A 115,343-nucleotide genomic window follows, 5' to 3' on the forward strand; every position below is an offset into this window, starting at 1 on the left:
AGCCCCAGAAGAAGAACACCGAAATCAGCACCCCAAATTGGGACCAGCGCGTTTGTTGTGACATATGGAAGTTATTTGTTTTAGTTCGTTAGAATAATGAATGATTGGTTTATTAGAATTGAAATTACCCGGACTTGGATAGCTTTTATACTATATAACTTTTTAGTGTCATGCCGGGGGATAGATAGTTAATTAAAAAATTGTTTATTGATTATATGTATTAATTGTCCGTTTTACTTTTTAAAAGGTTGATCCAGTTGCTTTTTATTAACGTTTTAGCAGATTTTAAGCGTATTAAAATGTGTAATTGACAAATATTTTATTGTATTAAAATATTTTTACAATGGTATCTCAATAAAAATCTGCTTATTAAAAGAATGTTATTATTGAATCAAGAAATTCTTAAAAGTTTTTTCAAAGTAAAACATAAAAATTGAAAAAGTTCATTACTTTAGCAATAAATTTAAAAAGTCTTATTAAGATTTTAAAATGTTAGCAGTTCTTTGACAGGAAGTTTTCTTTATGCAATCATTAATTGGCTAGTAGAAGTGTGGGAAGTATGATTTATGGAGCTAGTATTAGTTGTGATTTTTATTATAAAGAAGATAGTGATATTGGCCTTTGTTCGTATATGTATTTATTTTCTTTTTCTGAGGGTAGGATTAGAAGTAGGAGTCTGGCATTCAATCAAAATAGAGTTATTTTAAAATTCAATCTTTTTGATGTGTGATCATTAATAAAGTATGTAATAGATGAGATTGTATTTTTAAGATTGATTAAAAAGTACCTTTGGATTTTAAATAGTTTTAAAAAGACTAAGTAATTTTTTAACTATTTATCTTTTTATATAAAATTTTACTAATCATTTATATTTTAAGTAAACAGGGTGGAAAAAAAGAAATTATATAAAGGTCAAATTGTAAAGGAACTATATTTTGCGAATACGCTCTCCTGTGCCGAATTAAGCTTAAAAATTAATAAGAGCCTGCCCTTAACAACGAAGATATTGGATGGATTAATTGAAGAGAATTGGGTGGTAGAAACAGGATATGCTCCTTCAACCGGTGGCCGTAGACCAATAATGTATTCATTGAAGCAGGATGTGATGTACATTGTTGCTGTTTCAATGGATCAGTTTGTTACCAGGATTGCTATAATGGATATGCAAAACAATTATATCTCTGAAGTAGAGAAGTTTGAATTGCCATTAGCAAAAAATTCAAAGGCTCTTTCCATACTGACAGACAAGATTAGTGAGGTTATTAAAGCATCTGGTATTCCAAAGTCCAGAATTGCTGGTATTGGAGTTGGTATGCCTGGATTTGTAGATGTGAAAAAAGGTATTAATTATTCATATTTTGAAACAAACGGAAAGAACATTACTGAGAACATATCAGAAAAAGTTGGATTACCTGTATTCATAGATAATGATTCCAGCCTTATTGCTCTTGCTGAGTTCCGATTTGGTGCAGCACGAGGTGCAAAAGATGCAATGATTGTGAATATTGGTTGGGGTAGTGGTTTAGGGATGATTCTAAACGGCGAACTGTACAGGGGGCATAACGGTCTTGCAGGTGAATTCAGTCATATACCGCTCTTTTTGAATGGTAAGTTGTGTAGTTGCGGAAAAAGAGGGTGTTTGGAGACTGAATCCTCATTGCTGGTGGTACTTGAAAAAGCAAGAAATGGTTTAAGAGCTGGTCGTGAATCAATGTTGAGGAATTTGTTTACAGATAATTTGGAACAGGCTACTGAGTCGATCATTACCGCAGCACAAGAGGGAGATCAATTCGCAATAGAATTACTATCTGAAGCAGGATATAATATCGGAAGAGGGGTTGCCATCCTGATTCATCTTTTAAATCCACGGGAAATTATACTGAGTGGAAGAGGGGCCCTGGCTGGAAAAATATGGCAGGCGCCAATTCAACAGGCAATTAATGAACATTGCATACCAAAACTTGCTACACATACTGTTATCGAAATATCAACATTAGGATATCAGGCAGAATTAATAGGGGCTGCTTCGCTCGTAATGGATAATTACGAAAAGAGCCTGCTATAAAAAGTATTGCCACACAATTTCAAACAGCTTATAGTTTAATCAATATATATAGTATACAATAAGAATTAATATCTTATTGTAATAATATCCTTTTCCTTAAAGAATCTTTAAGGGACCTGAAAGCTTTTTCCTCAAAAAATTTTATCATCAAAATAATGCCATATGTGATCTATTAAAGTCATGATGCAGGACGATTGCGTCGAATAATCAATAGCTGTATTCAGTTAACGTTTGCCTTTTCAATTTTTAATCAACTAAAATTTAACCAGATGAGGAAGTGTCTTCTGCTTTCTTTAGTACTGCTGCATGCGGTACTCTTTGTCGCGGCTCAAACCCGGCATGTTAGTGGTATTGTCATTGATGCTCAAAACAATCAACCATTAACAGGTGTAACCATTCAGATTCAAAATCAAAAAACATCTTCGCTTACCGGATCGGATGGCCGGTTTACAATTGCAACACCACAGGGACGGGTAACCTTAATTTTTTCGTATGTGGGTTTTGGTACAAAAAACCTTACTGTTGAACCTGGACAGACAAATTTGTCTGTACCTATGGAGGCCTCAGTCGGTCAAATGAATGAAGTTGTAGTAACTGCATTAGGTATTTCCAAAAAGCAAAAGGCTATAGGATATGCTACTTCAACCATTAAAGCCGAAGATTTAGTTCAGACTGGCTCACCCAACTTTGCATCTGCTTTGTATGGTAAAGCGCCTGGCGTGCGTATTGCTGCGGCTCCAGGTGGTGCCACCAGTGCTGTGAACATTCAAATTCGTGGTGTCAATTCGATTACTGGTAAAAACCAGCCATTGATTGTATTAGATGGTATGCCTATTCGTAATGAAGAAGTAAACAATGGTAATTATTGGGGTGATCAACGCTTACGTGGTAATGGTTTGTTAGACATTAATCCTGAAGATATTGATAATGTTTCGATCTTAAAAGGTGCCTCTGCTGCAGCCCTTTATGGATCAGAAGCTGTAAACGGTGTCGTATTGATTACCACTAAAAATGGCGCCAAAAGTAAAAAAGGATTTTCAGTAGATGTGAATACGAACTATAGTGTTGATAAAGTTGCCTTTTTACCAAAATATCAGCATGTAAGAGGTGCTGGTGCTCCTTTAAATGTAAATAACGCTGGTCAGGATGATGCTGGTTTTATTTATTATGACGTGGATGGTGATGGTGTTAAGGAAACAAGAGGAATTCTCAACTTCAGCATCAATTTTGGTCCCAAGTTCGACGGAAAGCCAACAATGGCTTGGGATGGCGTGATAAGACCATACTCAGATCAGGGTGATAATTATGCTGGTTTATTTCAAACGGCGCATAATCATAATATAAATGTGGCTTTATCCCAAAGCTCTGAAAATTCAAGCACTCGTTTTTCTTTAACACGTCAGCAAAACCAGGGTGTGAGTTTAGGCGCTGAAAATTCTAAGAATATTGCCAACTTGAACAGCTCTTTCAAATTGGGTAAGAAATTCACTACTGATCTTCTGGTAAATTTCATCAATCAGGAAGTGAAGAACCGTCCATATTCTATCGATAGGATGATGAATAACTTTACTGGTATGATGGGAAGGTTTGATAATGCAGACTGGTATCTGTCAAAATATAAAACCAGTAAAGGTTACCGTTTTGTAACCGGTTCTAATCAAAGCTTGACACCAGATGAAAATATTAAATACAACGGGTTTAAGTCTGATATAGCCGACTATGTTTGGAGAGTGAAAGAACACAATGAAAGCGAGAAGAGTAACCGTGTAATTGCTAACTTGACAAATACCTGGCAAATTATCGATGCATTAAAACTCCGTGCAAGAGTTGCTACAGACTTTACTTCTCAAAAAACAGAAAGCAAAAAATCAACTGAAGTACCGTTGTCAATAGGAAATTCTGGATCTTTTGGTTTGGCACAATATCAGAATAGCATCATTTATGGTGATGTGTTATTAACCTATACCAAAGAAATCACGCCTGATATCGATGTGAATGTTATGGGTGGCTACACAGCAACAAAAGAAACTGGAACTTCTACTTTATTAGAAACTAAAGATGGTTTGAGTGTTGAAAACTGGTTTGATTTGGCTGCATCTGTTGATAAAGTCACTTACGATCCTACAAACAGGAGTTTTAATTACCGCAATGAATTAGTAAAAGATGCCTTTATTGGTACAATTAACGGTAGTTACAAAAGCTATTTGTTCCTGGAAGGTACTCTTCGTAGAGATAGAACTTCTACGATGAATCCAAACAATAATAGTTTTGTATATCCTTCAGTGAACTCCAGTTTTGTATTTACCGAAGCATTTAACCTGCCTTCCTTTATCAATTTCGGTAAATTACGTGCTTCTTGGGGTATAGTTGGTAACTATCCGGATATTTACAGAGCGAATATAGCTTATGATCAAAATACATTAGGCGTACAGGCAGTTGGTGGAAAACCTGTTCTTTATACCACGCTTCCTGCAAACTTTGGCAATGATGCAATCAGGCCTGAGGAGAAGCATGAAATTGAGTTTGGTTTGGAAACAAAATTCCTGAACAATCGTTTAGGTTTGGATGTTTCTTACTATAACGGTCAGATCAGGGATCAGATATTACCATTAACAATTCCTGCAAGTTCTGGAGCTACTACAGTTTTAACTAATATTGGTACATTAAGAAATAAAGGAATCGAGGTTGGTATTACTGGAGCGCCTGTAAGCAATTCAAATTTCAGATGGGATGCAGGAGTTAATTTCTCCATGAACAGAAACGTCGTTGAAAAACTGGCATCTGGTTCTGATGAATTGTTGCATCAAGATTATGATGGAAATGCAGCTACCCTAGTGTCCAAAGTGGGTCAACCAATGGGTGACTTCTATGCACATCCAATAGCAACAAATTCAAAAGGAGAAAAAATTGTAGATCCAAATGGTTTGTACAAAGTAGATCCGGACAAAATGGTGAAAGTAGGAAATGCGATGCCTAAGATGGTAGGTGGTGTTTTCAATACATTTACTTATAAAGGAATCTCTTTGGATGCCTTAGTTGATTTCCGATTCGGTGGTCATATTATGCCAACTGGTATCAACTGGATGATCAGTCGTGGATTATTGGAAGAAAGCTTAAACTATATGGATGCAGAACATGGAGGTTTAAGTTATTATGTCGATGCGAATGGAAAAGGTGTTCAGACAACCGCAGCTCAAGGTCCTAACGGAGAAAAAGTATACCATGATGGGATGCTCCTGGAAGGTGCAACTGCAGATGGCCAAAAAAACACAAACGTTACATCTCAAGCCAACTATTACTGGACAGTATATAACTGGGGCGGTCCTCAATATAGCCCCAATACCCGTTATGAACTTTATATCCAAAAGAACAGCTATGTTAAGTTTAGGGAAATTTCATTAGGCTATAAAATACCTGCTAGACTTGTTAGTAAAATAGGAGCTAAAAATGTTCAATTGTCTGTATTCGGCCGTAACCTGTTCTATATCTACAGAACATTGAAAAATCTCGATGCTGAACAAACTACTGCTGGTTCAAGATGGTTCCAAACACTGAACAATGCGGGTACAAATCCATCAACCAGGAGCTTTGGTGTAATGCTTAGAGCTGGTTTCTAAAATAATTTAATGAAAAGCAATAAAAATATTGTATGAAGAAAATATTGTTTATTCTGGTGGCAACAGGCGCCATTTCTTTGACCGCTTGCAAAAAATCAGACTTTGCAGATAGCTATGCGAATCCTTCAAGCGTTGCAAATTCAAATGTTGAAAAACAATTTGCAGGCTTTTTGGCCTCTAATCGTTGGTATGTATTGCCTGATTATTGGAATTATTTTGTTGTCCTGAGAACTACTTTGAACCATTACAATCAGGCTGTTGGTTGGGCAAACTCTGCTAACCAGTATGTTCCAGGTGCAGCAAGCATCACTGATCGTTGGAATAATTATTATAATTTCTTAGCACAGTTTAGGGAATTAGAAAACATATATGCTAAACTTCCTGAGGATGATCAAAAGGACAGGCGCATATTTATGATCGCAGCAACCATCTATCTATATGATCATACACAAAAGGTGGTAGATCTGCATGGTGATATTCCATGGAGTGAAGCAGGGAAAATGAGTGCCAACGGTGGTGATTACGCTAATTCCCTTCCGAAATATGATAAAGCAGATGCTATCTATACTAAGATGCTTGATGATTTGAAGGGTTTCGCTGATGAATTGAATACCATAAGTATCAAGAACCCTATTCAGGAAGGATTTAAAAACCAGGACTTTGTTAATAATGGCGATCTGGCAATTTGGAAAAAATACTGCAACTCATTACGGTTAAGGATGTTAGCAAGAGTTTCTGGAGTAACTGCATTCCAGTCTAGGGTTGCAACGGAAACTGCTGCAATTTTAGGAGATCCTAATAAGTATCCGTTGATCACAGACAATGCTGACAATGTCTTAATTAATGTCTATAATCTCAATTCAGAAATTCATTCAAAGAATTTCAGAACAGGATTGGAAGATTGGGATGGTAACATTGCTGGTAAAGCCATGATTGACCACATGAAAACCAATAGCGATCCCAGGTTAAGAGCTATTTTTGAACCCGGAGCAAATGCAGGCGGAGTTTACAATGGTTTGGATCCAATGTTGAACTCTTCTACTCAAACTTCTTTGATTGCAGGTGGTACAATGTCTATTTATAATCGCTCTACTTTAAGCCGTAATCAATATTTCCCTGGTGTATTGATCACTGCTGCTGAAGTAAGTTACTTGGTTGCTGAAGCATATTTAAGAGCAGGTAATGATGCAGCAGCTAAAACAGCTTACAACAAAGGCATTGCTCAATCAACTGAGTTTTATTATTGGTTAAGAACCCTGAGCAATGACAATGTATCTGGAACACTGGCTCCAACGAATGCTACAGAAATTGCGGCTTATGTTGCTAGTCCAGGTGTAAAATGGGAGAACGCCACAACTACTGCTGAAAAGCTGAAGTTACTGGCAACCCAGAAGTGGATACATTTCAATGTTGTGCAGCCGGTTGAAAGTTGGGCAGAGATTAGGCGTTTTGATGCACCTGTATTCAACTTTGAAGTGGATAATGCGAATGCACAGAAGCAACCTCCTTATCGCTGGTTATATGCAACTGCAGAACAGACTTATAATACTGCAAATTATTCGACAGTAAAAGCTCAGGATAATCTAACGACTAAGATTTTCTGGGATACCAAATAAGTTAAATTTTAAAATGCCTAATTAATAAAAAGACCACGCTTAGGTATTAAGCGTGGTCTTTTTATTAAGTTTACAATGCTAACATTAAGAATTGTTCTTTAATCCGGAATTGCTGCATCTCAATGTTGTGATAAACATGGTTCATTATTAGTCAACTAACAACTATGAAGAAGATTTTTTGCTCATTGTTACTTGTCTCTTTTTGTATTGGGAAATCAACTTTAGCGCAGGAAGTTTATCAATTCACAAAGGCATTGACCATAACTTCTGTTCACCACTATGGCAGGGAGGCTATTTATACAGATCAATTGGCTTACCAGTATTTTGCAAATACTTTAAAAGCACCTGTTGCGGGTCAAACATTCGGGACCAACGATAGTGGGCAGACTGTAATTTGGAAGGCTCTTGAAGCTGACAGCCTGAACAGGTTTAGGACCAGGGAATTTGGAGGGGGTGGAACTTATTTGTATTTAACATATTCATCAGATAGGGATCGATCTGCCTTGCTTCATGTAAAAGGCAACAGTGCTCTTTTTTTCAATGGCGAACAACATACAGGTGATCCATATAGTTCCGGTTGGCTATATATTCCGGTTCAGGTAAAGAAAGGCTTGAACGAGATTTATTTACGCTCATTTGGTATGGTGCAAGCTCGGTTGCTGTTCCCGGAAAAACCAGTGATATTGAATGTTGAGGATCCAACTATGCCCAGTATTGTATTGAATGAAAACAATAAAACTTTACAAGGTGCAGTTGTTGTGATCAATACTACTGCTCAAGCATTGAAAAATCTAAATATTAAAAGTAGGATAAATGGAAGTGAGCTAAACACGGCTTTACCTGTTGTTCCCGCACTTTCCATACGTAAAGTGAGTTTTGCATTGAATGCTGATGGCGTTGATCAAAAAGGACAATTTGAATGTTCATTGGTTCTTTTACAAAATGCAAAGCCTATTGATGAGAAGAAAGTGACACTGGAGGCAGTCGGGCCTACCGAAAAGTATAGCCAAACATTTATTAGTTATATTGATGGAAGTCTTCAGTATTATGCAGTAGCACCCCAAAATTCATCTTCTGATAACTCATCTCATGCACTATTTCTTTCTGTCCATGGAGCTGGGGTGGAAGCTATTGGCCAGGCAAAGGCTTACCAGTCAAAAGACTGGGGCACTTTAGTAGCAGCTACCAACCGGCGTCCTCGTGGCTTTAACTGGGAAGACTGGGGCCGTTTGGATGCACTGGAAGTATTACAATTAGCTAAAGATAGATTTAACCCTGACCCCAAACGGATCTATCTCACAGGCCATTCTATGGGCGGCCATGGCACCTGGTTCTTAGGAGCTACCTACCCGGATAAATGGGCCGCAATAGCCCCCTGTGCTGGCTATCCAACATTAAAAGAATATGGTTCAGCTGATGGCAAGATCCCGGACAGTAGCAGGTCGCAAATGGAACAGATGTTACTAAGAGCAAGCAACCAAAGTGATGTTGTCAAACTTGTCAGCAATTACAAGCCCCTTGGCATTTACATTTTGCATGGAGATTCTGATAAAGTGGTTTCTGTGAATTATGCCAGGCAAATGAAAAAACAACTGGCTGATTTTCATGCTGATCTTAGTTACTATGAATATCCGGGAGGAGAACATTGGTATGGCAATGAAAGTGTAGACTGGAAGCCATTATTTGATTTTTTCAAATGGCACCAAAAACTTCCTGATAGTTCATTGAATACGATTGATTTTATAACCTCTAATCCGGGCATTTCGCCTAGTAACCGCTGGGCATCAGTTCAACAGCAAATTCATCCATTACAATACAGCAGGATCAAACTAAACAGGAATAAGAATAAAAGAACAATCACAGGAACAACTGAAAATGTACAATTGCTTAAATTGGATCTTTCAAACTTTGGAATTCATACTACTGTAACAATTGATCTGGATAGCTTAAATAAAATAAGTTATACAACAAGTAGCGATCAGGATAGTTTGTACCTGCTGAAACAAAATAATCAATGGGGTATTACAAATCAGCCTGGATTCGAACAAAAAGGCCCACATCGTTACGGAACCTTTAAAGAGGCCTTCAATTATAAAATGGTTTTCGTTTACGGTACAATAGGTTCAAAAGATGAAAATGAATGGAGCTTCAACAAAGCCCGTTATGATGCAGAAACATGGTATTATCGTGGCAACGGTGCAGTTGATGTAATATCAGATAAAGACTATTCACAGTCACTTTATAAAGGCCGGAATGTAATTATTTATGGAAATGCCAATTCAAATAGTGCTTATAAATTGTTATTACAGTCGTGCCCTATTCAATTAGAACGTAATACAGTAAAAGCTGGCAACCATATTTGGAAAGGTGATGATTTAGCTGCTTATTTTATTTGGCCAATGAAAGGAACGAACAATAATTCAATAGGAGTAATTGGGGGAACAGGGCTGAAGGGAATGAATGCTGCAACTGGCAACCAATACTTTGCTGGAGGCAGTGGATTCCCTGATTTTATGGTATTCAGTCTTGGTATGTTGCGCACAGGTGGAAATGAGGTGAAATTGGCCGGCTTTTTTGATAATGCTTGGAAACTTTCTGAAAGTGAAATGATTCAAAATAAATAAATATCAGGCCTCAAGTAGAATCATTAAAGAGGCACTTTTTCAATTCTAATGTAAAAACCAAAAATGCATAATTGACATATGAACAGAAATGAATTTATCCGCAATACAGGTTTATTAGGAACAGGATTATTGTTAAGGAATTTTTCTTTTGCAAAAACATATGGAGAATTTCCCGAGGTCCGTACACCTCTCGATCAAAGGAAGTTTCACAGCAAGGCAATTGAAGATGCCATAGTTGAATTTAAAAATAATGTAAAGAATAAGGAATTAGGCTGGTTGTTTGAAAACTGCTTTCCCAATACTTTGGATACTACAGTAGAATTTGAAATGAAAAGTGGGAAGCCTGACACTTATGTGATTACTGGAGATATTGATGCAATGTGGCTGCGCGACAGTACCGCCCAGGTTTGGCCTTACTTGAGTTTTATTAAGAAGGATAAAGATTTACAGCAACTCATTGCAGGTGTTATTAACCGGCAAACTAATTGTATCCTGAAGGATCCTTATGCGAATGCTTTTTACAAGGATGAAAATAAAATTAGTGAATGGAAGAGTGATCTAACTACCATGAAGCCTGGCATTCACGAACGCAAATGGGAAATTGATTCATTATGTTATCCTATCCGGTTGGCCTACCATTACTGGAAGATCAGTAGGGATACAACTCCTTTTGATGAAGAATGGCAACAGGCTATTAAAGCAACACTGAAAACCTTTAAAGAGCAACAGCGTAAACAAGGTAATGGACCTTACACATTTCAAAGAACTACAGCCTGGGCTACAGACGGCGTTCCTTTAGCAGGATACGGTTATCCGGTTAAACCTGTTGGATTAATTTGTTCTATGTTTAGGCCCAGTGATGATGCTACAATTTATCCTTTCCTCATTCCTTCCAATTTTTTTGCTGTCATAAGCTTAAAGCAAGCTGCTGAAATGATAAAGACGATGGCGAAAAATAACCAACTGGCAAGTGAACTGCTAAGCCTGGCTATTGAGGTTGAAACAGCATTACAGAAGTATGCGATCATCAATCATCCTCAGTATGGAAAGATCTATGCTTATGAAGTGAATGGCTTTGGTAGTTACAACTTGATGGATGACGCTAATCTTCCCAGTTTGTTGTCATTACCATATCTGGGAGCTATTCCTAATACAGATCCTATTTATATGAATACACGTAAGATGCTTTTATCTGAAAATAATCCTTTCTTCTTCAAAGGAAAGGCTGGCGAGGGCATTGGCGGACCGCATGCCGGTATGCATATGATCTGGCCATTAAGCATTATCACTCGTGGATTGACCAGCAATAATGTGCAGGAAATTAATAAATGTATCGAGACGCTGCGTAAGACACATGCAGATACGGGCTTTATGCATGAATCCTTTCATATGGACGATCCCTCGAAGTTTACCCGCAAATGGTTCGCTTGGGCAAATACCATATTCGGGGAGTTTTTATGGAAAGTATATCAGGAAAGGAAAATAGAAATTTAAGATTTAAAAACCGTCAAATGTTGCTTGCTTTAAAATACTGTAAAAGAGCTTTTATATCACTGATACTTTGTTTGTTATTACTGGATGCTGCTTCCCAGGTTTCGAACGCTGCCAGCTTGATTGATATGGTAAATCCTTTAATGGGCACTGCATCTAAGAATAGCTTATCAACAGGTAATACTTATCCGGCTATCGCATTGCCTTGGGGTATGAACTTCTGGGTGCCGCAAACCGGCAAAATGGGGGATGGGTGGGTATATACCTACGATGCTGAAAAGATCCGCGGTTTTAAACAAACTCACCAGCCTTCTCCCTGGATCAATGATTATGGCCAGTTTTCTTTAATGCCGGTTACGGGTAAATTGAAGTTCAGGGAAGATGAGCGGGCAAGTTGGTTTTCTCATAAAGCAGAAACTGCAAAGCCATATTTTTACAGTGTTTACCTTGCCGATCATGATGTTGTTACTGAGATTGCGCCTACAGAGCGTGCTGCATCATTTCGTTTCACCTTTCCGCAAACAGACAGTGCTTTTGTTGTTTTAGATGCATTTGACAAAGGGTCCTTTGTCAAAATCATTCCTTCGGAAAATAAAATTATAGGATACACCACGAAAAATAGCGGTGGAGTACCCACAAACTTTAGGAACTATTTTGTGCTCTATTTTGATAAGTCTTTTGATATTACCTATGTCTGGCACGACAGTATTCTAGTAAAGGATGCCTTGGAAATCATGACAGATCATGCAGGAGCAGCAGTCGGTTTCAAAACACGGAAAGGAGAAAGAGTAAATGTTAGAGCAGCGTCTTCTTTTGTCAGCTATGAGCAGGCAGAACTGAATTTACAGAGGGAATTAGGTAAAAATGAATTTGAAACAGTAAAGCAAAAGGCTAAAAATGTCTGGGAAAAGGAGTTTTCCAGGATTAAAGTGGAAGGTGGTACAGATGACCAGATACGAACATTCTATTCCTGTCTTTATCGAACCATGCTATTTCCCAGGAAGTTTTATGAGCTTGATGCCAATGGGAAAGTGATTCATTACAGTCCCTACAATGGTAAAGTTTTGCCTGGCTATATGTTCACTGATAATGGCTTTTGGGATACCTTCCGGGCAGTTTTTCCCCTTTTTAATCTCATATTCCCTTCCTTGAATGCACAGATTCAGGAGGGTTTGGTGAATGCCTACAAGGAAAGTGGCTGGCTGCCAGAATGGGCAAGTCCTGGTCACAGGGATTGTATGATTGGCTCTAACTCTGCATCAATAATTACTGATGCTTATCTGAAAGGTATTAGAGGCTATGACATCAATATTTTGTACGAAGCGCTTTTGAAGAATTCTGAGAATGAAGGACCGTTAGGTTCTGTTGGACGAAAGGGAGTGGGTTATTACAACCAACTTGGTTATGTACCTTATAATGTAGGGATCAATGAGAACGCAGCTCGTACACTCGAGTATGCCTATGCTGATTACTGCCTTTACCTATTGGCCAAGGAGCTAAAAAGACCTGCAGAAGAAATAGAAAGGTTTGCAAAACGTGCTCAGAACTACCGCAATCTTTTCGACCCGTCCCATAACTTGATGCGTGGGAAAAATAGTGATGGTGCTTTTATGTCTCCATTCAATCCGTTTAAGTGGGGTGATGCTTTTACCGAAGGGAATAGTTGGCACTATACATGGAGTGTGTTTCATGATGTGCAAGGACTAATTAGTTTAATGGGAGGTGAAAAGTCATTTGTAAAAATGCTCGACTCCGTATTTAAGGTGCCTCCCATTTTTGATGCAACATATTATGGCTCTGTGATCCATGAGATTCGGGAAATGCAGATCATGAACATGGGAAATTATGCCCATGGAAATCAGCCGATACAACACATGATCTATTTGTATAACTATGCTGGCGAGCCCTGGAAGACACAATATTGGGTTCGTGAGGTCATGAGCCGGCTATACTCGCCAACACCAGATGGCTATTGTGGCGATGAAGATAATGGGCAGACATCGGCCTGGTATGTGTTTTCTGCTTTAGGGTTTTATCCTGTTTGTCCTGGTACGGACCAATATATTTTAGGGACGCCGCTGTTCCCAAAAGTAACTTTAAAACTGGAAAGTGGAAAAACAATAGCCATTACTGCACCATCCAATAATAAAGAAAACAAATACATTCAATCTCTATCAGTAAATGGCCGGTTATATAGGAAGAATTGGATTAGCCACAAGACTTTAATGCAAGGAGCTACATTGAATTTTTCCATGACAGCTTTACCCAATAAGGAAAGGGGGGCGAATACTGATGCCTATCCCTACTCCTTTTCAGGAAAAAAGGAATTTTAAAATTCTGTCTAAGTGAAAATGCTTAGCAATAATTATTAAACTTTTGTCTTTTTTTTAAAAAGTTAATTAAATTTTTAAATAAGTTTCTATCTTAGTCGGGCATTTTATAAAGCTTTGCTGTTCTAAATATTGCAATTATGCAACATGGCTAATAAATGGCCGACAAGAGCTAAATTTCTGATGATTTATAACTGTTGAAATGGTTTTAGATCAAATTGTGCGTTCGACTTGTGGCAATCTGAAATAGGGTAGCTTAATTTATTTATAAACAATATATAAAGTTGGATTATACAATTGAAATAGCAACTACAGATTTCATTACTACTGAATCTGCTGTGAAAGGAGGGGCAGATCGAATAGAATTATGTAGTGCAATATCTGAAGGTGGGTTAACTCCTTCTATGGGTCACATCAGGAAATGCAGAGAAATGTTTGATCTACCTATTTTCCCAATTATTCGTCCAAGAAGTGGTGATTTTCTATACACTGATGAGGAATTTGATCTGATGATGAGTGATGTAAAACTATGTAAAGAATTAGGATGTAATGGTGTGGTTATAGGGTTTTTATTAAATGATGGCATGATTGACAAGGTTAGGATTGAAACAGTTGTTCGTGCTGCTTATCCAATGGAAGTAACATTTCACCGTGCTTTCGATCGTTGTAAAGATCCTTTTATAGCTTTAGAAGAGTTGATAGAAGCAGGTTGCCAACGAATTCTCACTTCGGGTCAGCAAATAAAGGCCACAGACGGTCTTGATCTGATCAAACAATTAATTGAGGCTGCAGGTGATAGAATAATTATTATGCCGGGAAGTGGATTGAATCCAGCTAATATTAAGTATGTAGCTGAAGCAACAGGAGCAAGAGAATTTCATGGCGCATTGCGCAGTTCAGCTGAAAGTAAAATGGAATTTATGCTTCCGTCTTTCGCGGCTATAGGAGATTATATAAACCCGGCTATTAAAGAAAATGATGTAAGGGAATTTAAAAAAGCATTGATGCTGTAGATCATATGCTTTTGTGATGTAGTCTTTAAAAACAAACAGTATAATTTTTTCAAAATGCGTCATATGAAGTTCTTATATGCTATTTTTCTTTGGAGCTTTATTATAGGATTTAATAATTGTATAGTAGCTCAGGAAAATGTTCATCCTCAATCTTCAAAATATGAATGGCCTGAAGAAGCTGCTGTAAGAGCGAAACTTGAAAAATGGCAGGACCAAAAGTTTGGTATCATCATTCACTGGGGGTTATATGCTGTACCTGGTATTATGGAGTCCTGGAATCTTTGTTCAGAAGAATGGATTGACCGGGATAGCAATGTAACTTATGAAGACTATAAGCAATGGTATTGGGGCCAAAAGGATAAATTTAATCCAGTAAACTTTAATCCTGATGATTGGGCTAAATACGCTAAAGAGGCGGGCATGCGTTATTTAGTGTTTACGACCAAGCATCATGATGGCTTCAATATGTTTGATACCAAGCAAACTGACTTTAAAATATCCAACGGTCCTTTTAAGAACAATGCCAAAGCAGATGTTGCTAAATATGTTTTTGAAGCATTCCGGAAAAAAGACTTCATGATTGGTGCATATTTTTCTAAGCCCGATTGGCATTCAGAATATTATTGGTGGCCGAAATATGCAACCTCAGACCGTAACAATAACTATGATATTCGTAAGTTCCCGTGGCGCTGGAATAAATTCAAGGAATTTACTTATAACCAGATAAGCGAACTAATGCATGATTATGGCTCTATCGATATTCTCTGGCTCGATGGAGGTTGGGTAAGGCCACGTGAAACTGTGAATGCAGAAGTGTTATCCTGGGGTGCGCGCATACCTGAATGGAGTCAGGATATTGATATGCCAAAGATCGCTTCAATGGCAAGAACGGCTCAACCTGGTTTGCTAATGGTTGACCGGACCGTACATGGACCTTATGAAAATTATCAAACACCGGAGCAAAGAATCCCCGAACAACAACTTGACCACCCTTGGGAAAGTTGTATGACACTTGCCAATAACTGGGGTTATGTACCAAATGATCGGTATAAAACTTCTGCTAAGGTTATTCAGGTTCTTATAGAAGTGGTAGCTAAAGGAGGAAGCCTATTATTAGGCGTTGGCCCTAAACCAGATGGTACTTTGCCCGACGAAGCCGTTCAGCGGATGAAGGAAATTGGCCAATGGATGAACAAAAATGGAAAGGCTATTTACAATACCCGTACTACTAAGAATTTTCATGAAGGCAATGTCTGGTTTACACAAAATGTGAAAGAAGGCGTCCGGTATGCCCTGGTTTGTTTACCTGATCAGCAGCAAGTTGCCAAGGAAATCTCTTGGCATAATAACCTGCCTAAAAAAGGCAGTAAAGTAAAGCTATTAGCTACCGGGGAAACAGTAAAGTGGAAAGCGGAAGAAAGCAAAGTAACTGTATACCTGCCTTCTTCCATCATTAATTCAAAAGAAACCTATCCGGCATTGGCCTTTTCGTTTACACCAGCTGATTGATTTTCTTGAACTGTTGAATTATTGTAATGAACAATTAAATAACTCTGATGTTTCTGAATATAAAAAAAATATCACGTTGTGTAACAATCTTTTGTATTTGCTTTGGAATAACTATTCTGGGTAGGGTATATGCACAGGGACAAAGTGCAGTGCCGGTTTTTCGAAATGCTAAAGAGCCATTGCAAAAAAGGGTGGCTGATTTGTTGAGCCGGTTAACGGTGGAAGAAAAAATATCCTTATTGGGTTATAGAAGCAAAGCTGTTCCAAGGCTGGGTATACCTGCTTATAACTGGTGGAATGAGGCCTTACACGGTGTTGCCAGAGCTGGCAAGGCAACAGTATTTCCGCAAGCTATTGCCATGGCTGCTACTTTCAATGATAGTCTTGTTGAGCAGGTGGCTAATGTGATTTCGACGGAAGCCCGTGCCAAATATAATTTGTCGACATCAATGGATAGACGTCAGCAATATATGGGACTTACATTCTGGTCGCCAAACATCAATATCTTTCGCGATCCACGCTGGGGCAGAGGCCAGGAAACTTATGGAGAAGATCCTTTCCTGACAGCTTCAATGGGGGTGGCCTTTGTAAAAGGCATGCAAGGTAATGATCCCAATTACCTGAAAACAGCAGCCTGTGCCAAGCATTTTGCTGTGCACAGTGGTCCAGAAGCTGGACGCCATTCCTTTAATGCTGTAGTTGATGAAAAAGATCTCCGAGAGACTTATTTATGTGCGTTTAAAAAGTTGGTAGATGCTGGTGTAGAATCAGTAATGTGCGCTTATAATCGGCTGAATGATCAGCCTTGCTGCACCAATAACGAGTTGCTTCGTCAAATACTTCGTAATGAATGGAAGTTTAAAGGTCATTTAGTTACTGATTGTTGGGCGTTGGAAGATATCTGGAGATCGCATAAGGTCATGAATAGTAGTGTAGAAGTCGCAGCTGCAGCAATAAAAGCTGGTGTCAATCTGGACTGCTCTAATATGCTGCAGGATGATCTTATCAAAGCCTTTCAGAGAAAACTTGTTACTGAAAAAGAAATCGATTCCTCTTTATCCGGAATTCTCCGCACCCAATTCAAACTGGGATTTTTTGATGAAAAAACCAGTATTCCTTTCAGTACTCTGGGCGCCGAAAGTGTACATACCTCTAAGAACATAGAATTTGCAAGAATTGCCGCTCAGCAGAGCATGGTGCTTTTGAAAAATGATAAAGGTTTATTACCGTTGAATAAAGACCAATTCAAATCTATTATGGTACTCGGCCCCAATGCTGGTGCTTTAGATCCCTTGGTGGCCAACTATCATGGCATGTCGGGTAATATGGTCACCTTTGCAGAAGGTATCACTGAGGCTGCTGGCCCTGAAACAGCAGTGCAATACGATCAGGGTAGTGATTATACGGACACAGTACATTTTGGAGGTTTATGGGCTGCCGGGGAAAGTGATCTTGCTATAGCTGTAATAGGCTTGACGCCGGTTTTGGAAGGTGAAGAAGGCGATGCTTTTTTAGCTGCAAACGGTGGGGATAAGCTGAGTCTTGATCTGCCTGCTGCGCATATAAAGTTCTTAAAGGAATTGCGCAAGAAGAACAAGCCAGTGGTTGTGGTTGTAACTGCTGGGAGTGCTGTAGATATTGCAGCTATAGAACCATATGCAGATGCAATTATTTTAGCCTGGTATCCGGGTGAACAAGGGGGCAATGCTCTTGCAGACATTTTGTTTGGAAAGATTTCACCCTCCGGTCGCCTGCCGGTAACATTTTATAAATCGCTTAATGATCTACCTCCTTATGAAAGCTATAATGTAGCAGGAAGGACTTATCGTTATTTCAATGGAAAAGTACAATATCCTTTTGGTTATGGATTGAGTTATACTTCATTTGATTATTCTTGGGCAAAACAACCGGATAAGGTTCGTTCGTTGCAAGATTCGATTGTTTTTTCAGTCGCAATAAAGAATTCCGGAGATATGGAGGGGGATGAAGTAGCCCAAACTTATATTCAATATCCAAATTTGGAGCGGATGCCGATTAAAGAATTGAAAGGTTTTAAAAGAGTGCATGTTCAAAGATGCGGAGAAAGCATTGTGAGATTTGCCATTCCTGTGAAAGAACTGCAGAAGTGGGATATCAAACAAAAGCAGTGGAAACTTTATCCTGGAATTTACCGCATTCTAGTGGGCTCCAGTTCTCAGGACATCCGGCTACAAACTTCTTTAAAAATTGAACAGGGTATTAAATGAGTTTGATCAAGACCAAAAAGTTGTTATTAAAGATCACGGTTGTTTTGACTTTCACTGTCTTGACTCAAAGCAGTGAAAGTCAAACAATGTATAATGGCCCTGAATCTTTCGTATGGCAACCCAGAGGTTATATTACCCATTTTGCTACTAATGCTCCTATTATAGATGGAAATATAAGCGATGCTGTATGGCAACAAGCTGACTGGTCAGATAATTTTATAGACATTGAAGGTGCATCAAAGCCGGAGCCACGTCTGAAAACGAAAGTTAAAATGCTTTGGAATGATTCCTGTCTTTTTATTGCAGCAGCTTTAGAAGAATCCCATTTATGGGCATCAATTCAAAAGCATGATGCCATCGTTTATCAAGATAATGACTTTGAAGTTTTTCTGGACCCTGATAACAATGCTCATGATTATTTTGAAATTGAGGTAAATGCTTTTAATACCATATTCGACCTGTTTCTGACGAAGCCATACAGGAATGGGGGCAAAGCATTGATACCTTTTGAAATCGTTTCTCTTCAATCTGTTGTAAAAGTACAGGGCACTCTGAATGATCCTACCGACAAAGACAGTGGATGGACTGTTGAGATGGCCATCCCATTTCGTTCTGTGACCTTTGGCAATTATGGGAAGGTGCCTGAAGAAGAAACTACTTGGCGAATTAATTTTTCTCGGGTACAATGGGATTTGGATATTGTGAATAATTCTTACATCAAAAGGAAGAATAGTTTAGGAAAAGATCTTCCAGAACATAATTGGGTATGGTCGCCACAAGGCATCATTAATATGCATTTTCCAGAACGATGGGGTTACCTCCAATTTACCCGTGATCCTCAAAAAAATAAAGTTTTTACACTTCCTTATACCGAAAAGCAGAAACAATATTTATGGTCTGTATACTATCGGCAGAAAGAATACTTTGCTAGAAATGGGAAGTATGCAATGAGCTTGAAAGATTTAGGCTGGGATACACCCGCTTTAGAAGTAGACGGGATCAAAAACAAAATAATGGTTGAAGCCTCTGGCCACCAATTTGCCGCATTTATCGGCGATGAGCATCATAACTGGTCTATCAATAATGAAGGATATGTTAATCAAATAAAACAAATCCAATGACGAACAGAAGAAACTTCTTTAAAAACTCTTTGTTGGTTTCATTATCTCCAGCTATTCAGTCATTTGCGTTGCCGCCCATTCATTCTGAACGAAAAACTCAATTGAAGCATTGGGCATGGATTCATCCAAAAGCTGAAGATTCGGACGAAACACTGAAAAATAGGTATAAAAGTTACTATGAAGCAGGTATTCGAGGCATTTTTTTCGAAGCTGATGTTGAAAAGCATTTCCGTATAGCAAAAGGGGAAGGCTTGGAGACCCATCGCTGGATATGGACGCTAAACAGAGGAGAGCAATCTTTACTTCAGACGCATCCTGAATGGTACAGCATTAATCGTAAAGGTGAATCCTGTGCAGACAAGCCGCCTTATGTAAATTATTATCGTTGGTTATGTCCTTCAAGGGAAGAGGTGATTCAGTACCTTGAAAATGAGGTGAGGCAGATCCTCGATAAGGAATACGTGGATGGCATCCATTTGGATTATGTACGTTTCTGCGATGTGATACTGCCTGTTAATCTGTGGAGTAAATATGGTATTGAGCAAACTAAAGAATTGCCTCAATATGATTATTGTTATTGTTCTGTTTGTCGCGAAAAATTCAAGGAGTGGAAAGGAATGGATATTGCCCAGACAGAATATCCTGAAGCGAATTTGTCATGGCGGCTATTCCGCTATCAGGCAGTAACCAAGGTCGTAAACAGGTTGTCTGCCATAGCGCATGCTCGCAGGAAACCCATTACAGCTGCTGTTTTTCCTACTCCGGAAGTTGCCCGCCGTAATGTGCGTCAGGACTGGGTATCCTGGAATCTCTCCGGCATTTGTCCTATGATCTATCATGGTTTCTATAAAGAAAATATTTCCTGGATTGGAGATGCAGTAGGGGAAGGTATTGCCGCTTTACATCATAAGTTCCCTTTGTATGCCGGGTTGTATCTGCCCGATTTCAAAGATCAAACTGAGATAAGGCAAGGCATCAAAAACGCATTGGAAAGAGGCGCTTCAGGAGTTTCATTGTTTGGTAACATCACTGATGAAGTCCTGTCTTCTTTAAAACAGGCTTCTGCAGTATCAAAAAAAATATAGTTTATGCTTTTGAGAAAAGTACATTCGAAATTGCTTGTTTGCAGTAAGTACATAGGGAGTTTTCTACTAGTAAATTTTCTGGGATTACTTGCTTTTGGTCAGCAAAAGAAAGCACAATCTGTTCTTGTTTCCGGATTGTCCAACTTAACGCAGTATGTTGACCCATATATTGGTACAGGTTTCCATGGCCATGTATTTATGGGGGCGAATGTCCCATTTGGTGCTGTTCAATTAGGACCCGTTAATATGTCCGAAGGCTGGGATTGGTGTTCAGGTTATCACATTTCTGATTCTACTATTATAGGTTTTTCGCATACTCACCTGAGTGGTACAGGCATTGGTGATCTGGGAGATATTTTGGTGATGCCAGCAACAGGCACAGTAATGCCCAGGAAAGGGAAATTAGGTAAGCCCGAAAGTGGCTATTATTCTCTTTTTTCACACAGAGATGAAAAAGCGCAACCAGGGTATTATTCTGTGAATTTAAAAAGGTACAATATAAAGGCAGAACTAACAGCAACGCAACGGGTAGGGTTTCACCAATATACCTTTCCTGCGTCGGATAGTGCACAGTTGATCTTCGATCTAAAGGAAGGAATTGGATGGGATGGTTCTGTTGAGACAATGATTCAAAAAATAAATGATACTACTATTGCGGGCTATCGTTATTCCAAGGGATGGGCCCCTGATCAGCGTATTTATTTTACTGCAATTTTTTCAAAACCTTTAAAAGGCTTTGCCATCTATGAAGATTCTATAGTTCAAAAAGGGAACTCATATACAGGAAAAAGGACAAAAGGGGTCGTTTCTTTCACTACCAAAAGGGATGAAAAGATACTTGTAAAGGTGGGTATCTCACCAGTTAGTATAGAAAACTCATTCAAGAATATAATGGCTGAACTTCCTCATTGGAAATTTGACACTGTTGTGGCGAAAGCAGATGCAGCATGGAATCTTGAACTAAATAAGGTTAGGATCGAAGCCAATGATCTTTCAAGGATGCGTACATTTTATACAGCCTTGTATCACACAATGATAGCTCCTTCAATTTATAATGACCATAATGGAGACTATCTGGGAACAGATAAAAAAGTGTATAAAAATGCGCCTTTCAATAACCTGACAACTTTTTCACTTTGGGATACTTACCGCGCCGCCCATCCACTATTTACTATTCTTCAATCTGAGAAGGTAAATGATATGGTCAATTCTATGCTAGCCATTTACAAACAGCAGGGTACGCTTCCTATATGGCACTTGATGGGTAATGAAACCTATTGTATGCCCGGATACAGTTCAGTACAAGTAGTGGCTGATGCATATTTAAAAGGATTTCGTGGTTTTGATACCGCACTGGCATTTGAGGCAGTAAAAGCCACAGCGATGCAGAATGATAGAGGGGTAGCATTTGTAAAGAAGTATGGCTTCATTCCAGCTGATAGTATGGTGGAATCCGTAGCCATGGGTATGGAGTATTCAATTGCTGATTGGGGTATAGCCCAAATGGCCAAAAGAATGGGTAAGGATGAAGATTACCAATATTTCTCTAAACGGGCTAAAAATTATAGTCATTACTTTGATCCGGAAACTCGTTTCATGAGGGGAAAGATTTCTGATACTGCCTGGCGTACACCCTTTAGTCCTTTTGAATCTCGCCATAGAAAAGATGATTTTGCAGAAGGTAATTCCTGGCAATACACCTGGATGGTTCCACATGATGTGGAAGGTTTAATCGCTCTATTAGGGGGAGAAAAGGCATTTGCCAAAAAGCTTGACTCTCTTTTTATGCTGAAGGCACATATGGGAGGAGAAGCATCCAGTGATATCACTGGATTGATAGGTCAATATGCTCATGGCAATGAGCCTAGTCACCACGTAACTTACTTATATGCTTTTGTTGGTGAACCCTGGAAAACAGCTGATAAAGTAAGATATATACTTGATAGCCTGTATTCAGACAAACCTGATGGTTTATGTGGAAACGAAGACGTAGGCCAGATGTCTGCGTGGTATTTATTTTCTGCTTTAGGATTCTATCCTGTTAATCCATGTAATGGACTTTATGTATTCGGAAGCCCTGTGATCAATAAGGCAACACTTGTTTTGGAAAAGGGAAAAGTTCTTCAAATAAATGTAAAGAATAATGGATCTGGCAATAAGTATATTCAGCGGATGAGTTTGAATGGGAAGCCATTTACCAGGTCTTATATCACTCACCAGGAGTTAATGAATGGGGGCAAATTAGAAATTGAAATGGGCAGCAAACCCTCTAAGACATGGGGTGTCAACAAAAAAGACTGGCCCTATTCCGAGAACAATAAAAGTATTTGAAATAATCATACAGTTGCTTTTAACTAAATATTCAAGAATTTAATTAGATCAGAATGTTAAACAGAAGAAGCTTTCTTCAGTTCACTTCATTAGGCACAGCCAGTGTATTTACATCAAAACTGTTTGCAACAGAAAAAAAAGGCTTTCGTCCAATTGTAATTTCTACCTGGAATGAAGGGATCAATGCCAATAAAGCTGCATGGAACATCTTACGCAGCAAGGGCAGAGCACTAGATGCTGTAGAAGCGGGTGTTATGGTTACTGAGGCATCACAAAACTGTTGTGTAGGTTTAGGTGCAAATCCGGACAGGGATGGAATTGTAACCTTAGATGCTTCCATTATGGACGAACATGGTAATTGCGGTTGTGTAGGTGCACTGGAAAGAATTAAACATCCTATATCAGTTGCTAGAAGAGTGATGGAAAAGACTCCACATGTGATGCTGGTGGGAGAGGGTGCACAAAAGTTTGCCATTGCAGAAGGATTCCCTTTAGAGCCTCAGCAATTGTCTGCCGATGCAGAGAGGTCATACAAAGAATGGTTGAAGAAGTCTGAATATAAACCAGTGATCAACATCGAAAACAAAGGCCATGGACCTTTCGCTCCATTACATCTTGAGAATGGCGACTGGAATCACGATACCATTGGAATGGTGGCACTAGATGCCATGAGCAATTTAAGTGGTAGTTGTACAACCAGTGGAATGGGCTTTAAGATGAGGGGAAGGCTTGGTGACTCGCCTATAATTGGAGCTGGCTTATATGTCGATAATGAAGTAGGGGCAGCAACAGCAACAGGTTTAGGTGAAGAAGTAATCAAAATATGCGGAACTCATTTAGTTGTTGAATTCATGCGCCAGGGAAATAATCCGGAAACAGCCTGCAGAAAAGCGGTAGAACGTATCGTAAAACGCGACAAAGAAAAAGCAAAAAATACCCAAGTGGGCTTTATAGCTATTAATAAGAAGGGTGAGTTTGGCGGTTATTGCCTGCAAAAAGGATTCAATTATGCTGTTTGCTATGGTGATGATACCAATTTTATGGTAGATGCAAAGCATTGGTTCTAGTACATTCTCCTTTCTTGCGGATCAATAAAAAGTACTGTTTTAAATACGAAAATGAATAAAAATGGCACGACTAAATCTTTTAGAAGAAACTCGTTATGAAAAATTACCAGTTACCGTATACCCCGATCAGTATCTTGCATCTAAGGAGGTTGCACAAAGAATTGCTGAATTGATTAAGAAAAAAAATGAGGAAGGCAAGAAAGCCATTCTGGGTTTAGCTACTGGTACCACACCAATTTACGTTTATAAAGAGTTGGTGAGGATGCATAAAGAAGACGGGCTCAGTTTTAAAAACGTGGTCACTTTTAACTTGGATGAATATTACCCGATGAATCCTGCTGCGGTACAGAGCTATGTAACCTTCATGAATGAAAATTTGTTTAGCAAGGTTGACATTGACAAGAATAATATTCATATCCCAGATGGCTCTTTACCGTTGGATGATATAGAAGAATATTGCCGTGGATACGAGCAAAAAATAAATGAATATGGTGGTATTGACTTACAGATTCTGGGCATTGGGAGAACTGGCCACATTGGGTTTAATGAACCTGGTTCGGCTCCAAATTCTGGAACCCGCCTTGTAACACTTAATGATTTGACCAGGAGGGATGCTGCGCGTGATTTCGGAGGCAAGTCTAATGTGCCAATGAAAGCCATTACTATGGGTATCGGGACAATCTTTAAAGCCCGTGAAATCATACTGATGGCCTGGAGTAAACATAAGGCCTCCATTATCAAAAAATCAGTGGAAGAAGAAGTGTCTGCTGATGTGCCTGCAACATTTTTACAATTATGCGATAATGTAGAATTCTTCCTAGATGAAGATGCAGCTTCTGAATTGACCCGGTTTGATACCCCTTGGCTTGTGAAGGACTGCACCTGGACAGACCAATTAGTAAAAAAGGCAGTTATCTGGCTAGCTCGTATTACCAATAAACCAATTCTGAAACTTACAGAAGAGGATTATAATAATCATGGCATGGCTCAACTGGCCACTCAACAAGGCCCGGTTTATAACATCAATATTAACATTTTTAATAAGGTGCAGCAAACCATTACAGGATGGCCTGGCGGTAAACCTGATGCTGATGATAGCCAACGACCTGAAAGGGCAACTCCTGCACAAAAGAGAGTTGTTATTTTTTCACCGCATCCGGATGATGATGTGATTTCAATGGGAGGTACTTTTATCCGTTTAGCAGACCAAGGGCATGACGTACATGTTGCTTACCAAACTTCTGGTAATACAGCAGTATGGGATGATGATGTTTTAAGGTTTGTGGAGTTTTCCATAGATTTTTTACAATCGCAAGGACAAGATACCAAAGATCTTGCATGTACATATGATAAAATGAGGTCTTTTTTTGAAGGTAAAAAACCTAATCAGGTGGATATCAAAGAAGCACAAACCATTAAAGGCTTAATCAGGAAGGGTGAGGCCATTGCCGGAGCTCGCTTTGCCGGACTAAGTGATGATCATATTCACTTTATGGCACTGCCTTTTTATGATCGTATGAAAACGCAGAAGAATGTTGACTTTGAAGATGATATTCAGCAAACAATGGCTTTGCTGCAGCAAATCAAGCCACACCAGGTTTTTGCTGCAGGTGATTTCGCTGATCCCCATGGAACACATATCAAATGCTTCGATATTATATTACAGGCCTTGTTGAGGTTAAAGAAAACCGAAGATTGGGTTAAGGATTGCTGGCTATGGATGTACCGTGGTGCGTGGCACGAGTTTGAAACTCATGAAATTGAAATGGCCGTACCACTTTCTCCAAAAGAGGTGGAGCGTAAGCGCTTGGCAATATTCAAACACCAGTCACAAAAAGACAGACCCGTTTTTCCTGGTGATGATGCTCGTGAATTTTGGGTGAGGGCAGAGGACAGGAACAGGGAGACAGCAAAAGCATATGATCAACTAGGACTTGCAGAATATGAAGCTATGGAAGCTTTTGTAAAATGGGATCTAAGCAAAAACTAGCTGATAAAATGAGAACTGCTTTTTATATTTTAATCTGCATTGCAATTCATTTTTCTGTAATTGCACAGGAATATTCAATGCCTCTTAACAAAGGCTGGAAGTTCAAAGAAACCACATCTCAAGAATGGTTGCCTGCAATCATTCCTGGAACTGTACATACCGACTTACTCAAGAATAGACGTATCCATGATCCATTTTACAGGGATAATGAAAGTAAAGTGCAATGGGTTTCACAAAAGGATTGGGAGTACCAGGTAAGCTTTGATGTAGAAAAATCATTACTATCAAAGAAGCATTTGGAACTTGTTTTCGAAGGATTGGATACCTATGCGGATGTCTACTTGAATGATCGGCTAATTCTACAGGCAAATAATATGTTCAGGACCTGGGTGGTAGATGTAAAGCAATTTGTTAGGAATGAGAAAAACAGGTTGCTGGTACATTTTTACAGTGCCGAGCACAAGGTTGATTCGTTGGCTAAAGCTGCTCTTCCTTTGGTCCGTCCATCTGATAATAACAGGCATTATGTTAGAAAAGCTCAGTATCATTTTGGCTGGGACTGGGGCCCAAGATTAATTACTTGTGGCATCTGGCGTAATGTTAAATTGAAAGGGTGGGATTTGCCTGAAACAGAAAATGTATCATGGAAGAAGCCGTTGAATAATAAAATTGAACTGATTCAAAAGCCCGATAGTGTTGGCCGCTCGTTTTACTTTACAGTTAATGGGCAGCCTGTTTTTATGAAAGGCGCAAATTGGATACCTGCTGATGTATTTCTTCCTCGAGTGACGAAAGCAAAATACCGGGAGTTACTTGTTGCTGCAAAAGAAGCCAATATCAATATGTTGCGTGTATGGGGCGGTGGTATTTATGAAGATGATGCCTTTTATGATCAATGCGACAGTCTTGGGATAATGGTATGGCAGGACTTTATGTTCGCGGGTGCAATGTATCCGGGAGACGATGCCTTTATGGAAAATGTGAAGCAGGAGGTAATCGACAATATCAAGCGTTTGCGTCATCATCATTGTATAGTAGTATGGTGTGGGAATAATGAGATGGATGAGGCCTGGCATAACTGGGGGTGGCAGAAGCAGTTCAATATTTCGAAAGAGGATTCTACACTGTTATGGAATGATTATAAAAAGCTTTTTCAGGAAATGCTGCCCCAACTGGTGCAGGAATATGATGGAACTCGTCCCTATATTTCTACTTCACCAATGCATGGATGGGGGCGTAAGCAAAGCATGACAGAAGGAGACAGTCATTACTGGGGAGTATGGTGGGGACTGGAACCTATTGAGAAGTATAAAGAGAAGGTGCCCCGGTTTATGAGTGAGTATGGTATGCAGGCAATGCCCAATTGGGAAACGATCACAAGGTTTTCTTTGCCACAGGATTGGGATACATCATCTGTTGTCATGAAGGTACATCAAAAGCACCCGACTGGCTACAGAAATCTGGCAGTATACCTGGTGCAAAACGGGTATAAGCCTGCAACATTCAAAGCGTTTGTGGATGCTACACAGGATATACAGAAAAAGGCATTGGCTACTGCAATTACGGCTCATATGGATGCTGCACCATATTGCATGGGCACATTATTCTGGCAGTTTAACGATTGCTGGCCAGTAGCCAGTTGGAGTGTGGTCGATTATTATGGAAATAAGAAAAAAGCATATTACACTGTGAAGCAATTATTCAAACAACCAATTAAAAAGGATAAGTTACCTAAATGATTATTTTTAACGACTATAGATACTGGCAGTTCCTTATTCTTTTTACTTTTTTAATTTGTACGAGTAGAACCAGCAGTGCTGCAGATACACTGCATGTACAAACACATTACCAACAAACGGTTGTCACCGATCCTTCAAAAGGATTTAAAGTTTATAAAGCATGGGGAAAATTTCCAACAGCTGAAACACCCATCCGGAAAATAATCTTACGTCTTTTCTTAGGCTGTCCAGATGGCATGCGCTGTGCCGATTGGGATTATAATGATCACATCAAGATCCGCCGTACAGGAGGTGTTGGTGGTACTTCGCAGGACTATGAAATCGCTCGTATGCTCACACCATATGGAGGTGCTTTTAGTAAAGAATGGAATTTTAACTGGGAAGTGGATGTGACTGATTTTAGCATGTTGTTGCGTGACAGTGTTGAGATAGAATATAACCACACAGGCTATGAGCCCAATGAAGACCGGGGATGGAGCGTTACACTTGACTTTGAGATTATAAAAGGGCAACCTGCATGGCAGCCCATTAGCATTCAAAAAGTGTATGACGATACCTATCGTTATGGAGACGGTAATAATAATATTGAAAAAGCTTTGAAGCCGGTTGCATTCAAAGCTGACCCTCAGGCAGATTTCGCACGGTTGCGTGTTGTGCAAACTGGTCATGGAATGGATAAGCCGGATGGTTGCGGAGAATTTTGCAACAAATACCGTGAACTTTGGTATGATGGAAGATTATTGGAAACGAAAAATATCTGGAAACAATGTGGCGATAATCCATTATATCCGCAAGCTGGCACATGGGTTTATGACCGTGCAAACTGGTGTCCGGGAAATTTGATGTTACCTGATATTTATGATCTTAAAGTGAAAGCAGGCAATACGCATACTGTTGATATCAATATGCAGCCTTATGTTTCCCCCAACTCGAGTGCAGATGAAGTGATTTCTGCCTATCTTATTCAATACAAGAAAGCAATATCAGTTAATGATATTGCAATAGAGGATGTGATCAAGCCCTCTTTAAAACCTGTTTACAGGAGATTGAATCCTTCTGGCATTCAGCCGCAGATCGTAGTAAAGAATATTGGCAGAACAGACGTGAAGAGCATGCGTATTCAATATGGAACAAATGGTTTTGCCAAAAGAAGTTTTTACTGGAAAGGAACATTACCCGCAGGTGGAACTACTTCTATTATATTGCCCGGCATTATTGAAAGTAAAGCTGGACAAAATAATTTCGAAGCAGTTATTTCCCTGCCCAATGGGAAGCGGGATGCATTTCCGGCTGATAACAGGATAATTAGTCCTTTTGCAACAATGACAAAGCACGACAGTATGTTAGTTGTTTATTTGAAAACCAATAATCAGCCGTCGCAAAGTAGTTACATTATAACCAATAGTGAAGGGAAAGTTATTAGAGAAAAAGCATTTGGCTCTTTAAAAGAAAATACTATTTACTGTGATACTTTGCTATTACCCAAAGACCGGTATCAGTTTGTTTTGCTTGACTCGGCTGGTAACGGTTTAGAATTCTGGGCTAATCCCCGCGGTGGAAGTGGTAAAGCTCGTCTGCTGAATAGCAAAGGACAAATGATCAAAGATTTTGAATCTGATTTTGGTTCTTCCATTCAGTACAACTTTGAAGTAGGAACTCCTGCAACACCTATTGCCGCGCAAACTTCGTTCAGTTTGTATCCTACACGCACTAACGATAAAACCACCTTAGACTATTATGCTAACTTTCCGGATGATGTTGTAGTACGTTTGATTGCCGACCCTGGCGGTGACGTAATGGAAGAACATCATTATAAGCAATTGAAAGAAGGCACATTCACATACGATTTGAGCCGTTTTCCCAAGGGGCGTTTTTATTTGAGCGTTTTGATTGGTGGTGAAGAAAAATTTAAAAAACGAATCCGGTTGAAAGAATGAGGCTTAATAAAATAATATTCAATACAATAAATCCAAATCAAAATAAACCATGTTGAAAGAAAAGCTTTTTAAAGCAGTTTTGTTTATCTCGTCTTTTTGTTGCCTAACAACAGTTCAGGCGCAAACAAAAGTGAATCCTGATTCTATTCGCAACAAGATGCAATGGTTTGCCGATGCCAAGTTGGGCATTTTCATCCATTGGGGTATTTACGCAGTAAACGGTATCGATGAAAGTTGGAGTTTTCACAATAAAAAGATTTCTCATGCTGATTATATGAAGCAGATGAAGGGATTTACAGCTTCCCGATATAATCCTGAAGAGTGGGCTGCTCTAATCAAAGAAAGTGGCGCACGCTATGCGGTAATTACCACAAAGCATCATGATGGCGTGGCGCTCTGGCCAACCAAGGAAAAGCACTATAATGTTGTAAAGAACACGCCGGCGAAACGTGATCTGCTTACACCTTTTTACGCAGCTCTCAATAAACAGGGAATCAAGCGTGGAGCTTATTATTCTCTCATAGACTGGAGCTATCCGGATTATCCAGGTTTTCTTAAAGATAGTAACAGGTATAAAGTAGCTGATGAACCTCAGCGTTGGCAAAGGTTTCAGAAGTTTAATGAGAATCAAATAAATGAGATAAACGTAGCATTCAAACCTGATTTGTGGTGGTTTGATGGCGATTGGGAACATAGTGCGGAAGAATGGGATGCAGCCAACATCCGAAAAAGCATCTTAAGTCTTAAACCTGATGCTATCATTAATGGCCGTTTGCAGGGTTATGGAGATTATGATACACCTGAGCAAAACTTTCCGGTCACTAGGCCAAAGTTCAACTGGTGGGAGCTTTGTATGACCTCCAACAGCAGCTGGGGCTACCAGCCGAAGGATACAGCCTGGAAAACGCCCTATGAAGTGATCACCATATTTGCCGATGCGATTAGCAATGGTGGCAATTTGTTGTTGGATATAGGGCCAAAGGAGGATGGAACTATTCCGCCGCAACAGATTCATATCTTAAAAGAGTTAGGCAAGTGGAATCATAAACATGAGGAGGCTATCTTCAATACTTTAGGGGGAATGCCACAGGGACATTTTTATGGACCATCTACATTGTCCAAAGATTCATCAATACTTTATCTGTTTCTTCCCGGTAGGGTAAATGGTCAAGTTGTGGTAAAGGGTTTGAAGAATAAAATCAAAAATATAAGGGTAGTGGGCACATCTCAAACCTTGCAACATAAGATTGTAGGAAAGATCTCATGGAGTCCTGTACCCGGTTTGGTGTATATTAATGTTCCGCCTAGTGTACAGGATGAATATATGTCAGTGCTCGCAGTAGAACTTGATGGACCAATCAGTCTATACAAAGGGCAGGGTGGATTGAATTAGTATTGTAAAAAGAAAAATTGGTGTCTTTGTGCTGAAATGATGAGTTCTGTATAGAGGTTGTGAATAGTTATGACAAGTTTTCTTTTTATTCTTAAGAGGATAGTCCATATATGTCATCAATTACTCTATTGAAATTTTATTGTACCAAAATTACATTTGCAATGTAAGTTGCTAGGTACCAGTTTGTTTACAACTTCATTGTATTCGCCATTACCATTCATAACTTCAATACCGAACTCATCATTTTAAATTGATCTAAACAACGTTAATGATACCATCGTTCTACAAAGGAGACCTGATACACCAGAAGAAAATAATGAATGATCCAGGCAGAGGATAGACTTAAGTTTATGCTTCAATTATTTGCATTCTTTTTTGCGCAAACGATTGAATTGCAAAAGCTGTGTTTTCCTTTTTATGTTTAATGCGCCAATCCCTTTCAGTTTAAAATATACAATAATATAATATGTTGTTCCGATTCACACTTAAAAAAGTTTGCTTGTTGGCGATGGTTTTGATCTCACATCAGACTTTTGCGCAACTCAGTATTATTCCTAAACCTGCGGAAGTTATAATGCCATCCACTACAGGCTCGTTTGTATTAACACCACAAACTATTTTGATTGTAAGTCAGGCTAATCTGCAACCTTCGGCTGACTTCCTGAATGAATACCTGAAGCAACTTTATGGTTTTGGTTTAAAGACAAGTAAAAAGCCAATTGCCTCCAATGCTGTTTATCTAGGTTTGAAAAAAGATAAGGGAGCAAATGGAGAATACAGCATGGATGTTAATAAAGAAAGCATTTCCATTGAGGGAGCTGATGAAAGTGGTGTGTTCTATGGTATGCAAACTTTATTGCAATTAATGCCGGCTCAAAAAGATGCTTCACTTTCTATTCCTTTTGTACGCATCAACGATGCTCCTCGATATCAGTACCGTGGCATCATGCTCGATGTGAGCCGCCATTTCTTCCCGGTTGATTTTGTGAAAAAGTATATTGATTATGCTGCTTTTCATAAATTAAATCGTCTGCACTGGCATTTAACAGAAGACCAGGGCTGGCGAATTGAGATTAAAAAGTATCCTCAGCTTACACAGAAAGGAGCCTGGCGCAATGGAACCATTATTGGCAATTATCCGGGAACGGGCAATGACAATAAACGCTATGGCGGCTTTTATACCCAAAAGGAGATCAAGGATATCATACAATATGCTGCAAAGCGCTATATTACTATTGTACCTGAAATTGAAATGCCCGGTCATGCCTCTGCAGCCATTGCAGCATTCCCGTCTTTAAGTTGTTTTCCAGATGAGCCAACAAAGATTTTTAAGAACGCCTCTCAGGTAAGCCAGCAAAGTGGAGGTAAGAAAGTTCAGGAAACCTGGGGTGTTCACGATGATGTGTTCTGTGCAGGCAATGACAGTGTTTTCACTGTTTTGCAGGGGGTGCTGGATGAAGTAATGACTTTATTTCCTTCACAGTATATACACATTGGAGGTGATGAGTGTCCAAAGTCAAACTGGAAAAAATGTGCACGCTGTCAAAAAGTTATAAAAGACAATAACCTTAAAGATGAACATGAACTTCAGAGTTATTTCATTCAGCGAATAGAGAAATATATCAACAGCAAAGGCAAAACATTGGTAGGCTGGGATGAGATTCTGGAAGGAGGGTTGGCGCCAAATGCCGTGGTGATGAGCTGGCGGGGAGAAAAAGGCGGAATCGAAGCTGCGAAGCAAAGGCATGATGTCATCATGACTCCGAACTCGCATCTTTATTTCGATCATTTCCAGGGCAAGCCTTCTGATGAGCCTATGGCTATTGGAGGATACCTGACGTTGGAAAGAGTTTATTCCTACAACCCAACACCTGCTGCTTTAACAGCTGAAGAAGCTAAACATGTGCAGGGAGTTCAGGCTAACCTTTGGACAGAGTATATTCCTACAACTGAAAAAGTAGAATATATGACCATGCCTCGGCTTGCAGCTTTGTCTGAAGTGGCATGGACACGGCCGGAACTGAAAAATTGGGAAGATTTCAAGCAGCGAATGGAACAGCAGTATCAGCGCTATGATGCCAAAGGAATCAATTATGCAAAAAGCGTTTACAATGTGCGGCAAACTATAGTTTTGGAATCATCTGCTTCCAAGGCCACTGTAACGTTTGCAACCGATTCCTTTGCACCACAGATCTATTATACATTGGATGGGGCTGAGCCTAATACCAGTGCAAAACTGTACACAAAGCCGTTTGAACTGCGCAAATCTTCTATTATTAAGGCCGCTACATTCAAAGATGGCAAGCAAGTGGGAAAGACATCGGTGCAGCAGGTTGTGATCAACTAAGTTTACGTATGTTCTGATTTAATCACCTTCCGATCAAAAGAGTAAGAATGAAACAAAACATTTTAGCTTCTATTTTAAAAACTACATATGTAGCTTCATTTGTTTTCGTTGGTATAACTGTTAATGCCCAGAATAAAGCAAATGTAAAATTGGATTATGCATTAAAGGATGGAACTAAAAGTGATTGGCTTGTAGACCCAGTAGCGAAAAAGGCTACTATTTATACCGAAGGAAAAAATATTATTCTTGATAATGGATTGGTGAAAAGGGTATTCAGGCTTCAACCCAATGTTGCTTGTATCGATTATTTAAACCTATCTAATGGACAACAATTGCTGCGTGCGGTAAAGCCTGAAGCAAAGATCACAATTAATGGTAAAGAGTATAATATTGGGGGATTGCATGGGCAAAAGGAATTAGCTTATTTATTGCCAGAATGGGTGGATAAAATGGAAGCAGGAAAAGAGGATTTTGTGATGGTGAACCATAGCATTAGCGATATAAAACCCTTTATCAACTGGAAACGCAACACCTGGGCAATGAATAAAAAGCAGGCCACGGGTAAACAATTGATATTTGAATATGCATCCTCTTTGCCATCGCTCAAGGGAATAGTGGTCAAAGTTAATTATGAGTTGTACGATGGCATGCCATTGATCGTAAAATGGGTGTCAGTTGAAAATAAGAACAGCACTGCTTTTAAGCTGGATATGGTAGTAAATGAAGTCTTGGGACTTGTAGAGGAGGAAAGTGCCGTTGTAGGCAGTCCGGAGCAAATGAAAAAGCAGCATGGGATTTATATTGAAACCAATTATGCATTTAATAATGCCATGCGTTATGATATCAGCGACCAAACCACTCACTGGAAAATTGATCGAGACTATAGGTCGCAGGTAAACTATAATTATGAAACTCCTTGCCTGTTGGAAATTTATCCTGAAAAAGCACCAGGCATTGAACTTCAGCCTGGCGAAATATTTACATCTGTAAGGACGCACGAATTGTTAATGGATAGCTACGACCGTCAGCGCAGGGGCATGATGATCAGAAAGATGTACAGCACCATTGCACCCTGGACCACGCAGAACCCCATTTTCATGCACTTGGTAAGCCGCAATGATGATGAAGTGCGCAGGGCCGTTGATCAATGTGCTGCTACGGGATATGAAGCTGTGATCCTTAGTTTTGGCAGCCACTTAAATATGGAAGACAGTTCCGGCAAAAATATAGCACGCTGGAAAGACCTGGCTGATTATGCTCATAGCAAAGGAATTCAAATAGGTGGCTATTCTTTATTCAGCAGCCGCCGCATCAGCGATGAACATGATGTGATAGACCCTAAAACAGGAAAACCTGGTGGTGCTTTCTTTGGCCATGCACCCTGCTTTGGCAGTAAATGGGGGCTGGCATATCGTGATAAGATCAAGTATTTTTTTGCACAAACCGGGTTTAATATATGGGAAAATGATGGACCTTATCCGGGTGATGTATGTGCGTCCACTACGCACCCTGGCCATAAAGGTTTGGATGATTCACAATGGCGTCAGATCAATATACAGAAGGAACTGTATCATTGGTTGAATGAAAGGGGCGTCTATATAAATGCTCCTGACTGGTATTTCCTGGATGGCACGCATAAAATAGCTATTGGATACCGGGAAGTAAACTTTTCCTTGTCCCGGGAACAACAACGAATTCTTAATCGCCAGAACATCCATGATGGCACTATTGAAAAGACCGCCTCTATGAGTTGGGGCTTTGTTCCGCTTACCAAATATCAGGGCGGTGGTCCGGAAGCCGTTTTAGAGCCATTAAATGAGCACTTGAAAGATTACGAGCAATTGATGGTGCAATATTATGGAGCAGGTGTACAGGCTTGTTATCGCGGCCCCCGCTTGTATGACACTGATGCTACAAGGCAATTAGTGGCCAATACGATTAGTTGGTATAAAAAGTACAGGGAAATCCTGAATTCGGACATGATCCAGTTAAGACGTGCCGATGGACGGGATTGGGATGGATTGATTCATGTAAACCCGCAATTGAAGCAAAAGGGTTTTGTGATGTTGTATAATCCATTGAAAGAAAAAATCACAAGAACAATTAAGCTTCCATTGTATTATACAGGACTTACTACAGTAGCAACGCTGAAAGATAAGAATGGATCATTAAGGAAATATAACCTCGACAGGAATCATGAAATTGAATTAACCTTCGCAATTGAGCCGGAAAATTATACGTGGTATATAGTGGAATGATCTATAAGGTTTAGAGATTTCTATTCTTGAGATAAGTAAATAATAACTCAATTTAATGAAAGCCTTATTCTTTATTGCATCATTGGTTTGTGTTTTTATCGCTGAAGGCAAAGGGCAACCGAATGCATGGAAAAATGTCAGTAAGTACAAAAATACATGGAACAAGCCTCCAAGCCGCATTCCAAACAGATTTTCAGTAGATGCCCCCCTAATGGGAAATGGCGATATGATGGTGTGCACAGGCTTTGATGGAAAAATATTACGCTACTATATTTCGAAAAATGATTTTTGGCGATTGAAATCACAGGGTGACGGATTGTCTGGTCCCCGACTTGCAGGTTGTGTGGATATTGCAGTGAAAGGTTTTGACAGCAGTAGCTTTTCTGCGCAACAACTTTTGAGTAATGGGACCACAACCTGTTTCCTAAAAATAGACGACCGCGGTGTTGAGGTTAGTTCATGGGTAGCTGCTACAGAGAATATTTTATTTATAGAGATCTATGCTAAAAAGAAGGCTGTTGAAATTTCATTGGATTTATCAGCTCCGCAAAATAACCAGGCTCAGATTTCTAAAAGAAGCGGTCCTGTTTCATGGCTTACCAGGTCTTTTGAAGGTGATGTTGATATGTCAACTGGTGTGGCTATTGCTTTTAAAATCCTAGGACGTAATACAAACTCCACACTTCTGCAAAAAGGCAAGAAAGTCGTTATAGCGGTTGCTATAGAAAGTAAATTCAAAAAAGATAATCCTTTAAAATATGTTCAAGGTCATTTACAGACCATAACTCCCCATTACATAGATCAATTAAAAAAGAATCATGATGATTGGTGGAAGGATTATTGGTCAAAGTCATCAGTTACGCTTTCTGATACTCTTTTAGAAAAAGCCTGGTATCAAGGGCTATATACCATGGGCGCTTGCAGTCGTGATCCGCGTTTCCCTCCTGGATTATTTGGCTGGACCACTAATGACCAGCCTGGATGGAATGGTGATTATCATTTGAACTATAATTTTCAGGCTCCATTTTATTGCCTTGCTTCGGCTAACCGCCTGAAACAGGCAGCACCTCACGATGCCCCTCTGCTCGACTTTATTTCGAGGGGAGAATGGTATGCCAGAAAAGTTACAAATACCAGGGGTATTTTATATCCAGTAGGGATTGGACCTTTAGGAATCGAAGTCACCCGGAATTTTCCAAATGATCATTATAAGAATCATGGCGATATTGAATCGGGAGGATTATTTTTTGGTCAGCGGTCAAACGCTATTTATGGCCTGGTGAATATGGCTCAGTATTGGCGATGTACTTACGACTCAATTTATGGTGAGAAAATTTATCCTTATGTCTTTAATGTGGTAGCTTTTTGGGAGGATTACCTTAGATTGGAAAACAACAGGCTTGTAATTTATGGTGATGCTATACATGAAGGATCAGGAGCAAATAAAAACCCAATACTTACACTTGGCCTTCTTCGAAATGCATTGCAGTTAATAATAGACCTTAGTAAAGCATTGCAAAAAGATGAGCTCAAAAGAGATAAGTGGGAAAATATGCTGGTGCAATTAAGTACCTTTCCCATACAACAACGCAATGGAAAAAAAGTGTTCCGATATACCGAAGAAGGGGTTGACTGGTGGGACGGAAATGGTTTAGGTATCCAACATATTTACCCCGGCAACGTCATAACTCTGGACAGTGATCCTCAATTATTGGAAATATCAAAAAATACAATAGACCAGATGCAGCGCTGGCACGATGCAAACACCAGCAATAGTTTTTTTATGGCAGCGATTCGGGTAGGCTATGATCCTGAAAAAATTATACATGAACTCCGGAATTACAGTCTGCACACTTATCCCAATGGTTTTCAGTATGGAAACCCTCATGGAATTGAGAATAGTTGCACCGTTACCAATGCTGTGAATGAAATGCTGTGTATGAGTGTTGGAAATGTTATCCGGATCATGCAGGGATATCCTGTAAAATATGATGCACAATTCAGCAACATCAGGACTTGGGGTGCTTTTTTGGTTTCAGCCAAGCGAGTGTCTGGACATATTGGTCGGGTTACCATTATAAGCGAAATGGGAAATCCTTGTACAATTATGAACCCATGGGACAAACGTAAAGTGAAAATCATCAGAAATGGAAAAAAAGCTGAATTGCAGGAAGGGGAGAGGCTAACATTTAATACTTATAAAAATGAGACCATTGAATTAGAACCTCTCGAGCCAAACAATGGATAACAATATAGAGCTATTGAACATAGACTGCCGATAAACAGCCTGGATACTGCTTAATCAAACAGATTTGATAATTGAAGTAAAAAGTTAAACTATAGTATTCTTTCATATACAGTAAAATTCCAAAAAGTGAAACATCATATTGCTTCCGTAATAAAAAAGGTAGGTCTGTCCTTTCTGGTAAATTTTGTGTTGTGCCTGATGTCTTCAGCGCAATTACATGTTCCTTATTTGGGTCAGATACAATGGGTGAATGGTTATTCAAAAGAGATTAAAGGTGAAAATATCAGCTATTTTTCAGCATATCCTGATTATGCTACTACTGCACTGTTAACCCGTTGTACGGATGGTAACAAAATTATAGAATGGGAAACTGCCCCTGTTCCGAAAAACATCAAAGGGAAGTATGTTTATTTCAGTTGGGTTGCGGCCCATTCATCAGGCACAAGCAAGGGGAAACGGAATTTTGATCTTTATGTTAATGATAATAAGCTCTTGACTTTTACTACCTTACCTGACCATCAAATGCCCGACTGGACTGTAGCTACTCCTGACAGTTCAAGACTGGTATTTCAACAGACCAAAAGAGACGCGGCAAATGACGCTCATGGTCTGGCATTTCTGAGATTGCCAGTAAGTAGTGTAAAGCCAGGCCTTCCTGTTAAGATAAAAGTTGTTGGACAGGCTCAAAACAGCAATGACTGGTACATGACATTTAAATTTTCTTTTGAAGAAAAAGTCGATGTCAACCCGATGCCTTTTATTCTGAAAAATGGAAAACAACCAGTGGTTTTTACTGCATTACATTTTGGAAAAGACCAGCAGGTTCGAGTTCAGGTAAATCGCAAAGAAACTTTTGCATTTGTATTGAAAAATGGTGTGAATAGTTTTGATATACCCGTAAATGCTGTACAGAAGGATGATAGTGTATTGATACATGTTGCTGCAAACAATGTAATATTAGTGGATAAATATATTCAGTTAAAACCGGTTACTTATCGTGTTCTGAATTTTATACATCACTCACATACCGATATTGGTTATTCTCATCTTCAGCCGGAGGTACTTCAAATTCATATTAAGAATATAGATGATGCCTTGAGGATGATTGAAAAAACAAAAAATTTACCTACTGAAGCAAAGTTTAAATGGAATATAGAATCTATATGGGCCGTAGAAAATTATTTAAAGCAGGCATCTGCTACGCAAAAGGAAAAATTTATTAAAGCTGTAAAGGAAGGTAGTATCTGTTTGTCTGGCTTGTATGCCAATATTTTAACTGGTATCAGCGAACCTGAGGAAGTATTTCATTACACGGATTATGCAAATCAATTGCGAAAGGAATTTGGATTTAAGATCGAGAGTGCAATGATTTCAGATATTCCTGGTTATGCCTGGTCAACTGTAACTGGGCTCGTAAATGGTGGGATCAAATATTTTTCAAGTGGTCCTAATTTCATGGGTGAAAATCATCCTTATCTTGGCGACAGAGTTGGATATTTTGTAAAAACATGGGGTGATAAACCTGTGTGGTGGACATCACCATCCGGAGAAGAAAAAATCCTGTTCTGGACAGCTGGTAAAGGCTATTCTTCCTGGCATGGAACACCAGTTGGTGGCATATTCGATCGCGGACCTAAAAAAATTGCGGCCTATCTCAATGAATTGGCTGCAAAGAACTATCCTTATGAAATGGTTCAATGGAGGTATAATGTTGTTTCAGACAACGGTCCAATTGATACTGCCATTTCTGACTTCGTCGATCAATGGAATAAAAAATATGCTTCACCCAAAATAGTATTGAATACTACAGACAAACTTTTTGAGGAGTTTGAACAAAAATATGGAAGCAGCATTCCCGTTGTAAAAGGAGATATAACACCTTACTGGGAAGATGGTGCAGTCTCGACTGCATATGAAGAAGGTAAAAACAGAAGTAACAGTTTGCGTTTACAGCAATTGACAACATTATATTCGATTCTGGATCCCAAAAAATATAATGCATCTGCTTTTTATGAAGCCTGGAAAAATATTCTCCTTTTTCATGAGCACACATGGGGTGCACACAACAGTATTACACAACCCGATATTCCTTTTGTAACAGAACAGTGGCGTATTAAAAAGCAATTCATGCTGGACGCGGATGAAGAAATAAATTCGTTAGAAAATAGTTTATTGCAGCAAGTAACAAATCCTAAGTCGAAAAGAATTGCGGTCATTAATACGGCATCATGGATGCGCAATGAGCCGGTATTTATACCTGCAACCGTTAACGGAAAATCTGTAAAAGATGCAACAGGTAAAAAGCAGCCTCTGCAAAAGTTAACCGATGGAAGTTATGTATTCATGGCAGAACGTGTGCCTGCACTGGGGACAGCTATTTATACCATTACCGATGAGGAAGTGAAAGCAAATCAGACGAACTTTATGCTTACAGACAGTTCGGTTTCCAATGGTAAAATCAGTTTGCAATGGGATAAAAAAAATGGAAGTATCATCAAATTGGCTGATAATGGCGCATTCAATTATGCCGGTTCATACCAAAACCAGGGTTTAAACAGTTATTGGTATGTTCCAGGCTTAAATCCTTCTGAGGCCGAAACGAACAGCCAGGTTCAGGTGAAGGTTTTGGAAAAAGGACCTGTTGTTCTCACCATTGCGTTGATCAGTGAAGCTCCGGGTGTCAATCGATTAGAGAGAAGGATTTCAATTTTTGGAGGAAGTAACAATGTGTTGGTTTACAACATCGTTGATAAAAAAGCAATCAGGCAAAAAGAGGCAGTTCATTTTGGATTTCCATTCAATACTTCATTAAGCAAAGTATCATTGGATGCAGGTTATGGATCCATGCAATACCTATCAGATCAGTTACCTGGTTCAAACATGGATTATTTGTATGGCCGCCGCTGGTTGGACATCTCAAATACTGATAGAGGATTGCAGTGGATGCTGCTGGAAGCACCTCTGGTTGAACCGAATAATATGATCGATGAACGCCAAACGATCAACCAATCGCATAAAGAATGGAAAGTTGAAGGCAAACCGGCTACTACTTGGTTCAGCTATATTATGAACAATTACTGGCATACCAACTATAAAGCCGATCAGGATGGGATCAGTAGTTATCGATATATACTGAAGCCACATGGAGATTTCAGTTATAGTGAAAATGAAAAAGCCGGAACAGGATTCACTCAGCCGTTGTTGGCCTTGCCTGTTAAGGAGAATGCTTTATTTTTTGACGGGTTATTTGAGTTGACGAATACACACATTGTTGTTACAAGTGTGACACCTCAGGATGATGGTGGGTTTATGATCAGACTTTACAATCCTGAAAATACAGCGGGACAAACAGGCTTCACCTGGAAGAAAATGAAGCCATCTTACTTAATGAACATGAAAACAGGTAATAAAGTTCAAAAGTCAGAAAACATTACTTTAGCAGGAATGGGTGTGATGGAGATTAAAATTGTTCAATAGCAGATGAATAATAGTATTCAGAGCATATAAAAACGAATATGAAAAGGATGAAATATCAAAGTTATTATTCAAGGTTTGCATTTTTAATGTTGTTATTAAGTGCTGTGGGTTTCTTTAAAGGATTTTCACAGCCAGGCCCCATTACCAGAATGGGATCAACGAATACGATTTCATTTGATGAAGGCTGGTTTTTTCAGCGTTATGGATTGCAACCAGATGGTACGCGAAAAGAAGAACCCTCTGGTTTAGAAAATACTACATTCAACGATGCTGCCTGGCAAAAACTAAAGCTTCCGCATGACTGGGCTATAACTGGTCCTTTTAGAATAGAGTTGGAAGGATCTACCGGTAAACTTCCATGGAAAGGCATTGGTTGGTACAGAAAGCATTTTACTGTACCAGTAACAGATGCAGGTAAACAAATTTTTGTTGATTTTGATGGTGTTATGGCGAATGCTAAAATCTGGCTCAATGGAAAATATGTTGGCACATGGCCTTACGGATACTCTTCTTTCCGCATGGATCTAACGCCTTACATTATGCCTGGTAAAGAAAACATACTGGCCGTTCGTCTTGATACTGAAAATTGGGATTCGAGATGGTATCCCGGTGCCGGGATTTACCGCCATGTTTGGTTGGTAAAGACTGCACCTGTTCATGTGGATCATTGGGGTACATACATTACTACTCCCCAAATCAACGATCAACAGGCGCTTGTAAATGTTGCTGTAACCGTGAGCAATCAATCCCAACAAGCGGCAAAGGCTATAGCTCAGACAATATTGTTTGAATTAGATCCATCGAACAAGCCAACTAAAAAAGTAGCTGTTACCAAAGAAACCATAATTGATTTGAATGCCGGAGAACGGAAAGTTGTTGAGTCGCAGGCAACTGTGTTCAATCCAAAACGCTGGGACATTGAATCGCCCAACAGGTATGTGGCACAAACAACCATCAGAATGAATGGTAAAGTTATTGATACGTACTATACTCCTTTTGGCATCCGGACACTGGAGTTTACTGCAAGGAACGGGTTCTTATTAAATGGCAAGCGTGTTCAGATAAATGGTACCTGTAATCACCATGATTTAGGCGCCCTTGGTGCAGCGTTTAATCAAAGTGCATTAATACGGCAACTAAAGATGTTGAAAGATATGGGTTGTAATTCATTACGTACCTCACACAATCCACCAGCACCCGAATTACTGGAATTAGCAGACAAAATGGGATTCTTAGTTTGGGATGAAGCGTTTGATGCCTGGAAAAAGGGGAAGCGTAAAAATGATTACAATAAAATCTTTGATGAATGGCATGAGAAAGATTTGAAAGCACTTGTACATCGTGACCGAAATCACCCATCTGTTTTCATTTGGTCGATTGGTAATGAAGTGATGGAGCAGCAAAATGTGGAACTTACCAAACATCTGGTGGAGATTGTACAACGGGAGGACCCTACACGACCAGTTTCAAATGGATACAATGATCCGGATGGCGGCCGTAATTCCGGAGCTGCTACAGCACTGGGGCTTATGGGTGTGAATTATTTCTTTGGACAGCAACCGAAATGGGACGCTGACCCCCGATATGCCAACAAGCCGACAATTGGTAGCGAAACTTCATCTTGCGTTAGTACAAGAGGAGAATATTTCTTTGGTTCGAAAGATTATCAGAACTGGCAAATCTCTTCGTACGATTATGCAAAGCCCGGTTGGGGATGCTCGCCTGATGAGCAATTCAGAACTAATGCAAAATATCCTCATTTGCTTGGAGAGTATGTATGGACAGGTTTTGATTATTTAGGTGAACCTACTCCTTATAATTCTGATGAAACAAACCTGCTCAACTTTAGAACCGATCCTGATAAAAAAGAAGAACTCGAAAAGCAACTCGAACTGATTCGTAAAAATAATCCGCCTTCGAGAAGCAGTTATTTTGGAATTATTGATCTGGCAGGATTTCCCAAAGATCGTTTTTATAGTTACCAGGCGCACTGGCGACCCGATTTTCCAATGGCACATATTTTCCCTCATTGGAACTGGCCGGAAAGAATAGATTCAATTACTCCTGTACATGTGTACACATCAGGGGATGAAGCTGAATTGTTTTTAAACGGGAAAAGTTTAGGACGAAAAATCAAAACACCGGGAAAGGACTTCCGTCTTGTTTGGGATAGTGTTCGATATGTACCCGGTGAACTAAAGGTGGTTAGTTATAAAAATGGGAAACAGTGGGCAACTGATGTTGTCAAGACAACCGGTGAAATGTCTAAACTTGTTCTTTCTGCCGACCGCAGTGTATTAAAAGCAGGCCAGGATGATTTGTGCTTTATTACAGTTAAAGTAACTGATAAAGATGAACTAATGGTACCACGTTCTCATCCTCTTATTCAATTTTCAATTGAAGGAGCAGGAGAAATTGTAGCAACAGACAATGGTGATCCTACCAGCTTTGTTCCTTTTCAAAGTCATGAACGTCCAGCATTCAATGGAATGGCATTAGTGATCGTGAAAGCAAAAGGGGGAGCAAAAGGTAAGTTTACAGTACATGCAAAAAGTGAAGGATTGACAGGAGCATCTATAAAAGTAGAAAGCAAATAAAATTAGTATCACTAAAAATATAAAGCCCGCTTATTTAGCGGGCTTTATATTTTTAGTGAAATCTGAAAGAAATGATGCACTAAGTATTATTTATTATTCTTCCAGAAAAGCTCTATTTCTTCCAGAGTTTTACCTTTTGTTTCAGGGATTTTTTTCCATGAAAGGTAGAATGCATATAAACTGAATAATGCAAAAACCAGGAAAGTAATTGATGCTCCCACATTGTGCAACATTAATGGGAAGAATTGTCCTACGACCCAATTAGCGATCCATAAGCTAATTGTTGAAATGGCTACAGCTTCGCCCCGCATTTTTGTAGGGAAGATTTCAGTAATCACAACCCAGGTTACTGGGCCAAAAGAAAAGGCGAAACATGCTATGAACAATACAATAGGTACCAATACCAATTGAGATGTAATATTTAGTGCAAAAAACAAGGCAGCCAGCAATAATGATAATACTGCACCGCCTATTCCCCATTGTAACAGGGGTTTCCTGCCTTTTTTATCAATCATGTAGATTGCAACAAAAGTAAACAGTGTATTTACAATACCTATGGTTACCTGACCACCCAACGCCTCGCCTAATTGAAAACCTGCTTTTTCTAAAATAGAAGGCCCGTAATAAATAATTGCATTGATGCCACTAAACTGGGATAAGGCAGCAAGAAGAATTCCAATAAAGATTGGTTTTTTCATGTTTCCATTAAAGACGCTCCATTTATTGGTCTCTGTTGTCTCACTTTGCAGAGAAGCTTGAATCCCATTGATTTCAGTGTTTGCTTGTTGTGCGTTGAGAATCTTAGTTAATACCTGTTTTGCTTCATCTGTTCTTTTCTTCATTGCCAGCCATCGCGGGCTTTCAGGAATAAAGGCAATCATTACAACGAAAATGAGTGCCGGGATGATACCTGCAGCAAACATGCCCCGCCAAAACTCCTGATGAAATAATAATTGCTGCCAGTCAATATGTGAATTGCTACTATTATGAGCATAAGACTGGATGGTTGCATTTGAAAAATATGCCAGAAGGATGCCAATGGTAATTGCCAACTGGTAATATGTTACCAGTTTACCCCTGATATGAGAAGGAGCAAGTTCGGCTATATACATCGGACAGATAACGGACGCTACTCCAATTCCCAGTCCCCCAATCAATCTGAAGACAATTAAAAAGAACGCGTCCGGTGCAAATGCGCAGCCAATGGCAGAAATGCCAAATAACAGGGCTGATAAAAGCATGACCTTTTTACGCCCCCAACGATCGCCCAGCCAACCACTTATGGCTACACCAGCAATAGAGCCCAGCAAAGCAGAGCTTACATACCACCCTTCCATAAGCGCACTCAAATTGTACTGTTGTTTAACAGAAGCAATTGTGCCTGAGATAACAGCTGTATCAAAACCGAATAAAAAGCCTCCCAGGGTTGCGGTTATGGTAATTAAAGCCAGAAAGCGTGTGTTTACACTTGAGGTATTTTGCATATTAGTTTTGATTAGATGTACAAGATTCATTTTTTACATACGCTACCAGCAAATATGCTTTTCCTCCCTTTTGATTGAGTACTTTGTATTCCTGAACTGATGCAGGGATAATAAATGTCTCAGCGTATTTGAAGACAGTTGTTTTGCCATTAACTATTACTTCAATTTCTTCGCCTTCTACCAACATGCAACAATGGCATTGTCCATTGGTCTTAATGGTTGTATCATTTGTAAACTCGTACCTGTCTACGGTATAGAAATGTTCCGGATGGGTAGGAAGTTTGACTACTCTGCCTTCATTCCATTCTTTAATTACTTTAGGGTGGGAGATCAGGTTTGAGCTGACATAGTCGCCTTTACGGTCAAAGTATAAATTGTTAAAGGCATGCTCGATATTTATAGGTCTTGGTTGGCCGTTCAGGTCTAAGCGAAGCCAGTCGTACATCTTAAAAGTAAAGATGTACGGCGTACTGCTTATTTCAAGCACTAAGTTATTTTTACCTGAAGCATGAACAGTACCGTTGGGTATTAAGAATAAGTCGTGTTTTTGAGCAGTGAAAGACTGCACATATTCTTCAACTTTGATTTCCTCGTTGTTTTTCTGGGCGTTTATCAGCGCTGATTTAAATTTAGAAGGTTCAATGTCATCCTGAAAACCCAAGTATACTTTTGCATCATCTGCGCAATCCAAAATGTAATAGGTCTCATCCTGTGTAAAGTTTTCGCCGAATTTTTCTTTAATATAATTGGTACGTGGGTGGCATTGTATGGAAAGATTACCGCCATCGAACGTATCCAGGAAGTCAAAACGGATCGGGAACTCTGTGCCAAATCTTTCAGCTGCTTTACCTAATAGACTTACTTTATTATAGTATAAGAGAAAGTCGAAAGATACTTCGAGCAAAGTATTATTATTTTCAAGAACGATGCCGTTTTCGGGGGTTATTAATTCAAATGACCAGGCATAGTTCACTTCATCTTGTCTAAGGCCTGTCAATTTCTTTTTCATCCACTGTCCGCCCCAGACACCGGCTTCAAACCAAGGCCTTGCTCTTATGGCTTGTTGCAACATTTGGTTTAATGCACTTCTGAAATCGTTGCCAGCCATCCAGGTAATATCATCTATTCGTTGTTCGTCAACTATGATATCCATTGAAGGGAGCAATTGCTGTTTGTGTATATTCAAAACTGGCCAATCAACAAAATAAAAACGTTTGTAAGACTGGGTGTTTTCTGTAGTTTTTGTAGTGCCTAGATTGGTTATGCTTTTGGCACGCATCCGGTATTGAATTTCATTTTTGGGCACGTCCAAATAAATCAATAATCCATCCCAGTTGGCCAATGATGCTCCTGTGCCATAAAGAATACACATATCCGCTGATGTATCTTGTTGCAGGAGGGAGAGTTTATTAATATCAAAGAAATCAATTAGGTTGCCCGTATAACGTTTGCCAAAAACCGGATCGTTTCCATTCATATTTTCCGCAATCATTTCATCAATAACATCTTCCGGTTTGAGGCATGATGTAATATCATACCATAAAGGTTTGATCCCTTCTGCAACCAAAGCAGCATGTAATTGTGCCCTGAAGTGATTCCAAAGTACCCCGGAGTAGCCATCTATGATTACAGTTTTTTGGAATCCCATACTTTTTGCAAGTGAGGTAAACCCTCTTTCAATCTTTTGATTGGATAACTCGAACGCAGGAAAAATGTCATATTCTGTCTGTCCGTTGCTTGTTTTCTGAACAGGCAGTAAAGGCTGAGAAGTTTTTCTTAGTGATTGGCTATTCATTTGTTTATTGTGTATTGTTTTTTCTTTAGCAAGTATTGCAGCTCCTGTTATAATGTGTGTTTCTGTTTCTCCAGCTATCAATACTTCTGTATTGTTATATAAATTAGAGAGGGTATTTTGGAAGCCTTCGCCAAATAAATTCCAGGCTTTGGCAATATTCCCGCCAATGATCAATATGTTACATTCAAATTTTGCAAGCCAGGGATGCAGGAAGTTTGCAAGGTTTTCTCCAAATTGAATAAAAATATTTCTAGCTTCTGCGTCGTGCGCCGCAAGAAGTGCCAATTCCTTAACTGATGATATGGTCTTGCCTGTTTCAGCCTGGTAGGTATTCAGGAACCATCGAGTTGAAAAATAGTCATCAGCTATTGAATCTTTAAAACGTTCGCAGTAAAATGCACCTGCGGAGGGGATATTATCATGTTGTTCTATCAATTTGCCATCTTGAATAAATGCAGATCCAAAGCCGGTGCCTAATGTAAGGCAGATAACATTTCCTGATTCAGCCTTGAAGTGATGGCAAGCTCCAACTGCAAAACAATGTGCATCATTTACAAAATGTACTTCACTATCCTTAGGCAGAAGGGAAAAGGTCTTTAATGCTTCTGCCATATTCAAACCAAACAAGTTGCTAAACTTTCCACCTACACCATGTATTTCACTAATGCCCTGGACATAATTGAAAGGGCCAGGCATTGCAATGCCAACAGATAAAGATTCCTGTGTTTCTATTGCCAGTTCTGTGATTACAGAACAGAGGGTTTGAACGATTGAAACTGCGTCAGCATTTGAATCAAGTGATTTGTGAATGATGGATTCATTGCTGTTGTTTGTTTCAGATGTTTTCACCAATGCACCGGAGATGTGGCTCCCGCCTACATCAATGCCGATTTGATACTGATTACTAATTGATGACATGTTTAATTATTTCAAGGATATATAATGCAGTTTTGAGTTCGGTTAAAGCTCTCTTTTAATTTCAATGCTATAGGTAAACCAATCGCTTCTGTAGTAACAAACATTATATTCAATTGGGCGTTTGCCAGCATCTAACACTAAGCGTTTCCGTTCTAAAACAGGTTCACCTTTTTTTATTTTTAAAATATCAGCAATTCTTTGTGTGGCTGCAATAGCCCGTATTTCTTCCCTGGATATCAAGGGCACAATATGAAACTCTTCATCCAGCATTTCATATAATGGCTTTTCGAAATCTTCATTTCCTGTCAGGCCAATCCGTGGGTGAAACCATGATTCGAAATATACCATTGGATTTTTGCCTGTGCTGCGTATACGTTGAAGATATACTAACTGAGTGTCTTCTTTGATGTCTAAAAAGCCTTCCACTAATTTTGTGGCTTTTTTCATTTCGGCCTTTAATAGAAGGTTATGAAACGGAATGCCTTTGTCTTCCATCTCATGTGTAAAGCTGACCCAATTACTGAGGTTTGTTGAAATTTTTTTATCTGTAACCCTTGTTCCGCTTCGCTTTTTTCTTTCCAGCAATCCCTCATTGACGAGCTTATCAATAGCCTGCCGCAATGTGTTACGTGAAATGCCCCAACGTTTGGCCAGATCAGTTTCCTTAGGAAACAACTGCCCTTTTCTGTATTCCGGACTTTTCACAAGCAATCTAAGTTTCTCTTCAGCCTGCCGGTGTAATGGCCGTTCATCATTATGATCTAAAAGTGGTATTTTGTTCATATGTTCGAACATAATGCGTAAAAGTATCGATTTCTCTTGTAGGTATAAAATTTAAAACTTTACTATTTCCTGAGGTCAATTAATTTTAATATTTTCTTTTAATGATCTGAGTAAAAACTGAATTAGTTAAAATTCCTGTATTGCTTTTAATGACTCCATGGACCACGTATTCTTCAATATGTTGTGTAATAAATTTTGTGCATACGATTGTGCAATTGTTAAACGGGGGTGATATTTATTTTTATGTATACTTAAATAAGCTGACCATAGTTCAAAAAGTGGTTCGTTTTCCCTGGCATGCAATAATAAAGTAGAAGGAAAACTTTTTATGTGATGATTATTTAGCTGAGCGGGAATTTAAAATAGAAGTGTGTTGAGCTTGTTTTACATTCATAATTATTCACTTGATATCGGATTTCTGATGAAAAAGTATTGCATTTTGTTTTTTCTTTTGTTCGGAACACTGTTCATATGGGGACAAACCAAGCCTAATGTTATCTTCATTTACGCGGATGACCTGGGGTATGGAGACCTGAGTTGCTATGGGGCTACGAAGATTGCCACGCCTCACCTGGATAAGCTGGCAAAGCAGGGTATTCGTTTCACCAATGGCCATACTACTTCTGCAACTTGTACACCCTCTCGCTATGCATTAATGACAGGCAGTTATCCCTGGCGCCAACAGGGCACAGGCATACTGCCCGGAGATGCCGCCCTGATCATTCCAACAGACAAAACTACATTGCCCTACCTCTTTCAAAAGGCAGGCTATAAAACCGGTATTGTAGGCAAGTGGCACCTAGGCTTAGGAGATGCGGTGGAAAAGAACTGGAATAACGACATCATGCCTGGACCTAATGAAGTAGGTTTTGATTATTCCTTTATTTTCCCGGCCACAGCCGACCGCGTGCCAAGTGTTTTCCTGGAAAATCATAGGGTATTGGCATTGGATAGTACTGATCCTATCCAGGTAAGCTATAGTAAGCAGGTAGGAAATGATCCAACCGGCAAAGACCATCCAGAACTCTTGAAGATGAAAGCATCGCCTGGTCATGGGCATGATCAGACCATCGTTAATGGGATAGGACGTATCGGTTATATGAGCGGGGGTACCAAAGCAAGATGGACTGATGAAGAAGTGCCGCTTACCTTTTTGAAAAAAGCGAAAGACTTCATAGAGGAGAATAAGAACAAACCTTTCTTTCTTTACTATGCACTAACAGAGCCGCATGTGCCCCGCATGCCGTCTACTATTTTCAAGGATAAAAGTGGATTGGGCTACAGAGGGGATGTGATCCTGCAACTCGATTGGGCAGTTGGAGAGATCATGAAGCAATTACAACTGTTAGGCATTTCAAAGAACACGATGATTATTTTCAGTAGTGACAACGGCCCTGTGCTGGATGATGGCTACCAGGATGAAGCTGTTACCAGGCAAAACGGTCATTTGCCCGCTGGTCCACTGCGGGGTGGTAAGTATAGTGCCTTTGAAGGAGGCACAAGGGTGCCCTGGATCGTTTGCTGGCCGGGTACTATTCAACCCTCCGTATCCGACGCGCTGGTTTGTCAGGTTGACCTGCTGGCTTCTTTTTCAAAGTTGTTAGGCCAATCCCTTGCAGCTTCTGACGCACCCGATAGTTATGACATCAGTAATGCTTTGCTGGGAAAAACAAAGCAGGGTAGGTGCGTGCTGGTTCAGCAAGGCGGTGCGCTATCTATTGTAAAGGACAATTGGAAATATATTGTGCCAAATGGTAATCATTCTTTCGATAAATTAACAGGGATTGAAACAGGTAGTGCGCCTGTTCCCCAATTATATGATCTCAGTAAGGACATAGGCGAGCAGGTAAACCTGGCAGAAAGTTACCCGGAAAAAGTTAAGGAGCTATCGCAATTGCTGCAGCAGATAAAGGAAGCTGGAAGGAGTAGGGTAGCTATTGGTAGATAAACTACCGTTTAGGAACGAAGGTGGCATACTGTTGTCATACTCTAGGTATACTGATGGTATGCTTCAAGTATACTTGATCTACGAAGGATCCCTACTTGAAAGCTGGAGGTGAAAAGGACAAAAGCGGTCATTTCCTGCCATTTCATGCCAAATCGGCCATAAGGTTTTTGGTTGTGGGTGGGGTGGAGTAGCTTTAGGGGGTAAATGGATGAGCAATGAAACAGGTCTATATCAATAGTAAAGAAAGGGTGGTGATCAAGGATGGTAAGCAGGTACCTAGACTCTTGTTGGGCATGATCCGGGGCTCGATTGGGAAGTGCTTTGTGGTGAAGCATTATAGGGGGAACAAGAAAAAGAAGTGGAAAAAAAGGATCGTGATCACCAAGTACCCGGATATGAGTGGGATTGTAGCTTCTGAACAGCAAAGGGTAAGGAGGGATCTGTTTAAGGAGGCAGTGGTGTATGCAAGGTGGATTATTGGGGATGAGGAGCGGAAGAAGGAATTTAGGAAGACATTGCCCCGAAAGAAGCGGAAGCATGTCTACCAGGCGGCCATCCGGTTGTACATGAGCAGGCAGGGGGATAAGCAGTGGCTGAGGAAGCAGCTGGCGGTGAGGGGGATGATGAGCACGGGCAGAAGGGAAATAGCCGATATGAAAGTGGTGAAGGGGGAATTGTTCATGGGGAATGCTGGTGGGTTGAAGGGTTATGAGCAGGTGGAAGCCTGGAAGGTGGTGTGGCAGAAAGAGAACGTTGGACTTGGAATTGAAGATAGTTGTATGATGAAGGACGATTGTTTAGCGGTATTGCGGATTTAGCAGATGGTGTTGAAGCAAATAGGTGGTTTTATTGTTTTCAGTCAAGTATTTAACTTGATCCGGGATTTAGAGGATTGGGTGGAAATGGTGTTTTTCGTAGAGGGAGATTTTAATGGAAAATGTATGATCAGGCCTTCCTGGTTTCGAGTAATTTAAAAAACTGTTCCTGGTAAGTGGTACCAATAGGTATCAACCGGTCTTTTATGTGTATTTGTTGCCGTTCTATGGAATTGATTTTATCTAAGGCTACGATAAATGATTTGTGTATTCTAACAAAACGGTTGGGGGGTAAAATCTCTTCCAGTTGTTTCATGACCTGGAGGGTGACAATACGTTGGGTTTTGGTAAAAATAGAAACATAATTTTTAAGGCCTTCTATATAGAGTATATCATCCAGTTCAACCCTAATCATCTTGGTTTCTACTTTCACAAAAATATAGCCGCCGGTCTCAGGGTAAAATTTCTGCGATTTGTCAAGGGTCGCGGTAGGATTTTTCAGGTTATAAACTTTTTCTACTGCCCTGTAAAAGCGTTCAAATGAAACAGGTTTCAGCAGATAGTCAACCACGTTATGTTCATATCCTTCAATGGCATATTCCTGATAGGCAGATGTGATGATCACCATTGCCCTGTTTTGCAACAGTTTCATGAATTGTATCCCTGTGATCTGAGGCATCTGAATGTCGAGGAAAATCAGGTCAACCGGCTTTGTTGTAATGCTGAGTAGTGCTTCAAGAGGATTGGTATATGTTTCGGTCAATTCCAAAAAAGATACCTTGCTGATATGAGTCCGCAGCAATTGAATAGCCAAATGCTCGTCGTCAATTATCATACATTTTAGCATATCAGCACTTGTTTGTTCGTTCATAAAGGTAAATGTAAATTGACAAAAAATTGATCTTCGGTTTCCTTGATATCCAATTTGTAACTGTTTTTATAGAGCAAGTCCAGCCGCTTACGCACATTGGGAATGCCAATGCCGCCATCCTTATCTTTTAGATAATTATTCTTAAAGTTCAGAATATAGAAATCCATATACTGATCATTAACCTTCATTTCGATCTGTACCGGTTTCTTTGGGTCGGTAAGTATGCCGTGTTTAAAAGCGTTTTCAATCAGTGGGAAAAGTAATAATGGTGCTATACGTTTATCGTAGGTAATTCCTTCGATTGAAAAATTGAGATAAATATCTTCTTCATGTCTCAATTTTTCCAAATCTATATAGTCATTGATATGTTTGATCTCGTTGTCTAATCTGACTTTGTTTTCATTATCCTCTTTTTCATACAGCACATAGCGCATCAGATTTGCCAGTTTCATTATGCTGTCTCCTGTCTTCGGGCTTTCTTCCGTAATGGCCAATGAGTAAATGTTATTTAATGCATTAAACAGGAAATGGGGATTGACCTGCATTTTCAAATAAGACAATTCGGCCCGTAATTTCTGATTTTCCAGTTCCTTTCTGATCTTCTCCTGCTGGTACCAACTTAATGCAAGCCGGTAAGCGAAAGCGAGCACAATTATAGATACATTATTTAAGATATTAACTTGAAAATAGGTTCTGAATCGATAACTAAAAAAGCCAATGGGCTCATGTGCTATTTTCCTATGGTATTTTGGCTGTGGGAATTTTTGCAAGGCATGTTCAGCCCAGTACATATCAAGACGAAATTTCAGGAATGTAAAAAGTATAGCCAGCAATAAGGAAGTTACAATCACCCAGAGCCATCTTTTATGCATCATGGCCATACCTGGCATTACTAAAAAGGATACTATATAAAATAACAAAAAGCTAATGGTAGAAACTACCAGGTGTGCATAAACAAAGTACTCACCAACAATCCTTGAGCTATTAACAAAAGTGGGGATGTAAGTAATAAAATGCAATAAAAGCCAGACTGCCCAATGCACTAAAAAATTAAGAAGAGTTCGTTTATTCAAAAAAGGCGTCCAAGTTAATTCGGTATTTAGATTAAATAGAGCCAAATTCTATTTTTTAGTGAAGTTATATTCTACTTCAAATTTATAAAAGATGCGATATCTTATTATGAAACTGGACAGATTGTATTAATTGAAGGATGAAAATTCATATTATCCTGACAAGTGCTTGTCCTTTGTTTTTGATAGTTGGTCAATAGAACTGCCAAGTTTATAAGAATTTAGAAAAGTTAGGGAAAAACGCTTCCTAATTTAGGGGGACAACATAAGCCCTTAGTGTGCTTTGAAAGGAGGAAGAAGATACGCAGTAACATTGTGAGGCAGGTTTTTATATGTGAAAGCAGGTAGCGTTTTGTCCTAGGAGCTTAATGTGTCCCTCATACATCTACGAAACGAGAACCCAGGCATTTAGCCAAACAAGCATTTAAAAAGTCTTGATTTTTTGTTTCAGCCTTGCCTTTATCTGAACAGCCCTGACTGGCAGCCTTTCATCCATATTATGAAAGGAAATGAATGCCGGCTGTTGAGGTTTTGGATTAGCTAAGCAATAAATAAATCAAAAAGCTGTAAGAAGTCTGTAAGAAATATTGAAAACTGTATTCACTATGAGAATTGTACTTAGTACACAATTATCCAGGACTCGCTCCGTGTCCTTGTTGACGTCATTCCTCTGCTTTTCTCTTTGCCTTTGCAATAAAAGTTTTGCAGGAAATGGTTTCTTTTTTCAGAAACCGGCAAAAGATAGTGTTCCACAGAAGACAATTGCAAAACTGAAAATTTCCGTCAGGGATAGAAACGATGGGGGGGCGCTGGATAGCGTATATGTATCTGTCGGTAATAAAAAGGGTTACACAGATCGTAATGGATATATCGAGTTTGACAGCGTGAAGGCAATTTACCCTGTTTCCTTCAGCAAATCGGGTTATTATTCCGATTGGAGGACTGCAAAGCCTTCGATTCTGTTGCATCTTTCGAAAAAAGAAGGTAAATCCCCCATTTCAACTATCAATAACGGTATGTATGAAAGACCGGGTGAGCACTTTTCCGGATCAGCTACTGTGGTTAGCGGGAGTGAGCTAAGGAAAATCAGCTCTTTGAGCTTTGCAGATGCGTTGCAGTTTTATGATCCTTCTGTAATTGTTACAAGGGATAATAATTACGGTGACAATCCGAACATTACTCCAGGTATAAAATTAAAAGGTGCAAATCATTTCCCGGCTTCTGCCACCATTGAAGCTAAGCCGGGCACAATTAATACCGGTGTGCAGGTGAATGCATCTTCCAATGATTTTATAGCCGATCAAATTGGAAACCCCAATCAGCCAGCCTTCTTTGTAAATGGTGTGCAGGTTGCCCTGCGTTCTGCACTGGATATTGATATCAACAGGATTCAAAAAATAACCATTTTAAAAGATGCTGCGGCCACTGCAGTATATGGTGTACGCGGTGGGCAAGGGGTAATACTTATTGAAACGTTGCGTCCCCAGGAGGGCAAGTTGAGGGTGAGCTATAGCGGTCAGGTCCAGGTTGCTGAAGCGGATCTTTCTTCCTATCAAATCATGAGCGCAAAGGAGAAGCTGGCCTTTGAAATGGATAATGGTTTTTATGCTAACGCCCCGGAATTATATCAATCCCGTTTGAACCAGGTTAATAAAAGTGGGCAAACTGATTGGCTGAAACTGCCTTTGCGCCAGGCTATTGGCAGTAAACACTTGTTAGCCCTCGACGGTGGCAGTGAGAATATGAGTTATGGATTAGATTTCAGTTATAACGATGTGCAAGGAGCCATGAAAGGAGCTTTTAGGAAGACCACCAGCTTTGGCGGCTATATGAGTAGCAGGATCAAAAATGTTGAATTTAATAATCACCTGACCTATTATAATATAAATGCGACACAATCGCCTTATGGAAGCTTTGATCAATATACATGGCAAAATGGATACTGGAATCCTTACGATACAGTTACCGGAAAGATGACAAAACTGCTAGAAGAGGTTAACTACCTGGGTACCAAAAAACCTTTTTATAACCCTGCCTATAATGGCACTTTATCTACGAAAGATGCCACAGATTATTCCAGGATTGCAAATACTACCAATATTGACTGGAATATGGGGCATGGATTCAAAATCAATGGATTACTGGCTTACAGCAGGCAAGCAGAGCAGATCAATCAATTCCTGCCTCCTGGTCATACAGAATATGCAGATTATTCACCTGCTAACTTTTTCAAGCGTGGAAATTATTTCCAGAATAACAGTGTGTTTACCAGCACAGAGGCTGCCTTAAGACTACATTATAACAAGAAAATTGGCCTGAACCAGATCTATGTTTCTGCAGGAGGATCGGCTATACAAACTGGAAGTGAGGCTGCCGGCATTTCAATATCTGGATTTACCAGTGATAAACTAACAGATATTGCTTTTGGAAGTGGTTATGATACTAAGCGTCCAACAACTAATAAAGTTGTTACCCGCTTAGCCTCTGGCTTTGGCAACCTGACTTATAGCTATGATAATCGTTACCAGGCTGAAGTTTCAGGGAATGCAGATGCTTCATCTCAATTTGGAAATAACCAGCAGGTAGCGCCACACTGGAGTGCTGGTGCAAGTTGGAACCTGCACCAGGAAAGGTTTTTCAGGACCAATAAGGTGGTTGACCTGTTCAGGTTGCGTGCCAGTATTGGTACTACAGGTGATTATTCTTTCCTGTCTTACCTGGGCCGTACTTCGTTTAATTATTATACCGATAAACAATATATATTGGCTGGCAGTACTACTGGTACCAGGGGGATTGGACTGGGTGCCTTCCTTACCGGATTTGCCAATGATAGTTTGAGCGCTCCTCAAACCTTTCAACAAAACATTGGCATTGATGCCCAATTATTGCAAAGCCGTTTGTCCATTCGCGTTGATGCATATCGGCAAAAGACCAGCGAACTAATACTGCCAATAACATCACCAGCATATACTGGTTTTCAAGGCTTCTCTTATTATGATAACCTGGGTGCGATTGAAAATAAGGGTGTAGCATTTACAGTGAATTATGCCCTTATCCGCAATACCCCTAAATCTATTTACTGGAATATAAGTGTGAATGGACTACACAATGAAAACCGGATTGCTGCTACCAGCAATTTTATAGATCAATTTAATGAAGCCAACAATGACATGGAAATAGACCAGACAAAACCCCAGGATAGATTTGTTGTTGGCCAGTCGCTTAGCGGTATATGGGCCGTTCGTTCGCTTGGTATCGATGCAAATACCGGAGAGGAGTTGTACGTGAAAGCTGATGGCTCTCAAACTTCTGACTGGAATGCTGCGGATAAAGTACTGATTGCTGACATGACGCCTAAATGGCAAGGGACTTTTGGTACTTCTGTAATCATTAAAAATATTTCTGCGGGTATTTATTTCAATTATCAAATGGGTGCAGAGGGATATAACCAAACGTTGGCAGATAAAGTGGAAAATGCCAGTATGCTATATAATACAGATGAACGGGCAGCCGGTGGCCGTTGGAAACAGCCAAGGGACCAGGCAGCTTTTAAGCCGGTTTCCCTGGATGGATTGGTGACATCACCCACTTATGTTACCAGTCGTTTTGTTCAGGACAATGATTTTGTCAATTGCTCGGCTGTTTCTATGAGTTATGCTCTGCCACAGGGATTTGCTGCAAAAATCCATGCACAAAGTTTAAGGATCGGATTGATGGGTAATAATATTTTCCAATGGCAAGCTATGAAAGCTGAAAGAGGTATTTATTATCCATTCCAACGCCAGTATACATTTTCTATTAACACAACTTTTTAAGCCTGAAATCAATGAATAAAAGTATGAGGGTTACAAAGCTTTTTTATACAGTGACAGCGTTGTTGTTACTTTCATTAACTGCATGTAAAAAATGGCTTGATCTAGAAACACCTTCACAGGTGGACCAGGATGCTATTTTTTCGAAAGAACAGGGGTTTGAAGATGTATTGAATGGTGTGTACCTGCAAATGGGAAGCCAGAACATGTACGGACGGGATATGAGCTATGGCCTCTTGTCTGTATTGGGAAGAAGTTATGATACTACTATTACAAGCGCAATCGGAAAGTTGTATTTCCAGGGAGCCCAGTACAATTTGCAAGATGATTCTGTAAGAATTATCGCTAGAAATATTTGGGCAGAGTCCTATAAATCTATTGGCAATATCAATAACCTGCTTGCCAATATGGATAGCCATAAACAATTGTTTACAGGCACCAATTACAATACAATAAAAGGAGAAGCCTTAGGACTGAGGGCGTTTTTACACTTCGAATTGTTGCGGTTGTTTGCTCCTTCTCCGGCTGCGGCAGGGTTTACGGTTGCAGCCATTCCCTACATGACCAAAATTAGTCCCTATAAAGTTGTTTCCGCAACAACAGGAGCGGTGCTGGATTCATGTATAGCTGATCTAAAAGTATCAGAAAGCCTGTTGAGTGAATCTAATCTCAAAACATACCGTTTTACAATTTGGGCTACAAGAGGTTTGCTGGCCAGGATCTATTTATATAAAGGGGATAAGGAGCATGCATTATCATATGCACGGGCATTGATCAATAGTCGCAAGTTCCCTTTAGCTGATGGTAATAGTGATCTAATGTTTAGTAAGGAGCATTTGTTTTCTCTATATACATCTCAGAATAATATCACCAATTTATATCCAACCGTTTTCAATCCCGATTTATCCCTGGGCTTTTCGCCAGGCAATCAAACTTCCTTGTTTGTAGCGGGAAGCGGTCTTTCCTCTGACTGGAGAAAATCCTTTGTGGATCCTAAGACTGGGACTGCAATAGGTAATACAATTGCCCCCCGTAAATTTTATAACAATTCCACTTCACCCAATAATGCTAATACGGCAACTCCATTGATCAGGGTGACGGAGATGTATTATATAGCGGCTGAGTGTGCTGCAGACAATAATGACATTGTTTATGCTACTGACCTGTTAGATTCAGTAAGGTGGCACCGCAATGTGAAAAAAGATTTGACGGCAAACTTGAGCACTGATAGTCTTAATACGGAGATCAGGAAAGAATATCAAAAAGAGTTTTTAGGTGAAGGGCAAATGTTCTTCTTCTACAAGCGTAAAAACCAACCGTTCGCTTCCCTGCCCTATACGAGAGTGCCATTAGTGGCTGGAGCAACCTATGTCTTTGAAAAGCCTGAGTAAGCAAAGCTGCCAGGTTAAAAGAAATTAATAAACACATTGTATAGCATAAATGATCCGTATGTTTCTCTGCAATAAAAAATTAAAAAGTAAGCCTCTTTTTTTCTCCGCTCTGACCAGGTGTTACCTGTTGTTGCTCCCATTAGTGCTTGTGTTTGTTCAAGCCGGGGCACAGGAGCGAACCATTGAGGTACTTAATGGTGTAGTTAAAAGCGAAAGGGGTGAAATACTGACTGGGGCTACTGTGGTGGTTCGGAATACCAAGTTGGCTACCAGTACTGGTAAAGATGGTTCTTTTGTTTTGAAGAACGTTCCCTCCAATGCCACCTTAAGAGTTTCTTTCGTAGGTCACACGGCTAAAGAGGTTAAGCTGAAGGATGGGCAACGTTCAATAGAAATATTGTTGAGTTCTAATTCCAATACATTAGCCGATGTTGTGGTCAACACTGGATTGTATAGACGTCCTACGGGGAACTTTACCGGTGCCGCAAAAAGCTTCAGCGGCGAACAACTGAAGTCCGTAAACCCTGCGAATGTATTGCAAGCCTTAGCTGTTGTAGAGCCAGCGTTACGCATCGTTGAAAACAATGCCATGGGTAACGATCCCAATCAATTGCCCATCATACAGTTGAGGGGCCAGAATAACCTGCCTGTATCCTCACAAGGGACATTGGAGGGCGCTACTCCTGTTTCAAATGGCGATATGATGTCGAGCTACCTTCTGAATCCCAACCAGCCATTGATCATTCTTGATGGATTTCAAACCACATTGCAGGCTATTAATGATATGGATATCAACCGCATTGCCAGCATTACGGTGTTGAAAGACGCTGCTGCTACTGTGGCATATGGTTCAAAAGCAGCCAATGGCGTTATTGTGGTTGAAACGAAACAGCCCTTATCTGGGAAGATGAGGATTTCTTATGGCATTAATGCAAGTGTTGAATTACCTGATCTATCATCTTATCATTTGATGGATGCAAAACAATTCTTAGAAGCCCAGCGCCTTGCCGGAATTTATGGCGATCCCGCTAATCACTATAATGATGTGGCACTTAAACAATGGTATGACTATCGATTGCAGCAGGTGCAAAGCGGTGTCAATACTTATTGGTTATCTCAGCCACTTAGAACAGGTTATGCATTGAATCATAGCTTAAACTTAGAAGGAGGCACAGGTAACATACGTCATAGCCTGTCATTAAATTATGGTTCTAACAATGGGGTCATGAAAGGATCTGGCCGAACTTCTTATGGTCTGAATTATAATCTTACTTATGTTTTTAAAAATATCCGGTTTTCAAATGTTACCTCAGTAAGCTCAGGCCGTGGTGATAATTCTCCATGGGGCAGTTTTTCTGAGTATGCAAAACAATACCCATATTTCAGGCCGTATAATTCGGAAGGGCAACTGAATAAAATATTTGAGCCTTCTGCAGCAGAACTAGGTATTGCCTTGGCTGCGCCAGGCGGAATTATTACGAATGCCATGTATAATTCCACTTTAAATGTAGTTGATTATTCGAATTATTTGTCTTATTCCAATGCTACCAATTTTGATTGGAATGTGACCAGGGATTTAAGATTGAAAGCCAATGTCCGACTTTCCAATAATTTGCCAGAAGGCGAACAATTTTTACCAGCGGATCATACTGTTTTTGTAAAAAGTGTTACCAGCCGTTTTGTAGACCTGGGTTCTTATTCTCAAATGAAAGGTAAAAACACTTCCGTGGATGGCCGAATCAGCCTGGATTATAATAAGCGTTTTGGCCGTCATACTATTTATTCTGCCCTGGGTTTTTCCGCCCAGCAGACCAATAGTACATCCACTACTGTAAAGACAACGGGCATTCCTAACGACTTCCTGGGTGATTTGGGATTGGCCAATGGTTATGGCTTAAATTATAAGCCAACAAGCCTGGTCAATAATACCCGTAGTGTTTCCCAGTTTCTGAGTGTGAGTTACAATTACAATGACCGTTATACAGCTGAGGCAACTTTGAATTCCAGCGGCTCATCCCAATTTGGATCCAATAACCGATTTGCACCTTTCTGGGCAGGCGGTATTGCCTGGAATGTTGATAAAGAAAAGTTCTTTAAAAGGAATTTTATTATTCAACAGTTGAGACTTAAGGCAAATACAGGGGTTACGGGTAACCAGAATTTTGCAGCTTCCATGGCACAACCATTTTACAATTATAATACACAAAACAACTACCGCTTACAGTTGGGAAGTACCATAAACACCTATGCCAACCCCAATTTAAAATGGCAACAGACGCTTAAGAACAATCTGAGTGTACAGATGTCTTTGTTGAATGAACATGTAATGGTCGGGGCTGATTTTTACCTGGAAAAAACAAACAGCCTGATCTTACCACTTGACGTAGCGCCATCAACAGGTTTTGATTCTTACCAGGATAATTTAGGGGCTGTTGAAAACAGGGGATACGAAGTATCTCTAGGTTTACCCATCATTCGCAACCGGGCAAAAAACATTTTCTGGTCATTGTCCTTTAATACCGGAAGCTATGAAAATGTTATTACAAAGCTTTCACCTGCAATAGAAGCCTATAACAAGGAAAATGACAAAATAGATAATTCTGAAGAAGGTAAGAAGAAACAACAGAAACCATTACCGCGCTTTGTTGTTGGACAGGCCATGAATACCATCTGGGCTGTACGTTCGCTAGGTATAGACCCGGCTACTGGTAAGGAAGTTTTCCTGAAACTGGATGGCAGCAAGACTTTCAATTGGGATCCGAATGACAAATTCCCGGTAGCTGTTGGAGACAGCAAGTTTAAAGGAATGATCGGGTCTAATTTGACTTTAAAATCATTCACTTTCAATTTTAACCTTGCTTACCAATTGGGAGGTTACAAGTATAATCAAACCCTGGCCGATAAAATTGAGAATGTAAATCTGAATTTAACCAATGCAGATAGCAGGGTTTTAACGGACAGGTGGAAAAAGCCTGGTGATGTATCATCTTATAAGGCGTTGGTTACTGATGGCGGAGGAAATACACTATTAATGACACAGGCCACATCCCGTTTTGTGCAGCGTGATAACTTCATTGACGCATCTAGTGTTACAGTAGGATACAACTTCCCAGCCAATTTAAAATGGGTAAGACTATTGAAGTTGTCGACTCCTAAAATATTTATTACACAGAACCAGGTATTCCGTTTGGGAACTATTGAGGCTGAAAGGGGAACAGCTTATCCCTTTACCCGCCGATTCAATTTTGGTTTATCATCTACTTTTTAATGTCTGAATATGATCAAAAGGAATTTTAATACAACCTCATTTCAAAACAAAGCTATTAGCCGTCATCTTTTAGTGGTGACGATAGGAGTTCTTTTGCTGATGCCTGGACTTACAGGATGTAAAAAATTCCTGGATATTCCCCCGAAAGACCGTGTACCTCAATCCATTCTGTTCAATGATGAACAAGGGTTTAAAGATGCCATGATTGGTGTTTACCTGGCTTTGGATAAGCCTAAGAGCGGAGGTGGGTCGTTTGGGATGTATACCCAAAATCTGTCGATGGGCATGCTTTCCGCATTGGCCTATAATTATGACAGTACAGCATCTTCTGCTAACATAGGTAATGCAACATTTTACAATACTGTTGTACGGTATATCTATGCTGATGCAACAGTAAAGGCTGAGATCGCAGGCATTTGGGGCGGCATGTATAATACAATTGCTAACATCAATAACCTTTTAAGCCAGATCGATGGGAAAAAGCAGGTGTTTAGCGGGGATAATTATTATCGTGTAAAAGGCGAAGCTATTGGAGGCAGGGCACTGCTGCATTTAGATCTGCTGCGCATGTTTGGGCCATTGCCTGCGACAGGTGCCAATTTAAAAGCAATTCCATATGTGCGGAGGTATGATATACGTTCAACGCGCCTATCTACTTTGAACGAGGCCCTGGACTCCTGTATCCATGATCTGAATGAGGCGAAAAGCCTTTTGGCCCAAACAGATACATCCGCAATTTTACAGGGCGCACATGACCTGTTTGCAGCTTATACTCAAAACCATATTAATTACTGGACAGTAGAAGCCTTATTGGCAAGGGCACATTTGTATAAAGGCAATATGGATAGCGCCAATTATTATGCTTCGGCTGTTATAGGAAGCAATAAATTTCCTTTGATCAGTTCAAACGTTGCCGCGGCCAATCCTGCAGACCGCCTGTTTTCGCAAGAGGTACTCTTTTCTGTTTATTCAGCTAATGTAAAAAATTATAACGCAGTGTTTCCGGTACAGAGTTCTGGACAGCCCCTTATGTTCAGAAAAACTACTAAAAATGCATTGTTCACAACCGGAAGCGGGAGTGTAAATGATTACCGTTATACTTCCTGGTTCAATGTAAACCAGACGTTCACTAAATATACCCAGGATGATAACCTGACTTATCATCTTCAAAATAATGTGCCAGTAGTAAGGGTTTCGGAAATGTATTACATAGCTGCAGAAGCTGCCAATTCCAAAGGTGATATCAATACCGGCGTTACTATGCTGAACAAGGTTCGCCAGGGACGTGGCCTGAATGCACTGAATGCAAATGGGATCAGTACAACCGATAGTGTTTCAACAGAAATCATGAAAGAGTATCAGAAAGAATTCCTCCAGGAAGGACAAACCTTTTTTTATTACAAGCGGTTGAATAAAGACTTAAGTAAGGTTACATCCTCAACGGTAGCTATACCTGCCAACGTATATGTTTTCCCGTTACCTGATAAAGAGTTAGAATATAATCATTGATCGATTTACCATTATTACGATGTTTAAAATATTTGATATGAAAAAATGGACTGGCTTTGTTTTGGTTGTTGCTGTACTTACAACCTTTTGGGCCTGCAAACCTGACGCACCATTACAATTCAACTCACCAGATGGTATTTATTTTAATGCGGCTAGCGATAGCATCTATTACACATTTGCCAAATATCCAAACAGGGTTGTGGATACGGTGAAGGTTCCAGTAAATGTTTTGGGAAAGCCATCAGATCAAGAACGTGAGATCATTGTAACGCCCCTTGCTGGAAGTGATGCCAAAGCAGTGGAGAACAAGCATTACAAACTACTACCTCCTTATAAGATTCCTGCTAACAGTACAACTGCCTTGATACCTGTAGTTGTGTATAGAACCAGTGATCTGGACAATGAAGCGGCAGTATTGAAACTTGAATTAAAAGAGAACTCCCATTTTGAAGTAGGGATTAAAGCCAAGTCAACCATTAAGGTAAAAGTGGGTTACCTGCAGAAGCCCCCTAGCTGGGGAGATCCATCCGGAATTCTCTGGGCTGGTTATAGTGACAACTTTGGCACCTGGACCAAAACAAAGTATAAATTGATCCTTGATGCATTATACAGTCCATCGGCTGATACGACCATAACCGAGTTTCCGATCAGCCGTTTTGGAACGATTCCTGCAGCCTACACGCAGTATCTGCAGATCGTGAAAAATTATATCCGCACCAATTATCCCGGTAACTACAACAATGGTGTAGGTGCCACATTGCGTGATCCGGATGTGCCGAATAATCCTTACATCCAGGTAGGGAAAGCGAATTATTAAAATAACCATGTTGGCCAAAAAATTAATTCCCGAACAAAAGAATATGAAAAAGTTTTTAATACCCGTAAGCCTTTATTTATTGATCTTGCTTGGCTTGAGTGCCTGTATTAAGGATAAGGGCAATTATGATTATATAGAAGCCAATGCCATCACCATAACAACGGATATGGCGAAGGTAGATCCGTTGGTTGTTATCAATAATGATTCGGTGGTGATCAGGCAGAATGACAGCCTTAAGATCGACATCCTGTTGACGCAAACTGCCCAGGTCAGCGATGATCTGTCTTACCAATGGTTCATTACACAAACAGCAGCCAGCTTTAGTAATCCTGTACAGTATGTTATCGGGACAGAAAAACAATTGCGTGCAAAAATACTCCTGTCTCCTAATTTGTATCGATTGGTGGTAAAAGTAACAGATAATAAAACGGGTGTGTCATTTTATAAGTTTTATAATCTCAATGTGGATACCCCACCCTGGGGCGGTGAAGGTTGGTTGGTTTTGCAGGATCAGACTGCGCAAGGTGGTTGTGATTTCTCGATCATTACAACCCGTGATGGTGTAGCAAGAGGAACTGTTTATTCCAATTTGTATTCACTTGCGAATGCTCATAAGCTTCCAGAAGGTATAAATAAGATTGCCGTAATGAACTATGGCAATCAGCTCCGGATCCAAAAAGTTGCTTTCTATTCTCCAAATGAAGGCATCCAGGTTCGTTCCGTTGATTATTGGGATTCCAGCAATCACGAAGGGTGGTTTTTTGTTCCACCTTCTCCCATAAATATACAGTCCAATGCTGTGGGCACAATTGCCGGTCAGTATGAAGTGTTAATTAACAATGGACTACTCTATGTTCAGGCTGTAAATCTCAGTACCATTAAAACACCCCCTATTAAATTTGGTGCGCCCCTGTTAGGCTCATGGCCATCATTAAGTCCGTATTTTATGTTTAACGCTAACGGTGGTTATTGTACGTTTTATGATAAGGTGAATAAGTGCTTTTTGCATATCAATATGAGCAATAATACACTTGTTCCCAGTCTACCAGACAACCCTAACCAGCACTGGGCAGCTTATAGTGGGGCAGCGGCAAATTTGCATCCGTTAACTGGCAAGGGTTATGATCTGAACAATATTGGTCGTGATCTGATTTACAGTGAAAATGCGCAAATGACAGAAGGCGCGGTAGTAAATCCAATCTATTATTGTATATTCCGTAATTCGGCGAAAGATTCAACTTTTTTATACCAATTCACTTCCAATTCAACTGGCATTAAAAATGATAATTCAACAGGTCGATATTATTTGAAAGATGCCGCAACGCACGTGCCCGGTATTAATAGTGCTTCGCTTTTTGCTGTGCCAGCATTCTCAACATCAGCAGTCAGCAACGTGCTTTACTATGTGCCAGGAGGAAACGCCAACCAGATCTATGTATGTAATCCAAGTTATACGGGTACCATGCCTGCTACTACTACCGCACATTCGGGATATAGCTTCCCGGCTGGAACTATTATTAAAGCAATGAAAGTTTTCAAATCAGGTTTCAATGCTACTAATGTGCCTAATACTGAAGGCAAGGTTTTAGTGGTGGCTACCGATGAAACCGTCAATGGTAATGGGCATAACGTATATTTCTTTAAAATGACAAATACGGGAGAGTTTGACAATACAGCGACTCCCCAGGTTTATACCGGTTTTGATAAGATCCTCGATATCGCCTTCAAAAAAGGTTTAGGTTCTTAAAATTCAATTTTCTTTATTATCTATTTCTGATTGCGAGTCCGCTTCTGACAATGAAGCGGACTTTTTTATATAAAATTTTTATAAAAGCCAGTCTGGGCGCGGGTTTTGGCTGCTTAACAATTTGATCGTCTATACTTAACAATTTCGTCATTTGCTTTTGCCAATTGGTACATTTTCACATAGGAACCGCCGGGGTTTAGTGTAGTTTTAAAGGCATTTTTTTAACCCGAAGATTTTATTGAAAAAGAAAAATAATATGTTGTCAAAAAGAAGTTTTTTCTCCTTGTTTGCAGGCATGCTAACGGTTTCTGTTATGGCGCAGGATACAGCTTCAATTAAGAAGCCTGAAGTGTCAAAATTGAAATCCTATGGTGAAGTTGTGACGGCAAAAGCTGTAAGTAGCCAAGGTTTGTTTACCATTCACAAGGTAGATGATAAATATTACTTTGAAATCCCGGATTCATTACTGAACAGAGAGTTTTTATTTACCACTCGATTGTCTAAAGTTGCAACGGGCAGCCCACTGTTTGGTGGTGAGCTAATGAACGGAATGATCGTATCATTCGAAAAAGCTCCAAATGATAAATTATTTGTGCGTGCGGTAACCAGTGTAGCAGTATGTGATACATCAGATGCACTTTATCGTGCTGTAAAAAATGCAACGGTTGATCCTATTATTATGGTACTCGATGTAAAAGCACGTGGGACTGATAATAAATCATCTGTTATTGATGTTACTGACTTCTACCTTAAAGAAAACCTGATTTCGGGTTTCGGTGCTGAAGCTAAAAAAATAATGAGAACAGGATCGCCTGCTGCTGACAGATCATTTATCTTGTCAATGGATGCCTATCCTCAAAACATTGAGATTAAATCAATGAAAACTTATAGCATGGGTGGTGGTGCTCCAAAAGAGGGTGAATCAGCTCCTGCTACATCTAGTGTTGGGGTTACATTTGAAATTAGTAACTCAGTATCGGTGTTGCCTAAGACTCCAATGGAGGCTCAGGTATATGATCCTCGGGTAGGTTTCTTCTCTGATAGTTATCAAGTGTTCTCTGATGCACAGCAACGTGTAGAAGAAAAACGTTTCATTGTACGCAACAGACTGGAAGTTAAGCCTGAAGATTTGGAGCGTTACAAAGCTGGAGAGCTTGTGGAGCCTAAGGAGCCTTTGGTATACTATGTTGATCCTGCGACTCCTAAGCAATGGCGTAAATATATCATTGCTGGGATTAATGATTGGAATGAAGCATTTAAAGCAGCTGGCTTTAAAAATGCCATCATTGGTAAAGAATGGCCTGAGAATGATTCTACGATGAGTTTGGAAGATGCACGTTGCAGAGTAGTGCGTTATTTTCCTGCTTTAACTCCTTTTTCTTACGGACCTAAATTGAATGATCCACGTACCGGTGAAATTTTGCAATCATATATAGGTTGGTCACATAGTCAAATTAAAACCTTGCATGATTGGTACATGGTACAAGCTGGTGCAGTAGATACAGAAGGAAGAACCATGAAATTCAATGATGAGTTAATGGGTGCATTAATACGTGCCGATATTAGCCGCACAGTAGGTTTTACGCTTGGTTTAAAGGAAAATTTGGGTAGCAGCTCAACTATTCCGGTTGAAAAATTAAGAGATAAAAATTGGCTGGCAAATCATCCGTTTAACCACTCTATAATGGACTACAACCATTACAACTACGTAGCTCAACCTGCTGATCTGGTTTCGCGTAAGGGGTTGATTCCTCAAATAGGTGAGTACGATAAATGGGCGATCAAATGGGCTTATGCCTATACTGGTGCTAAAGATTTTGAAACCGATAAAAAAATTCGTTTGAAGTGGATCACTGATAATGTAAAATCAGGTTCAAAATTAATCTATATGGGAGATCAGGGCGGAAATCCAAGTGATCCTATTAATCCATCAGCGCAATGGGAAGATTTGAGTAATGATGGTGTTAAAGCAAGTGAGTATGGCGTTAAAAATTTAAAAATAGCAATGGCCAACCTGCTTAAATGGACCAAGACCGAAAATGGCACTTATTATACTACATCAGACCTGTATTATACTATATGTGATCAGTTTTCTTTTCTTATTCGTCAAGCTTATTCACAAATAGGTGGAGTTCGTGAAAACGTTGCTAATATAGGACAAGAAGGCGAAGTTTATGCACCGGTTCCTAAAGCGACTCAAAGAGCGGCGGTAGCATTTTTAAATAAAGAAGTGTTTAATACGCCTACCTGGTTATTTGATCCGAATGTATTGAATAAGTGGGCAAAGCCTGCCAAAAAAGAGCACTATCAAAGATTCCAGGATAATACCCTTATGTACGTAATTAATGAGAAACGTCTGTTAAGGATGCATACTGCTGAGATGCGTTTTGGTAAAGAGAAAACGTATACAGTTGATGAATTCATGACTGACTTGAATAAGGGTCTTTTTGCTGAATTGCAAACCCGCCAATCTGTTGATAGTTATAAACGCTTTATACAAAAACAGGCTGTAGGCTACATGCTTCAAATTGCACAAGCGGGTGATAAACTTCCTGATGGGAAAACTGATGATTTAACTACTACTGATGTTCCTGTAGTGATGCGCTCTCACTTAAATAAAATTTTGGCTCAATGTAAAGCAGCTATTCCAGCGTACACAGATCCGATAATGGTTGCACACCTTAAATATATGTCGCAAAAAATCGATAATTATTTAAACCCAAAGAATTAGATTTTTTAGAACGATAAAAAGCTAGGTAATGAAGCTAAAAATAATGTTTATAGTGATGTTGGGTCTGTGCAGTAGTCTGCTGATGGCTCAACGCAAAAAGGTTCAGCAACCTGTGGTTAAAGCCGATACGGTAAAAAAAGCCACTTCGCCGTTAAGTACCATCATCACAAAGAATACAGAGAGCAAAATAGGGTTAATCAGTATTCATAAGACTGGTGACAAGTATTATTTCGAAATCCCTGATTCGATCTTAAAAAGAGAGTTATTGGTAACCAACTGGTTGGTACAAGTGCCTGGTGGTAGTCCAAAGTTTGGTGGTGAGAAAATGGACCAAAAAGTGATCTGTTTTGAAAAAGGATTGAATAATAAGCTGATGTTGCGCGTGGTAGATGTCTTTACCAAGGCCGACTCAAGCAATGCCATTTCAAAAGCCGTTGAAAATTCAAATGTTAACCCTATCGCTACGCTTTATGATATCAAGGCAAGAGGTGAAAGCGGTAAAAGCTCAATCATTGATGCGACAGATTTTCTGAAAAATGAAAATTCTTTCACAATGATAGGCGCAGAGGTTAAAAGCAAGTTGGGACTTAGTTCACTTGCTGCAGATAGAAGCTGGGTGAAAAGTGTAGCTGCGTATCCCATTAATGTTGAATTAAGAATGGTACGTACCTATGGAGCTTCTGGTGCACCGTCAAAAGACCGGAGTGGCCGTGAAATTCCTGCAATGGAAGCGGCTAGAATCGCAGGAGCAGTAACGCTTGAGGTATCAACTTCTATTTTACTAATGCCGGAAAAGCCAATGATGGGACGCCATTTCGATATGCGCGTTGGCTACTTTGCTGATAATGCTGGCTATATTCCAATATCTGATGATCAACAAGCAATTGAAAGTAAAACTTTTATTGTTCGTTATCGTCTGGAGCCTAAAGCTGAGGATATGGAAAAATACAAAAGAGGTGAATTGGTTGAGCCAAAACAACAAATTGTGTATTACATCGATCCAGCTACTCCTAAACAATGGCGTCCGTACCTGATTGCAGGTATTAACGACTGGAATGTAGCATTTGAAGCTGCTGGTTTCAAAAATGCCATTATTGGAAAAGAATGGCCTGAAAATGATACCACCATGAGCCTGGAAGATAAACGTTATAAAGTGTTGCGCTATTTGCCTTCAGATGTTCCGAATGCATATGGTCCGAATATCCACGACCCAAGAAGTGGAGAGATTTTAGAAGGTTACATTGGTTGGTACCACAACGTAATGACCCTGGTGCATGATTGGTACATGATCCAGGCAGGTCCAAATGATCCAAGAGCTCGTACTATGAAATTTAGCGATGAGTTAATGGGTGAGTTGATCCGTTTTGTATCCTCGCACGAAGTAGGCCATACTTTGGGTTTGCGCCACAATATGGGTAGCAGCAGTTTAACACCTGTTGAGAAATTAAGAGACAAAGAATGGGTTGAAAAACATGGTCACTGTAACTCAATTATGGACTATGCCCGTTTCAACTATGTTGCTCAGCCAGAGGATAAGATCGGCCCTGCCGGTATTATGCCACGTATCAATGATTATGATAAATGGGCCATTAAATGGGGTTACACCTACATTGACGCCAAAGATGACGAAGAGGATAAAAAAATTGTATCAAAGTGGATTGTTGACAGTTTAGCAGCCAATCCGAGATTATGGTTTGGTGGTGAAGGAATGAATCATGATGGACGTTGTCAAACTGAAGACATGGGTGATAACAGCATGAAGGCCAGTGAATACGGTATTAAAAATTTGAAATACGTAATGGCTCACCTTCCTGAATGGACTAAGGAGGAAAATGATTTAAATAAAAATCTAACCCAAATGTACCTTCAGACTGTAACTCAATACAGACGCTACATTCAACACGTTGTTGGAAACGTAGCCAGCACTTACGAAACCATTAAAACTCCTGACCAAGCCGGTGATTGTTATGCTCCTGCTCCAAGGGAAACACAAAAGGAAGCGGTGGCTTTTCTAAACAAACAGGTTTTTGAAACCCCACATTGGTTACTGGATGAAAAGTTGCTCAATAAAATTGGCAGCCCTGCCCGTACCGGCGCTGTTAGTACGGTTCAAGAAAGTACGATTATGCAGTTGACAAGTGATAGGGTGTTCAATACCTTAAACATGGCGGAACAGCGTTTCGGTAAAGGAAAGACCTATTCAATGGTTGAGTATTTATCGGATTTAAAATCGGGCATTTTCAGCGAATTAAAAACCAATAAACCGATCGAAATTTTCCGTCGTGACGTACAGAAGTTTTATATCCAGGGGCTTTTTAGAGCATTGGAAGAATCTGAAAAAGGAAACAATGTCATTGGATTTTTAAGCTTTGCGAATGCAGCGGAAGAGACACCGGTAACTGTGGGTACTGACGTTGGTCCCATATTGCGTATGCATTTGGAGGCTTTACGTAAAGAGATTTTAACTGCTGTTCCAACTATAAAAGATAAAGACTCAAAAGAGCATTTGTTGTTTGTAGCTGAGCGGATTAAAAAAGCTTTAAAATAATCCTCCAATAAACCTTGATTAATGCCCGGTCTAACGGCCGGGCATTAATCAAATCCAGGAAAAGAAATATTATGAAGAAATTGTTGGCGTTCCTGCTGTTGTTCAAGTTGAGTATAGCTGGAGCTAGTGCGGATTCAATTAAAACAACCATAAACTGTACGATTCATGGTCTTAAAAAGGAAGGTGGTTTAAATGAGCTTCCCAGCGGTTTATTCTTATACGAATTAAAAAATGGTGAGGCGGTAAGTTTAGGTTTTCAACGTCCTGATGCACAAGGTAATTGTTCATTTGACTTGGATGTAAAAGAAGGCGTTTACTTTTTCAAAAAAGCGGGTGGACATGGTCTGGATTTTAAGTACACCATTTATATTAAGGCTGGAGAGCAAAAGAAAGTTGATTTTTATTTAGGTAATCTATCTATTGATTATGATAGCTGTGTCATAACTAAGCCGAACGTTGAAACTAAATGTTTACAAGCTTGGTTAGAGGCAATGAATAAGTACAAAAAAGAGACAATGCAAATTCCGTTAGGCAATTCTCTGGTTAAAAAATATGGGCAGTTTCAAAAAATTACAGCTTCATTTTTAGCTTCAAATAAAACTGCTAACACTTTTTTTAATGCATGGTTGGCTGATAAAGTTTATACTGATTTACAATATGTAAGAGCAGCAAGCTATTTCCGGTTTGGTAGGGTAAATACTAGGTATGATAGCAGCGCAGCTGTTCAATCATTCTACAAACCGCTTTACAATCAAAAAATTATTAATGATGCCCGATCGCTACGTTCAGAGCATGGTATGGAACTACTTGATTATACTTTTGGTTACTGGAAAGTAAATGAAGGGAGTAGTCAAGAGAAGGTAGTTGCTAACTATTTTTCTCCGGAGAATGCCTCAAAAATCAGCAATAGCACGGTTAAAGTTGCTTTCTTATTGCATAAAATGCCCGGTATAAAAAAATACGAGGATTTTGTAAAGTATGTTCAGCCTAACAAAAATCTTTTTGTAACTGAAAAACAGAAAGCCGCATATAGTAAGGCTTATAATGACTTGGGGCCGTTTGCAAAAGGTAACTTGGGTTACAATTTTGAGCTGAAAGACATTAATGATAAAACTTACACTTTGGCCGGCTTTAAAGGTAAAGTGGTGGTAATAGACATGTGGGCCATGTGGTGTGCGCCTTGCTTAGCCGAAAAACCTGTGATGGAAAAAATTGCAGAAAGCTATCATGACAGGAATGATATTGTTTTTGTGGGCGTATCAACTGACGGTTTAAGTAAAAAAGAAGTTTGGAAAGCCTTTGTTAAAAAACGCGGCTTTACCAGCATTGAACTTTTGTCAAACCATACTGAGTCCATTCAAAAGTATTATATGATTGAAGGTATTCCCCGTTTTCTGATCTTTGACAAAGAAGGTAAAATTGTAACTGTTGACGCTCCCCGACCTTCTGATCCTGCATTTAAAAAATTGATTGATCAAACGCTTGGGTTAAAATAAGCTTGTATGAAATTAAGCTCAAAATATTTGTTGCTTCATATACTTTTCCTCTTTGTTGTGATGGCAGCAAAGGCTGAGGCTGGTTTGGGTATGCTGTATGGTTCGATTGAAGGAAAGGTTTTTACACAAATTACTTTTTGGAAGTTAAAAGAAGGAAAAGCCGAAAGGGTTGCTTCTTATTCCACTGATCCTGCTAATAGAAAGTTTTGTTTTTGGGTGCCCGTTGATGAAACAGCTCAGTACAAGCTGGATGTTGCATTGATGAAACAAGGCCACCGCAGACTGGAAATAGATAAAAGTGCTAGTTATTCCCTGCAAATGAAAGCGGGGCAAAATATTGCCGTTAACATCAACCCGGCTTTTTGGGATGGAAGCCGAGGTTTCACTGTGAAGCCAACTGGAAGTAATGCCGGTTATACAACTGTAAGCGGAACACTTACCAATATGTTTGGAGGAGGTGAAATGTCTATCAATAAAGTTGTTGATGGCGACCAGGTAAAGGTTGCCTCCTATTCAATAGCGAAAGGGCAAAACCGCTTTTATTTAGCATTTCCTGTAGGACAAGAGGGCTTGTATACCATTTCAACTTTGCGTTGGCAGCAACGTCTTTACCTGAAGCCGGGTGAAGATCTTCAATTGGATGCTGATTCCAAAAAAGGAGCTTATACTTTAATCAAAGGTTCTCCAGAAAGTCAATTACTTTCAAAATGGCAGCAATTGATTACGCCTATTACTTCTTATGGTTACTACTTTCCTTTTTCGGGCTTAGCCGACACAGTAAACTTAGATCAATACATTGAAACATACCAAAAGTTGCAACCGGAAATTGCCAGGTTTAAATTATCTGCAAAGAGCCCAAATCAAAGGTTCAATGAATTGTTTCAACAGGCGATGGATATTGACATCGAGTATGCGCCAATCCGTTACCTATATATCTATACATCTAAAAGAAACTGGCGGGATTTTGTAGATGGCGGTAAAAATTTTCTGAATGTACCTTCTTATTATAAGCAATTCATCCAAAATAATAAGTTCAGAAACGCGAAGATGACCCAAATTCCGGAAGCGAAAGATTATATACGCTTGTATGGGATGTTGCATCTGGCAATTACCCAACCCGGAGCCATAAAGGATATCAGTAGGGTTGAAAAGTTAAAACTGATGATGAGCCTGGCTGCCAATGACACCTTAAAGAGGTATGTTTTAAAAGATATGCTGGAAACAATTACGATCAATAACCTGAGCGAGTTTAAAGCAACTTTTGAACCTTACAAAAAATATGCAAATGCTGGTCCGGCCAAGCAAACATATCAATCCGTATTATCTCAATTCATTGGTGATACGGCTTATATCGGCAAGTCTTCCTATAATTTCAGTTTGCCTGATACCAATGGTAAAATGGTGTCCATGAAAGATTTTAAGGGTAAGGTTGTGTTTATCGATGTATGGGCCACATGGTGCGGACCTTGCAAGGCTCAGATCCCTTTCCTTAAGGAAATAGAAGAGGAATACAAGGACAACAAGGATATCGTATTTGTGGCTATTTCACTTGACAGAGAAAAAGACAAACAGAAGTGGCTCAATTTCATACAAAAAGAGAATTTACACGGCCTGCATTTATTGGATGATGCGGGCAAGGCTTTTGCCATGAAATACGAGATAAGAGCAATACCAAGGTTTTTATTAATCGATAAAAAGGGAAAATGGATAGAAGTGCGTTGTCCACTTCCCGAGGATAAAGCCAATTTGAAAAAATACATAGAAGATGCTTTGAAAGGATCATATTAATTATAAAATAGAATTATTAGAGTGGATATAGATTGACAGTAAGTAATTTTTTACAAATACAAGGAACATAGTGTATTCAGGCAGTGAGATGATTGGAACTGTAAAAAATAGCCGCACATTTAAAATCAATATTCATCCCTATGAATAGTACATCAATTAAAAACTTGAAACGAAAAGACGGTTTTTCCGGAGAAAAACAAATCAATATCCCTGATTCAGTACTGAACAGGCTGATTGGAAAACAAGTTTTTCTTCATTCTCTATTCATAACGCATATTGGGTATTTCCCGAATGCTCAATATCATTTCAGGGAAAGGATGCTTGGGTGTAATGATTATATCCTGCTTTATTCCCTTTCTGGGAAAGGGTATATTGAAAGCAAAAATGGGAGGTTTGCACTATTGTCTAACCAGTTCATCATTATTCCACCCAATGAGTTTCATCGTTACCAGTCAGATCTACAGGATCCCTGGAGTATTTACTGGGTTCATTTCAGCAGTAATCAATTGGAGCAACTTAAGCAGGAATTTAATGTTGACCAATTCTTTACTCCAACTGATTTACAATATGATGAACAGATCCTTGAAATATGGCAACAGATGTATGATAGCCTGGCCAGTGGGTATTCGGGCATAAGTATCAGGTATGCGAACCTGTGTTTATACCGTTTTCTTTGTTTCTTCTTTTTTCCCAATAAAAAATTCAAATCGGAAAAAAAGGAAGATCCTTTAGAAAGATCAATCCTGTACATGGAATCCAATATTGGTAAAAGGTTGCAAGTTGGGGAAATTGCAAGCTATATTCAATATTCGACTTCGCATTACACTGCACTCTTTAAGAAGAAAACCGGCATGACACCGATAGATTATTTCATCAAAATGAAAATGCGTTACGCTTGCCAGATGCTTGTTCAAGACAAATTAAAAATAAAAGATATTGCCTTAAGGGCTGGTTATGATGATCCCTACTTTTTTTCCAAGCTCTTTAAACAGGTAACAGGTAAGTCACCGAAAGAGTACAGGCAAGTGCAATACGCAGGTTATATTCATGCAGCCTGAAGCCGGCCTGTAAGTGTGCAGTGGGACTTGGTTCAGTTTTTAAAAAAATGATCGTTTAATAAAATAATTATGAAAAATCTATTTGCAGTTTTTGTTTTCACCCTTGTTACTCATTTTTCTTTTGGACAGGTAAAAGACCCGGTTCAGTGGGCTTTTACTGCCAAGAAGCTCAATACTACGACCTATGAGGTGCATCTTACGGCTACCATTGATAATGGTTGGCACCTCTATTCCCAGACAACACCAGAAGGTGGACCTTCTGCCACCACTATTGCCTTTACCAAAAACCCTTTACTCTCGCTTGATGGCGGTGTAAAAGAAGTAGGCAAGCTGGAGCAAAAGCATGAGGAATTATTTGGCGTGGATGTTAAGCAATTTTCCAATAAAGTGGACTTTGTGCAGGTTGTGAAACTCAAAGGTCCGGCTAAAACAGCATTGAAGGGGAATTTAGAATTTATGACCTGTAACAACCAGGAATGCCTGCCACCCAAAACACAAAAATTTTCCATCGCACTTAAGTAATCATTCATAAAGTAATGAAGAAACTAATTCGGTCTGCTTTAGCATTTTTCCTTGCCCTGATCGTCTTCAGGGCAGTGGCCAATGACTCTACTGATGTCAGGTTGCGCTTTGACCAGCAAAGGATCAATGAAAAAGAAGTATTGCTTTCCATCAAGGCGGCAGTCCCCAAAGGCATTAAGTTGTATGGCTTGCAAAAAGCGGAAACTGATGCCTTGTATTCATCGGTCAATTTTGATTCTTCCGCCCATAAATACCTGAAGGATCATGTGCAGGAGCAAGGCTCCCAGCACACAGAGCAGGACGCTTCTGTTGGCGCTGCCGTCAGCTATTTTACCGATTCGGTGCTGTGGCAGCAGGCGGTAAAAGCTGGTATAGAGGATAGTATAGTGCTGAAAGGTTCTGTCAATTATTTGTATCAGAAAGGGGAGGAGTATTTACCTGGAGAGCAGTCCTTTAAGTTTTATATTAATCCTGAAAAACCTGTGCAAAGCGGACAGGGAGCAGTTGAAGATAGATCCTTGCTGTGGATTTTTCTTACGGCTTTTGGTGGTGGTTTGCTGGCATTGATCACGCCTTGTGTGTACTCCATGATCCCTATTACAGTTTCCTTTTTTACCAAACGCAGTAAAACAAGAAGTGAAGGCATCAGAAATGCCCTTTATTATTCCTCTTCCATTGTTGCCATATTCACCCTGCTGGGTTTTCTGATCACCCTGATCTTTGGGCCTGCCGCACTGAATAACCTGGCAACCAACTGGGTGGCTAATTTAGTTTTCTTCTTCGTCTTTTTGCTTTTTGGGTTTTCGTTTTTGGGTGCATTTGAAATTGGGTTACCTGCTTCCTGGTCAACAAAGGCTGACAGCAAGGCTGGTATGGGCAGCTTTATGGGTATCTTCTTTATGGCCTTAACGCTGGTGGTTGTGTCCTTTTCATGCACTGGCCCTATTATCGGTAATTTATTGGTGCTGGCTGCAAAAGGAAATTACTATGGTCCCCTGGTGGGCATGTTTGGTTTTTCCCTGGCACTGGCGCTACCCTTTGCTTTATTTGCCTTCTTTCCCTCCAAACTCAATATGCTGGGCAAAGCAGGCGGCTGGCTCAATGCCGTAAAAGTAACACTTGGGTTCCTGGAGCTAGCCTTAGCACTCAAGTTCTTATCCAATGCGGACCTGGCCAAAGGCTGGAGGCTGCTGGACAGAGAAGTGTTTATCAGCTTGTGGATTGTGATCTTCGTGTTGCTCGGTATTTACCTCATTGGTAAACTCAAATTTCATCATGATGATGAACTTCCAAAAAATGATTTCGGTGTACCGTACTTAAGTGTAACAAGGCTTTGTTTTGCCATCACCGCTTTTGCTTTTTCTGTGTACATGATCCCCGGATTGTGGGGGGCTCCACTAAAAGGCATCAGTGCCTTCGTGCCACCCATGGGGACACAGGATTTTACAGCCTCTGTTGCTGGGGTATCCAATAAAGTTGGTGTCCATGAATCTGCTGCAGAAGCCGATTTGCCTCACCCGGTTAAGTATTATGACAAAATGCATGTGTATGAGCCAGAGGTAGTCACTAAATATGGGATGGTCACTTATTTCGATTACCATGAAGCATTGGAAGTGGCCAGGAAATTAAAAAAGCCATTAATGCTCGATTTCACCGGCATTAATTGTGTTAACTGCCGGAAGATGGAGGGACAGGTGTGGAGTGATCCCAAAGTCATGAAGCGTCTTAAAGAAGATTTTGTCATAGTGTCCTTATATGTGGATGTACACAACATTGAGCTTCCACCTTCAGAACAGTTTTATTCCAAAGCATTGGACAAGCAGGTAGAAACATTAGGCGATAAAAATGCAGATATGCAGGTAACGAAGTTTGGTGCTAACACACAGCCTTACTACTTCTTTGTGGATGGTAATGAACAAAAGCTTGCACCAGAGGGATATGGTTATGATCCATCTCTAGAAAAATTTATTAGCCTCCTTGATAAGGTCAAAGAGGAGTATCAAAAACGGAAGGGGTAATTTATTTCAGAAACATTCAATTTGTATTTAAGTGCGATCACATCAATTTTTATTTGTTCTTAGTTTTTTCTACACTCTTGCCTGCACGGCACAGAAAAGTTATGAGTGGAAGCAGGCTACATCAAACGGGTACACGTATAAGTATGTACTTGGGGATCCTATGCAAACCCGTTTTTATACGCTGAAGAATGGTTTATCGGTTATTCTTTCTGAAAATCACAAAGAGCCAAGGATTTCCATGCGCATACCTGTGCGAACAGGAAGCAATAATGATCCCAAGGATCATACAGGCCTGGCCCATTACCTGGAGCACCTGCTTTTTAAAGGAACTGATCAGTTTGGATCCCTAAATTGGGCAAAAGAAAAACCACTTCTGGACAAGATCGAAGGTTTGTATGAGCAGTATAACTCTACTACAGATGTTGCCAAAAGAAAGAATATTTATCACCAGATCGACAGTGTTTCAGGATTGGCAGCGAAGTTTGCCATAGCGGGAGAATATGACAATTTGATGAAATCGCTGGGTTCACAGGGAACCAATGCACATACCTGGGTAGAAGAAACGGTATATGATGAAGATATACCTTCCAATGCCATCGATAAATTGTTGGACATCCAGGCAGAAAGGTTCAGGAAACCTGTGTTCCGCATTTTCCACACTGAGTTGGAAGCTGTGTATGAAGAAAAAAACAGGGGCCTTGATAATGATGCCTGGAAAATCCAGGAGGCTATGCACTCACTGCTGTTTCCCACGCACAACTACGGGCAGCAAACTACAATTGGTACCATTGAACATTTAAAGAATCCATCATTGAAAGCCATCCAGCAGTATTATGACGCCTATTATGTGCCTAATAATATGGCTATCATCCTGGCTGGTGATTTTAATCCTGATCAACTCATTAAAAAGATAGATGCGGCCTTTGCTTATATGCAGCCACGGCCTGTTCAAGAATACCAGGGGCCAAGGGAAGCTCTGATCAAAGGCCCGGTTGTGAAAAATATTTATGGTCCTTCTGCTGAAACCATGCGACTGGTATACCGGGTGGGCAAAGCCAACTCGAGGGAAGCTGTATTGGCTTTACTGGCCTCTTCCATATTATCTAATGGAAATGCAGGGTTGTTGGATCTTAATATCAACAAACAGCAAAAAGCTTTAGGTGCAGGTGCTGGGATCAGGCAGTATAAAGATTATGGACTCTTTCAATTAGCGGCTTCTCCCAAGCAGGGGCAAACGCTGGAAGACGTGAAAGATTTGCTTCTGCAGCAGGTTGATATTTTAAGAAAAGGACAGTTTGATGAATCGTTGATCAAAGCTATTGTAGCCAACTATAAATTCAGCCAGTTAGAAGCTTTGGAAGATAATTCTTACCGTACAAGCGACCTGGTAGAAGGATTTATTCAAAGCCGTGGACAAGACTGGAATAAAGTAGTTGCCGTTCTTGACGAGATGGGTAAGGTTAGCAAAAAAGAGATCGTTGATTTTGCCAATGGTTTTTTTAAGGATGATAACTATGTTGTGATCTACAAAAGAAAAGGGGAAGATAAAAATAAAGTGAAAGTGGAGAAACCCGCTATTACTCCTGTAGAAACCAATGCGGGCAAAACTTCTGCTTATGTAAGTAATGTTCTAAAGGCTACTTTGCCTGCTACAAAACCTGTTTGGATCGATTTTGCAAAAGACTTGCAAAAGGGCAAAGCCGGTGGTGCTGAAGTATTGTACGTTCCTAACAAGGAGAATAGTCTGTTTCGCTTGTATTATCATTTTAATATCGGAAGTTTCAACAACAAGTTGCTGCCACTGGCGATCCAATATCTGCAGTTTTTAGGCACCAATCAATATACTGCTGAAGAGATCACCAAAGCGTTCTATAATCTTGCCGCCAACTTCAACGTAAATGCAGAAAAGGAAGAAACTACCGTTTCTATCAGCGGTTTAGAAGAAAACTTTACAGAAGCTGTATCACTATTTGAACATTTGATCCATAACTGTAAGCCTGATGCATCGGCCTTGCAAGCTTTGAAGGACAGGGTGTTCAAGACCCGTGCAAATAATAAGCTCAACAAGCAGATGATCGCCTCTGCTATGCGTAACTATGCTTTATATGGCGCCAACAATCCTTTCAATTATGGCTTGAGTGATGAGGAGATCAAGAATATAAAAGCTGAAGAATTGGTGGATCTTTTGCATCAATTTATGAACTACCAGCATGCTGTATTGTATTATGGTCCATTATCTTTGCAATCGCTCCAGGCTAACATCCGGAGGTTGCACCAGATGCCGCAAGGCTGGGCTTCTGCACCTGCTCCAGTTCAATTTGCGCGGATCGCACAGACCAGCAACCGCGTGTTGTTTTCTGAATACGATGCTGTGCAGGCTGAAGTATTTTGGTCCAAAAACCTGCAGGCTTACCAACCAAAGCAGGAAGCGCTGATTAACTTATTCAACTCCTACTTTGGAAACGGAATGGGTACTGTGGTATTTAAGATCATAAGGGAATCAAAAGCTTTGGCCTATTCAACATATGCGGTGGTGCAAACACCTGTTAAAAAGGAAGATCCTTTTTCTTTTATTGGTTATGTAGGAGCCCAGGCTGACAAGCTTAATGAAGCTATAGGCGGCATGAATGAATTATTGAATAATCAACTGCCTGTAGCGGAACAGGATTTCGAAAATGCCCGTAAAAGTTTAATCAAGGATATAGAGACGGAAAGGATCACTAAGGAAGGCATCATCTTCGCTTATTTAAGGGCGAAGAAGAAAGGTGTTGACAATGATTTGCGTAAAGATATTTACCAGCAATTAGCCACGCTACGTTTTAAAGATATATCAGGTTACCATCAACAGCAATTAGTTAGCCAGGCTTATACCTACAGTATTATTGGGTCAGCTTCGAAGATCAATGTTGAAGGTTTGAAAACCTATGGTGAAGTAAGGAAGTTGGATTTAAAGGAGTTGTTTGGTTATTAACAAGATTCTGATTCAAATTTTAATTAATGTCCATGAATCAATTAGGGTCAGCAAATAAATTTAATATTAGTGGTGATTGCGGATGTTTTGATTCGGAGCTTTTTGTTAGTAATGAATCCAGGCTGCAATACAAGTTTGAACATCTCTGGCACCTAGTAGGAGGAACGCCTATGCTGGAGATCGCATACCGCTACAGGGGCAAATGCCGTAAAATCTATGTAAAGTGCGAGCATTATAACCTGACGGGAAGCATCAAGGATCGTATGGCTTTGTACATCCTGCAGAAAGCTTATGAACAGGGCGCCATTAAGCCGGGTGATACCATTGTGGAAGCGACGAGCGGTAATACCGGTATTGCATTCAGTGCGATTGGAAAAGCATTAGGGCACCAGGTGAAAATCATTATGCCCAACTGGCTTAGCAAGGAACGGATCGAGATCATCAAAAGCCTGGGTGCAGAAGTGATCCTGATATCAAAGGAGGAAGGCGGCTTTCTGGGAAGTATCGCTTTAAGTGAAAAGATGGCTAGGGAGCGAAGTGATGTGTTTTTGCCCAAGCAGTTTGAGAACCGCTATAATGCTGAAGCCCACCAGAAAACTACGGGCAAGGAGATCTGGATGCAGTTGCAAAGTATTGATCGCACGCCAGATGCTTTCGTAGCTGGTGTCGGTACTGGAGGAACAGTAATGGGTATCGGGCATTATCTGAAGAAGAGAAACCCATTTATCAATATCCATCCGTTGGAACCAAAGGAGTCTCCAACGCTTTCAACAGGCTACAAAGTAGGATCGCATAGAATCCAGGGTATTTCTGATGAATTTATTCCTGCAATTGTAAAATTGAATCAATTGGATGAAGTTGTGCAGGCTTCAGATGGTGATTCTATTTTGATGGCTCAAAAACTGGCCAATCAATTGGGACTGGCTGTTGGTATTTCTTCGGGAGCCAATATCATTGGTGCGATCGAAGTTCAAAACCGATTAGGAGATGAAGCCGTGGTGGTAACTGTATTAAGTGACTGCAACAAAAAATATTTAAGTACTGACTTGGTAAAAGAAGAACCGGTGAAGGAAGGATATATAACACCGGAAGTGGAATTCATAGATTATTTACCGGTCAGGAGATGAGCTTTGCAATAGCAATTTTCTCAAGTGAACCGAGGGTTTGTGTCTACTTACCCTCTTTTTTAAAAATTTGTTTTTAAGTTTAGATTTAGATAGTGCAAAAAAAAGCGGTGCTGTGAATTCAGCATCGCTTTTACTTTTTGGGTATGAAGTGTTTTATTTCAATGGAGTGGCTGCTGGATTGGCATCATAAATTGTTTTCAACAGGGAGTATTCTGTTGTGGCAGTTGTATCCTGTGAAAGTTCCCAAGCTGTAATACCGGCATAAGCATTATATCGTAGGAAATCAACTTTTTGCATCAGTAATGAACGTCCATTGTAAGCGTAAGCAGTACTTCCAATCAATGTTTTGCTCTCATTCATTGTGGGCTTAGTGCCTGCCGAGTTGAAGATATAAGAATAAGTTTGAGTTAATGGAGGATTTGTTCCACTACCACTTCTTTTTCCAAAGAAAGGAACACCAACTATGATTTTTGACTTTGGGATTTTCAAATTAGTGAATAAAGTAATGGCGCTGGTCATTTGAGTAAAGGTGGAGTGATTGTTAGATGCATCTAATCCTCCATAGTTCATAATATTGACGTTGTCGATTTTGTCCACAACATCGGCACCAAAATTGGCTTTATTAGCATCATCGCCCAAGGCAACAGAAAACTTCATACCTCTTGCGTGAACAGAATCAGCAAGTTGTTTGGTAAATGATCCATAAAGGGTTCTGTTTACGGCTGCAGGATAATCTTCCCAATCCAGGTCTACACCTTTCACATTGAAGTACTTGCAGAAATTCATTAGTGCAGTAATGTAATTCATGCGTTTTACAGCGGAGTCTGCTGCCATTACGGGTATGCCTTTTGATTTGACCCAACCACCGACAGTTATAAATAAGTCTTGCCCAGGTTTCAGTTTAGAATTGAGATAGTTCAGGTTGGCTGTATCTGAAGCGAAGGTCTTGAAAACCCCTGTAGTCGTATCAGGATAAACAGAGAAATAATAAACCCGATCGAGTAAAGCCAAGTTGGATACGTCGGTTCTGCTAATGCCATAATCAGGCAAATAACCTGCAACGAGGATTTTACTAGGGCTTCGGAAAGTGTTTGTCGTTGGATAGTCCAGTTTCTTCTTGCAACTAAAAAGTAAAGCTACAACGGAAAACAATGCTAGTTTTTTCATGAGCAATCAGTAGTTTGTTTTTTTAATGATGATTATTATTTCAAAAATTATAGAATGGTATTGTGTTTTCAGCAAATCAGCGAGCGATCATTCATCTTAATATCAGTTCCTGCGCAATAATAAAATATATTTTGGATGCACAATTTTATACATTGTATTTTGTTTTGACAAAAAAATGTTTATGAAAAAAAATCGTCGTATTATCCATTAAAATTATTGTTTCCTCTATTTTCTAGACCTGGCAGCAAGACTAATTTTACAAGTCCTAATCAAACATTTTAATTATCTTATGAGACTTAAACAATTGCTTGCCTTGCTGCTGATATTTATATCGGCATTCAGTTATGCCCAGCAGTCAAATACCCGGTTAGTTACGGGTACTGTCAAAGATGAAAAAGGAAATATTCTTCCTAGTATTACTGTAACAGAAAAGACAACTTCCAATGCTGTTGTTACCAATGACAAGGGTGCTTTTTCCATTCGTGTAAAAGAGAAAAACACCATGCTTATTTTTACTGGTATTGGATTTGAAGCACAAACCATCAGTGTTGGCAGTCAAACTACTTTGAATATCATGTTAAAAGATGATGTCAAAAGTTTAAATGATGTCGTGGTTGTTGGTTATGGATCTCAAAAGAAAGCAAAGGTTACAGGTGCTGTCGCTACTGTAAAAATGGATGAAATTCTCGGTGAAAGACCTGTAAGCACAACCGCCACATTGTTGCAAGGTGTTACACCAGGCTTGCAGGTGACCTTACCTTCTGGTCGTCCAGGGGAAGGTGCCTCATTGAATATTCGTGGCGCAACTGGTTTGAATACTGCAAACAATAGTATCACTTCAGGAAGTCCATTAATCCTGGTGGATAATACGGTATTTCAAGGTCCTTTAAACCTCATTGATCCGAATGATATAGAGACTGTAACAGTATTAAAGGATGCCGGAGCCGCAGCCATTTATGGAGGGCGTTCTTCATATGGTGTTATTTTGATTCAAACCAAAAAAGGCATAAAGAACCAAAAACCTCAATTTAATTTTAGCAATAATACAGTGTTTGCCACACCGGATAATTTACCTCAAAAAGCTACTCCACAACAAAGCATCCAGGCTTTAATAGACGGTGGATTAACTAATTATACAGTAGGGCAGGGGCAGGATTTGAAAAAATGGATCCAGTTCATTGACGAGTATGAAGCAGATCCCAGCAAGTATCCTAATGGATACAGGTTTGATGGGCCGGTTTATTATAATCTAAAGGGAAACAAAGCAGTTGATGAATTACTTGGCAACTCTTCCATGCAGGTGATGAATAATCTATCTGTTAGTGGTGGCTCAGATAAAACGACCTACCGTCTTTCATTTGGTGCCACTAATGAAAAAGGTATATTGATGCCTGAAAAAGATGTCGATAATTTTAAACGTTATAATGTAAAATCAGTGCTAACTACTGATGTTACCAATTGGATGAATGTGCTCATAGATGCATCTTATTCCAATGCTGTTACCACCCGTCCTGGCTATGCTGATCCCTTTACTTATGCTGTTCGTATTCCCAGTTTTTTGACAGGAGATAGTATTCCTAATTATCCAGGTTTAATTGCAACGGGAAAGAACCTGGTTGATAATTCTTATCCTACAAAATACCGTTATGACCAGCTTAGGTTAACTGCGAAAGTTGTTTTAAAACCATTTGCAGGTATGACCATTACCGGTGAAAATACATTTGATAATTATCATGCATTAACAACAAGTTTCGGAAAGCAATTTATATTACGTGATCCTTATGGATGGAATCCTCAGCCTTATGGAAATGACCAATTCCAAAAGAATAATGAAGCGCAGGATTATAATTCATTAAACCTGTTTGCTGCATATACGAAAGCTTTAGGTCGTCATAACGTATCTGCGATGGCGGGTTTCAACCAGGAGACCAAGAACTATGAGCAGGAGATCCTTTCCAAAACACAAATTATTAACCCGGATCTTCCTTCCATTTCTGCTGCTTCTGGTGATTTTTCAGGCCTTGACAACTATTCCCAGTTTGCAACCATGGGCTATTTTGGCCGCTTCAACTATGACTTTGACAGCAAATACCTTCTTGAGCTCAATGGCCGTTATGATGGTTCATCACGTTTTCCATTTAGTCATCGTTGGGGTTTCTTCCCTTCAGCATCTGCTGGTTGGAGGATTATGAATGAGAAATTCATGGCATTTGCAAAGCCCTATTTTAGCGAGTTGAAATTAAGAGCATCTTATGGCAGTGTGGGTAACCAAAACATTGCGGAGTACCAGTTTATTGCGCCTATGTCACCATCAAACCCTTCCTGGTTTAATAGTGGCAAGAGCGTTGTGACCTTGTCAACGCCAGGATTAATCAGTCCTAACTTTACATGGGAAGAGATCAGCACTATGGATTTTGGCGTTTCTTACGGAATGCTTAAAAACAGGTTGACCGGTGAACTTGACTGGTATACCCGTGAGACAAAAGGTATCTTGAGCAGGGATAACACACCGACGCCTGCGGTATTGGGTGCCAGCGCTCCTTTGGTCAATTCTGCTTCAATGAAATCAAAAGGATTCGAGGTTGAATTGAATTGGAGGGATAAAATAGGTAAAAAAGTAAATTATTATGTTTCTGCGAACCTGTATGATTTTACTTCCACTGTAACTAAAGTAGATAACCCCAATAATTTATTAAGTCAACTTTATGTTGGACAGAAATTGGGTGAAATGTGGGGTTATGTTACTGACAGGTTTTACACTGTTGATGATTTTATTCCTGGTACATTGGATGCTAATTTAAAAGGTGGTGTAACCAAAGCCTATGCTCCTAAATATGGCAACCAGTCTCCCAATCCTGGCGACATCATGTATGTAGATTTGGATAGCAATGGTCTTATCAATGCCGGAGCCAATACACTTGCAGATCATGGTGACAAACGCATTATCGGAAACAGTTCTCTTCGTTACCAATTCGGTTTCAGAGGCGGCATTTCTTTTGCCAATTTTGACTTTTCATTTGTTTTATCCGGAGTGTTGAAGAATGACCAATTCCGCAGTAGTTATTTGTTTTTCCCCAATAACTGGCAGGTATATGGTGCCTTGTATAAAAACCAGTTGAATTACTGGACACCCAATAATCCAGATGCTTATTTTGGAAGGATATATACAACCACTCCAAATGGATCAGAACAACCCAATAATGAAATCCTTCAAACACGTTTTGTATTGAATGGAGCTTATGTAAGGGTTCGTAATCTTTCATTGCGTTATAACATACCCAACCAAATTTTGGAGAGAGTGAAACTGAAGAGATTGTCGATCAGTTATAGCATTGAGAATCCTATTGTTTTCCACCACTTGCCTAATGGAATGTATCCAGATGTCAACGATCTGGGTGGCGGTTTGGCTTATCCTTTATTGCGTAAATCATCTGTTGGTATCAATCTCAATTTTTAACTATTGATGATCCATATTATTCATAATACGGATTGGTTTTGTACATTAAATCTGAAATAATGAAAAAGTATATATTATCGCTTCCTGTTCTTTTCATGCTTATCGTAAGCTGTAATAAGAACATCCTTGATAAAGCTCCCATTGATTCATTGACGGATGCTACTGCATTTAAAACGAACAGTAACTTTCTAACTTATTCATGGGGATTGTATGACTATATGGCCGGGTATGGTGGCTCGGGCTCAGCATTACCTCCTTATTTTACTTCCCAGGAACTAAATACTGATAATTACCAGGTTTCTGCAGGGGGCAATTCCGCTTATATTACGGGTACGAAGGCAATACCAACCCAGGCAGGAGGGGCAACCAGTTCCATGCAGGTTGCCGGCTGGAATTTTTCTTATATACGCAAGGTGAATGTAATGCTGGATCATATTGATGCCTCAAGCATGACACAGGCGGAGAAAGATCATTGGAAAAGTGTAGGTTATTTTTTCAGAGCCTTACGATATTATGACATGATCGCTGCTTTTGGTGATGTGCCCTGGATTGAAAATGCATTGAATATCAATGATTCCACTGTTTTATATGCTCCGCGTACCTCAAGAGATAGTGTGGCCAAAAATATTCTGAATAACCTGCTATGGGCTGAGGGCCATATTAAACCTACCGGTGATGGAATTAATACTATTAATGTTCACGTAGTGCGTGCACTGATCTCCCGTTTTGGATTGTTTGAAGGTACCTGGAGAAAATATCAAGGTTTGGCCGATGCAAATATTTATTTGCAGGCCTGTGTTACGGCTTCTCAAAAACTGGCTGCAGATTTTCAAACACTTCTACCATCCTATGATGATGTGTATAATAGTGAAGACCTTGTAGGTAAACCTGGAATTATTCTTTGCAAGCAATACGTGTCCGGTGCGATGATCAATGGTAATACTAATACGACGCATCATACGGCAAGATTTATTACTACCGGTAACTCTGGAAATATAGCCTGTCCAACCAATGATATGGTGGAAAGCTATCTGTGTGCAGATGGTAAGCCTATTTCAACCAGTGCGACTTATGTTGGAGACTCTATTTACAGTTCATTCAGAAGCAGGGATACCAGGCTGTATTTTACTGTTTGTCCTCCCTATCGTGTCACCATGACTTCAAATCCAGTTTATGGATGGTCCCAGCCATGGGTGACTTTTGACACAACAAAGACGCCAACAACAAGATACAATGAATATATCCGCCTTATGAATGGTCTTGCTGCAACTACTGCCAGTAAGTCCAAAACATTGCCTTTGGCTTCATGGGCGCCTGCTCCAGGCAATTATATCCCACAAATGCCACATTTTGCAGGATATGTCAAAAGCCTTAATAACCTGATTTATGATAACGGAGCCAATGGCGTTTCCGGACAAGCTGGTAATACCTTAGGTTATAAAGACTGGAAATTATATAACCGATTAGTAGTTGATGCCTCCAACGGAAGCAGTAATGATTGCCCGATTTTCAGAATTGAAGAAGTGTTGTTAAATTATGCAGAGGCTGCTTTTGAGTTGGGACAGTTTAACCAGACAATTGCAGATCAAACCATCAACAGATTGCGTAAACGTGTCAACATGCCCGATATGATTGTTGCTAATATCTCGGCCGCATTTGATACTAAACGTGACGCGGATGTAGATCCTGTGTTGTGGGAAATCAGAAGGGAGCGTCGTGTGGAATTAATGGGCGATGGTTTCCGTTTCAACGATATCAAGCGTTGGAAAAAAGGTGCCTATATGAATAAAGTTGTATTGGGTGCCCGAGTGAGAGTTGCTGATTATCCATCAGGAGTTACTTTTGATGCAACTTCAGGTACAACCTATAAGAATGTGCGTTCATTATTTACTGCCGCTCCAGCATGGAATGATAAATATTATCTAGAGCCAATACCTACCCAGGAAATGGTGATCAATCCGAAATTGATTCAGACCAAAGATTGGCAATAATTCGTATCTATTGAAATTAAAAGGCTGCTTTCTTCAGGAAGCAGCCTTTTTCAGTAATACACCGAGGGGATAAATCTATCAGATTACCTCTCTGTATTCTTTAGGGGATTTATTCATAATCTGCTTAAAAAGCCGGGAAAAATAATAAGGGTCATCGTAACCAACTTTTTCTGCTATTTCTCTGATCTTTAATTCACTTTGCGAAAGCAATTGACAGGCAAAATGAATTTTCATATTGATGAAATAATCAATTGGAGAAGATCCCGTTTTTTTCTTGAAAATGGCGGTATAATGTGACGAAGAATATTGAAACTGGTTTGCTATTATATCAGCTGTCAAGCGTTTATCAATATTTGCTTTCATGTATTCTATGGATTGGTCCAATGGGCATTCCTGTTCGAGGATGTTGAATTTATTATTAGGAAAAAAGAAGAACGACAAAAAGCGATATAAACAAAAATTGGCATATCCTATCGTTGTCGTTGAATACTCACTGGCTAAACTGGAATACATTTCAAACCACACATCTATTATTTTTTCATCATAAAATATATCAGTCGGTTTATAATATTGTTCTACATTAAATTCCTTATTCAACTCGTTAAGTTTATTGCTGCTGAAGTGAACCCAATAAATTGTCCATGGGTCATTAATGTCGGCCTGAAAGCGGTGATACTGGTGTGGAGGAATAATTATGAATTGATTGGGGGCCAATTCAAACTTTTCTTCAGCATTTTCAATATAACCTTTGCCCCCTAATGAATAAAGCAGGATATAGTCTTCGCAACCGTTTTTCCTTTCCCTGTAGTGATACAGTGCTTTGGGAAAATAACCTATGTGGGTAATAAACAGGGAGTGTAGAAATTCTTTCTTTTTGATATGCTTTGATAAAATAGTTTTAGGAATGTTTATTTGTTTTTCTCCTATAAAACCATCTCTTCTTTTTGCTGACATTTGCATTCTATTTTACTGGATTTCAAGGGATTGTTGAAAGTAAACCGGGACGAGTTTATTTTATATTTATTTATTTAATTCTATCATTTTTTCATAACATGGGATAATCCATTAAGTGTTTCTACAGATTTTTTCAAAAGTACTCATGAATTTGTAAAAAAAATATGATTGATTAGCCTTGTAATAAAAATTTTCAGAGGATAATCCATTAATGTTAGTGTATAGTCTATTGAATTCTATACCAGTCCTAAATAATTTTACGGAATTTTATTTTTTTCAGTTTCCTGAAGGGGGCCGGGGATTTTTTTGGAGATCCTGCAGGAACTAGAATGGCAATTTAAATCAATTTAGTATCCATGACCAGGTCGGTATTTTTATATTTCAAATTCGTATTTCTTCAAATTGTTGCTTTCCTGTTGTTTTTAAAACTTTCAGCCCAAGATGATCTGAATTTAAATGCAAGGCTTGGCATTGTTGATTCTTCTGGTATTTTTTATACTGATGGTTATTACACCTGGTGCAGCAGTGTCATCAAAGGGGAAGATGGGAAGTATCATATGTTCTATTCACGCTGGCCTCATGGCAAAAGAACTGCAGACGATGATTCCATGAATTATATTTTCAATGGATTCAGGGGCTGGAATAAGTATTCCGAAATTGCCTATGCGGTATCGGATCACCTGAATGGACCTTATCGCTATGTAAAAACAATTTTAAAAGGCGATGGCAATCCTGCAAGATGGGACAGGTATACCATGCACAATCCTCAGATACGCAAATTCGGAAAGTTTTATTACCTCTATTATATCAGTAATTCTTTTGATCCCGGTTTTCAGTATAAAGACTCAGCTACCAATAAAGACTGGCATCATTGGCTGAAGTATAATTGTACGCAAAGCGTTGGTGTCATCAGGGCTTCCAGTATCCAGGATTTAGTTGCAGGTAATTATTACAAACCAACTGGTCCGGTAATGATGGTTGACCGGATAAATACCTTTGAAGTAACAACCAATCCTACAGTTACCCAGGGGCCAGATGGTAAATATTATATGATGTTCAAGTCCAGGAAGCCCAATGTTGGGAATATGACATTTTGGATGGCAAAAGCGGACCAGCCTGATCAACCATTTACGTTGATTGGAGACGTATTTACTTCGGCGGAACTGGCTTGTGAAGATCCGTGTATGTGGTATGATCGTAAAAGAAAATGTTTCTATGCTGCAGTAAAATATTATTCGCACAGCAAAAAGCTGGTCCCCCAGTTTGGTGCTCTAGCCCTGATCACTTCACGCGACGGATTGCATTGGCAGGCAGCTCATCATTCGCTTGTTTCTTTGAGGGAGATCAGGATGAAGGATGGCAGAAGGATTGAATTGGCACATCTTGAGCGTCCATTTGTCGTTACCGATCAAAAAGGGCAACCACTGGCCTTATTTGCTGCAGCATCGATTAATGAACCATCCAGTGGAGATGTCATGCATGTTACGTCAGAGTATAATACGTTTAATGTTTGTTTCCCAATCAAGAAGAAATAGATGGATTTATATAGACTGGAGTGAAGATTGAGGTTAATTGTCGCTATAAATTGCACTTACCGAAGCGTCATAGGATAGTCCATTAAAGTTGTCGGATGGTCTATTGAGTGGACTTTGCTTTAAGAATAACTTTACAACACAAATGGATTTAAAAACAAAACAGCTATTTCCCAGAATGAAGCAGTTAAACAATAAAGTTATTTTTTTAACCGGCGGTACTGAAGGCATAGGGTATGAATGTGCTAAAGCATATGTGCACGAAGGCGCTCATGTAATCATAGCGGCAAATTGTGAAACGAAATTATCAGAAGTTGCTGAAGAATTTGGTCCTGGGCACCTTGGTATTTTTTGTGATGTCAGCAATGCTGCCGATGTACGTAATGCTATAAACAGAAGTCTTGAAGTATATGGGAGAATAGATGCCATACATAATAATGCAGGTATTGCCCATCCATCTAAAACGCTTGATGAAACTACAAGTGAAGAATGGGATCAACTGATGAATGTTAATCTGAAAAGTATTTTTCATACAGTTAAATATGGTTTTGCGGCATTGAAGGCCTCAGAAGGATGCATATTAAATACCAGCAGTTTGGTAGGGGAAATCGGACAAGAGTTGCATGCGGCTTATACAGCGACCAAAGGAGGTGTCAATGCTTTAACAAAATCGCTGGCCCTGGATTATGCGAAGTACAATATCAGGGTCAATGCAGTAAGCCCTGCAGGTGTATTAACGCCTATGTTAAAAAAGTGGAAAGAAGAACAGCCTGATCCTGCTCATATAACCGCTTACCTGGATGCGATCCATCCGCTTGGTTACTGCCCAGGTGGGGATGTAATCGCTGATGCCTGTGTTTTTTTGCTTTCGGATAAGGCCAGGTTTATTACTGGCTGTATTTTGCCTGTCAGCGGTGGGGCAGAACTTGGTTATAGAAGTATTATTACAGTTCCAGACCCTCTTGAAATTGAAAAATGATCATTTATTATGAGAAGATTTTTTTTACTAACAGTTGCTTTCCACTTTTCTTTTTTCCTGTTACAGGCCCAGACAGCAAAGCCTGCCGGTGTGAAAACCGGAAAACAGGTTCTTGACAATTTCATGGACATGCGTTTTGGCATGTTCATACACTGGGGGCCGGTTACATTGCGTGGTACTGAAATCGGATGGTCAAGAAACCACCAGGTGGCGCAAAATGACTATGATAGTTTGTACAAGGAGTTCAACCCTGTTTTGTTTGATGCAGAAAGTTGGGTTAAAACAGCAAAGACAGCCGGCATGAAATATTTGACCATCACAGCCAAGCATCATGATGGGTTTTGTTTATGGCCTTCCGCATTTACCCCTTATAATATCAGCAATACTCCGTTCAGGAAAGACGTAGTAGGCTTGCTTGCAAAAGCCTGCAAAAAATATGGTGTTAAATTCTGTATTTACTATACTGTGCTCGATTGGTACAGTACCGATTATCCTTTGCATAACAATGGAACAAAGCAGCCAGATGCAAATGGCAATATGGAACGGTTTACACTGTATATGAAAAACCAGTTGAAAGAATTAATCACCAATTACCATCCTTATATGCTTTGGTTTGACGGCAATTGGGAATCACCTTGGACAAAGGAAATGGGCGCGGATATGTATGCTTTCATAAAAAGTTTGGATACTTCCGTGATTGTCAACAACCGTTTGGGCAAAGGAGACCACAAAACAATAACTGATGCATCGGTGGGTGATTATGCTACTCCTGAACAGGTGGTGGGCAAGATGAATATGGAATATCCATGGGAATCCTGTATAACCATTAGTAAACAGTGGTCATGGAAACCCAACGATGAATTGAAGACGTTGCAACAATGTCTTCAAACCCTTGCTGGTACTTCTGGTGGCAATGGAAACCTGTTGCTTAATATCAGTCCAATGCCTGATGGTCGCATTGAACAACGTCAAATAAATCGTTTACAGGAAATCGGCAACTGGCTTCAAAAAAATGGAGAAGCCGTTTATGGGACTTTGGGTGGACCTTTTTTCCCTGATAGTTTGAAAGCTTCTACCCGGAAAGGAAATAAAATATACCTGCATTTGTTTGCTTCCAATAAAAATCAGTTGCAATTGGTAAATGTGCCAGGGTGCACGGTTAAAAAGGCCTTCTTTCTGAATGGTGCTACGGTTGATTTTCAGCAAAGCAGTCAGCATATTGTTCTATCCTGGAATGGAAATATGCCTGATCACAATTGCTCTGTGCTTGTATTGGAAATGGATCAAAATGTTGAGAACGTTCCTTTAATTAATAATTCAAGTAAATAATGATACAGAATTTTCAAATAAGAGACCGGAGATTTCAACTGAATGGAGGGGCAGGTAGTGATGCCATCCATCGTGACCCGATCTATTCTTATGCGGTGACAGAACTTGCAGATGATAGCGGTATTACCGGCACTGGCTTCGCCTTTACATTGGGTGAAGGGAATGACCTGGTATGCAAAGCTGCTGCTTTCTATGCCGAACAATTAAAAGGAAAAGATATTGAAGAACTCATGGCCAACTTTGGCCACGTATTCAACCAGTTTTCAAATCAACAGCAGTTCAGGTGGCTGGGGCCACATAAAGGCGTGGTACACCTGGCACTTGCGTCTGTAACTAATGCCTGTTATGATTTGTGGGCTAAAAAAAGAGGGTTACCGCTCTGGAAGTTATTGATTGATCTTTCGCCGGAGCAAATCATCAATACACTGGATCTTTCATACCTGGAAGATGTTTTGACAAGGGAACAGGCGCTTCAATTAATGCAGGATGGGCTGACCGGCAAGCAGGAACGAAATGATATTGTATTAAAAGGTTATCCCGGCTATGATACATCGGTGGGCTGGTTTAATTATGATGATGAGATGGTAAGAGCAAATTGCAAGAAAGCAATTGCTGCCGGCTTTACTGCCATGAAATTAAAAGTAGGATCAACCGATCCAAAAAGAGATATCAGGAGAGCGCATATTGTACGTGAAGAAGCTGGTGATCACTGTAAAGTGATGCTCGATGCTAACCAGCAATGGACCCTGCCCCAGGCTTTAAGCATCTGCAAGGAACTGCAGTCGATGCAGCCTTACTGGATAGAAGAACCCACGCATCCGGATGATGTGCTGGCACATAAGACATTGGCCGATGCCATTGCGCCCACGAAAATAGCACTAGGCGAACATGTTCCCAACCGCATCATTTTCAAGAATTATTTGCAAACCGGTTGTGCAGGCTTTATGCAGGCAGATGCTGTGCGTTTAGGTGGTGTGAGTGAGTTTATCACGGTTAGCCTGCTCTGTAAGAAATACGGAGTGCCCGTAGTGCCACATGTAGGAGATATGGGCCAATTACATCAGCACCTGGTATTGTTCAATCATATTTCTATGGGACATGAAGCGTTGTTTTTGGAACATATACCGCATTTACAAAAGCATTTTATTCATCCGGCGCAAATTGTAAACGGTGTCTATCAAACTCCTGAAGTGCCTGGCAGCAGTTGTGATTTGAAAAATTAAAATGCTACTCACCATGATTGGAAATATTGATATTATCATTAGTGTATTCTATATTCTCGGTATTGTAACCGTAGGATTATGGGCTGGCTTTAAAAAAAAGGAAGTGAAAGCAGGAACTGCTTCCAATGATTATTTTTTGGCAGGTAAGACATTGAAATGGCCGATGATCGGGTTGGCATTGTTTGCTACCAATATTTCATGTCTGCACCTGGTTAGTCTTGCCCAGTCGGGATTTGATACAGGTTTGTTGAATGGCAACTTCGAATGGATGGCAGCATTTACATTGATACTGTTGGCATTGTTTTTTGTTCCTTTTTATTTGAAATCAAACGTAACTACTCTTCCCGATTTCCTGGAAAGGAGATATAACAGGGCATGCCGGGATTGGCTGGCGGTTATTTCCATTTTATCAGCCGTTATCATTCATATTGCCTTTTCATTTTTAGCAGGTGGTATCGTACTGAAAACATTGTTTGGCGTCAATATGTATGTTAGTGTGATTGTTATTGCACTACTTACCGGTATTTATACCATCATTGGAGGGTTGCGTGCAGTCGTTATTACCGAGTCGATACAAACTGTTGTATTGCTGGCTGGTGCTATTATTATCACCGTCATTTGCTTTCAAAAAACAGGGGGGTGGAGTTCCATTACACAAACGCTGCAGGATACCAATAGTTTAGATAAGCTATCCATGCTTCGACCTGCTGGCGATGCCAGCGGCATGCCCTGGTATGCTGTTTTTTTGGGGTATCCTGTATTGGGTATCTGGTACTGGTGTGCTGATCAAACCATTGTGCAACGTGTATTAGGTGCAAAGGATGTCAATCATGGGAGAGTAGGGGCCTTGTTCTGTGGACTGATTAAGCTTTTGCCTGTATTTATTTTCGTTTTGCCTGGTCTAATGGCTTTTGTATTAGCACAAAGAGGGTTGTTTGATGTCAGCAGTATTCAGCATATTGATGCTACTGGGAAAACAATAACTGAAACAAAGGGGATTTACACGTTAATGATTACCCAGTTAGTGCCCACAGGATTGGTTGGTGTGCTTGCGGCTGCTTTGTTATCAGGATTAATGAGCCAGATCTCAGGCGCGTTGAATTCAATTGCTACGCTGGCAAGCTATGATTTATATCAGCGCTTTCAACCCTATGCCAGTGATTTGAAGTTGGTTAAAGTAGGCCGAATTTCAGCGGCCATTGCCCTGGTTGCCTCCATTGCATTATTGCCCTTGCTCAATCAATATGAGAGTTTGTTTCAGGGGATTAATGATATTATCGCTCATATAGCGCCGCCAATAACCACGGTGTTTGTGCTAGGCATATTCTGGAAAAAGGCTTCAGCAAAATCAGCACAGTATACATTGTGGTTCGGTTCTTTACTTGGCGCAATCGTGTTTGCAGTGAACAAGCTGATGCCAGAAGCCGCTATCAGCAGCATTCCATTTATGATGATGGCATTCTATCTGTGTTGTACCTGTGTTTTCATGCAGGTAGTGTTATCCTATATTTTCCCAGTTGAGCATACCAAGCAAAGTGCAGTGCTTTATTGGAAATCACCATTGGAACCTTTAAGGGGTAAGGCCTGGGGCGGAATTGGTAATTACAAATTCCTGTCCGTATTGTTGATTGTAATTATGATCTGTATGTACTGGGTATTCCGGTAATATAGAGGTAAGTGGAAATTGTTTACTATTTCATACAATGATTTTAAAATAATGGCAAAGAAACTTTTCATATTTCTGATAGCATGTGTTGTATTTACAGCGTGCAAACAAAAGGTTGATAATAAAGGAAATGACAAATTAGCTTCAACAGCCATTGAGAAAAAACAGATGGTTCGATATGGCATGGTTACGGGGATCAAGCCAGAGAAGTTAGGCTACTATAAAGAATTGCATGCCAAGCCATGGCCTGCTGTTGTGGCTAAAATCAAGGAATGTAATATTGAAAACTATTCCATCTATTTGCAGAAAATAGCAGACAAATATTACCTGTTTTCCTATTTTGAATATACAGGAAAAGACTTTGATGCCGATATGAAAAAGATGGCGGCAGATACCACAACACAACGGTGGTGGAAGGAAACAGATCCCTGTCAATTGCCTTTACCAGAAGCTATGTCAAGAAAACAAATCTGGACGGAAATGGGAGAACTGTTTCATGCAGAGTAAAAACTATTATGTCTTTTAAGTAAGAAATACTTTGATGCGATTTTATATTTTCATGCTCACCATAGCTGGATTGATGTATTTTCAATCTGTTCAGGCACAGGAAGGATTTCTCAAACCAACACCTTTGCAATTGAACTGGCAAGAAAACGAAACTACAGCCTTTTTGCATTTTTCAATCAATACATTTACTGGTAAAGAATGGGGGGACGGTACGGAAAGTCCGCAGATATTTAATCCCGTAAAATTTGATGCAAGACAATGGGTGAAAGCATTGAAGGATGCCGGGTTTAAAATAGCCATTATCACAGCAAAGCATCATGATGGATTTTGTTTGTGGCCTACAAATACAACAGATCACTCCGTAAAAAACAGTCCCTGGAAAAATGGGAAAGGTGATGTTGTAAAAGAAGTGGCAGATGCCTGTAAGGAATTTGGCGTTGCATTTGGCTTTTATCTTTCGCCCTGGGACAGGCATGAGAAGAGTTATGGAACACCTGCCTATAATGAGTTTTATAAAAAGCAGTTGAAAGAGTTATTAACCAATTATGGTGAAGTGGCTGAAGTTTGGTTTGATGGTGCCAAAGGGAAAAATGAAAAAGATATGGTCTATGATTTTGATGGTTACTGGAAAATGGTGCGTGAAATGCAACCCAAAGCGATCATTTTTTCAGGAGTTGGTCCCGATGCCAGGTGGGTAGGCAATGAAAATGGAAATGCCGGTGATACCTGCTGGTCAACGATTAATACAGATGGCATGATGCCCGGAAATGTAAATCCCAGTTATTTAAATAAGGGTGATGAGCATGGAAAAAAATGGATTCCTGCAGAGACCGATGTGAGCATTCGACCAGGCTGGTTTTGGCATGAAAAGGAGAATAACCAGGTACGTTCTGCAAAAAATCTTGTAAACCTGTATTATCAATCTGTAGGTAGAAACAGTTTGCTCTTGCTGAATATACCACCGAATAAAGATGGCCTTTTTGAGGAAACAGACATTCGTGCTATTGATAGCTTGCGCAATATTCTCAATGAAACCTTTGCACATAATTTAGTTAAAAGCAGAACTAAAAAAGAACTTACCGACAAAAAAATAAGTACTTGCATTGCACTAAAAGTAAATGAACCTTTGGTTATTAACCTGGGAAAGGAACAAATATTTGATCGCTTATTAATGCAGGAAAATATTGAGAATGGACAAAGTATCAAACAAGGATTGTGTGAATATTGGGATGGTAGCAAATGGCAAGTTCTTAAAACATTTTCGACTATTGGTTATAAGCGATTACTTCGTTTTAATACCATAAAAAGTTCAAAAGTCCGGCTTACTATTTTGCAAGCAAAAATAAATCATCAGCCTCAGTTATCTGAAGTTGGTGTTTACAAAGCGTCTGCAGGAGAATAATGCCGCCGAAGGAGGATAGAAATTTTTTTTAGTAAACATCATTGGGTATACAAAGAAAAAATTAAAATGAAACGTATAGCTTCTTTTATACTGGGCGCGGTTATACTTGCCTGCTGCTTTTTGTCAGCTGGTGCAAAAGAGCCTGGACCTGTTAATCCGCCGCAGCCACAAAGGCCCCCTAATGTTATCCTGATTTTAATGGACGATATGGGTTATGGTGATCTGGAGTGTTATGGTGGTTTTCCGTATCATACTCCGGAAATTAATAAGCTGGCGTCGAGTGGCATGCGCTTTACCAATTTTTATGTAGCCCAGGCTACCTGCAGCGCATCAAGGTCCGCTATTCTAACAGGATGTTACCCGAACAGGATTGGCGTTTCCGGTGCATTCAGTCCCGACAATAAAATTGCCTTAAATCCGGATGAAGAAACCATAGCCAAGCTGCTCAAGGATCGTGGTTATAAAACAGGAATGGTGGGTAAATGGCACCTGGGGCAAAAAGTACCATTTCTTCCACTCAATTATGGGTTTGATGAATTTCTCGGATTACCTTATTCGCATGATTACTGGCCAGTAAATTATGATGGTACGCCATTAGACACTACTAGCGTACGGGGCAAATGGCCAACTCTTAGATTGATCGAAGGGAATGAGAAAGGAAAAGCGATTACTACCCTGGAAGATGCTTCAAAGCTTACGACCATGTACACGGAAAGGGCTATCAGTTTTATTAAAAAGAATAAAAACAATCCTTTCTTTTTATACCTGGCTCATCCAATGCCTCATGTGCCCCTGGCTGTTTCTGCAAAATTCAAAGGAAAAAGTGGTGCCGGATTATTTGGGGATGTTATGGAAGAAATTGACTGGTCTGTAGGCCAGATTATGAAAACCCTGGATGCAAACGGCCTTACGAAAAATACGCTCGTCATTTTTACCAGCGATAATGGTCCCTGGCTTACTTATGGTAATCATGCAGGCAATACCGGGGGCTTGCGAGAAGGAAAAGGCAGTGCGTGGGATGGAGGTGTTAAAGTGCCCTGTATCATAAGCTGGCCGGGTAAGATTGCTGCAGGCAATATTTGTAATAACATGGTGGCAAGTATGGATTTGCTGCCTACCATTATGACTGTATGTAATGCGAAAATGCCTGTTAAAAAAATTGATGGGGTAAATGTATGGCCCCTGCTTAGCGGCGTACCCAATGCAAATCCACGGGATGAATTTGTTTATTATTACGACCGCAATAGTTTAAAGGGTATTAGAAAAGGCCAGTGGAAATTGGTATTCCCCAACATATCTCAAACCTATAAAAGAACTTCTGCCATTGGAGTGGATGGTTGGCCGGGCAAGTATGCAAGTGATTCGGTAAAGCTTGCCTTGTATGATTTGCGCACAGATCCAGGAGAAACACTGGATGTGAAAGAGAAATTTCCGGACATTGTAACACAGCTTACTGAAATCGCAGATCGATACAGAAATGAATTAGGAGATGATCTGACCAAAAAAACCGGAACCGAAGTGCGGCCTGCTGCAAAAGTAACCTTCTAACAATACAATATATCAGCTGACGTTTGAAGAAAAAACATATAATACAGCATACAAAATGAGGAATCAATTTCGGAATCTATTCATGGCGGTTGCGATCATATTAATAAATATGGTTGTTGTGCAGCAAGCCGTGGCACAGGAAAAGGGGAAGAAGCCCAATATTATTTACATCATGAGTGATGATCACGCCTACCAGGCTATCAGCGCTTATGGTTATGGTTTGAACCAAACTCCTAATATTGATAAACTGGCTGACCAAGGTGTTTTATTCAACAGGGCATTTGTTACTAATTCCATATGCGGCCCAAGCCGTGCAGTGATGCTCACCGGCAAGCATAGTCATATCAATGGTTTTAAAGACAACCACAGCACTTTTGATGGCAATCAGCAGACTGTTGCTAAATTGTTGCACGACGGTGGCTATACTACAGCTGTCATCGGTAAATGGCATTTGATTTCCGAACCTCAAGGATTTGATTACTGGAATATTGTACCGGGGCAGGGTGAATATTACAATCCCGATTTCATTGAAAATGGGGTGAAGAAAAGGGTGCCAGGTTATATCACTAATCTTACAACTGATTTTGCCATTAATTGGCTTGACAAAAGGGATAAGGACAAACCCTTTTTCCTCATCTACCAGCAGAAGGCGCCACACCGCAATTGGATGCCAGAGGAAAAATACTACCACTTGTTCGATAGCACTGAGTTTCCCGTTCCTGCTAATTATTTTGATGGTTACCAAACAAGAACAAAAGCGGCACAGGCACAGGAAATGGAAATAGCCACGGACATGCATTATGCTTACGACCTCAAACTGGCATTTGATTTACCAAAGGATAAACAGACAGGGCTTGCTGCCGGCTGGCAAGGTATCTATAACCGTTTGACGCCTGAAGAAAAGAAGAAATGGGAAGCTGCTTATGGGCCTTCTATCGAAGCCTTCAATAAGGCTAACCTCAGTGGCAAGGATCTGGCTATATGGAAATACCAGCGCTATATGAAAGACTACCTGCGTTGCGTGCAAAGTGTGGATGACAACGTGGGTAGGTTGATGGATTATTTAAAAGCCAATGGATTGGATCAAAATACCATCATTATTTATACCTCTGACCAGGGTTTTTACCTGGGCGAGCATGGGTGGTTTGATAAGCGTTTTATGTATGAAGAATCTTTCCGCACTCCGCTCATAGTCAAATGGCCGGGTGTAACCAATAAGAAAGTAACTACTTCCAGCATGGTGCAGAACCTGGATTTTGCAGAAACTATCCTGGATATGGCCGGACTGCCTATTCCTGCTGATATGCAGGGTAAGAGTTTTGTACCGCTATTAAAAGGAAAGCAGAAGGGCAATGTACACGATGCTTTATATTATCACTTTTATGAAAACCAGGAACATAAAGTGGCCAAACATATTGGTGTGCGTACAGACAGGTATAAGCTGATTTACTTTTATGAAAACAATGAGTGGGAGCTATATGACCTTCAAAAGGATAAAGGTGAAATGAATAATGTTTATAATGATCCGTCGTACAGTAAAGTAAAGACGATGATGCAAAAGAAATTGGAGGAGTTGAGGAAGCAATATAAAGATTCTGAGCCGGCAGTGGTTAACAAATAAGAATCCTGTTCAAGAAAGAAAAGCCTTAAGCTATCTCAGCTTAAGGCTTTTCTTTTTTAATTGTATTTTAATAGCTGCAACAGAATACGTTATGTTATGAGTATTCACATTGGCACATCGGGATGGAGTTATGACCATTGGCATGGGGTACTGTACCCACATGGCATTGCTCTTTGGGACCGGTTGAGTTATTATGTGCAGCGATTTCAAACTGTAGAGCTCAATAGTAGTTTTTATCGATGGCCCAGGAATGGGGCTTTCAAAAGCTGGCAGCGTAGACTGCCACCTGGTTTTTTATTGAGTGTAAAAGCGCCGCGGCTATTAACTCATGGTAAATGCCTGTATGCTCCTGAGCGGTGGATAGAGCGGATCAAGGCATGCTGGCATGAACTGGGGGATAAAAGAGCGGTATTGTTGGTACAGCTGTCTCCAAATTTTGTTTATGATTATGAACGACTGCGTTATTTTTTACAGCAAGTGCCAGCCTGGATCAGGATGTCCATAGAATTTCGTCATTCCAGCTGGCACCATGAATCCGTCTTTAATTTGTTAGAACAATATGGGGTAGCTTACTGCATCATGAGTGGGGCACAGCTGCCATGTGTGTTAAGGGCAACGGCTCCTTTTGTTTATGTGCGAATGCATGGTCCGGACCAGCAGTATTTGTATGGAGGATATTATTCAGATGCAGATTTGCATTGGTGGGCCAATCGCATACGGGAATGGGAAGGCCAGGGAAAGGAAATTTTTGTTTACTTCAACAATGATGGAGGCGGTAATGCCGTTTATAATGCCACTACTTTGCGGGATTTTTTAAGGTAGCTGCAAAGTTGTTCATCAAATTTGTAACGTTTTATTTGTGGATTTACCTTTACAACAAAGCCTTAACATAAAAAACATGAGCTTTGCAGTCTAATCATTTAGTTTTTAGTGAGGAAAAAAGCCCGTTTTTTATCCGGAAGATATAGTGAAAAGATTAACCGTTGAAAAACCCTTGGTTAGTCGGTACAGATGAAAACTAATGTATTGAAAACTTAATTTTAAGCATTTCCTACCCTTTATAGTCCCCTTCTCCGGAAGGGGATTTTTTTTCAGGCCTGGTTTAGCTCAACAGTTATATTAATATTGGATTTAATAATTGATGTTAAAGTTTTAGGTATTTACACTTATTTGTGAGGAGGTTTTTGCAGTAAGTCATTAACTTTGCATCAGTTTTCATAGGGTACGGATTAAAACGGGCCAAGAGTTTCTACTCTAAGGCCCTTTTTTTTGAATCAATAGTGCAAAAATAAATTATGCGATAATTGTCTGATATAAAAAATATTTTCTATTTTCACACTGGTTTTTCATAGGATATTGGATTTAAACGGGGCTAGATTTCTATCTGGGCCCTTTTTTTATGCATTTCAAAAAAATACTATCAACCATTCTTTCTTACCGGATTGCTGTTGACTTGCCTGTGTATGTCGGTTGAAACGCAGTCTATTAATGGAACCAATCAGATTGACTCCCTAATTATAAGTCTGCTGGAATTATAAGTCTGCTGGCCATGATGCGCTGTGACGAAAACAAAGCCAGGCGGATGATTCACGAATTGGAACTGAGGTCGGTGCAACTTTAACATCGTCATGGCATCATTCAAAGTAAGCCATGGTATCACTTTTGTGATTGATTAATAAACTCCTCACACCCTAAAATGTGCAGGAAACTACTTTGGTATTCAGCTTTAATGTTGGTTTTTTTAATCGACCATCAGCAATTTTTGTATGCCCAAAAAGATACCCTTCAAGGTTCAAAACTAGATAGCTTTCTGAAAAATCAAAAAGGCGTTGTAGGTCAGTTAGCCCAAAATTTATTAACCAATAAAACAGATGTTCAAAAAGGTCTTCAAAGTAACGATTGGGCATTCCAGCAGTACCGTGGCCGCACAATACGGGGTATTATCATAAAGTCGCTGGAATTTGGTATATCCATCGGCGATACGAGTAAGGTTTTAAATAATAAGCTCACACGTTTAGCCAATTATATACATTGGAATACCCGGGAAAAAGTAATTTCGAATAACCTCTTTTTTCGACAAAACGACAAACTCTCACCTTTTCTTTTTGGCGATAATGAAGCATATCTGCGTGCTCTTCCTTATATACAGGATGCCAGAATAATCGTGCAGCCTGTAGAAGGCAGTATGGATTCAGTAGATATATTGGTGCTTACAAAGGATGTAATTTCTATAGGGGGGAGTTTTCATATGCACAATTATCAGAGTGTTTCTATTACAGTAAGAGAAGATAATTTACGTGGGCTAGGTGATCGTTTTCAATTACAGATGCTATATGATCAGAGTCGATTCAAACATGTAGGAAATGGGTTTGAGTATATCAAGAGAAATATTGGTGGATCGTTTATCGATGGAGCAGCAGGCTATTTAAATTTTGAAAAGGCCATCAGCAGCAGAAGGGCAGAAGAGCGTATGGGTTATATTACGTTTATTAAACCGATGGTTCATCCATACTTGCGATGGACTTATGGCCTGGAAGCCAGATTGCGTGCATCACAAAATATGTATGCTTCCGACTCTTTCTATACAAATTATCTTAAGTATAAAGCTAATTCAATTGATGCGTGGGCTGCTTTAAATACCAGTGCAGGACATATTGCAGGAAAGAATGAGGACGATCGATTGCGCACAGCATTGAGTATGCGTTTTTTACATCAAAATTTTACTGAAAAGCCCTTGCAATACAGCCATCAATATTACTATCTATATCCGAACATGACAGCTATTTTAGGTGGCGCATTCATATTCAAACAAAACTTTTATAAGGTACAATATCTGTATGCGTTTGGGAGACCTGAGGATGTGCCAGAGGGCGTGAATGCATCACTAACATTTGGGTGGATATCAAAGGATATAAGGAAGCGGCCATATATGGCAATAGATCTTCAACGATTTTTCTTTACAAGAGCTGAACAGTATTTTGATTTTACGTTCCAGGCAGAAAGTTATTATCATAAACACCAATTGGAAGATGCCACTCTATTAGGCCGGGTTGAGTTCATTAACCATTTAAATAACATCAATAGCAGATGGAAACAACGTATGTTTTTAAGGGCAGAAATTGTAAAGCAGTATAATGGTTTGTTGAATGAACCAGTTTTCCCTGTAAAGTTATATGGAACATTGGACGCCAATAATAACCCGGTTGGTGGTGATTTGAGAGCCAATATCAGTGGTGAATCAGTTTTCTATAGCCCATGGTCGATATTGTATTTCAAGTTGGCTCCACTTGTTTTTGGAGATGTTTCTTTATTCAGATATACCAATGAGCACTCTACAAAAGTGGAACTTTATCCTGCTATTGGGGGAGGCGTTCGCTTTCGTAATGAAAGTTTAGTTTTTGGAACAATGGATTTCAGAGCCTGGTATTTTCCTAAAAAGAACTTTTATGGTGAAGGATTAAATTTTCAGTTTGAAACAAAGGTGCGATTCGATTATAATCAAAAGTTTATCAGGCGCCCTGAATTTATCCAGATCAATTAAAATTCGAGTCATCATTTGAGGCTAACTATATATCCGGTCGGAAGATATCAATCTATTGGGGTTTTTACGATAGAAATACGTAAAAACTGAATGTTAATGAAGCGTGTTTATACAATTGATTATCAAACCATATTGCCATATCTTTATTCCAGTTTTCATAGGGTACGGATTTAAAGAACGGGGCAAGGTTTTTACCTTTTGCCCTTTTTTTATAAGTTTTTTGGGAGGTATTCTACTGTTAAATGTTTTAACAAAAAAACGCAGTCCAAGTTTCCTCTCGTGTGATGATTTATTCTTTTGAAGTTGTATTTCTCAGTTTATAATTTCGGTGTTTTTGCACATACTTGTGGGCTATTATTTTCTGGACTTTAACCTCTGCTTTATCCCTTTCATCGAAACAGGCTGTATTTGCCGGTTTTTTGATCATAGCTTTGTGTCATCAAACATTTAAAGAAATCATTAAAATATTCCGGTTATCCGATTGAAAACCAAAACTAAATGTTTTGATTCCTATTGAAAAACCCGTTTTTGATCCGTGCGTCTTGTGAAAAATCCAAATCCTATCAATGAAAAACGAGGCGTTCAATATCCAATGAAAATGAAAACTGCTTTGTCACTAAACGCCTTATAATGAGCCCCTCCATCCAGAGGGGTTCATTGTTTTACAGGGTTTTCTCGTATTTCTTTCTGGCTTTTAGCATTGTTTCAAAGTTTTCTTCAGTCCATTTTGCTATTTGCAGCAGCTGTTTTAACAAACCTTCGCCAAGACCGGTTAAACTGTATTCCACTCTGGGTGGTATTTCCGGGTAAAGCAAACGGGCCACAATGCCATTTTCCTGGAGAGCGCGTAGTGTGACAGTTAACATCCGCTGTGAAATGCCGTTGATAGCTGTTCTTAACTCATTGAATCGCATCTTTTGATGCTGACCTAGCAGGAGAATTGTATAGATAGACCATTTATCGCTAAAGCTGGCCATGAAGTCTTTTACAGGACATAGCTTTTTGCGGCTGCAGGTTCCGGAAAATACAGCGGCAATTTGCTTTCGGTCTTTATTGGTAATGGCCATCAGGTTTACTTTAACAATTGGAATATGGATTCATCAAATAAAATTATGTAACTTTGGTTACTTTTAGTAACCTAGTTATTTTGATATAATAGCTACCTGCTTTTAAGTTACAAACCAGGAACCCGCCGCTTATAAACTTTCTTACAAGTACATTAAATTATGAAAAAAGCAGAGATAGTGGAAGTTATTCCTTCCAAAAAAATTGTAGTTGGTGAAAAAGATGCACCGGTTACTTTGATGATGTTTGGGGATTATGAAAGTCAAGCCTGTGCTAAAGCTCATAAAGCAGTAAAGGAACTGCTGGAAGTGTTTCCTCAGGAGGTGAAATTTATATTTCGCCACTTTCCGTTGCTTAAAATCCATCAAAAAGCACACAAAGCTGCAGAAGCTTCTCTGGCTGCCGCACAGGAGGGAAAATTCTGGGAAATGCATAATGAACTTTTTGCTAACCGGAATAGACTGGGAACCATCAGCCTTAAAGAGCATGCCCGCGCAGTTGGGGTTAAGTCTAAAAAAATACTGGATGAGTTGATCAATAGTTATTATGGTGTATATGTACAGGATGACTTGAGGGAGGGGATTGCTCTGGGTATAAGAGATGTTCCTGCCATTTTTATTAATGGTGCCCCTTTTACAGGCGAGCCTACAACTAAAAATTTAACTATAATGATCCAATCGCTGCTGGGGCGTACATCTGTAACTAAGAGTACAAAAAGAGCAGCTTAAGAATGGTCCTTAGAGGAACCATGCATAGTTAAGTGTGATGAAAGCCTTGGAATTTAATTCCAGGGCTTTTTTATTGGTATGTCCCGTCCTAAAATTGATTGCCCAAAAGTCATATGTGAAGAATGCAAGTTTCAAAATGGTAGAGGTAAAAACTTTAAAACTAGTAAAGCATTCAGGCAGGCCTGTAAACATCAGTGGGTAATGTTATATGATCCGCAAGTTCCTGGATGAAACTCTAGACGCTGCTCAGTTCAGGGGGCAATATGACTTTAAAGAAATCAGGTATGCTGAAGTTTTATTGATTTTGGCTGAAGCTTTATACGAAAAGAATGGCTCGATTTCTGACGAAGATTTTGATAAAACCATTAATCTGTTGAGAAGCCGCGTGAATATGCCCCGGCTCACGAATGCGTTTGTTCAGACAAATGGCTTGAACATGCTGAACGAAATAAGAAGGGAGCGCACCGTTGAGTTGGCCTTTGAAGGCTTCAGAAGGGAAGACCTCAGGAGGTGGAAAACTGCTGAAACAGTAATGCCACAAGCGCTCAGGGGTGTTAAATTTGTAGGTACAGAATACCAGCAGAAATATCCATCACTTAAAGTGGGAGTAGATATCCAGGTGGACAATAATGGGTTTATTATAGCAGAACCTGCGTCAGCCCGCCAGTTTTTACCAAAACACTACCTTGATCCGGTTCCCTTGCAACAAATTCAGTTAACGAAAGGAGCGGTAACGCAGAATAACGGATGGTAGCAGACAGAGTGTTTACCCGTTGCAAGTTACCGGTTACGAGTAACCGGTAGCTTCATTTCTAAATATCAAATGATCACATCAGCTCATGAGCTGAAAAAAGAATGAAATGAAAAATAAAATCATAGTTTTTTGTTGTTGTATTCTTATCTATGGAATCACCCATGCACAACAATTCAAGGGGCAAATGAACATTGCTGCTGTTCCTGCCCCCAATATGCATTATCAGGAAGAATATACATTTGATAAGCCGGTTGATCCTGCTAAATGGAACAGCCAGACTGCAGGCATGCATGTTTCTTTTGGCTCAACTGATAAACTATATTTCAGGACCGAAGTTCCGGATCTTGACAAACAGGCCAGCACCTGGAAGGAAACGGGGTGGAAAGGAGAACGCTTGAATGCACAGCTCTTGGTTTGGTCACCAGATACTATACAGCAGGTACGATTAAAATGTAATGACCTGAAACATTCAAATGGGAAAGTTATTGGTAAAAACAACATTAAAGTGAATATGGTTCGGTATGTTGTATCTAACTATCCCTATGGTGTTAAAGATGCGACCTGTGGTGAGAGTCCCTATAAGAACGCCTATTTAATGCCTGACCGTTTTGAGGCATTTGATCGTTTTGAAATTCCGGGTAAAACGGTAAGACCCATTTGGATTTCTGTCGATGTACCTGCAGATGCAGAGGCTGGAATCTATAGTGGTGATATTGAAGTGCTTTCTGAGAAAAGTAGATCTGTTTTAACTATTAAACTCAAAATCCAAAACCAGGTGTTGCCCAAACCCGGTGAATGGAAGCACCGCTTCGACTTATGGCAAAATCCTTGGGTGGTGGCCTGGTACAATCGTATTGAGCCCTGGTCTGAAGAACACAAGGTGATGCTGGAAAAGCATTTGAAGCTATATGCTGATGCAGGCGGAAAATTCATTACTACTTATGCGGTGCATTCCCCCTGGTCCGATAACTCTTATATGATCGAAGGAACCATGATTGAGTGGATCAAACAGAATAATGGCGCATGGAAGTTTGATTACAAAATCTTCGACGAGTATGTGGAATTGGCTATGAAAGCTGGTATCAATGATGCCATTACTGTCTATACCTTGCTTCCCTGGGGCAACCGCTTTCGTTATATGGAAGAAGCTACCGGCAATTACGTATATGAAGTATGGCCTCCGGAGTCAAAAGAATTTAAATCCTTCTGGCACACATTCCTGACCGACCTGGAAAAACATTTGCAACAGAAAGGCTGGTTTGAAAAGACCTACCTGGGCATTAATGAGAACGAAATGAAGCAAACATTGGCCGCCATAAAAGTGGTAAAAGAACATCCTGCAAAATGGAAGATAACTTATGCCGGCAACTGGCACACGGAATTGGACACTTTGCTGGACGACTATTGCTTCCTCTATGGTAATGAATCCAATCAGCAGCAGGTAAAAGCAAGGTCAGCGCGTGGTGCTACTACCACTTATTATGTTTGCTGCAACCCTCCTGTTCCCAATAACTTTGTTTTTTCACCACCGATTGAAGGTCGTTGGATCAGTTGGTACTCAGCAGCCTTTGGTTACGACGGCTTTTTGCGCTGGGCTTACGATGCCTGGCCGGCTGATCCTTCCAGAGATGCACGGCATACACTTTGGCCTGCCGGCGATTGCTTCCTCGTTTATCCGGGGGGTGCCAGCGGTATTCGCTTTGAAAAGCTAAGAGAAGGCATTGTTGATTTTGAAAAGATCAGGATCATAAGAGCGTTAGCATCAAAATCAACCGATAAAACCGTAAAGAACCTGTTGAAGCAATTAGACCAGCACATGAAAGTATTTGTTCCTGAACGGGCTTTCGATGAAAAAAAGATTGCAAAAGACGTGCAGAAAGGCAATGATCTGATTGAACAACTAAGTGATAAATTGGCAAGCAATGAAATGGTCTTTAAATAGACTTGTATTAATTTTAATGCTATTCCTTATCGCATTGCCATTGTATGAAAACAAGTCTATTTTTCTTTGTGTTGCTTCAGTTGATAGCTACCACATGTATTGCTCAAAGCGATAAAAGCAAAGTGGTATGTACAAAATTTGAGGACTATATCTTAACACACCAATTAACGCCATTTGGACCAGTACCAACCGCTTTTGATCCCAATGGTGTATATCCTTACGTTAGCTATGCCGAAACTTCAAACAGGCCGGTGCTTAAAAAGTACAGGTTTGTAGTATTGGAGAACAGTCAGATGAAAGTGACCATCTGCCCCGACCTGGGAGGGAAGGTTACTTCCATGATTCATAAGGCTTCCGGCAAAGAGGTGTTGTATGTGCCGGATGTGATCCGGTATACGCGTATTCTTCCTCGCTTTTATTTTGTTGCTGGTGGTATAGAAGTGAGCTTTCCTATTTCCCACACCCCTGTACAAAATGAAAGCGTTTTGTATAAAATTGACAAAACGCCTGACCGGATATATGTCACTTGTGGAGAGCGGGAGCTTCGCTTTGGCATGCAATGGTCAGTAGAATACTCTCTCGGAACAAGCGATGCATTCCTTACCCAGAGAGCTGTATTCTACAATCCAAACACTTCGGCTTATCCTTGGATGTCCTGGTCAAATGCAGCTTTACCTTCGGCTCCCGATACTAAATATGACTTTCCCAATGGACGAGTTTTGTCCCATTCATCAAAAATCGATACCCTAGACTGGCAAAAGGGGGGACCCAAAACAGAAGCAGATATCAAAGAAATGACAGGCTACTTTTGGAAAACAAAAGATGCTAATGCATTTGGTGCTTTTACGCCTTCTCTTGGGACAGGTTTGTATCATATTGCTGATGTAAAGAGTGCACCCGGCATAAAATTGTGGAGCTATGGTGTTGGTGATGACAGTGCATGGTCGGTTCTCAGTACAGCAAAGCACCAGACATATATTGAGATACAAGGTGGGCCTATCAGCGATCAATCTATTAAACTGGAAATGCAACCCAAAGAAACAAAGTGGCATGTAGAATATTGGATTCCTACAGATAAAGAATTAAGTATCTACTCTTTGAAAGTTCCTGATATTACTTTGCGTCCCGTAAAGCAAGTTCCCTTATTTACTTGGGCAAGGAATGAAGCCGTGAAATGTTGGGAACAACTGGTCACTGCTTACCTGCAGAAAGGAAAAGTTCCTGCGCCTCCGCAAGTACATCAGAATTTGTGGGCTCCTTCCGGGATGGAAAACCTTGACAAAGCTTTTAATTGGGCGATCCAGAATTCTAAAGGTGAAGAAGCTGACTTATGGAAGTTTCATTTTGGCAGTTGGTTGGCAGGCAGGGGAAAAAGTGATGAAGCTATTGCTACTCTGTCCAAGACCAATAATGGGGTGTCAAAAGTCCTGTTAGCTCGCCTGCTCAAGATGAAAGGTGATATGACAGGTGCACGCAATGCGCTGGAATCTATCAAAGAACCCTGGTTGCAATTACATCCGCAGGTGGTGGTGGAAAGAGATAAAGTGCTTCGCAATTTAGGACCGCAAACCATTGCCGAACGTGAAACCTGGCTTTCAAAAGTAGCAGCCCTGAATGACGAATGGGTCATTGAAAGAAGAGTACAACTATTGATTGATAAAGGTGAAATAGAAGCTGCCCGTAAATTGCTGTTATCTGTTCCTTTCCAGAAAGTGCACCAGACATATACCCGTACCAACCTGTGGATGCAGATCTGTGAAAAACTCAAGGTCTCCTGTTTCCCGATTCCTCAGACACTTGGAGAGGACCGTCTGGCCACTTTTGGAGCCTATCGCGAATTTGAATAGATGTCAATAAATAATACAATTACTTTTTACTTATAAACCTTCATCAACCAAATACAAAATAGATTCATAATTTCTTTTGGTTGATTCTGATAAAGCCATTTCGCATGTTTTGGTAGAAGAGTAATAACCATCACCTTGCATTTCTGATCTTACTTCCAAAGCTTCCGGTGCTGTAGCCGCGGCTGTCAATTCTGGAAACAGAAAGCCGCGGTCACCAGCCATGCCACAACAACCAGCATATTTGGGTACTTTAACCTTATCGGAAAAATGCTTTGCTATAGCAATGAACTTGTGGTCAGTTTTCATCTTCTGCAGCGAACAAACGGGATGTAATACTATTTCTTTTTTCTTTCTTTTTGTCTGTACTAATGGCAGAACCAAATCATGAAGGAAATCGACACTATCCAGTATGTTGAGCTGGTCAAACTTGCTTTTATTGTCTTCAGTTAATACCGGTCGAATATTGTGCAATGTATAAGCGCAGGAACTGACATCAATAACAACAGGTAATATCCCTTCCTGGCTCTGCTTCCATAATCTTTCGACAATTTGATTGGCCGTAAAGGTGTACGCATCCTTAAATCCTTTGGACGAATATATCTGGCTGCAGCAACTACTGTCAGCGTCTTCCAAAACAGAAACTTCAATACCAACCTTGCTGCAAATGCTCATGAATGTTTCGATCCCGTTTTTCTCCTTTCCTGTATATGTTCCCATTGTTCTGGAAATGCAACTGGGAAAATAAATGATAGTTCTTCCTTCAGGTTTTTGAGTTGCTTTATGATTCTTTATGGAAGATAAATTGGGTGGGGAGCTGATTTGTTCAGACCATAAGGGAGTTGAAGGGAACATTTTCTTTAAACTACCAGTCAGCCTGCTCATCGTATGCCTGCCAAATGTTCTATTGATTATATGACCTGCTTTCAATGCTGCACGTACCAACCATTGTATGGTTGCAAAGTTTTTGGCAATAAGCAATGCTAGCCTGTTGGCAAAAGATGAGTGGTTTTCTCTCCTCAGTCTTTTGATCAGGTCGCCTGTATTGATGTCAACCGGGCAGGCTGTAGCGCATAGTCCATCCACCGCACAGGTATCCATGCCATCATATTTGTATTGCTCAAGCAAAAGTTCATAATGCTTTATATCACCGGCGGCTTCCAGTTTTTTTAGCTCCCTTCTGATCACAATTCTTCTCCTGGGCGTGGTAGTTAGATCCCGGCTGGGACATTTATGCTCGCAGTACCCACATTCGATGCAACGGTCTACTTCCTCTTCTACTGTAGGAAGTTCTTTTAAATTCTTGATGTGTACTTTCTCGTCCTGGTTGATGATGACACCTGGATTGAGCAGCCCTTTGGGATCAATGACCTCCTTAATCTGTTTCATAATCGCATAGGCCTCACCGCCCCATTCTGTTTCCACAAATGGAGCCATATTACGGCCTGTTCCATGTTCTGCTTTTAAAGTGCCATTATACTTTTCCACCACCAGTTTGACCACTTCTTTTGTAAACCGGTCGTAGCGTAGCACTTCTTCTTCGGTATTGAAAGATTGCGTAACTACGAAATGAATATTACCATCCTTGGCATGACCAAAAATGATTGCATTCAGGTAATCATATGCCCGGAACAATTGCTGCAGGTCCATGATAGCGTCGCCCAGTTTTTCCACCGGGAAGGCAACATCTTCCAATATCACTGTTGTGCCACTAGCTCTTACAGCGCCAACAGCAGGAAAAAGGCCTTTCCTTACTTTCCATAAAAAGTCTTGCTCTTTAGGGTCAGTAGTAAAAACTGGTGCATTGTATAAAGCAAGCTCTGTTGAAGAAACCAGGAATTGGTTCACCCTTTCTTCCAGTTCTTCTATGCTGTTTTCCTGGAATTCGATCAAGAGTGCTGCTGCGGTTTCCGGCAGTGTCTTTACAATGGAAGGCATGCCAGGTAAATCTTCAACGGCATGCAGGGAAGCCCTGTCCATAAGTTCAACCATCATTGCTCCGGCTTTCGTGAGTGGTACTATTGCCTGGCAGGCTGAATAGATCTCAGCAAAGTACAGGAGTGCTGTCGATTTATAAGGATAATCAGGAACTGTATGTAATACGGCTTCCGAAATAAAGGCCAGGGTACCTTCTGCACCGATCAGTAGGTGTGCTAAAATGTCCAGAGGATGCTCATGATCAATAAACGCATTTAACGAATATCCAACTGTAGTCTTCGTTCTGTATTTGTTCCTGATTTTATTATATAGAACCTGGTCAGATGTAATCTGATCTCTGATTGCAGTCAAATTTTGAAAGATTTCGCTGCACTCTTTTTCAAATCGTATATAGTCTTCTTGTTTCTCTGTTGAAAAGACCCTTCCATCGGGTAAGATGAAACGTATGTATTGAGTGGTATGATAAGAGTTCAATTTTACACCGCAGCACATGCCGCTGGCATTGTTGGATAAAATGCCGCCCATCATGGCCGCGCTGATGCTGGAAGGATCGGGGCCGATCTTTTTGCTATGTTTTTTTAAATGAGCATTTACCATAGCGCCGGTGATCCCGGGTTGAACACGAACCAGGTCGCCGCTTTCTTCTATTTTTATTCCATTCCAGTGCTTGCTAAGGTCTACCAAAATGCCATCAGTAATGGATTGTCCTGAAAGACTAGTGCCTCCTGTACGGAATACCAGGGGAATTTGGTGCTGACGCGAAAAATGGAAAAGCGAAATGATTTCTGCTTCATTGATGGGCTGAACAACAGCCTTTGGAACCAGGTAATAAAAGCCTGCGTCTGAAGCAAACGATACCAGGTCAATATATCTTGACCTGATGCGGCTTTCAGGTAAGATCTTTTTTAATTCAGTTTCAATTTTCATATGGACTATTCGGCGGGCAATTTAAGCAGTTCAGTTTATTAAAATTTCCTTTTCTGTTTGAATATTATTTGCGATTAGGAGTTATTGACCAGTTTTGGCATACTTTTCTTTCCTTTTTTTATTAATCTGTTAATTCTGATGCAAGATTTTATACATAAAATTTATTTTAGCTTTCACTTTCTTTCTATTATTTTTGTTTATCTTCGAATTGTTGCTGTTCTTTAAGAATATTAAACTTGAATATCAAGTTTCTCATAAATGCCAATCATGTTTTGGCAAGTAGTTTCATAAAGCAAATCGTCCCTTGTTTCTACAAGGGGCTTCTTTTATCATTAAAAGCATGAGCAGCAAAACCGTTAGTTAAACTTTGAAAATGAATTGACCATTTGCAATTCAAAAAATATTAATAGAGCGCACACTTACTCATGGAAAGAATTACTGCAACATATTTCATAGAGACACCTCTGGAAGTGGAAAAAGCTGCGGCTGTACTAGCTGGCGAACAATCATCGGGTACTTTCGTTGCCGTACCTGGCGAAACAGATGAACTCAAACAAAGGTTCGCAGCCCGCGTGGAATCAATCAGTCACCAGGAAACAGTAACTGAATCTGCCATTCCTGGAGCGAGAGCTAGTAGTGG

At 40.0% G+C, this 115,343-nt stretch carries 66 protein-coding genes (1 of these 66 running past the window's edge); 57 read left to right on the top strand and 9 right to left on the bottom strand.

Features of this window, described 5'->3' with window-relative positions:
- Window positions 1-886 precede the first annotated feature (886 nt).
- From OCK74_RS06610 to galB, 22 genes are all read left to right on the top strand, one after another.
- Entirely contained in the window at window positions 887-2,065 is a 1,179-nt protein-coding gene (locus OCK74_RS06610) for an ROK family protein (RefSeq protein WP_279296226.1), read from the top strand.
- Between the two features lie 269 nt (window positions 2,066-2,334).
- Entirely contained in the window at window positions 2,335-5,682 is a 3,348-nt protein-coding gene (locus OCK74_RS06615) for a SusC/RagA family TonB-linked outer membrane protein (protein WP_279296227.1), read from the top strand.
- Window positions 5,683-5,714: 32 nt separating this feature from the next.
- Window positions 5,715-7,298, top strand: coding sequence for a SusD/RagB family nutrient-binding outer membrane lipoprotein (locus tag OCK74_RS06620; protein WP_279296228.1), 1,584 nt, complete (start codon window positions 5,715-5,717; stop codon window positions 7,296-7,298).
- Window positions 7,299-7,462: 164 nt separating this feature from the next.
- Window positions 7,463-9,922 (top strand): carboxylesterase family protein, encoded by a 2,460-nt coding sequence (locus tag OCK74_RS06625; RefSeq protein ID WP_279296229.1) that lies wholly within the window; start codon window positions 7,463-7,465, stop codon window positions 9,920-9,922.
- Window positions 9,923-10,000: 78 nt separating this feature from the next.
- Window positions 10,001-11,416, top strand: coding sequence for a glycoside hydrolase family 125 protein (locus tag OCK74_RS06630; protein ID WP_279296230.1), 1,416 nt, complete (start codon window positions 10,001-10,003; stop codon window positions 11,414-11,416).
- Window positions 11,417-11,433: 17 nt separating this feature from the next.
- The gene (locus OCK74_RS06635) at window positions 11,434-13,746 is read left to right on the top strand and encodes a GH92 family glycosyl hydrolase (protein WP_279296231.1); all 2,313 of its coding nucleotides are present in this window, start codon (window positions 11,434-11,436) and stop codon (window positions 13,744-13,746) included.
- A gap of 281 nt (window positions 13,747-14,027) precedes the next feature.
- Window positions 14,028-14,756, top strand: a complete 729-nt coding sequence (locus OCK74_RS06640) for a copper homeostasis protein CutC (protein WP_279296232.1) — start codon at window positions 14,028-14,030, stop codon at window positions 14,754-14,756.
- Window positions 14,757-14,819: 63 nt separating this feature from the next.
- A complete protein-coding gene (locus OCK74_RS06645) occupies window positions 14,820-16,265 on the top strand; it encodes an alpha-L-fucosidase (protein WP_279296233.1) in 1,446 nt (481 codons plus the stop codon).
- 47 nt (window positions 16,266-16,312) lie between these two features.
- Window positions 16,313-18,511 (top strand): glycoside hydrolase family 3 protein, encoded by a 2,199-nt coding sequence (locus tag OCK74_RS06650; protein WP_279296234.1) that lies wholly within the window; start codon window positions 16,313-16,315, stop codon window positions 18,509-18,511.
- On the top strand, window positions 18,508-19,632 hold the full coding sequence (locus OCK74_RS06655; protein ID WP_279296235.1) for a carbohydrate-binding family 9-like protein: 1,125 nt from the start codon (window positions 18,508-18,510) through the stop codon (window positions 19,630-19,632). The genes OCK74_RS06650 and OCK74_RS06655 overlap by 4 nt, the downstream gene beginning before the upstream one ends.
- Window positions 19,629-20,717, top strand: a complete 1,089-nt coding sequence (locus OCK74_RS06660; RefSeq protein ID WP_279296236.1) for a family 10 glycosylhydrolase — start codon at window positions 19,629-19,631, stop codon at window positions 20,715-20,717. Before OCK74_RS06655 ends, OCK74_RS06660 begins: the two co-directional genes overlap by 4 nt.
- A gap of 3 nt (window positions 20,718-20,720) precedes the next feature.
- Window positions 20,721-23,048, top strand: coding sequence for a GH92 family glycosyl hydrolase (locus OCK74_RS06665; protein WP_279296237.1), 2,328 nt, complete (start codon window positions 20,721-20,723; stop codon window positions 23,046-23,048).
- Between the two features lie 53 nt (window positions 23,049-23,101).
- Window positions 23,102-24,115, top strand: coding sequence for an isoaspartyl peptidase/L-asparaginase family protein (locus tag OCK74_RS06670; protein ID WP_279296238.1), 1,014 nt, complete (start codon window positions 23,102-23,104; stop codon window positions 24,113-24,115).
- A 61-nt stretch (window positions 24,116-24,176) separates the two neighbouring features.
- On the top strand, window positions 24,177-26,105 hold the full coding sequence (gene nagB, locus OCK74_RS06675; RefSeq protein ID WP_279296239.1) for a glucosamine-6-phosphate deaminase: 1,929 nt from the start codon (window positions 24,177-24,179) through the stop codon (window positions 26,103-26,105).
- Between the two features lie 8 nt (window positions 26,106-26,113).
- Window positions 26,114-27,844, top strand: a complete 1,731-nt coding sequence (locus tag OCK74_RS06680) for a glycoside hydrolase family 2 protein (protein WP_279296240.1) — start codon at window positions 26,114-26,116, stop codon at window positions 27,842-27,844.
- Complete coding sequence (locus tag OCK74_RS06685) at window positions 27,841-29,781, top strand: peptide-N-glycosidase F-related protein (protein ID WP_279296241.1); 1,941 nt, start codon at window positions 27,841-27,843, stop codon at window positions 29,779-29,781. Before OCK74_RS06680 ends, OCK74_RS06685 begins: the two co-directional genes overlap by 4 nt.
- 49 nt (window positions 29,782-29,830) lie before the next feature.
- Window positions 29,831-31,174: an alpha-L-fucosidase gene (locus OCK74_RS06690; protein ID WP_279296242.1), complete on the top strand. Its 1,344-nt coding sequence runs from the start codon at window positions 29,831-29,833 to the stop codon at window positions 31,172-31,174.
- Window positions 31,175-31,682: 508 nt separating this feature from the next.
- Window positions 31,683-33,521 (top strand): beta-N-acetylhexosaminidase, encoded by a 1,839-nt coding sequence (locus tag OCK74_RS06695; protein ID WP_279296243.1) that lies wholly within the window; start codon window positions 31,683-31,685, stop codon window positions 33,519-33,521.
- A gap of 47 nt (window positions 33,522-33,568) precedes the next feature.
- A complete protein-coding gene (locus tag OCK74_RS06700; protein ID WP_279296244.1) occupies window positions 33,569-35,779 on the top strand; it encodes an alpha-galactosidase in 2,211 nt (736 codons plus the stop codon).
- Between the two features lie 55 nt (window positions 35,780-35,834).
- The gene (locus OCK74_RS06705) at window positions 35,835-38,027 is read left to right on the top strand and encodes a glycosyl hydrolase family 95 catalytic domain-containing protein (RefSeq protein ID WP_279296245.1); all 2,193 of its coding nucleotides are present in this window, start codon (window positions 35,835-35,837) and stop codon (window positions 38,025-38,027) included.
- Window positions 38,028-38,153: 126 nt separating this feature from the next.
- The gene (locus tag OCK74_RS06710) at window positions 38,154-41,504 is read left to right on the top strand and encodes a hypothetical protein (protein WP_279296246.1); all 3,351 of its coding nucleotides are present in this window, start codon (window positions 38,154-38,156) and stop codon (window positions 41,502-41,504) included.
- Between the two features lie 47 nt (window positions 41,505-41,551).
- The gene (galB, locus tag OCK74_RS06715) at window positions 41,552-44,101 is read left to right on the top strand and encodes a beta-galactosidase GalB (protein ID WP_279296247.1); all 2,550 of its coding nucleotides are present in this window, start codon (window positions 41,552-41,554) and stop codon (window positions 44,099-44,101) included.
- 86 nt (window positions 44,102-44,187) lie between these two features.
- Here the strand turns inward: galB and OCK74_RS06720 are convergent, their stop codons facing one another.
- From OCK74_RS06720 to OCK74_RS06730, 3 genes are read right to left on the bottom strand one after another with little or no spacing between them, the layout of a single operon-like run.
- Window positions 44,188-45,585 (bottom strand): sugar porter family MFS transporter, encoded by a 1,398-nt coding sequence (locus OCK74_RS06720; RefSeq protein WP_279296248.1) that lies wholly within the window; start codon window positions 45,583-45,585, stop codon window positions 44,188-44,190.
- Between the two features lies 1 nt (window position 45,586).
- Window positions 45,587-48,298: an ROK family protein gene (locus OCK74_RS06725; RefSeq protein ID WP_279296249.1), complete on the bottom strand. Its 2,712-nt coding sequence runs from the start codon at window positions 48,296-48,298 to the stop codon at window positions 45,587-45,589.
- Window positions 48,299-48,340: 42 nt separating this feature from the next.
- On the bottom strand, window positions 48,341-49,081 hold the full coding sequence (locus OCK74_RS06730; RefSeq protein ID WP_279296250.1) for a GntR family transcriptional regulator: 741 nt from the start codon (window positions 49,079-49,081) through the stop codon (window positions 48,341-48,343).
- Window positions 49,082-49,502: 421 nt separating this feature from the next.
- Here OCK74_RS06730 and OCK74_RS06735 point away from each other — a divergent pair, with 421 nt between their 5' ends.
- Both OCK74_RS06735 and OCK74_RS06740 read left to right on the top strand, forming a co-directional pair.
- On the top strand, window positions 49,503-51,029 hold the full coding sequence (locus OCK74_RS06735) for a sulfatase family protein (protein ID WP_279296251.1): 1,527 nt from the start codon (window positions 49,503-49,505) through the stop codon (window positions 51,027-51,029).
- Between the two features lie 215 nt (window positions 51,030-51,244).
- Entirely contained in the window at window positions 51,245-51,847 is a 603-nt protein-coding gene (locus tag OCK74_RS06740) for a hypothetical protein (protein ID WP_279296252.1), read from the top strand.
- Between the two features lie 127 nt (window positions 51,848-51,974).
- On the opposite strand, the gene OCK74_RS06745 is transcribed toward OCK74_RS06740, so the two are convergent.
- Both OCK74_RS06745 and OCK74_RS06750 read right to left on the bottom strand, forming a co-directional pair.
- Entirely contained in the window at window positions 51,975-52,715 is a 741-nt protein-coding gene (locus tag OCK74_RS06745) for a LytR/AlgR family response regulator transcription factor (RefSeq protein WP_279296253.1), read from the bottom strand.
- Window positions 52,712-53,788: a sensor histidine kinase gene (locus tag OCK74_RS06750; protein WP_279296254.1), complete on the bottom strand. Its 1,077-nt coding sequence runs from the start codon at window positions 53,786-53,788 to the stop codon at window positions 52,712-52,714. The genes OCK74_RS06745 and OCK74_RS06750 overlap by 4 nt, the downstream gene beginning before the upstream one ends.
- 602 nt (window positions 53,789-54,390) lie before the next feature.
- Here OCK74_RS06750 and OCK74_RS06755 point away from each other — a divergent pair.
- The 15 genes from OCK74_RS06755 to OCK74_RS06825 all read left to right on the top strand — a co-directional run bounded on the left by OCK74_RS06755 (window position 54,391) and on the right by OCK74_RS06825 (window position 82,588).
- The gene (locus tag OCK74_RS06755) at window positions 54,391-57,600 is read left to right on the top strand and encodes a SusC/RagA family TonB-linked outer membrane protein (protein ID WP_279296255.1); all 3,210 of its coding nucleotides are present in this window, start codon (window positions 54,391-54,393) and stop codon (window positions 57,598-57,600) included.
- An 11-nt stretch (window positions 57,601-57,611) separates the two neighbouring features.
- Entirely contained in the window at window positions 57,612-58,988 is a 1,377-nt protein-coding gene (locus tag OCK74_RS06760; protein ID WP_279296256.1) for a RagB/SusD family nutrient uptake outer membrane protein, read from the top strand.
- Between the two features lie 58 nt (window positions 58,989-59,046).
- Window positions 59,047-62,256, top strand: coding sequence for a SusC/RagA family TonB-linked outer membrane protein (locus OCK74_RS06765; protein WP_279296257.1), 3,210 nt, complete (start codon window positions 59,047-59,049; stop codon window positions 62,254-62,256).
- A gap of 9 nt (window positions 62,257-62,265) precedes the next feature.
- Entirely contained in the window at window positions 62,266-63,765 is a 1,500-nt protein-coding gene (locus OCK74_RS06770) for a RagB/SusD family nutrient uptake outer membrane protein (protein WP_279296258.1), read from the top strand.
- Between the two features lie 37 nt (window positions 63,766-63,802).
- Window positions 63,803-64,582, top strand: coding sequence for a DUF4843 domain-containing protein (locus OCK74_RS06775; protein WP_279296259.1), 780 nt, complete (start codon window positions 63,803-63,805; stop codon window positions 64,580-64,582).
- A 43-nt stretch (window positions 64,583-64,625) separates the two neighbouring features.
- The gene (locus tag OCK74_RS06780; protein WP_279296260.1) at window positions 64,626-66,329 is read left to right on the top strand and encodes a PKD-like family lipoprotein; all 1,704 of its coding nucleotides are present in this window, start codon (window positions 64,626-64,628) and stop codon (window positions 66,327-66,329) included.
- 238 nt (window positions 66,330-66,567) lie between these two features.
- Window positions 66,568-69,060: a zinc-dependent metalloprotease gene (locus tag OCK74_RS06785; RefSeq protein ID WP_279296261.1), complete on the top strand. Its 2,493-nt coding sequence runs from the start codon at window positions 66,568-66,570 to the stop codon at window positions 69,058-69,060.
- Window positions 69,061-69,088: 28 nt separating this feature from the next.
- Window positions 69,089-71,608, top strand: coding sequence for a zinc-dependent metalloprotease (locus OCK74_RS06790; RefSeq protein ID WP_279296262.1), 2,520 nt, complete (start codon window positions 69,089-69,091; stop codon window positions 71,606-71,608).
- Between the two features lie 71 nt (window positions 71,609-71,679).
- The gene (locus OCK74_RS06795) at window positions 71,680-73,104 is read left to right on the top strand and encodes a TlpA family protein disulfide reductase (protein ID WP_279296263.1); all 1,425 of its coding nucleotides are present in this window, start codon (window positions 71,680-71,682) and stop codon (window positions 73,102-73,104) included.
- A 6-nt stretch (window positions 73,105-73,110) separates the two neighbouring features.
- Window positions 73,111-74,892: a TlpA family protein disulfide reductase gene (locus tag OCK74_RS06800; RefSeq protein ID WP_279296264.1), complete on the top strand. Its 1,782-nt coding sequence runs from the start codon at window positions 73,111-73,113 to the stop codon at window positions 74,890-74,892.
- Between the two features lie 140 nt (window positions 74,893-75,032).
- The gene (locus OCK74_RS06805) at window positions 75,033-75,950 is read left to right on the top strand and encodes an AraC family transcriptional regulator (RefSeq protein ID WP_279296265.1); all 918 of its coding nucleotides are present in this window, start codon (window positions 75,033-75,035) and stop codon (window positions 75,948-75,950) included.
- Between the two features lie 69 nt (window positions 75,951-76,019).
- Window positions 76,020-76,472, top strand: coding sequence for a protein-disulfide reductase DsbD domain-containing protein (locus OCK74_RS06810; protein WP_279296266.1), 453 nt, complete (start codon window positions 76,020-76,022; stop codon window positions 76,470-76,472).
- A gap of 14 nt (window positions 76,473-76,486) precedes the next feature.
- The gene (locus OCK74_RS06815; protein ID WP_279296267.1) at window positions 76,487-78,490 is read left to right on the top strand and encodes a protein-disulfide reductase DsbD family protein; all 2,004 of its coding nucleotides are present in this window, start codon (window positions 76,487-76,489) and stop codon (window positions 78,488-78,490) included.
- A 31-nt stretch (window positions 78,491-78,521) separates the two neighbouring features.
- Window positions 78,522-81,461 carry a M16 family metallopeptidase gene (locus OCK74_RS06820; RefSeq protein ID WP_279296268.1) on the top strand — a complete coding sequence of 980 codons (2,940 nt, stop codon included), beginning with the start codon at window positions 78,522-78,524 and terminating at the stop codon, window positions 81,459-81,461.
- A gap of 32 nt (window positions 81,462-81,493) precedes the next feature.
- Window positions 81,494-82,588, top strand: a complete 1,095-nt coding sequence (locus tag OCK74_RS06825) for a PLP-dependent cysteine synthase family protein (RefSeq protein ID WP_279296269.1) — start codon at window positions 81,494-81,496, stop codon at window positions 82,586-82,588.
- A gap of 153 nt (window positions 82,589-82,741) precedes the next feature.
- Here OCK74_RS06825 and OCK74_RS06830 read toward each other — a convergent pair whose 3' ends face one another.
- Complete coding sequence (locus OCK74_RS06830) at window positions 82,742-83,755, bottom strand: glycoside hydrolase family 18 protein (RefSeq protein WP_279296270.1); 1,014 nt, start codon at window positions 83,753-83,755, stop codon at window positions 82,742-82,744.
- A 289-nt stretch (window positions 83,756-84,044) separates the two neighbouring features.
- Here OCK74_RS06830 and OCK74_RS06835 point away from each other — a divergent pair, with 289 nt between their 5' ends.
- Together OCK74_RS06835 and OCK74_RS06840 are read left to right on the top strand one after the other, a co-directional pair.
- Window positions 84,045-87,212, top strand: coding sequence for a SusC/RagA family TonB-linked outer membrane protein (locus OCK74_RS06835; RefSeq protein ID WP_279296271.1), 3,168 nt, complete (start codon window positions 84,045-84,047; stop codon window positions 87,210-87,212).
- A 59-nt stretch (window positions 87,213-87,271) separates the two neighbouring features.
- Window positions 87,272-89,203, top strand: a complete 1,932-nt coding sequence (locus OCK74_RS06840; RefSeq protein WP_279296272.1) for a RagB/SusD family nutrient uptake outer membrane protein — start codon at window positions 87,272-87,274, stop codon at window positions 89,201-89,203.
- Window positions 89,204-89,281: 78 nt separating this feature from the next.
- Here the strand turns inward: OCK74_RS06840 and OCK74_RS06845 are convergent, their stop codons facing one another.
- The gene (locus OCK74_RS06845; protein WP_279296273.1) at window positions 89,282-90,157 is read right to left on the bottom strand and encodes an AraC family transcriptional regulator; all 876 of its coding nucleotides are present in this window, start codon (window positions 90,155-90,157) and stop codon (window positions 89,282-89,284) included.
- Between the two features lie 356 nt (window positions 90,158-90,513).
- Between OCK74_RS06845 and OCK74_RS06850 the strand changes: the two genes are divergently transcribed.
- The 11 genes from OCK74_RS06850 to OCK74_RS06900 all read left to right on the top strand — a co-directional run bounded on the left by OCK74_RS06850 (window position 90,514) and on the right by OCK74_RS06900 (window position 105,505).
- Window positions 90,514-91,692 (top strand): glycoside hydrolase family protein, encoded by a 1,179-nt coding sequence (locus tag OCK74_RS06850; protein ID WP_279296274.1) that lies wholly within the window; start codon window positions 90,514-90,516, stop codon window positions 91,690-91,692.
- A 175-nt stretch (window positions 91,693-91,867) separates the two neighbouring features.
- On the top strand, window positions 91,868-92,668 hold the full coding sequence (locus tag OCK74_RS06855; protein WP_279296275.1) for an SDR family NAD(P)-dependent oxidoreductase: 801 nt from the start codon (window positions 91,868-91,870) through the stop codon (window positions 92,666-92,668).
- A gap of 9 nt (window positions 92,669-92,677) precedes the next feature.
- Window positions 92,678-93,997, top strand: a complete 1,320-nt coding sequence (locus tag OCK74_RS06860) for an alpha-L-fucosidase (RefSeq protein WP_279296276.1) — start codon at window positions 92,678-92,680, stop codon at window positions 93,995-93,997.
- Entirely contained in the window at window positions 93,997-95,220 is a 1,224-nt protein-coding gene (locus OCK74_RS06865; RefSeq protein WP_279296277.1) for an enolase C-terminal domain-like protein, read from the top strand. Before OCK74_RS06860 ends, OCK74_RS06865 begins: the two co-directional genes overlap by 1 nt.
- A gap of 13 nt (window positions 95,221-95,233) precedes the next feature.
- Window positions 95,234-96,886, top strand: a complete 1,653-nt coding sequence (locus tag OCK74_RS06870) for a sodium:solute symporter (RefSeq protein WP_279296278.1) — start codon at window positions 95,234-95,236, stop codon at window positions 96,884-96,886.
- 51 nt (window positions 96,887-96,937) lie between these two features.
- Window positions 96,938-97,393 carry an L-rhamnose mutarotase gene (locus tag OCK74_RS06875; protein ID WP_279296279.1) on the top strand — a complete coding sequence of 152 codons (456 nt, stop codon included), beginning with the start codon at window positions 96,938-96,940 and terminating at the stop codon, window positions 97,391-97,393.
- A 34-nt stretch (window positions 97,394-97,427) separates the two neighbouring features.
- Window positions 97,428-98,795 carry an alpha-L-fucosidase gene (locus tag OCK74_RS06880; RefSeq protein WP_279296280.1) on the top strand — a complete coding sequence of 456 codons (1,368 nt, stop codon included), beginning with the start codon at window positions 97,428-97,430 and terminating at the stop codon, window positions 98,793-98,795.
- A gap of 66 nt (window positions 98,796-98,861) precedes the next feature.
- Window positions 98,862-100,343: a sulfatase family protein gene (locus OCK74_RS06885; protein WP_279296281.1), complete on the top strand. Its 1,482-nt coding sequence runs from the start codon at window positions 98,862-98,864 to the stop codon at window positions 100,341-100,343.
- A 55-nt stretch (window positions 100,344-100,398) separates the two neighbouring features.
- Window positions 100,399-101,964, top strand: a complete 1,566-nt coding sequence (locus OCK74_RS06890; protein WP_279296282.1) for a sulfatase family protein — start codon at window positions 100,399-100,401, stop codon at window positions 101,962-101,964.
- A 96-nt stretch (window positions 101,965-102,060) separates the two neighbouring features.
- A complete protein-coding gene (locus tag OCK74_RS06895) occupies window positions 102,061-102,786 on the top strand; it encodes a DUF72 domain-containing protein (RefSeq protein ID WP_279296283.1) in 726 nt (241 codons plus the stop codon).
- Between the two features lie 874 nt (window positions 102,787-103,660).
- Window positions 103,661-105,505, top strand: a complete 1,845-nt coding sequence (locus tag OCK74_RS06900; RefSeq protein WP_279296284.1) for a hypothetical protein — start codon at window positions 103,661-103,663, stop codon at window positions 105,503-105,505.
- A 662-nt stretch (window positions 105,506-106,167) separates the two neighbouring features.
- Here the strand turns inward: OCK74_RS06900 and OCK74_RS06905 are convergent.
- Window positions 106,168-106,572, bottom strand: a complete 405-nt coding sequence (locus OCK74_RS06905; protein WP_279296285.1) for a winged helix-turn-helix transcriptional regulator — start codon at window positions 106,570-106,572, stop codon at window positions 106,168-106,170.
- Window positions 106,573-106,731: 159 nt separating this feature from the next.
- Here OCK74_RS06905 and OCK74_RS06910 point away from each other — a divergent pair, with 159 nt between their 5' ends.
- From OCK74_RS06910 to OCK74_RS06925, 4 genes are all read left to right on the top strand, one after another.
- A complete protein-coding gene (locus OCK74_RS06910; RefSeq protein WP_279296286.1) occupies window positions 106,732-107,298 on the top strand; it encodes a DsbA family protein in 567 nt (188 codons plus the stop codon).
- A gap of 208 nt (window positions 107,299-107,506) precedes the next feature.
- Window positions 107,507-108,052, top strand: a complete 546-nt coding sequence (locus tag OCK74_RS06915; protein WP_279296287.1) for a RagB/SusD family nutrient uptake outer membrane protein — start codon at window positions 107,507-107,509, stop codon at window positions 108,050-108,052.
- Window positions 108,053-108,158: 106 nt separating this feature from the next.
- Window positions 108,159-109,994: a DUF4091 domain-containing protein gene (locus OCK74_RS06920; protein WP_279296288.1), complete on the top strand. Its 1,836-nt coding sequence runs from the start codon at window positions 108,159-108,161 to the stop codon at window positions 109,992-109,994.
- A 44-nt stretch (window positions 109,995-110,038) separates the two neighbouring features.
- The gene (locus tag OCK74_RS06925) at window positions 110,039-111,841 is read left to right on the top strand and encodes a DUF5107 domain-containing protein (protein ID WP_279296289.1); all 1,803 of its coding nucleotides are present in this window, start codon (window positions 110,039-110,041) and stop codon (window positions 111,839-111,841) included.
- A 30-nt stretch (window positions 111,842-111,871) separates the two neighbouring features.
- Here the strand turns inward: OCK74_RS06925 and OCK74_RS06930 are convergent, their stop codons facing one another.
- On the bottom strand, window positions 111,872-114,703 hold the full coding sequence (locus OCK74_RS06930) for an FAD-binding and (Fe-S)-binding domain-containing protein (RefSeq protein WP_279296290.1): 2,832 nt from the start codon (window positions 114,701-114,703) through the stop codon (window positions 111,872-111,874).
- A 425-nt stretch (window positions 114,704-115,128) separates the two neighbouring features.
- On the opposite strand from OCK74_RS06930, the gene OCK74_RS06935 reads away from it, so the two are divergent.
- Window positions 115,129-115,343, top strand: partial view of a ribulose-bisphosphate carboxylase large subunit family protein gene (locus tag OCK74_RS06935; protein WP_279296291.1) — the 5' portion only. 1,051 nt of this gene lie beyond the right edge of the window; 215 of the gene's 1,266 nt are visible here — the first part of the coding sequence; the start codon lies at window positions 115,129-115,131; the stop codon falls past the right edge of the window.

The sequence above is a fragment of the Paraflavisolibacter caeni genome (assembly GCF_025628885.1).
In the GTDB taxonomy this organism is placed as follows: domain Bacteria; phylum Bacteroidota; class Bacteroidia; order Chitinophagales; family Chitinophagaceae; genus Flavisolibacter; species Flavisolibacter caeni.

Coding starts and splice junctions, on each gene's coding strand:
- OCK74_RS06615 (WP_279296227.1), top strand. CDS start 2,335: ATGAGGAAGTGTCTTCTGCTTTCTTTAGTACTGCTGCATGCGGTACTC.
- OCK74_RS06620 (WP_279296228.1), top strand. CDS start 5,715: ATGAAGAAAATATTGTTTATTCTGGTGGCAACAGGCGCCATTTCTTTG.
- OCK74_RS06625 (WP_279296229.1), top strand. CDS start 7,463: ATGAAGAAGATTTTTTGCTCATTGTTACTTGTCTCTTTTTGTATTGGG.
- OCK74_RS06630 (WP_279296230.1), top strand. CDS start 10,001: ATGAACAGAAATGAATTTATCCGCAATACAGGTTTATTAGGAACAGGA.
- OCK74_RS06635 (WP_279296231.1), top strand. CDS start 11,434: ATGTTGCTTGCTTTAAAATACTGTAAAAGAGCTTTTATATCACTGATA.
- OCK74_RS06645 (WP_279296233.1), top strand. CDS start 14,820: ATGAAGTTCTTATATGCTATTTTTCTTTGGAGCTTTATTATAGGATTT.
- OCK74_RS06650 (WP_279296234.1), top strand. CDS start 16,313: ATGTTTCTGAATATAAAAAAAATATCACGTTGTGTAACAATCTTTTGT.
- OCK74_RS06655 (WP_279296235.1), top strand. CDS start 18,508: ATGAGTTTGATCAAGACCAAAAAGTTGTTATTAAAGATCACGGTTGTT.
- OCK74_RS06660 (WP_279296236.1), top strand. CDS start 19,629: ATGACGAACAGAAGAAACTTCTTTAAAAACTCTTTGTTGGTTTCATTA.
- OCK74_RS06665 (WP_279296237.1), top strand. CDS start 20,721: ATGCTTTTGAGAAAAGTACATTCGAAATTGCTTGTTTGCAGTAAGTAC.
- OCK74_RS06670 (WP_279296238.1), top strand. CDS start 23,102: ATGTTAAACAGAAGAAGCTTTCTTCAGTTCACTTCATTAGGCACAGCC.
- nagB (WP_279296239.1), top strand. CDS start 24,177: ATGGCACGACTAAATCTTTTAGAAGAAACTCGTTATGAAAAATTACCA.
- OCK74_RS06680 (WP_279296240.1), top strand. CDS start 26,114: ATGAGAACTGCTTTTTATATTTTAATCTGCATTGCAATTCATTTTTCT.
- OCK74_RS06685 (WP_279296241.1), top strand. CDS start 27,841: ATGATTATTTTTAACGACTATAGATACTGGCAGTTCCTTATTCTTTTT.
- OCK74_RS06690 (WP_279296242.1), top strand. CDS start 29,831: ATGTTGAAAGAAAAGCTTTTTAAAGCAGTTTTGTTTATCTCGTCTTTT.
- OCK74_RS06695 (WP_279296243.1), top strand. CDS start 31,683: ATGGTTTTGATCTCACATCAGACTTTTGCGCAACTCAGTATTATTCCT.
- OCK74_RS06700 (WP_279296244.1), top strand. CDS start 33,569: ATGAAACAAAACATTTTAGCTTCTATTTTAAAAACTACATATGTAGCT.
- OCK74_RS06705 (WP_279296245.1), top strand. CDS start 35,835: ATGAAAGCCTTATTCTTTATTGCATCATTGGTTTGTGTTTTTATCGCT.
- galB (WP_279296247.1), top strand. CDS start 41,552: ATGAAATATCAAAGTTATTATTCAAGGTTTGCATTTTTAATGTTGTTA.
- OCK74_RS06720 (WP_279296248.1), bottom strand. CDS start 45,585: ATGCAAAATACCTCAAGTGTAAACACACGCTTTCTGGCTTTAATTACC.
- OCK74_RS06725 (WP_279296249.1), bottom strand. CDS start 48,298: ATGTCATCAATTAGTAATCAGTATCAAATCGGCATTGATGTAGGCGGG.
- OCK74_RS06730 (WP_279296250.1), bottom strand. CDS start 49,081: ATGAACAAAATACCACTTTTAGATCATAATGATGAACGGCCATTACAC.
- OCK74_RS06735 (WP_279296251.1), top strand. CDS start 49,503: ATGAAAAAGTATTGCATTTTGTTTTTTCTTTTGTTCGGAACACTGTTC.
- OCK74_RS06740 (WP_279296252.1), top strand. CDS start 51,245: ATGAAACAGGTCTATATCAATAGTAAAGAAAGGGTGGTGATCAAGGAT.
- OCK74_RS06745 (WP_279296253.1), bottom strand. CDS start 52,715: ATGAACGAACAAACAAGTGCTGATATGCTAAAATGTATGATAATTGAC.
- OCK74_RS06755 (WP_279296255.1), top strand. CDS start 54,391: ATGAGAATTGTACTTAGTACACAATTATCCAGGACTCGCTCCGTGTCC.
- OCK74_RS06760 (WP_279296256.1), top strand. CDS start 57,612: ATGAATAAAAGTATGAGGGTTACAAAGCTTTTTTATACAGTGACAGCG.
- OCK74_RS06765 (WP_279296257.1), top strand. CDS start 59,047: ATGTTTCTCTGCAATAAAAAATTAAAAAGTAAGCCTCTTTTTTTCTCC.
- OCK74_RS06770 (WP_279296258.1), top strand. CDS start 62,266: ATGATCAAAAGGAATTTTAATACAACCTCATTTCAAAACAAAGCTATT.
- OCK74_RS06775 (WP_279296259.1), top strand. CDS start 63,803: ATGAAAAAATGGACTGGCTTTGTTTTGGTTGTTGCTGTACTTACAACC.
- OCK74_RS06780 (WP_279296260.1), top strand. CDS start 64,626: ATGAAAAAGTTTTTAATACCCGTAAGCCTTTATTTATTGATCTTGCTT.
- OCK74_RS06790 (WP_279296262.1), top strand. CDS start 69,089: ATGAAGCTAAAAATAATGTTTATAGTGATGTTGGGTCTGTGCAGTAGT.
- OCK74_RS06795 (WP_279296263.1), top strand. CDS start 71,680: ATGAAGAAATTGTTGGCGTTCCTGCTGTTGTTCAAGTTGAGTATAGCT.
- OCK74_RS06800 (WP_279296264.1), top strand. CDS start 73,111: ATGAAATTAAGCTCAAAATATTTGTTGCTTCATATACTTTTCCTCTTT.
- OCK74_RS06805 (WP_279296265.1), top strand. CDS start 75,033: ATGAATAGTACATCAATTAAAAACTTGAAACGAAAAGACGGTTTTTCC.
- OCK74_RS06810 (WP_279296266.1), top strand. CDS start 76,020: ATGAAAAATCTATTTGCAGTTTTTGTTTTCACCCTTGTTACTCATTTT.
- OCK74_RS06815 (WP_279296267.1), top strand. CDS start 76,487: ATGAAGAAACTAATTCGGTCTGCTTTAGCATTTTTCCTTGCCCTGATC.
- OCK74_RS06825 (WP_279296269.1), top strand. CDS start 81,494: ATGAATCAATTAGGGTCAGCAAATAAATTTAATATTAGTGGTGATTGC.
- OCK74_RS06830 (WP_279296270.1), bottom strand. CDS start 83,755: ATGAAAAAACTAGCATTGTTTTCCGTTGTAGCTTTACTTTTTAGTTGC.
- OCK74_RS06835 (WP_279296271.1), top strand. CDS start 84,045: ATGAGACTTAAACAATTGCTTGCCTTGCTGCTGATATTTATATCGGCA.
- OCK74_RS06840 (WP_279296272.1), top strand. CDS start 87,272: ATGAAAAAGTATATATTATCGCTTCCTGTTCTTTTCATGCTTATCGTA.
- OCK74_RS06845 (WP_279296273.1), bottom strand. CDS start 90,157: ATGTCAGCAAAAAGAAGAGATGGTTTTATAGGAGAAAAACAAATAAAC.
- OCK74_RS06850 (WP_279296274.1), top strand. CDS start 90,514: ATGACCAGGTCGGTATTTTTATATTTCAAATTCGTATTTCTTCAAATT.
- OCK74_RS06855 (WP_279296275.1), top strand. CDS start 91,868: ATGAAGCAGTTAAACAATAAAGTTATTTTTTTAACCGGCGGTACTGAA.
- OCK74_RS06860 (WP_279296276.1), top strand. CDS start 92,678: ATGAGAAGATTTTTTTTACTAACAGTTGCTTTCCACTTTTCTTTTTTC.
- OCK74_RS06865 (WP_279296277.1), top strand. CDS start 93,997: ATGATACAGAATTTTCAAATAAGAGACCGGAGATTTCAACTGAATGGA.
- OCK74_RS06870 (WP_279296278.1), top strand. CDS start 95,234: ATGATTGGAAATATTGATATTATCATTAGTGTATTCTATATTCTCGGT.
- OCK74_RS06875 (WP_279296279.1), top strand. CDS start 96,938: ATGGCAAAGAAACTTTTCATATTTCTGATAGCATGTGTTGTATTTACA.
- OCK74_RS06880 (WP_279296280.1), top strand. CDS start 97,428: ATGCGATTTTATATTTTCATGCTCACCATAGCTGGATTGATGTATTTT.
- OCK74_RS06885 (WP_279296281.1), top strand. CDS start 98,862: ATGAAACGTATAGCTTCTTTTATACTGGGCGCGGTTATACTTGCCTGC.
- OCK74_RS06890 (WP_279296282.1), top strand. CDS start 100,399: ATGAGGAATCAATTTCGGAATCTATTCATGGCGGTTGCGATCATATTA.
- OCK74_RS06895 (WP_279296283.1), top strand. CDS start 102,061: ATGAGTATTCACATTGGCACATCGGGATGGAGTTATGACCATTGGCAT.
- OCK74_RS06900 (WP_279296284.1), top strand. CDS start 103,661: ATGTGCAGGAAACTACTTTGGTATTCAGCTTTAATGTTGGTTTTTTTA.
- OCK74_RS06905 (WP_279296285.1), bottom strand. CDS start 106,572: ATGGCCATTACCAATAAAGACCGAAAGCAAATTGCCGCTGTATTTTCC.
- OCK74_RS06910 (WP_279296286.1), top strand. CDS start 106,732: ATGAAAAAAGCAGAGATAGTGGAAGTTATTCCTTCCAAAAAAATTGTA.
- OCK74_RS06915 (WP_279296287.1), top strand. CDS start 107,507: ATGATCCGCAAGTTCCTGGATGAAACTCTAGACGCTGCTCAGTTCAGG.
- OCK74_RS06920 (WP_279296288.1), top strand. CDS start 108,159: ATGAAAAATAAAATCATAGTTTTTTGTTGTTGTATTCTTATCTATGGA.
- OCK74_RS06925 (WP_279296289.1), top strand. CDS start 110,039: ATGAAAACAAGTCTATTTTTCTTTGTGTTGCTTCAGTTGATAGCTACC.
- OCK74_RS06930 (WP_279296290.1), bottom strand. CDS start 114,703: ATGAAAATTGAAACTGAATTAAAAAAGATCTTACCTGAAAGCCGCATC.